This is a genomic window from Cupriavidus sp. 10L45 (assembly GCF_056395225.1).
In genome coordinates this window covers 334661-450003 of record NZ_JBFTJC010000005.1, presented here as the reverse complement: position 1 = coordinate 450003, position 115343 = coordinate 334661, and the positions used below count along the sequence as shown (strand labels likewise).

Below are 115343 nucleotides of genomic sequence, written 5' to 3'. Positions count from 1 at the left end.
AGGTGGACGCCGCCGACAAGACCAAGTGGACCTTCAAGCTGCGTCCCGGCGTGAAGTTCCACGACGGCTCCGCCTTCAACGCGGACGCCGTGGTCTGGAACGTCAACAAGGTGCTCGACAAGACCGCCAAGCAGTTCGATGCGAGCCAGGTGGGCGTGACCGCCTCGCGCATGCCCACGCTGCGCAGCGCGAAGAAGATCGACGACCTGACCGTGGAACTGGTCACGTCCGAGCCGGACTCGTTCCTGCCGTACAACATCTCGAACCTGTTCATGGCCTCGCCCACGCAGTGGGAGAAGAAGTTCGCCGCCGTGCCAGCCTCGGTGACCGATGCGGCCGAGCGCAGCAAGCAGGCGTGGGTCGCCTTCGCCGCCGACGCCTCCGGCACCGGCCCGTTCAAGATGACCCGCTTCGTCCCGCGCGAGCGCCTGGAACTGGCCAAGAACGCCAGCTACTGGGACAGCAAGCGCGTGCCCAAGATCGACAAGGTGGTGATGGTGCCGATGCCCGAGGCCAACGCGCGCACCGCCGCGCTGCTGTCGGGCCAGGTCGACTGGATCGAAGCTCCCGCGCCTGACGCCGTCGCCCAGATCAAGAGCCGCGGCTTCGAGGTCTACGCCAACGCCCAGCCGCACATGTGGCCGTGGCAGCTCTCCTTCGCGCCGAATTCGCCGTGGCTGGACAAGCGCGTGCGCCAGGCCGCCAACCTCTGCGTGAACCGCTCGGGCCTGAAGACGCTGCTGGGCGGCTACATGGCCGAGGCCAAGGGCATCGTGGAAGCCGGCAACCCGTGGTGGGGCAATCCCAAGTTCGACATCAAGTACGACGCCAACGCCGCCCGCAAGCTGATGGCCGAAGCCGGCTACTCGGCCGCCAAGCCGCTCAAGGTGAAGGTGCAGGTGTCGGCGTCCGGCTCGGGCCAGATGCAGCCGCTGCCGATGAACGAGTACGTGCAGCAGAACCTCAAGGAGTGCTTCTTCGACGTGGACTTCGACGTCGTGGAGTGGAACACCCTGTTCACCAACTGGCGCATCGGCGCCAAGGATGCCAGCGCGCACGGCGCCAACGCCATCAACGTCAGCTTCGCGGCGATGGACCCGTTCTTCGCGATGGTCCGCTTCGTCAGCACCAAGACGCAGCCGCCGGTCTCGAACAACTGGGGCTTCTTCGGCAATGCGGAGTTCGACAAGCTGATCGAGACCGCCCGCACCTCGTTCGACGAAAAGTCCCGTGACGCCGCGCTGGCCAAGCTGCACGCGCGCATCGTGGAAGAGTCGCCATTCGTGCTGATCGCCCACGACGTGGGCCCGCGCGCCATCTCGAAGAAGGTCAAGGGCGTGGTGCAGCCGCAGAGCTGGTTTATCGATATCGCGACGATGTCGATGGACTGAGTTGGTTTGCGCCCCGTTGTGTTCTCCCCTCTCCCCTTGGGAGAGGGGCGGGGGAGAGGGCAGCGGTTCAAGTTGAGACATCGCATCGAGACACTCCGGCCCTCTCCCCCGGCCCCTCTCCCGCAAGCGGGCGAGGGGAGAAAACCCTCCGCCCCCACACTAGCCGGCCACAGACCATGACTTACCTGCTTCGCCGCATTCTCTATGCGCTGCCTATCCTGCTTGGGGTTGCCCTGCTCTGCTTCTCGCTGGTCCACATCGCCCCCGGGGACCCCCTCGTCTCGGTGCTGCCGCCCGATGCCTCCGAAGACCTCCGGCGCCAACTCACCGCGCTGTACGGCTTCGACAAACCGTTCCTCGAACAATTTCTGCACTGGCTGGCCCGCGCGCTCCATGGCGACCTGGGCACCTCCATCGCCACCAACCGGCCGGTGATGAGCGAGGTTTCCACCGCCGTGATCAACTCGATCCGGCTGGCCAGCGTGGCCACGCTGATCGGCTTCACCTTCGGCTGCCTGTTCGGCTTCGTGGCCGGCTACCTGCGCGATTCCATCGCCGACCGCACCGCCTCCTTCCTGTCCGTGCTCGGCGTCAGCATTCCCCACTACTGGCTCGGCATGGTGCTGGTCATCGCCTTCTCGGTGCTGCTCGGCTGGCTGCCCGCCACCGGCGCCGGCCCGGGCGGCTCGGGGGACTGGGCGTGGGACTGGGAGCACTTCCAGTACATGCTGCTGCCGGCCATCACGATGTCGGTGATCCCGATGGGCATCGTCGCCCGCACGATCCGGGCGCTGGTGGCGGAGATCCTGTCCAACGAGTTCATCGTCGGCCTGCGCGCCCGGGGCCTGTCGGACGTGGCCGTGTTCCGCCACGTGGTCAAGAACGTGGCGCCGACCGCGCTGTCCGTGATGGGCCTCCAGCTCGGCTACCTGCTCGGCGGGTCGATCCTGATCGAGACCGTGTTCTCGTGGCCCGGCACCGGCTTCCTGCTGAACTCGGCCATCTTCCAGCGCGACTTCCCGCTGCTGCAGGGCACGATCCTCGTGCTGGCCGTCTTCTTTGTCCTGCTCAACCTGCTGGTGGACGCGCTGCAGACGCTGTTCGACCCCCGCATCCAGCGCAATTAAGGAGGCCCCCATGCAGATCGCACTGAACAAGGCCGTGGCGCCGCTGCCCGTGGCGCGCTCGCCCGGCTACTGGGCCACCGTGGGCCGCCGCCTGCTGCGCAACAAGCTGGCGATGGCCGCCGCGCTGATCCTGATCGCCCTGGTGGTGTTGGCGATCTTCGCCCCGGCGCTGATGCCGGCGGACCCGTACGCGTCCTCCATCCTCAAGCGGCTCAAGCCGATCGGCACCGCTGGCTATCCGCTCGGCACCGACGAACTGGGCCGCGACCTGCTCTCGCGCCTGATGCTGGGCGGCCGGCTCTCGCTGTTCATGGGCATCACGCCGGTGCTGCTGGCGTTTGTGATCGGCAGCGCACTCGGCATCTTCGCCGGCTACGCGGGCGGCTGGACCAACACCATCATCATGCGGCTCACCGACATCCTCTACGCCTTTCCGTCGGTGCTGCTGGCCATCGCGCTGTCCGGCACGCTGGGCGCCGGGGTGGGCAACGCGCTGCTGTCGCTGACCATCGTCTTCGTACCGCAGATCGTGCGGGTGGCGGAGAGCGTGACCACGCAGGTACGCAACCGCGAGTTCGTCGATGCGGCGCGCGCCTCCGGGGCCAGCTCGCTGACCATCGTGCGCGCCCATGTGCTGAATAACGTACTTGGGCCGATCTTCGTCTATGCGACGAGTCTGATTTCGGTGTCGATGATCCTGGCCTCCGGGCTCTCCTTCCTGGGCCTCGGCGTGAAGCCGCCCGAGCCCGAGTGGGGCCTGATGCTCAACACCCTGCGCACCGCCATCTACACCCAGCCCTGGGTCGCCGCCCTGCCCGGCGCGATGATTTTCCTGACCTCGATCTCGTTCAACCTGCTGGCCGACGGCATCCGCTCGGCCATGGAAATCAAGGAATGAACATGAGCGACCTCCTCACAGCGCCCGCACCCGCCCACGCCCGCGACATCGGCGGCCCGGCCCAGCCACTCGTGATCGCGCGCGATCTCGTCAAGCATTTCCCGCTCAAGTCGGCCATCCCGTTCCACAAGGCCGGCGAGGTCCGCGCCGTGGACGGCGTCAGCTTCGACGTGCTCAAGGGCGAAACCCTCGGCGTGGTCGGCGAGTCCGGCTGCGGCAAGTCCACCACCGCGCGGCTGCTGATGCAGCTCACCGCGCAAGACAGCGGCGAGCTGATCTTCGACGCCCAGGGCGTGGGCTCGCCCCAGTTGTCGATGAAGGCGTTCCGCAGCCAGGTGCAGATGGTGTTCCAGGACAGCTACTCGTCGCTGAACCCGCGCCTGACCATCGAGGAATCGATCGCCTTCACGCCGCGCGTGCATGGCGTGCCGGCGCGGGAGGCCACCGAGCGGGCGCGCTACCTGCTGGAGCGCGTGGGGCTGGACCCGGCGCGCTTTGCCGGGCGCTATCCACATGAGCTGTCCGGCGGGCAGCGCCAGCGGGTGAACATCGCCCGCGCGCTGTCGCTGCGGCCCCGGCTGGTGATCCTGGACGAAGCGGTGTCCGCGCTCGACAAATCCGTGGAAGCCCAGGTGCTGAACCTGCTGCTCGACCTCAAAGCCGAGTTCGACCTGACCTACGTCTTCATCAGCCATGACCTCAACGTCATCCGCTACCTGTGCGACCGGGTGATGGTGATGTACCTGGGCAAGGTGGTGGAGATTGGCGATACGGAGTCGATCTACGCCAATCCCTCGCACCCGTACACGCGCGCGCTGCTGGCGTCGATGCCGTCGATGGACCCGGACCACCGCACGCTGGCCGCGCCGCTGGCGGGCGACCCGCCCAACCCGATCAATCCGCCGTCCGGATGCAGCTTCCATCCGCGCTGCGCCCGCGCCGAGCCGGTCTGCGAGCGCCGCACCCCCGTGCTGGCCGACGAACTGGCCGGCCATCCCGTGTCTTGCCTGATGGCGATGCCCGACGGTGGCCACTCGCTGCCGCTGCGGCGCATGACGCCGGGCCTGCACGCGGCCACGCCCTGACCCACCTGACCTGCGGGAGACCCCTATGACAGCCCCCCATTCCCCTGCCGTCTCGGTCAAGGACCTCCACGTCACCTTCGCCGGCGGCGGCAAGACCATCCGCGCGGTGAACGGCGTGTCGCTCGACGTGGCCCCCGGCGAAGCCGTGGCGCTGATCGGCGAATCCGGTTCCGGCAAGAGCGTGACGCTGCGCGCGCTGATGCGCCTCCATCCGCCCCGCCGCACGCGCATCGGCGGCCAGATCCATGTCGATGGCCAGGACGTGCTCGCGCTGGACAAGCGCGCGCTGGCCCGGCTGCGCGGCGGCACCGTCGCCATGGTGTTCCAGGAGCCGCTGCTGGCGCTGGACCCGGTGTACACGGTGGGCCAGCAGATCGTCGAGTGCATTCGGACGCACAAGAAGGTGTCCGCCGCCGAAGCCCGCGCGCTGGCGCTGAAGGCGCTGGAAGCGGTGCGCATTCCCAGCCCCGAGCGGCGGCTGGCCGCCTATCCGCACGAGATGTCCGGCGGCATGCGGCAGCGGGCGATGATTGCGCTCGCGCTGTCGGCCCAACCGAAAATCCTGCTGGCCGATGAGCCCACCACGGCGCTGGACGCCACCGTGCAGATCCAGGTGCTGATCCTGCTGCGGGAGCTGCAACGCGAGCTGGGCCTTTCCATCGTCTTCGTCACGCACGACATGGGTGCGGCGGTGGAGATTGCCGACCGCGTGGCCGTGATGTACGGCGGCCGCATCGTCGAGGAAGGCCCGATCCGCACGCTGCTGCGCGAGGCGCGCCACCCGTACACGATGGCGCTGCTGCAAAGCCGCCAGCACGGCATGGATCGCGGCCAGCGGCTGCAGGCCATCGGCGGCGCCCCGCCTGACCTGGCCGCGCTGCCGCCGGGCTGCACCTTCGCCCCGCGCTGCGCGCACGCCCGCCCCGCCTGCCTGGCCGAGGTGCCGCGCAGCGTGGCGCTGGGCAACGGCCACCGCGTCAGTTGCGTGCTGGTGGCCGATAGCTCCGAACCTTCGAATACCGCCGCTGCCTCGCCGGCCGCCGCCTAAACTCCATCCATCCTCCGAAAAAGAAGGAAGCCGAACGCCATGACCCTGGCCACCCATCCCGCCCGCGCCTTCATGCCCTACCCCGACGCGCCCGTGCCCAACGCGGCCATCGGCCCGCTGCGGGGGCTGACCTTCGCCGTCAAGGACCTGTTCGACGTGGCCGGCTACCCCACCGGCGGCGGCAATCCGCACGTGCTGGCCCGCTCCGGCATCAAGACGGTGACCGCGCCCACGGTGCAGAAGCTGCTCGATGCCGGCGCGATGTTCGTCGGCAAGTCGCACACGGACGAGCTGGCCTTCTCGATGAACGGCCAGAACGCGCACTACGGCGGCCCGGTCAACGGCGGCGCGCCCGATCGCGTGACGGGCGGTTCGTCGTCCGGGTCGGCCTCGGCGGTGTCCAACAAGCTGTGCGACTTCGCGCTCGGCACGGACACCGGCGGCTCGGTGCGCGCCCCGGCCAGCCACTGCGGCCTGTTCGGCATCCGCCCCTCGCATGGCCGTATCTCGCTCCAGCACTGCATGCCGCTGTGCGAGACGCTCGATACCTGCGGCTTCTTCGCCCGAGACATAGGCACCTTCGCCCGCGTGGCGGACGTGCTGTTCGGCAAGGATGCCGATCCGCTGCCGGCCCGGCCTCGCCTGCTGCTGGCATCGGACTTGTTCGAATTGCCGACACCCGAAGCTCGCGCCGCGCTGGCGCCCACGGTGGCGCGCATCGAGGCCGTGCTGGGCCATGCCACCCCGGTGGACGTGGCCGACCGGCCGCTGGCCGACCTGTACTGGGCCTTCCGCTACGTGCAGGGCTGGGAAGCCTGGCAGGCCGATGGCGCGCTGATCGAGAACTACGGCCTGCAGATGGGCCCGGACGTGGCCGCGCGCTTCGCGTTCAGCAAGGGGGTCACGCAAGCCCAGTTCGAGCAGTCGAGCGCGGTGCGCCGCGAGTTCACCGCGCACCTGGGTCGCCTGCTCGGCCATGACGGCGTGCTGGTGCTGCCGACCATGCCGGACATCGCCCCGCTGCGCACCGCCGCCGGCGAGACGCTGGAGGACTACCGCACCGCCGCCGCCCACTCGCTGTGCCTGACGCCGCTGTCGGGCTTCCCGCAACTGAGCCTGCCGCTCTCCGGCCGCGCCGGCGCGCCGCTCGGCATTTCCCTGCTCGGCCCGAAGGGCAGCGACCGCAGCCTGATCGCCGTGGCGGAGACGCTGATGACGGCGCTGGCCTGACCCGGCCCCCATCGACCCCTCTATATAGATATAGCCATGCCCCGACTCCGCATCACCGCCGCCGGCCAGACCTTCCTGGCCGACACCCACCCGGACGCCCCCGAGACCGTGGCCGCCTTCCTGAAGCTGCTGCCCTACCGGCAGAAGCTGATCCACGTGCGCTGGAGCGGCGAAGGCTGCTGGATTCCGCTCGGCGAATTCAAGCTGGGCGTTGGCTTCGAAAACCACACCAGCCACCCGTCCGTGGGCGACATCCTGTTCTACCCGGGCGGCTACAGCGAAACCGAGATCATCCTGGCCTACGGCAGCTGCTGCTTCGCCAGCAAGATGGGCCAGCTGGCCGGCAACCACTTTCTGACCATCGTCGAAGGCCGGGAGAACCTCCGGGCGCTCGGCACCAAGGTGCTCTGGGAGGGCGCGCAGGACGTGGTCTTCGAACTGGCCGACTAGGGCCGCAACCCTCCCGACGGGGGAGATGCTTCCCGACGGACGACCGCATATCGTCGCGTGACGCGCGCCGTGGCCCTGCCGCACCGGGGCCAGCGAGATGACGCGATGACATCGTCTTGTCGGGAAGAACCATGCAGACATCGCTATTCATGCGCGCGCCGGCCATCGGCTCGCGCCGCAGCGGCGCGTTCCATGTGCGCCGATTCGGGTCCGCGCTGCTCGTGCGCGCCTTGCTCTGGCTCTGCTTCGGCGGGCTGGGGACGCTGCTCCTGCTGTTCTCGCACGGCAAGACCAGCCTGATCGTCGTCGGCGCCGGCTTCTTCGGCGTGCTGATCCTGTTCGAATGGTCCTGGGGCCGGCACGCGCCGCTGCGCAAGCCGCTGTTGACGGTGGACGCCGGCGGCATCGGCTCGACGTCCTTCCCGCGCCGCCGCCCCCACCTGCGCTGGGCCGAGATCGCCGCTGTGGCGGTGCGCAACCTGCGCGGCGGTCCTGTGATCGAGGTCTTTCCCAAGCCCGTGCCGGGCGCCCGGAAACGGACCCCGGCGGCGTTCACGATCCGGCTGGCCCTGATGCGCGAGGCAGACCAGCAGCTCGCCCAGGCGCTGGTCACCCATCACATGCGTACGGCGGGCGTCGCAGTCGATAACGCGCTGGCGGCCGACCAGGCCTTCCGGGCCGAGATGCAGGCACTGCCGCACACCTGGGGCCTGTACGCGATGATCGCCCTCGACGTGGGGATCTGGCTTTTCACGCTCACGCACGGCGCCACGCTCGACGCCACAGCGCCCGCCAAGCTCGTCGACTGGGGCGGCAACGCCGCCGTGCTGGTGCAGGAGGGCCAGTGGTGGCGGTTGCTGACGGCCACCTTCCTGCACAGCAGCCTCCGGCACATCGGCGCCAACATGCTGGTGCTGTTCCTGCTCGGCAAGCATGTGGAGCGGTTCTACGGCACGCGCGGCTTCCTGCTGATCTATCTCGGCGCGGGGCTGGCCGGTAGCGCGCTGAGCCTGCATTTCGGGGCGCAGACGGCGGTGTCGGTCGGAGCGTCGGGCGCCGTGTTCGGCGTGGGCGGCGCGCTGCTGGCGGGGGTGCTGCGGCATCGCCGGCTGCTGCCCGAGGGCATCCATCGGCAACTGACGACGGACGCCGCGGTGATGATCGGCTATTCGCTGGTGCAGGGCTTCCTGTCAACCCGCGTGGACAACGCCGGGCACGTGGGCGGCCTGATCGGCGGCGCGCTGATCGCGCTATGCCTGCCGGTGCGGCTGGACCGCGCCAGCTACGCCCGCAAGCTGCGGCGCGGCCTGGCCATGGCGGCAGCCGTTGCCGCCGTGCTGGTGGTGGGTACCGCCGCGCTGGCACCGCGCGTGCCCCAGGCCATGCGCGACAGCCTGGCCGCTTCCCGCCAGATCGAGCGCGCCCACAAGACCTTCACGACCGCCTTCCAGGCCATGCAGGCCGACAATGCGGCAACCAAGGCCGGCCGGATGACGCCCGAGGAAGCGGACGACCGCAGCCGGACCGTGCACGCCCCGGCGCTCGATCAGGCCGTGTCCGAACTGGTCCGCATCACGCTGCCGCCGGGCGACCCGCGCGCGCCGCTGGTGCAGGACATGACGCTGCTGGCCGACCTGCTGCGGGAAATGGCCCGCATGCCGTCGGTGAAGGATCCCCGCACCGGCAAACCCGTGGCCGCCGATCCCCGCCGCGCAGCGCAGATCGCGGTGGACATCGTGCGGCTGACCGCCCAAATGAAAAAGCGCCAGTCGTAACCGGCGCTTTTTCTTCTCCCCCAGGGATCACCCCGCCTACCCTGCCATCACCCCGCCATCACCCCGCCATCACCCCGCTGTCGCCCTCGGGCGGCTTCACGCGGAACCACGCTGCGTACAGCGCCGGCAGGAACAGCAGCGTCAGCACCGTGGCGATGATCAGCCCGCCCATGATGGCGGCCGCCATCGGCCCCCAGAACGTCGAGCGCGAGAGCGGGATCATCGCCAGCACGGCCGCCGCGGCGGTCAGGATGATCGGCCGGAACCGGCGCACCGCTGACTCGACAATGGCCTGCCACGGCGGCACCCCGGCGCTGATGTCCTGCTCGATCTGGTCCACCAGGATCACCGAGTTGCGGATGATCATGCCCAGCAGCGCCGTAATGCCAAGCTGGGCGACAAACCCCATCGGCGCGCGCAGCAGCAGCAGCGTGGCGGCGGCGCCGATCAGCCCGAGCGGGCCGGTCAGGAACACCATCACCGAACGCGAGAAGCTGTGGAGCTGCAGCATCAGCAGCGTGAAGATCAGGAAGATGCACAGCGGCAGTTGCGCGGCGATGGACGCCCCCGCCTTGCCGCTCTCCTCCTCGGCCCCTGCCACGGTGATCAGGTAGCCGGGCGGCAGGTTCGCGCGCAGCTTGTTGAGCTGCGGGTTGATCTGCGCGGTCACGGTCGGACCCTGGATGCCATCCACCACATCGGCCTGCACGGTGATGCCGAAGTCGCGGTTCTCGCGCCAGATCACGCCCGGCTCGGACTTCAGCGTCACGCGCGCCACCTGCGTCAGCGGCACCGCGCGGCCTGTGTTGGTCGGCACCAGCACGTTGGCCATGTCGGACATCGCGTCGCGCTCGTTCTTCGGCGTGCGCATGATGATGTCGATCAGCTTGTCGGCGTCGCGATACTGGCCCACCGGCACGCCGGTCAGCACGGCCTGCGTGGCACGGGCGATGGCGTTGGTGGTCACGCCCAGCGCGCGCGCCTTGTCCTGGTCGATCTCCAGGCGCAGCATCTTGACGTTCTCGTTCCAGTTGTCGTTCACGCCCACCGTGTTCGGATTGGCGGCCATGATCGCCCGGACCTGATCGGCAATTTTGCGCACGCCGGCGGCCTCGGGCCCGATCACGCGGAACTGCACCGGGTACGCCACCGGCGGTCCGTTCGGCAGCAGCTTCACGCGGCCGCGCAGCTGCGGGAACTGGGTGGCCAGCACCTCCATCACGCGCTTGCGCAGCGCGTCGCGCGCCTCCACGCTGACCGGCATCACAATCACCTGCGCCACGTTGCTCTGCGGGAAGATCTGGTCCAGCGGCAGGTAGAAGCGCGGCGCGCCGACGCCGACGAAGGTGGTCAGGCTATCCACGGCCTTGTCGCGGCGCATGGCGGTCTCGAAGCGCTTGGCCTCGCCCTCCATCTGCGCGAAGCTGGTGCCCTCGGGCATCCACAACTCCACCATCAGCTCGGGCCGGCTCGAATCCGGGAAAAACTGCTTCTCGACGAACTTGAACGCCCACAGGCCCAGCGCGAAGCTGACCAGCGTGACGGCGATCACGGTCTTGCGCCACGTCACGCACCAATTCACCAGATGCCGGAAGCGCGCGTAGAACGGCGTGTCGAACACCTCGTGATGGCCGCCGTCGCTGGCGCGGGTCTTGAGCAGCAGATAGCCGAGGTAGGGCGTGAAGTACACCGCCGCCAGCCACGACAGCACCAGCGCCAGCGCCGTCACGGCGAAGATCGCGAAGGTGTACTCGCCCACGGTGGACTTGGCCAGCCCCACCGGCAGGAAGCCGGCCGCCGTGATCAGCGTGCCGGTCAGCATCGGCATGGCCGTGGAGGTGTAGGCGAAAGTGGCCGCCTCCATCTTGGAGAAGCCTTCCTCCAGCTTGCGGACCATCATTTCGACGGCGATGATCGCGTCATCCACCAGCAGCCCGAGCGCCACGATCAGCGCCCCGAGCGAGATCTTGTGCAGGCCGATGCCGAAGATGTTCATGAACAGGAACGTCACGGCCAGCACTAGCGGGATGGTCAGCGCCACCACCAGCCCGGGGCGCACGTCGAGCCGCAGCGGCTTGGTGTGCAGCCCCAGCGCGATGAAGCTGACCGCCAGCACGATCACCACGGCCTCGATCAGCACGTGCACGAACTCGCCCACCGAGCGCTTGACCGCCTGCGGCTGGTCCTGCACCTGCTCCATCTCGATGCCCATCGGCAACTGGCCGCGCAGGCCGTCGGTCACGCGGCGCAGTTCCTGGCCCAGCGCGATGATGTCGCCGCCCTTCTCCATCGAGATGCCGAGCCCGATCACATCCTTGCCGTTGAAGCGCATGCGGCTGGCGGGCGGGTCGATATAGCCGCGATAGACGTGGGCGATGTCGCCCAGCCGGATATTGGCGATGCCGTTGGGCCCGCGCAGCACCAGACTCTCCAGGTCCTGCACATCGCCAAGCTGGCCGGTCACGCGGACCTGGAGGTTGTCGGTCGGGGTGACCATCACGCCACTCCCGGTGGGATTGTTCTGCTCCGAGATCTGGTTGGCGATGGCGTTGATGTCGAGCCCAAGCTGCGCGAAGCGCGTCTGGTTGAACTCGATATAGAGCTTCTCGTCCTGCAGGCCCAGCAGCGTGACCTTAGCCACGGCGGGCACGCGCAGCAGCGCCTGGCGGACGAGGTCGGCGTACTCGCGCAGCTCCTTGTAGTTGAAGCCGTCCGCCGAGAGCGCGTAGATCGAGCCGTAGACATCGCCGAATTCATCGTTGAAGAACGGGCCGCGCACGCCCTGCGGCAGGGTCTGGGCGATGTCCCCGATCTTCTTGCGCACCGTGTACCAGATCTGCGCGGTGTCCTTGGCGGGCGAGTTATCGGCCAGCTGGAAGATCACCGTGGTCTCGCCCGGCTTGGAGAAGCTGCGGATCTTGTCGGCGTACGGCACTTCCTGGAGCTGCCGTTCGATCTTGTCGGTCACCTGCACCGCGATCTGCTCGGCCGTGGCGCCGGGCCAGAAGGCCTGCACCACCATCACGCGGAAGGTGAACGGGGGGTCTTCGTCCTGACCAAGCTGGAAGAAGGCCAGCAGGCCGCCGATCAGCAGCACCACCAGCAGGTAGCGGGTCAGCGGCTGGTGCTCGAGCGCCCAGCGCGACAGGTTGAAGCGCGAGTGTTCCATCGATCAGCCCTTGCTGCCGGCGGCGGCGCCCGGATTGGAGGCCGGCTGGGCCGACTGGGCAGGCTGGGCGGACGTGGCGCTCTGCATCGGCTTGACCTTCTGGCCCGGCTGCAGCAGGTGCACGCCGGCCGTGACGATGGTCTGGCCCGGCGCCAGCCCCTGGCGCACCTCGATTTCATTGCCCTGCGGGTCGCCCAGCGTCACCGGCACCGGCTTGACCGTGCCCGTGCCGCCACTGGCCGCGCCCTGGTAGATCCACACCTGATTGGTGCCGCGGTCCTGCAGCAGCGCGGTCAGCGGGATGCGGATGGCGGCGGACTCGCCGGTGCGGGTAAAGGTGACCACGGCGGTCATGCCGAAGCGCAGGTCGGCGGGCGGATTGGGCACGCTGACGCGCGTCGGGTAGGTACGGGTGACCGGATCGGCGGCGCCCGAGATCTCGCGCACGCGGCCCGGCAGCGCGCGGTCCGGCTCGGCCCAGGTGCGCACGGTGACGTCGGAGATGCCGCGCAGCATGTCCACCTGATCCTCGGGGAGGCCGATGGCGACCTCCTTCTCGGCGATCTGCGCCACGCGGATCACCGACTGCCCCGCCGTGACCACCTGGCCGACCTCGGCATCGACGGCCGTCACCACGCCGTCCGCATCGGCGGCGAGCACGGCGTAGCCGGTCTGGTTGCTCTGGTTGCGGAGATTGGCCTGCGCCTGCTCCAGCCGCGAGGCGGCGGAATCGTAGGTGGCCTGGCGCCGGTGCAGCTCGGCGGCACTGATGAAATTCTTGGCGGCCAGCTCCTTGTAGCGCTTCAGGTCGGAGTCGGCCAGATCGCGGTCGGTCTTGGCGGCATCGAACTGGGCACGCGCGGAGGCTTCGGCCAGCGCCAAGTCGGTCGGGTCCAGGCGGGCCAGCGGCTGGCCCTTCCTGACGCTGGCGCCTACGTCCACCAGACGGGCCGAAATCTTGCCGGGCACCCGGAAGCCCAGGCGCGACTCCACGCGCGGCCGTACCTCGCCCGAAAACTCGAATGCGGTCTTCCCGGCACCCGAATGCAATTGCAACAGCCGCACGGGCCGCACGGCCTCCACCGGCTCCGCCTTCTTCCCGCAGCCGGACAGCCCGGCCAGGATCGCCAGCGTCGCCACGGTCAGCAGGGCGACCATCGGCGTCCGGCGGGTCCGGGCGGGCATCGGGGAAACATCAACGTCGGCGGCCGCAACATCCGGCCTGGCATAAGGCACTGGCATGGGTTAAGCGTCTTGAGTCGGTGGAACGTCGGAACAAGCTGGAGAGTGCGGGGGGACAGCCAATTGGGGAAAGCGTCTCGCGGCGGACCCTTCTGCGGGTGCCTGCCGGGGAATTAATAACTGGCCGGTCAGTAATATAACGAGCGGCTCCGAGTGCGTCAAACGCCGGGCGACGAATGGGCCGAAACTTGGCGCGAATGGCGGACACGGGGTGGACGGGGGGCGATGTTACAATTTGCCGCTTTCGCGGACCCGCTGCGCCGGTCCGTATCGCCCCACAGACCGCATTAAAAAGAGATTGGCGTGACGCCCGATCAGTATTGCCAGGACAAGGCCGCCCCGGGCGGCTCCCTCCCCTACTACAGCTTCCTGTTCCTCCCGACCGAACGCCGCCGCGCCATCACGGCGCTGTACGCCTTCCGCCGCGAGCTGGAGGCCATCATCGACGAGAGCCACGACGCCGGCGTAGCCCACCAGCGGCTGGACTGGTGGCGCGGCGAACTGCGCCGCCTCTATGACGGTCAACCGTCACATCCGGTCACGCAGGCCCTGCAGCCCCATATTGCGCCGTGCGGCCTGCCGCAATCCGAATTTTCTGAAATGCTGGACGGCATGGAAATGGATCTGACCCAGACCCGCTACCTCGACGAAGCCGGTTTGAAACGCTACTGCCAGTGCGCGGGCGGTGCCGTGGGCGTGCTGTCGGCCCGGGTGCTGGGGTTTTCCGATCCGCGCACGCTGGACTTCGCCCGCCAGCTGGGCCTGTCGATGCAGCGCGCGACCATCGTCCGTGATGTGGGCGAGGATGCCCGCCAGGGCCGCATCTACCTGCCGGTGGACACGCTCCAGCGCCACGAGGTACCAGCGGCCGACATCCTGCAATCGCGCTACTCCGAACGCTTCGTGGCCCTGATGCGCGAGCAGGCCGAGGTGGCCCGCACGCTGTACCGCGAGGCGCTGGCGCTACTGCCGCGCCAGGACCGCCGCGCCCAGCGCGCCGCGCTGGTGATGGCCGCCATCTCCCATGCCCAGCTCGACGAGATCGAGGCCAGCCAGTTCCAGGTGCTGACGCAGCGCATCGCCCTGACGCCGATGCGCATGCTGTGGATCGCCTGGAAGACCTGGCTGCGCAACCGCTGACCGCCATCGAACCGAATCGAACCGAACTGATCCCGACCCGACCCCGATCCGCACCATGACTACCGTACTCGCCTCGCTCGGCCAATCCATCCTCGACCGCGCCGCCGCGCTCGCCGCCCACTCCGACATGGAGGACGGGCTGACCTGCGCGTTCCTTACGCCGGCGCATCGCCGGGCACAGGCGCAACTGGTGCAGTGGATGGAGGAAGCCGGCATGGCGGTGCGCGTGGACGCCATCGGCAATGTGATTGGGCGGTATGCCGCCGATCCGGCCGTGGCTGCGCCGAAGGTGCTGATGACCGGCTCTCATTTCGACACCGTGCGCAACGGCGGGCGGTATGACGGGCGGCTGGGCATCCTGCTGCCGATTGCGGTGGTGGGCGCACTCCATGCGGCGGGCATCCGGCTGCCGTATCACTTCGAGATCGTCGGCTTCGCCGAGGAGGAAGGGCTGCGCTTCAAGACCAGCTTCCTGGCAAGCAGCGTGCTGGCGGGCCGCTTCGACCCGGCCCTGCTGGACCGCGCGGACCCGGACGGGGTGACCATGCGCGAGGCGCTGGCCCAGTCCGGCCTGCCCGGCGCCGGCAGCCTGGACGCCCTGCGCGCCGCGGCGGTCGATCCGGCCACGCTGGCAGGGTTCGTCGAAGTGCATATCGAACAGGGCCCGGTGCTGCTGAACCGCGACCTGGCGCTCGGCATCGTCACGCAGATCGCAGGCAGCAGCCGCTTCCAGGTGCGGGTGGAGGGGCTGGCCAGCCACGCCGGCACCACGCCGATGGACATGCGGCGCGACGCCGCCACCGGCGCCGCCGAGATGATCCTGCTGGTGGAGTCGCGCTGCGCGCAGGTGCCGACGCTGGTCGGCACGGTGGGCCAGCTTCAGGTGCCGAACGGCTCCAGCAATGTGATTCCGGCCGCGTGTGTGTTCTCGATGGACATCCGCGCCGGCGAGGACGGCATCCGCGAAGCCGCCATCACCGACATCGTGATGGGCATCGAGCGGATCGCGGCGCGCCGTGGCCTGACCGCCACCGTCGAACGAGTGACGCCGGTGAACAACGCGCCGTGCGCGCGCTGGCTGATGGATCAGTTCGGCGCGGTGCTGCGCAAGCGCGGTCTGGAGGCGTTCGAGCTGCCGTCCGGCGCCGGGCATGACGCGATGATGATGCAACGCATGACCGACGTGGCGATGCTGTTCGTGCGCTGCGGCAATGGCGGCATCAGCCACAACCCGCTGGAAACCATCACCGTGGAAGATGCGCAGCTGGCGGCCGAGGTATTCGTGGATTTCCTGCGACATTTCCGACCGCAGGACTGATAGGGAGGGCGGTCAGCCGCCTTCGTACATCTCGCGGCCGAGATCCTGGAGATTCTTGCGCAGCGTCTTGCGCTCGTCGGGCGAGAGTTTGGGATGCCCGCCCGGTGGGCCCTGGCGGCCGGCGCGGTCGGCCATGTCGCGCTCCGTGCGGTACTTTTCGGCGCGGGTGCGGGCCTCGCGCTGGTCCAGGCGCTCACCGCCGCCCGGCTTGCCCGGCACGGCGGGGGTAGGTGCGCCACCGCTGGCGTGGCCCGGCTGGGCAGGGCGGAGTAACTGGGCCATGCCCGCCGACTGCGCCTGCGCGAGCGCCGGCAGCAGTACGATGAGCATGGCCGCGCCGGCATGGCAAGCCGCCCGCACGCACGCCGTGCGTTGCAGGGTTTGTCCGTGCCGGTTTTGCTTCACTTTCATTGGATAATGGCGGTCTTGACCGTGGTCGCACATCCGCGGGGAGGACGACGCAGGCACTATGCCAACGCCTTCGTCAGAGAGATGGGACGCCCCTTGGTCACCGTGAATGCCCGTCGCGCCAAATCGGCGTCGGGCTACGGTTTGCGGAGTGTAATTGCACAAAAGATGCACGCCGCCATACCACAGGGTAAAGTATGTAACGTTTTGTTAAGCCATTTTGAGCGAAAGCGTAAGTCGCTAAGATACCGCCATGGAAAATACCAGCCACAAGATTCTCGTCGTGGACGACGACCCGCGATTGCGCGACCTGCTGCGCCGCTACCTTGGCGAGCAGGGGTTCACGGTACTGGTGGCGGAAAACGCCACCGCCATGAACAAGCTCTGGCTGCGCGAGCGGTTTGACCTGCTGGTGCTGGACCTGATGATGCCGGGCGAGGATGGCCTGTCCATCTGCCGCCGCCTGCGCGGTGCCAACGATCAGACCCCGATCATCATGCTGACCGCCAAGGGCGAGGACGTCGATCGCATCGTCGGCCTGGAAATGGGCGCCGATGACTACCTGCCCAAGCCTTTCAACCCGCGCGAGCTGATCGCGCGCATTCACGCCGTGCTGCGCCGCAAGGGCCCCGCCGAGGTACCGGGCGCCCCGTCCGAGACGCCCGAAACCTTCGCCTTCGGCGATTTCGTGCTGAACCTGGCCACCCGCACGCTGACCAAGAACGACGAGGAAATCACGCTCACCACGGGCGAATTCTCGGTGCTCAAGGTGTTCGCGCGGCATCCGCGCCAGCCGCTCTCGCGCGAGAAGCTCATGGAAATGGCCCGCGGCCGCGAATACGAAGTGTTCGACCGCAGCCTGGACGTGCAGATCTCGCGCCTACGCAAGCTCATCGAACCGGACCCGGGCAACCCCCGCTTCATCCAGACGGTCTGGGGCCTGGGCTACGTCTTCATTCCCGATGGCGTGAAGTAGTCCCGGTTCGTCCGCAGTCAGCATCGTGGCGACCGCTCTCGGCCGTACCGCAACGCGGTTCTTTGGTTCGCTGTTCTGGCGCACCTTCATGCTGATCGCCCTGTTGCTGGCGATCTCGCTGGGTATCTGGTTCCAGAGCTACCGGCTCTTCGAACGCGCACCGCGCGCCCAGCAGATCGCCATGCAGGTGGTCAGCGTGGTCAAGCTCACGCGCGCGGCCCTGCTCTATTCCGACCCGGCGCGGCGGCGCTTCCTGCTGCTCGACCTCGTGCAGAACGAAGGCATCAAGGTCTATCCGCGCGAGAAGGACGACGACTTCGCCGCGCCCACGGCCAACCCGTTCCTGACCCAGCTGGTGCAGCAGGAGATTCGCGGGCGGCTGGGCGAGGACACCGTGCTCGCCACCACCGTCAATGACATTCCGGGCGTGTGGGTCAGCTTCGAGATCGAGGGGGACGATTACTGGGTCGCCATCAGCCCGGAGCGCTTCGAGCGCGTGCCGGGCATCCAGTGGCTGTGGTGGAGTATCGCCGCGCTGCTGCTGTCGATCATCGGCGCGGCCTTTATCACGGCGCGCGTGAACTACCCGCTCAAGCGCCTGGCCAACGCGGCGCGCCAGATCGGCACCGGCGGCGACCCGCCGCCGCTGCGCGAGCATGGCGCCAGCGAGGTGGCCCAGGCCAACCGCAGCTTCAACCAGATGGTGCGGGACCTGCGCCAGCTCGACGACGACCGCGTGGTCATGCTGGCCGGCATCTCCCACGACCTGCGCACCCCGCTCACCCGGCTGCGGCTCGAGACCGAGATGTCGCCGGTGGACAACATCACGCGCGACGCCATGATCGCCGACATCGAGCAGATGGACGCCATCATCGGCCAGTTCCTCAACTACGCCCGGCCCGGCCAGGAAATGGTGGAGCCGGTGGATCTCTCCGCGCTGGTCCAGGACGCCGTGGGCGTCTATGCCGCGCACGACGATGTGCGCGTGCACGTGCGCGCCAACGGCCCGGTCATGGCGGTGGCCAACCGCATGGAGATCCAGCGCATCCTGGACAACCTGGTCGAGAACGCGCGCCGCTACGCCAAGGACGAGGAAAGCGGCATGGCCGAGGTGGAGATCTCCACCCGGCTCGATGACAAGGACGCCGTGCTGACCGTGGCCGACAACGGTCCGGGCGTGCCCGACGCCCAGCTCTCCCTGCTGACCCGGCCGTTCTACCGGCTCGACAGCGCGCGCAGCGAGGCAAAGGGCGCAGGGCTGGGCATGTCCATCGTCAACCGCATCCTCCAGCGCAACGGCGGGCGGCTGGTGCTCGCCAATCGGCCGCCACCCAAGTCCGGGCTGGTGGTGCGCGCCTGCTTCCGGCGCGCATGAGGCGCCACCCCGCGCGGGCACTGACAGGTTTTCGACAGCATTTGATAGCAGATTGAAAGGCGGTTGACAGGGCATTGACAGCCCCGCGGCGCACACTGGCGGCCATTGCGATCCCACAACATGTCGCCGGCCGCACCGGCGCTGACCGAGAGACAGCCATGTCCAGCACCGCCTCCGCGCCGGCTTCCCAGCACAGCGCCCGTACCGTGTTCCGCGTCGTCAGCGGCAACTTCCTCGAAATGTACGATTTCATGGTGTACGGCTTCTACGCCGCCGCCATCGCCCGTACGTTCTTCCCCAGCGGCAACGAATTCGCCTCGCTGATGCTCTCGCTGGCCACCTTCGGCGCCGGCTTCCTGATGCGTCCGCTCGGCGCCATCATTCTTGGCGCCTATATCGACCACCATGGCCGCCGCAAGGGCCTGATTCTCACGCTAATCCTGATGGCGATGGGCACGCTGCTGATTGCGCTGGTGCCCGGCTATGCCTCGATCGGGGTGGCCGCGCCGCTGCTGGTGCTGGCGGGCCGGCTGCTGCAAGGGTTCTCGGCCGGCGTGGAGCTGGGCGGGGTATCGGTCTACCTGTCCGAGATCGCCAAGCCGGGCCAGAAAGGCTTCTATGTGGCGTGGCAGTCGGCCAGCCAGCAGGTGGCGGTGATCTTTGCCGGGCTAATGGGTGTGATCCTGCACGCCACGCTGGCGCCGGAACAGATGGATAGCTGGGGCTGGCGCGTGCCGTTCCTGATCGGCTGCCTGATCGTGCCATTCCTGTTCATGATCCGCCGCTCGCTGGAGGAAACCGAAGCCTTCCGCACCCGCAAGCACCAGCCCACCATGCGCGAGATCTACCGCTCGATGCTCGACAACTGGGGCATCATCCTCGCGGGCTGCATGATGGTGGTGATGACCACGGTGTCGTTCTACATGATCACCGCCTACACGCCCACCTTCGGCAAGACCGTGCTCAAGCTCGGCGACGTGGACAACCTCATCGTGACGATGTGCGTCGGCCTTTCCAACTTCATCTGGCTGCCGCTGATGGGCGCCGTCTCCGACCGCGTGGGACGCAAGCCGCTGCTGGTGATCTTCACCATCGCCACCCTGCTGACCGCCTACCCGGCCGTGTCCTGGCTGGTGGCCGAGCCGTCCTTCGGCCGCCTGCTGATGGTGGAGCTGTGGCTCTCCTTCCTGTACGGCAGCTACAACGGCGCGATGGTCGTCACGCTGGCCGAGATCATGCCGCCGGCGGTGCGCACGGCGGGCTTCTCGCTCGCCTACAGCCTGGCCACGGCGCTGTTCGGCGGCTTCACGCCCGCCATCGCCACCTACCTGATCCACGAAACCGGCAACAAGGCCGCGCCGGGCCTGTGGCTGACGTTCGCCGCCGCCTGTGGCCTGGTGGCCACGCTGGTCATCTTCCGCACCCGCCGCCTGCAGGGCGCCCTGCGCACCGCCTGATACGCGTGGCCTGATGCGGCCCCGACCCGATCGCCGCCACAAGATGAAACTTTTGTGGCGGCTTTCGTCATGTGCGTCCGCACATGGCATACTCACCGTTCGTCTTTGGCGCGCGCCGTGCAGGGAAAGGCCGATGCCTATCGGTCTCTTTGAGACAATCAATTGGCCCTGCGCGTATCGGACAGGTCATAATCTGGCTTTGTTGCGATGCCGTATCGTGGCGTTCTGCAGCCCCGTGCTGCCCCACCCCGCCCGGCGTGTCGCGTGCGTTACTCTGTTCAACCGTATCAGGAGAAGTTGATGAAGACCGTTGGTGACAAGATCGAATCGTTCCAAATCGTTGGCGTGAAGCCGGGTTTCAACAACCACGAAGAGAATGGCCAGTCGGCTTTCGAAGACATCACCGAGAAGTCCTTCGAAGGCAAGTGGAAGATCATCTACTTCTACCCGAAGGACTTCACCTTCGTGTGCCCGACCGAAATCGTCGCCTTCGCCAAGCTGAACGACGACTTCGCTGATCGCGACGCGATCGTGCTGGGCGGCTCGACCGACAACGAGTTCGTGAAGCTGGCATGGCGCCGCGAACACAAGGACCTGAACAAGCTGAACCAGTGGCAATTCGCCGACGTGACCGGCTCGCTGGTGGACCAGCTGGGCGTGCGTGACAAGGCTGCCGGCGTGGCCCTGCGCGCTACGTTCATCGTCGATCCGGACAACGTGATCCAACACGTGTCGGTGAACAACCTGAACGTCGGCCGTAGCCCGGACGAAGTCCTGCGTATTCTGGACGGCCTGCAAACGGACGAGCTGTGCCCGTGCAACCGCGCTGTCGGCGGCGCCACGCTGTAATTTGTTTGACCTGCCAACCGCCCTCCCCGGGCGGACCGGCGCGCGCGGAAGTGGCCAAACCGGCGCTTCCGCGTCAAAGCCCGCAAATGCGGGTTTTTTGAGCCCTGGACGATAGGAGAAATAAATGGAATTCCTCAGCACGATTAAGAACCTCATTCCCGACTACGCGAAGGACATCCGCCTGAATGTGGATGGCACGATCGCGCGCTCGTCGCTGGAAGGCAATGACGCCGTGGGCGTGGCACTCGCCGCCGCCTTCGCCGCCAAGAGCAAGATCATCGTCGATGCCATCCGCAATGCGAACGTGCTGTCGCCGGAGGAAGTCACCGCTGCGCAGACGGCTGCCGCGCTGATGGGCATGAACAATGTCTGGTATCCGTACATCGAGATGGCCGAGGACCCGGACCTGTCGAGCCAGCCCGCCGGACTGCGCATGAACGCCTACGCTACCCATGGTGGCGTGGACAAGCGCCGCTTCGAGATGTACGCACTGGCCGCGTCGATCATCGGCAAGTGCCACTTCTGCGTGAAGTCGCACTATCAGTTGCTGAAGACCGAGCAAGGCATGAGCGCGCAGCAACTGCGCGACGTGGGCCGCATCGCCGCCGTGATCGGGGCTGCCGCCAACGTGATCGCCGCAGAATAAGGCTTGCCGGGCAGGCATTGCCCGCCTGGTCAGGAAAACCTGCCGCCACCGCAAGGGGCGGCAGGTTTTTTTTCGCCCCAGCGCGAAAGCCTGATGTCAAGACGATGTCAATACGCTGGGCGGCATGTTGTCTGACACGCAAACGGGCGATCGGGAACCATGCACTTGTGCCGCGACCGGCCTACAATCCACGCAAGGACACGGATACAGAGGCCATGAGTACCTTGCCTTCGCATACCTCCCCCCGTTTTCGCTTCCGCCTGGCGGCGGCGTACGACTGGGGCGACATCGCAGCGGTCACGCAGCAAGCCTATGGGCAGTATGAGCTTGCGATCATGGAAGATTGCCGCGCATCGTTCCAGCGCGGCATGCAGTCCGTGCTGGCCGCAAAGGACAATCCCGACATGGAATGGTGGGTCGCCGAGAGCGACCACGGCATCAGCGGTGCCGTGCTGTTCTGCCATCCGGGCGCCACGCTGCCCGCCCTGGACGACAGCACCGTGACGCTGACGCAGCCCGAGGCACGGCTGCTGTCGGTCAGCCCGCAGGCGCGTGGCCAGGGGCTGGGACATCGGCTGATGCAGATCTGCATCCAGCGGGCGCGCGATATCGGCGCCAGTGCGCTGGTGGTGCGGACCATGCCCGAGATGGCCTCCGCCAACAAACTGTGCCAGCAGATGGGCTTCCAGAAACGGACCGAAGCCGGCGCACGCAGCGGCGCCATGGCGCGCCTGAACGACTACACCTTCGCGATCCTGCCCGAGGAAGCGCCGCTACCGTCGCCACCCCCGGTCTGACTGTCTGATCGCGCAGTTGCTTCAATCCTGAACGTCGCCAGCCTTGCGGTAGATCAGCACCGCGGCCTGCGCGACGATGCCCTCTTCGCGCCCTTCGAACCCCAGCTTCTCATTGGTCTTCGCCTTCACGTTGCAACGCGTGACGGGCAGGCCGAGGTCTTCCGCGAGATTCGCCACCATGCCGCCGATATGCGGCGCCAGTTTTGGCTTTTGTGCGATGACCGTGGCATCCACGTTGCCGATCTCGTAGCCGGCCTCGCGCACCCGCCGGGCCGCCTCGCGCAACAGCACGCGACTGTCGGCACCGGCGAAATTCGGGTCCGTGTCGGGAAAATGCCGGCCGATGTCGCCCAATGCGGCGGCACCGAACAGCGCGTCGGTCACGGCGTGCAGCAGCGCGTCGGCATCGGAATGGCCGAGCAGGCCACGGTCATGCGGAATGTCCACGCCACCCAGGATCAGCTTGCGGCCCGGCACCAGGGCGTGCACGTCATAGCCCTGGCCAATGCGGATATCGAACGGATTCAATGCGACTCCTCTGAAAAATGCTTAACGGTCAGCCAGCGGGGCTGCCGGCGCGAGCAGGATGTCCGCCAGCGCGAAATCCTCGGGGTAGGTGACCTTGAAATTGCGCAGCGAGCCGTTGACCAGGCGCGGATGCAGGCCCAGGCGCTCGATGGCGCTCGCCTCGTCGGTGACCACGGCGCCGGCGGCCAGCGCCTCCTGCAACGCCTGGCGCAACACGCCTACGCGGAACATCTGCGGGGTCTGGGCCTGCCAGAGCCCTTCGCGCGGCACGGTGGCGCCAATCCGCACGCCAACCTGGGTGCCTTCGTCCGCCCGCTTGAGCGTATCGGGCACCGGCACCGCCAGAATGCCGCCGATGGCCGCATCGGCCTCGTCGTCGGCCTCCACGGCGCGGATCAGCGTGTCGATCATGGCCGGCGTCAGTCCTGGGCGGGCGGCATCGTGCACGAGCACCCAGTCGCTGTCCGTGGCGCCGAGCTGGGCCAGGTGATGCAGGCCGGCCAGCACCGAGGCGTGGCGCGTGTCGCCGCCCACGAAGGCGGTATCGAAGCGCAGCCCCGCGAACGCCTCCGCGCCGAAGCGCGATTCCAGCGGCATATCGTCCGGCGCCAGCACCAGCGCGGTGGCGCTGATGCGCTCACAGGCGGAAAAGGCGGCCAGCGCGTGCCAGATCATCGGGCGGCCGGCCACGGTCTGGTATTGCTTGGCGACGTGGCCGCCGGCGCGGCTGCCGGTACCGGCACAGGGAATCAGGGCGAAGCGGCGAGCAGACACAGGGTAGCGGGGCGAAGTAGGAATAAGACGGGCGGCGGACCGGCCGGTGCGCATTCTATAATACGGCCCTTGTCCACCGCCACGGAGATCCCTTCCGGGGCCGGACTATCATGGCCAACCCCCGCCCGCGCTGCCGGCGGGGCGCTGTCGTTTCGATCGCCCTTGCTGCCAATGCCTGACATCCACGCTGTCACATCCTTCGCCAACCTGTCGCTGGTCAAGCCCGGCATGCGTCACGCGGTGGCCGGCCTGACCGGCTCCGCCGACGCCCTGCTGGTAGCCGCCTACGCGCGCCAACACAAGGGCGCCCTGCCGATGCTGGCAGTGATGTGCGCCAACGCCACCGACGCCCAGCGCCTGGCCGAGGAAATCCCGTGGTTCGCGCCCGAACTGCGTGTGCGGCTGCTGCCGGACTGGGAAACGCTGCCCTACGACAGCTTCTCGCCCCACCAGGACCTGGTATCCGAGCGGCTGGCCACGCTGCACGACATCCAGACCGGCCAGTGCGACGTGATGCTGGTGCCCGCCTCCACCGCGCTGTACCGGCTGGCGCCGCCGGCCTTCCTGGCCGCGTACACCTTCTTCTTCAAGCAGGGCGAGAAACTCGACGAAAACGCGCTCAAGGCCCAGTTCACACTGGCCGGCTACGAGCACGTCAGCGCGGTCATGCGCCCCGGCGAGTACAGCGTACGGGGCGGGCTGATCGACCTCTTCCCGATGGGCTCGGCCCTGCCGTACCGGATCGACCTGTTCGGGGATGAGATCGAGACCATCCGTGCCTTCGACCCCGACACCCAGCGCAGCCTGTACCCGGTGAAGGAAGTGCGCCTGCTGCCCGGGCGCGAGTTCCCGCTCGACGAAACCGCCCGCACCGCCTTCCGGGGCCGCTGGCGCGAGGTGTTCGAGGGAGATCCGACCAAATCGCCGATCTACAAGGACATTGGCAACGGCGTGCCGTCCGCCGGCATCGAGTACTACCTGCCGCTGTTCTTCGAGGAAAGCGCCAGCCTGTTCGATTACCTGCCCGCCGGCACGCAACTGGCGTTCGCGGGCAATATCGACGAGGCCATCCGCCGTTTCTGGGCCGATACCACCCAGCGCTACACCTTCATGCGGCACGACCGCGAACGCCCGCTGCTGCCGCCGGCGGACCTGTTCCTGTCCGAGGAGCAGTTCTTCGTAGCCGCCAAGCCGCTGGCGCGCGTGGTGCTGCAGCGCGAGGCCACGGCCGAGCAGGCACCGTTCTCGGCTGCCCTGCCCGATGTCTCGGTCAACCGCCGCGCCGAAGACCCGCTGGTCAACCTCGAGGCCCTGCTGCTGAACAAGGCCACGCGCGTGCTGATGTGCGCCGACTCCGCTGGCCGGCGCGAGACGCTGATGCAACTCTTCGCCGAAAGCGGCCTGCGTCCGCAGCCAGTGGACGACTTCGCCGCCTATCTGGCCGGTGACGCGCACTTCTCGATCGCCGTGGCGCCGCTGCAGAGCGGCTTTGCGCTGCCGCAGGCGCAACTGGCCTTCGTGACTGAGGCCGAGCTCTACGCCGGCACCGCGCGCCGCACGGGCCGCCGCAAGCAGGAACAGGCCAGCGCCGTCGATTCGATGGTGCGCGACCTCGCCGAACTGAAGATCGGCGACCCCGTGGTGCATAGCGAGCATGGCATCGGCCGCTATCAGGGGCTGGTGACGATGGACCTGGGCCAGGGCGAGGAGGAATTCCTGCACCTGGACTACGACAAGGGCAGCAAGCTGTACGTGCCCGTGCACCAGTTGCATGTGATCTCGCGCTACTCGGGCGCCGATCCGGAATCCGCGCCGCTGCACCACCTCGGCTCCGGCCAGTGGGACAAGGCCAAGCGCCGCGCCGCGCAGCAGATCCGCGACACCGCCGCCGAGCTGCTGAACCTGTACGCACGCCGCGCCTTGCGCCAGGGCTTTGCCTTCCCACTCCAGCCCAAGGACTACGAGACCTTCGCCGAAAGCTTCGGTTTCGAGGAAACCCCCGATCAGGCCGCCGCCATTTCGGCTGTGATCGCCGACATGACCTCCGGCAAGCCAATGGACCGACTGGTCTGCGGCGACGTGGGCTTCGGCAAGACCGAGGTGGCCCTGCGCGCCGCCTTCGTGGCCGTGCTCGGCGGCAAGCAGGTGGCCATGCTCGCGCCGACCACGCTGCTGGCGGAGCAGCACTTCCAGACGTTGTCCGACCGTTTCGCGGAATGGCCGGTGCGCATCGTGGAGCTGTCGCGCTTCAAGACCAAGAAGGAGATCGACGCGGCCATCAAGCAGATTAACGAGGGCACCGTCGATATCGTCATCGGCACGCACAAGCTGCTCTCGGACGACGTGAAGTTCCAGCGCCTGGGCCTGGTCATCATCGACGAGGAACACCGCTTCGGCGTGCGCCAAAAAGAGGCGCTCAAGACACTTCGCGCCGAGGTGGACGTGCTGACGCTCACCGCCACCCCCATCCCACGCACGCTGGGCATGGCGCTGGAGGGCCTGCGCGACTTCTCGGTCATCGCCACGGCGCCGCAGAAGCGGCTGGCGATCAAGACCTTCGTGCGACGCGAGGAAGACGGCGTGATCCGCGAGGCCATCCTGCGCGAGCTGAAGCGCGGCGGGCAGGTCTACTTCCTCCATAACGAGGTCGAGACCATCGAGAACAAGCGCGCCCGGCTGATGGAACTGGTGCCCGAGGCGCGTATCGCCGTGGCCCATGGCCAGATGCACGAGCGCGAGCTGGAGCGCGTGATGCGCGATTTCGTGGCGCGGCGCGACAACATCCTGCTCTGCACGACGATCATCGAGACCGGCATCGACGTGCCGACCGCCAACACCATCCTGATCCACCGCGCCGACAAGTTCGGCCTGGCCCAGCTGCACCAGCTGCGGGGCCGCGTGGGTCGCTCGCACCATCAGGCCTACGCGTACATGCTGGTCCATGATGTCGATGGCCTGACCAAGCTGGCGCAGCGCCGGCTCGAGGCCATCCAGCAGATGGAGGAACTCGGCTCCGGCTTCTACCTCGCCATGCACGACCTGGAAATCCGTGGCGCCGGCGAGGTGCTGGGCGACAAGCAATCGGGCGAAATCCACGAAATCGGCTTCCAGCTTTATACGGACATGCTCAACGCCGCCGTGAAGGCGCTCAAGGCCGGCAAGGAGCCGGACCTGATGGCCCCGCTGCAAGTGACCACCGAGATCAACCTCGGCACGCCGGCGCTGCTGCCGAACGACTATTGCGCCGATGTGCACGAACGGCTGTCGCTCTACAAGCGGCTGGCCAACTGCGAGACGGCCGAGAGCGTGGACAACATCCAGGAAGAGCTGATCGACCGCTTCGGCCGCCTGCCGCCGCAGGCGCAGGCGCTGGTGGAGACGCACCGGCTGCGTATCGCCGCCGTGCCGCTGGGCGTGCGCAAGATCGATGCGGGCGAGGCCACCATCAGCATGCAGTTCGTGCCGAACCCGCCGATCGACGCCATCCGCATCATCGACCTCGTGCAAAAGAACCGCCATATCAAGCTGGCCGGGCAGGACAAGCTGCGCATCGAGGCCAAGATGCCCGATGTGGCCGTGCGCGCCCAGACCATCAAGCACACGCTGCGGCAACTGGCGTGACGGTGTAGCATCGCATCCTTGACGAATCAATCATCTTTCCGCCCCATGCCTGCCCACGCCAATGCCCAATCTTCCGCCACCGCAGCCAAGCCGCGCGGCAGTGCGCTCGACTGGACCGAGCGGCTGGTGTCGTACGACACCACGTCGCGCCATTCGAATCTCGGCCTGATCGAGGCCGTGCGCGACCACTTCCTGGCCAAGGGGCTGCGGCCGCACCTGAGCTACAACCCGCAGGGCGACAAAGCCAACCTGTTCGTGACCGTGCCGGCGGCCAATGGCGCCACCGATGGCGGCATCGTGCTGTCCGGCCACACTGACGTGGTGCCGGTGGACGGCCAGAACTGGACCACCGACCCGTTCAAGCCGGTGATCCGCGACGGCAAGCTCTATGGCCGGGGCACCTGCGACATGAAGGGCTTCATCGGCACCAGCCTGGCGCTGCTGCCGACCATCCTGGAGGCCAGGCTACGCGAGCCGGTGCACTACGCGCTGTCGTTCGACGAGGAAATCGGCTGCATGGGCGCGCCGTATCTTCTGGCCGAATTGCGAGACCGTGGCGTGCGGCCGGGCGGCTGCATCGTCGGCGAGCCGACCAGCATGCGCGTGATCGTCGCGCACAAGGGCATCAACGCCTACCGTTGCTGCGTGAAGGGTCAGGCCGCGCATTCGTCGCTGACGCCGAATGGCGTGAACGCCATCGAATACGCGGCGCGGCTGATCTGCTTCATCCGCGACATCGCCGATGAATTCAAGGCCAACGGCCCGTACGATCAAGCCTTCGACGTGCCGTTCACGACCGCCTCCACCGGCACGATCCAGGGCGGCATCGCGCTGAACACCATTCCGGCGCTGTGCGAGTTCGTGTTCGAGTTCCGCAACCTGCCGGGCGTGGATCCCGAGGCGATCTTCGCGCGGATTCAGGAATATGCGAATGGCGTGCTGCTGCCGAAGATGCGCGCCGAACATGCCGACGCGGGGCTGACGCTGGCGAAGATTGCCGCTGCGCCGTCGCTCGACGCTGCCGAGGCCGACGCCATCACGCAACTGGTGCGCGCACTGACCGCTGACCGGGACACCAACAAGGTGGCCTATGGCACCGAGGCCGGCCTGTTCCAGCGCGCCGGCATCCCGGCCGTGGTCTGCGGCCCCGGCGACATCCAGCAAGCCCACAAGCCGGACGAGTTTGTCGCCCTCGACCAACTGGAAGCCTGCGAAGCCTTCCTGCACAAGGTGGTGGACAGCCTGCGCGTGGCCGCCTGAGCTGCTTGAGCGTTTGAGCAGGAGGGCGGTGCGCTTACAATATCGCCTTCCTCGCTTTGCGCGCCCCGCCCCGACTTCCCCCTGCCGTCATGCCCCTGATTCTCCAGAGCCTGTCCCCGCTGTCGCCCGCCGATCTCGACGCCATCCGCCCCATCGCCGACGCTTCGGCCTTCACGCTGCGTGCGGCCAACGTCGCGGCCGCCGATGACTGCGCCCCGCTGACGCCCGCACTGCACAAGGCGCTGGACGAAGCCTGCGGCCCACGCGGCATCGACTGGGCCGTGGTGCCGGCCGGGCGCAAGCTCTCGGACTTCCGGCTGGTGGCCATGGACATGGACTCGACGTTGATCACGATCGAGTGCATCGACGAAATTGCGGACTTTTGCGGGCTGAAGGCCGAGGTTTCGGCGATCACGGAAGCCGCCATGCGCGGCGAGATCACCGATTTCAATGAAAGCCTGCGGCGCCGCGTGGCCCTGCTGAAGGGGCTGGATGCCAGCGTACTCGACCGCGTCTACGCGGAGCGCCTGCGCCTGTCCCCGGGTGCCGAGCGGATGCTGCAGACCGTGCAGGCGCTGGGCATGCGCACGCTGCTGGTGTCGGGCGGCTTCGTCCATTTCACCGACCAGCTCAAGCCGCGCCTGAAGCTGGACTTCACGCGCGCGAACACGCTGGAGATTGTCGATGGCAAGCTCACCGGCGAAGTCGTCGGCGAAATCGTCAATGCGGACGTCAAGGCACGTACGGTGCGCGAGGTCTGCGCGCAGATCGGCGCCGATGTGTCGCAGGCCATCGTCATGGGCGACGGCTCGAACGATCTGAAGATGATGGCCGTGGCCGGCCTTTCCGTCGCCTTCCGGGCCAAGCCGGTGGTGCGCGCGCAGGCCAGCGTGGCGTTCAACCACGTCGGCCTGGACGGCCTGCTGAACCTCTTCCCGCACTAAATCTCCGCCCCCCCAGCCCGCCCGGAGATTGGCTCCGGGCGGCGCCCGCATCGCATTTCCCCTAGTTCTCCACCCCCGTTCGGCCGCCGAAATGTACCGCAACGTATTGATTTCCTTGTGAAAACAAATACGAATCATTATTATTCGGAGTTCCAACCATTCCGATGTTGCCCGCATGCAAGCGTTCGCTGTATTGCTAGGACTGGCGGCGGCTGCGTGCTTGTACCTCGCTGCGCCGAACCAGGTTCTGTTTGTCTCCGCCGACGGTGAAGGCCGCGCGCCCCTGCCGCCCCGGCTGCTGGGTTGGCTCGGCCTGTTGCTGACGGTCGCCAGCGCCTGGACCATGAGCGTGCCCGAAGGCTGGCCCGTGGCCATCGCCGCCACGCTGGTCTCGCTGACCTGCAGCCTGTCCCTGTGGCCGTTCATCGGCACGTGGGTCCACCACCGTCGCGGGCTGGCCCGCCGGGAAGGGAGCGCAGCATGATGGGCACGAAATGGCTTGCCGGGACACTGCTGGGCCTGCCCCTGGCCCTCGCGCTGTGCACGCTGGGCATCCTCTGGCTGCCGGGCGGCTGGCATGGCGGCGTGGTCGCCGCAGTGCTGCTCAGCTTCGTCGCCTGGGTCACGCTGATCAGCCTGAGCCTGCTGTTCCGCACCAGCATGGCCGCGTGGCTCTGGCTGGGGGGCGCCAACCTGATCTGCTTCGGCCTCCTGTGGGCGCTGCGCCTGACGAACACCATGCCCGCCGCGTCCGCGCTGGCCGGGTCGTGAGGACCTCTCCATGAAACCCAATACCCTGCGCCTTTACCAGACGCTGCATACCTGGGTCGGCCTGATGGCCGGCTGGGCGCTCTTCATCGCCTTCTTCGCCGGCGCCATCACGATCTTCCACCACGAGCTGCACATCTGGCAGAACCCGGCCCGCCTGGAAGGCCGTCACGCCACCGAGGTCCACGTGGAGGGCCCGGCCGTCGACGCCTTCGTCCAGAAGCTGGTGGCCGTGCATCCGGATGCCGCCGCCAGCGTCTACGTGGCCCTGCCGAGCAAGGAAGAGCCCGATTTCAACGCCTACTGGCAGGACAAGGCCGGTGCGTGGCACACCATCAATGGCACGGCGCTGAACGGCGACGCCGCCGCGCAGCGCAACACCTCGCTCGACCACGTGACCGGCGAGCTGTCGGCGTTCCTGAACTCCCTGCACTACTCGCTCGGCCTGGGCCAGAACGGCACCTACTTCATGGGCGTGATCTCGGTGCTGTACGGGCTGGCGCTGGTGTCCGGCGTGCTACTGCACCTGCCGCGCCTCAAGAAGGACCTCTTCGCGGTGCGGCCGGGCCGCAACCTGAAGCGGTTCTGGATGGACGCGCACAACGTGATCGGCCTGTTCAGCCTGCCGTTCCACATGGTGTTCGCGGTCACGGGCGCGTTCCTGTGCCTGTCGCTGGTCATGGTGATGGTGTTCAACGCGCTCACCTTCAACGGCAAGCTGTTCGAGCAGGTGCCCACCGCGATTGCGGCCACGCCGGAAATGACGGCGGCCGGACGGCCTTCGCCGACCATGCCGGCGGCGCAACTGCTGGCCATCGCGCGCGAGCATGGCGGCGAACGCTTCACGCCGGAAGCCATCCGCTTCCAGCGCTATGGCGATGCCAATGCCGTGGCGGAAGTCCGTGGCGACAGCGAGCGCGCGCTCGGCAATGGCGGCTCGGTGGGCATCCACGCGGCGGCCAACGAGCCGAACGCGGGCAAGCTGATCGCCAACCAGACCCCCGGCGCGCGCGACACCAATCACACGCTGTATAGCGGCGTCTTCGCGCTGCACTACGGCACCTACGGCAACCTGCCCGTGCGGATCTTGTACCTGCTGGCCGGTCTGGCGGGCGCGTTCCTGTTCTATTCGGGCAACCTGCTGTGGATCGAGTCGCGCCGCAAGACGCGCCAGGCCGAGCAGCCGCGCGTGCATCGACTGCTGGCGCAGGCCACCGTGGGCGTGTGCATCGGCACCTGTATCGGCGTGGCGCTGTGCTTCCCGGCCGCGCTGCTGTGGCCTGAGCGCGCCGTGAGCTATGTGTTCTGGCCGGTGTTCCTGCTGGCGGTGGGCTGGTCGCTGGTGCGTCCGCCGGTGCGGGCGGCCGTCGAGCTGCTCTATGTGGCGGCGCTGGCCTCGCTGACTGTGCCGCTCGCCAATGCCCTGCTGACCGGCGACCACTTCGTCGTGGCCGCCCTGCACGGGCGCTGGGGTGTGGCGGGCTTCGATATCGGCGCCATCGCGCTGGCAGTGGGCTATGTGGTGCTGGCCCGCGCCACCCAGCGGCGCGCGCACAACGGCCCGGCGGAATCGGTCTGGGCGCTGCGCCCGGCTACGTCCGAGCAAGCCGCGCAGCCGGCCCTGCGCAAGGCCGACGCGTCCTGATGTGCCGGCGTCTCTCCCCCTCGGGGAGGGACGCCTTCTGCTTCCCTCTTCAGCGCAGGTGCTTTTCCATCGCCTGTTTCAGGTCCGCGATCAGATCGCGTGAATCTTCCAGGCCGATGTAGAGCCGCACCAGCTCCCCCGCATTTTCCCAGCCAGCCGGCGGCCACGTGCCCGCCGGGCGCATGCCCTCCACGTGGTACGGCACGGCCAGGCTGTGCGCCCCGCCCCACGACCAGCCAATCGCATACAGCTTCAGCGCCTCGACGAAGGCATCCACCTGCTCGCGCCCAAAACGGCTGTGCAGGATGATCGAGAACAGCCCGCTCGCGCCGGTGAAGTCACGCCGCCATTCGGCATGGCCGGGGCAATCGGGCAGCGCGGGATGCAGCACGCGGGTCACCTCGGGCCGCTTGGTCAGCCATTCGGCAATCTCGCGTGCGGCGCGGTCGTGCGCGGCCAGCCGCACCGGCATGCTCGCCATGCCGCGCAGGACCAGGAAGCAGTCATCGGCGGACACGCCCCAGCCCATCACCATGCGCGTGCGCTTGAGGCGGTTGTGGAGCGATTCGTCGGCCGTGATCACGGCGCCCATCAGCACGTCGCTGCCGCCCGACTGGTACTTGGTCAGCGCCTGCACCGAGACGTCGATGCCCTTCGCGAACGGCTGGAAGTAGACCCCCGCCGACCATGTGTTGTCGATGGCCGTCAGCACGCCGCGCGCCTTGGCCGCTGCGACGATGGCCTCGGTATCGGGCACCTCCATCGTCACCGAGCCCGGCGACTCGAGCCAGATCAGCTTGGTGTTCGGCTGGATCATCGAGGCGATACTGGCACCCGCCATCGGATGGTAGTAGCGCACGCTCACGCCGAATTCGCGGGCCAGCCACTCGCCATGGTCGCGATTGGGGCCGTAGACGTTGTCCGGCACGAGCACATCGTCGCCCGACTTCAGGAACGCGAAATAGACCAGCGAGATGGCGCCCATGCCAGACGGCAGCAGCAGGGTCTGCCGGCCTCCTTCGATCTGGGCGAGTTGCTGGCACAGCGCCTCGCTGGTGGGCGTGGCGTGCAGGCCGTAGCGCCAGTACGTCTTGGTGGGGTCGCCATAGGCGCGCAATTCGTCCAGATTGCGGAAGACCACGGTCGAGCCGCGATAGGTCGGCGTGGAAAACGAATCAAAGCCCGGCGCGATATCGAGTTCGGGCTGGACGGCGAGCGTCTGGAGATAGCGGGAGGCGTCGGATTGGGAATGGTCGGACACGGCGAGTTCCTCGTTTTGCGGGAGGTCGGATCAGACGTCCGAGCTTACCAGCAAATGCCGGGGTGGCCGAGGGGCCACCACGCCGATGTCAGCGCGAGTTGCCGATCGAGATCGAGGATTTCGGCACGAGCGGCGCGTAGGTGACGCCGCTGCTGGGCCGCATGTCGAACGGCGGAATGACGAGATAACCGCCGAGCGGGCGGATGAAGAACGGCAGCACGATGGCCGGGTTGAAGGCGTCGGTCCAGGTGCCGCTCACCGCGCCATTCTGGTCGATACGGCCTTCCCAGTTGCCCGAGACACGCGTGCCGTCATCGGACTCTTCCATCAGGAAGGCGCCTTCGTTCCATTCGCCGGACAGCAGGCGCACACCGCCCTTGCCGTCGCCGGACGCGTATTCGCCCTGCAGGCTGTCGCGGGTGTCGGTCTTGGCGCCCACGCGCAGCCGCACTTGTTTGTCGCCGACGTTGCCGACGTAGACCGGGAACTTCGCGTACTCGGAGCGCGGCGCCAGCGAGCCGACCGGGCCCGAAGACAACGACGTCCCGCGCCGGGCTTCCCCAGCGCGGATCGCGTCATTGATGCCGAGACTGCCCTGCCCACCCGTCGACAACGACTCGCCGCCAGCCGCCTGGGCGGCCAGCGGGACGAACACCGCAAACGCGGCCACAACGGTCAGGCGGAAAGGCATCGGACGCAGCAAGGCAAACCCCGGATCAGGACTCAGATACGCTCAAAGATAGCAGCAATGCCCTGGCCACCGCCAATGCACATCGTCACGAGCGCATAGCGGCCCTGCACGCGTTGCAGTTCGTGCACGGCCTTGACGGTGATCAGTGCGCCGGTGGCACCGATCGGATGGCCCAGCGAGATGCCCGAGCCGTTCGGGTTGACCTTGGCCGGATCGAGGCCGAGCGCCTTGGTCACCGCGCACGCCTGGGCGGCGAAGGCTTCGTTGGCCTCGATCACATCGAGATCCTTGACCGTCAGGCCGGCGCGTTCGAGCGCGATCCTGGTGGCCGGCACCGGGCCGATACCCATGGTCTTCGGGTCCACACCGGCATGGCCGTAGGACACCAGGCGCGCCAGCGGCTTCAGGCCGCGGCGCTCGGCTTCGGCGCGCTCCATCAGCACCACGGCGGCGGCCGCGTCGTTCAGGCCGGACGCATTGCCAGCCGTCACCGTGCCGTTTTCCTTGACGAAGACCGGCTTGAGCTTGGTCATGTCGTCGATGGTGGCGTCGTGGCGCACGTGCTCGTCGGTGTCGAACACGACATCGCCCTTGCGCGACTTCAGCGTGACGGGAACGATTTGGTCCTTGAAATGGCCGGCCTTGATGGCGGCGGACGCGCGGCGGTGCGACTCCAGCGCAGCCTCGTCCTGCTGGGCGCGCGAGATGTCGTACTCCTTGGCCACGTTCTCGGCCGTCACGCCCATGTGGATGGCGTGGAACGGGTCGTGCAGCGCGCCGAGCATCATGTCGACGAGCTTGGCATCGCCCATGCGCGCGCCCCAACGCGCCATCGGCGCCAGGTACGGCGCGCGGCTCATGCTCTCCGCGCCACCGCCGATGGCCACGTCGGCATCGCCGAGCAGAATGGTCTGGGCGGCGCTGATGATGGCCTGCAGGCCCGAGCCGCAGAGACGGTTCACGGTCAGCGCGGGGGCGTTGATCGACACCCCGCCGTTCACGGCCGCCACGCGGCCCAGGTACATGTCCTTGGGTTCGGTCTGGATCACATTGCCGAATACCACGTGACCGACGTCATCGCCGGACACATTGGCGCGGGCCAGCGCCTCGCGCACGACCAGCGCGCCCAAATCGGTCGGGGCCAGGTCCTTCAGGCTGCCGCCGAAGGTGCCAACTGCGGTGCGCACACCGCTGACAACCACCACTTCACGCGTCATGTCTTGTCTCCATGAGTTCATGTTGCGGCGCACAGTATAGTCCCGCCCACCCAAAAACGAACGACCGTACTTTTACCTAATGTCCCGGACCCGGCAGTGATCTTTAGACCACTTCACCCCACAGGTCGTGACCATCGGCACCGGTGATCTTCACGTGGACGAAGTCGCCGGTCTTGTAGCGTTGCGAGGGCTTCGCGGCCGGGTCGATATAGACCAGACCGTCGATCTCGGGCGCATCGGCCGACGACCGACCCACGCCGCCATCCTGGTTCACTTCGTCCACCAGCACGCGCAGCGTTTGGCCAACCTTGCGCTGCAGGCGGCGTGCGGAAACTTCCTCGGCCACTTCCATGAAGCGCGCGCGGCGCTCCTCACGCACGGCGTCCGGCAGCGCGCCGGGCAGGTTGTTGGCGGTGGCGCCGTCCACGGGCGAGTAGGCGAAGCAGCCCACGCGGTCCAGTTCGGCTTCGGCGATGAAGTCCAGCAGCGTCTGGAACTCTTCCTCGGTCTCGCCCGGGAAACCGGCGATGAACGTGCTGCGGATGGTCAGCTCGGGGCAGATCTCGCGCCAGGCGCGGATGCGATCGAGCGTCTTTTCGGCATTGGCCGGGCGCTTCATGCGCTTGAGCACGTCCGGGTGGGCATGCTGGAGCGGCACGTCCAGGTACGGCAGCACGTTGCCCTGCGACATCAGCGGAATAATCTCATCCACGTGCGGATAGGGGTACACGTAGTGCAGGCGCACCCAGGCACCGTACTGGCTGGCCAGCTCGCCCAGCGCGCCGACCAGTTCGGTCATGCGGGTCTTGAGCGGACGGCCGTTCCAGAAACCGGTGCGGTACTTCACGTCCACGCCATAGGCGCTGGTGTCCTGCGAGATCACCAGCAGTTCCTTGACGCCCGACTTGAACAGGTTTTCCGCCTCCAGCATCACTTCCGCCACCGGACGCGATACCAGATCGCCCCGCATCGACGGGATGATGCAGAACGAGCAGCGGTGATTGCAGCCCTCGGAGATCTTCAGGTAGGCGTAGTGCTTGGGCGTCAGCTTGATGCCGGCCGGCGGCACGAGGTCCGTGAACGGATCGTGCGGCTTGGGCAGGTGCGTGTGGACGGCCTGCATGACCTCGCCCAGCGCATGCGGGCCGGTCACGGCCAGCACCTTCGGGTGTACCGACGAGACGATGTCATGCCCGGCCGCATCCTTCTTGGCCCCCAGGCAGCCGGTGACGATGACCTTGCCGTTCTCGGTCAGGGCCTCGCCGATGGCGTCCAGGCTCTCCTGCACGGCTTCGTCGATGAAGCCGCAGGTGTTGACCACGACCAGATCGGCATCGTTATAGGTACCGCTGATCGCGTAGCCTTCGGCACGCAGCTGGGTCAGGATCTGCTCGGAATCCACGAGCGCTTTCGGACAGCCCAGGCTGACAAACCCCACGCGGGGTAAATTGGCTACGCCGGCCGCGTAAGCCGTTGATTTTTCGTCACTTTTCACTTGTACTTCCTGACTGCATCTTGTGGGGGCCGGCGCAAGGCCGAAGGTGGGGCGAATTCTAACCCAGGGCGGGCGATTGGGCGTCGTGATGCAGAAGCGGGAGCCACTCGCTGCCTCATTCCAGGCGCGCGCGGCGATGGGGGGGAATCCGGATGGCCGGCGGTGCCGGCTCAGGTGTCTCGCGGTGGCTTACTTCTTTTCCTGCTGGTTGAACGGGAACGTGCCGAACATGTTCTTGGCCTGGCTCTGCATCTGTTCCTGCATCTGCACGAACAGATTCTTGCTCTGCTCGATGTAGTTGCTCATCATCCCTTGCATCATCGGGCCCTGCATGTTCATGAACTGCGACCACATGTCCGGGCTGAACGCTTCGCCCGAGTAGAGGCCCTTCGAGTTCTCGGCCAGCTTGTTCTGGATGTCGATGAACGCCTGGATGTTCTTTTCCAGGTAGGTGCCCATCATGCCCTGCATGGCATGGCCGTAGAAGCGGATGATCTGCGACAGCATGGGGCTCGAGAACATCGGCACGCCGCCGGTTTCCTCTTCCAGAATGATCTGCAGCAGGATGCTGCGCGTCAGTTCATCGCCGGACTTGGCGTCCACGACCTTGAATTCCTCGGAATCCATGACCAGCTGCTTGACGTCCGCGAGCGTAATGTAGGTGCTGGTCTGCGTGTCGTAGAGCCGGCGATTCGGGTATTTCTTGATCAGTCGCTCTGCGCCTTTTTTGGTCGTGGCCATCGGTGCTCTATCCTTTGTCGTCGCTGATGCAGGGGGTGCGCATCTGCTGCTGCGCGCTGCTGCACCGCATGCGATGCACTGCGCAATTGGGGGCGCCCGCGCCGCGCTCTAGTTTGGTGCCGGGGGCGCCGCTGACCTGATTCTATGCTCAAGAAAGCACTAAGAAAAGCCACCCCGATTAAGGAAAACCCGCAGCATCGTATGCAAAACGGGCCGTCCTGGCAGCCAGGCGGCCCGTTTTCCGAGGTGCGCCGTGGCACGCTTCCGGCCTGCTGCAGCGCGCTCGGTGCGCCGCAGCAGGCCGGCCGCGCGCCGCGCAGCCAGCGGTCGGTCAGCCCATGTGCAGGCCGCCGTTGAGCGAGAAGTCGGCGCCCGTGGAGAAGCCCGATTCGTCCGAAGCCAGCCACGCGCAGATCGACGCGATTTCCTCCGGCAGACCCAGGCGCTTGACCGGAATCGTCGCCACGATCTTGTCCAGCACATCCTGGCGGATGGACTTGACCATGTCCGTGGCGATATAGCCCGGCGACACCGTGTTGACCGTCACGCCCTTGGTGGCCACTTCCTGCGCCAGCGCCATGGTGAAGCCGTGCAGGCCGGCCTTGGCCGTCGAGTAGTTGGTCTGACCGAACTGGCCCTTCTGCCCGTTCACCGACGAGATATTGACGATGCGGCCCCAGCCGCGGTCCGCCATGCCGTCGATGACCTGCTTGGTCACGTTGAACAGCGACGTCAGGTTGGTGTCGATCACCGCGTCCCAGTCGGCACGCGTCATCTTGCGGAACACCACGTCGCGGGTGATGCCGGCATTGTTGACCAGCACGTCCACCTCGCCGACATCGGCCTTGACCTTGTCGAAGGCGGTCCTGGTCGAATCCCAGTCGGCCACGTTGCCCTCGGACGCCACGAACTCGAAGCCGAGCGCGCGCTGCTGTTCGAGCCACTTCTCGCGGCGCGGCGAATTCGGGCCGCAGCCCGCCACCACCTTGTAGCCGTCACGGGCCAGGCGCTGGCAAATGGCGGTTCCGATGCCGCCCATGCCGCCGGTCACATATGCAATGCGCTGAGTCATATCCACTCCTGTTGGCTCGCTGATCGATGCAAGGGCACCGATCTCTGTTATAGACGCCGACGGCCAAAACCATGTCTCCTGCCGCCGGCTACCCCTCAGTGCAACTCAAATACTCGTTTTCGGCCAGATCGGTCTGACTTAGTTCCGTTCCACGGCCAGTGCCACGCCCATGCCGCCGCCGATGCACAGCGAGGCCAGGCCCTTCTTGGCGTCGCGGCGCTTCATTTCGTGCAGCAGCGTCACCAGGATGCGGCAGCCGGACGCGCCGATCGGATGGCCGATGGCGATGGCGCCGCCGTTGACGTTGATCTTCGACTGGTCCCAGCCCATCTGCTGGTGCACGGCCAGCGCCTGCGCGGCGAAGGCTTCGTTGATTTCCATCAGGTCCAGGTCCTTGACTTCCCAGCCGGCGCGCGACAGGCAGCGCTTGCTGGCCGGCACCGGGCCCATGCCCATCACGGCCGGGTCCACGCCGGCGTTGGCGTAGGCCTTGATGGTGGCCAGCGGGGTCAGGCCCAGCTCCTTGGCCTTGGCGGCCGACATCACCACCACGGCGGCGGCGCCGTCGTTGAGGCCAGAGGCGTTGGCGGCGGTCACCGTGCCGGCCTTGTCGAAGGCGGGCTTCAGGCCGGACAGGCTGTCCAGCGTGGCGCCCTGGCGCACGAATTCGTCGGTCTTGAACGCCACCGGGTCACCCTTGCGCTGCGGAATCAGCACCGGCACGATTTCCTCGTCGAACCGGCCGGCCTTCTGGGCGGCCTCGGCCTTGTTCTGGGAGCCCACGGCGAACTCGTCCTGCGCCTCGCGCGTGATGCCGTACTCCTTGGCGACGTTCTCGGCCGTGATGCCCATGTGGTACTGGTTGTACACGTCCCACAGGCCGTCGACGATCATCGAGTCGACCAGCTTGGTATCGCCCATGCGGAAGCCGTCGCGCGAGCCGGGCAGCACGTGCGGCGCGGCGCTCATGTTTTCCATGCCGCCGGCCACGACGATCTCCGCCTCGCCGGCGATGATGGCGTTGGCGGCCAGCATCACGGCCTTCAGGCCGGAGCCGCACACCTTGTTGATGGTCATGGCCGGCACCATGTCCGGCAGGCCGGCCTTGCGCGAGGCCTGGCGCGCCGGGTTCTGGCCGGCGGCAGCCGTCAGCACCTGACCCATGATGACTTCGCTCACCTGGTCCGGCTTCACGCCGGCGCGCTCGAGCGCGGCCTTGATGACGAGGGCGCCCAGCTCCGGTGCCGGGATCTTGGCCAGCGAGCCGCCAAACTTGCCAACTGCGGTGCGGGCTGCGGAAACGATGACGATGTCGGTCATTTGAAGTCCTTTCGAGATAGCGTGAAGCCAATCGGTACGAAACCCCGGGCCGGTCCCACGGAACCGGCCCCGGCGGAAAACGTTCAGGCGCGCTGCTTGACGTAGCGGCCCGGTGCGGGTTCGATGGCCCGGTAATGGGCGTTGCCATAGTCGGCCGGCGCGGCGCGCTTGGCGCCGGCCTGCTTGCCGAGCCAGGCCATCCAGTCCGGCCACCAGCTGCCGGGCTTTTCCTCGGCGCCGGCCAGCCATTCCTGGGCCGAGCCGGGCAGCGCCTCGTTGATCCAGTGGCTGCGCTTCTTCTTGGCCGGCGGGTTGATCACGCCGGCGATATGGCCGGACGCGCCAAGCACGAAGCGCAGCTTGTTCTTCAGCAGGCCGGTGGAAGCGAAGGCAGACGTCCACGGCACGATGTGGTCCTCGCGCGAGCCATAGATATAGGTCGGCACGTCGATATCGCCCAGGTCCAGCGGCGCGTTGCAGACGCTCAGCTTGCCGGGCACCTTCAGTTCGTCCTGCAGATACATATGGCGCAGGTACCAGCAGTACCACGGGCCGGGCAGGTTGGTCGCGTCGCCGTTCCAGAACAGCAGGTCGAACGGTACCGGCGTGTTGCCCTTGAGGTAGTTGTCGACCACGTAGTTCCAGACCAGATCGTTCGGCCGCAGGAACGAGAACGTGTTGGCCAGCTCCACGCCGCGCAGCAGCGCGCACGGGGCCCCGGCAGCGCCGCCGATGGTGGCCTCGCGCAGTTGCACGTGCGGTTCGTCGACGAATACGTCCAGGATGCCGGTGTCGGTGAAGTCGAGCAGCGCGGTCAGCAGCGTCAGGCTGGCCACCGGGCGCTCGCCGCGCGCGGCCAGCACGGCCAATGCCGTGGCGACGATGGTGCCGCCCACGCAGAAGCCGAGCACGTTGATCTTGTCCTGCCCGCTGATGTCCCGTGCCACCTCGATCGCGCGGATGGCCGCGTGCTCGATGTAGTCGTCCCAGGTGCGCTCGGCCATCGACGCATCGGGGTTGCGCCACGACACCAGGAAGACCGTGTGGCCCTGCTCCACCACGTAGCGGACCAGCGAGCTTTCGGGCTGCAGGTCGAGGATGTAGAACTTGTTGATGCACGGCGGCACCAGCAGCAGCGGCCGGGCGTGGACCTTGTCGGTCAGCGGCTTGTACTGGAGCAGCTGGAAATATTCGTTCTCATAGACCACCGCGCCCTCGGTCACGGCCACGTTGCGGCCCACCTCGAAGGCGGTGTCGTCGGTCTGGGAGATCTTGCCCCGGGTCAGATCCCCGAGCATGTTGCGCATGCCGGTGCGCAGCGATTCGCCGCCCGATTCGATCAGGCGCTGCTGGGCGTCCGGATTGGTGGCGAGGAAGTTGGCGGGCGACATCGCGTCCACCCACTGCGACACCGCGAAGCGGATGCGCTGGCGGGTCTTGGCGTCGGCCTCCACGGCGTCGGCCAGCTCGGTCATCGTGCGGGCGGTCAGCAGGTAAAACGCGGCGGCGTAGCGGTACGGCGCGTTGTTGCGCCAGGCCGCGCTGGCGAAGCGGCGATCGGACAGCCGCTGACTGGCGGCCTCGGCATCGCCGTTGCTGTTGCCACCGGCTGCGCCGTTCGGCACGGCAGCCGCGCCCATTTCACGCCAGAGTTCGGAGAAGTCTTTCAGGTAGCGTTCCTGGATCTGAGCCAGCAACGTCGGCGGGATCTTCAGGCCGGCGCCTGCCGGGCCCTGGAATGCACCCTGGAACGCCTTGGCAAATGCATCGCCGCCGGGAAAGCCCGGGAACGCGCCGGGCACGCCGTTCGGCATGCCTGACGGAAAACCGGGCGGCAGCTTGCCGTTGATTTCAGGAGCCCACTGACGGGACCATTCCAGCCATGCAGCTGGATCGAATGGCCCCGGCGCAAACTGAAACGGTTGGGACTTGTCTTCCGCGCTGGAAGCTGCCGCACCTTTGCCGGTCGCCATGATGTATTCGTCTCTCTGCCGTCGTGATGGGTAGACGGGCTCGGGGTAACTGTCTCCCGACCCGCCCCGATTCCGGGTTGCGCCTCTGGATGATCTGGTCACCCAGACCGGGACGCCGCATTGGCGGCGCCAGGTCATACGCTATGCTTGCCGGCGAAACCCTGGAGAACTTCCTCGGTTCCGATACATTTGAAGGCATTGTTGCCTTGCAATGTAGACGCTGTCAATGCGGAATTCCGCATTGCGAACGCGCGTGCGGGAAACGCATCCCCGACCTACCGGACGGTAAGCCTGACGCGGGTTCGCGGGCAGTCCGAGGACCATTTCCGGCTGCCACGTGACGCCACCGTACTTTTAACAGATAGAGATGAACGCCTGATGTATATCGTCGCAATCGGCTGGATCTACGTGGCCCTGATGATGTCGATTACCGAGACGAACCTCGTGGCCGGGGTCGCCACGTTCCTGTGCTACGGCGTGGCGCCAGTATCGATCATCATCTACATCATGGGAACGCCCGGCCGGCGGCGCCGGCGCCAGGCGCGCGAGGCGGCCGAACAGGCGGCCGGGCAAGCCGGGCCGAAGCCCGTCGAGGAAACGGAAGGGTCAGGCCGCTAGCCAGACCAGCGTGGCCATGCGACCCGTGGTGCGGTCGCGGCGGTAGGAGTAGAAGCGCGCGGCGTCGGCCACGGTGCAGGCATCGCCGCCGTAGACCCGCGTGCAGCCGGCGCGCGCCAGCCGCGTACGCGCCAGCGCGTACAGATCGGCCCAGTACTTGCCCAGCGCGCCGGGGCGGAACGCCGCCTCGACGGCCGGCCGCTCCGCTTCGCGGGCCTGGGCCAGGAACGCTTCCCGAACCTCGGCGCCCACTTCGAATGCCGATGGGCCGATGGCCGGGCCCAGCCACGCCAGCCATTCCGAACCGGGGCCGGCCTGCGCGGCCATGCGCGCCAGGGTGGCCTCGATCACGCCGTCGCAGAGCCCGCGCCAGCCGGCATGGGCGGCACCGACCACCGTACCCGCCGCATCGCACAGCAACACCGGCAGGCAGTCCGCCGTCATGATCGCGCAGACGTGGCCGGGAGTGGTGGCGATGCTGGCGTCGGCACGCGGCACACCGCCCTCCCCGTCTTCCACCCCGTCTTCCACCCCGTCGGCGGTCGCCACGGCGCAGCCGTGCACCTGCTCGAGCCAGCGCGGCATGGCAGGCAGATGCGCCGCCAGCCGGGCACGGTTCTCCGCCACGGCGGACGGGTCGTCCCCCACATGCGTACCGAGATTGAGCCCGCCCGGGCTGCCATCGGCCAGCCCGTAGGGGCCGACGCTCACGCCACCCTGCCGGGTCGTGGACAGCGCCCGCACGCGGGCCGGCGCCGGCCAGTCCGGCACGATCCAGCCGGGTTGCCGCTCAAGCGTCATCGTCATCCCTTACGTAGATGATCTCGACGTCATGGTCGTCATCGTCGTCGAAGTCGTCATCGTCGTCCTCGACCGGCCGCGCGGCGTAGCCTTCAAAGTCGAGCGCCTCGATCAGGTCCAGCATGTCCTCGGGCGGCTCAACCTCCCACGACACCTTGCGCCCGCTCTCCGGATGCACCAGTCCCAGCTTGCACGCATGCAGCGCCTGGCGCTCGAACGGCACCGGCAGCGTCACGCGGATGGCCGGGCGCTGGCCGCGCTTGGTGGCCTTGTGATAGACCGGGTCGCCCACGAGCGGATGGCCGATCGACTCGAAATGCACGCGAATCTGGTGCGTGCGGCCGGTTTCGAGCTGGCACATCACCATCGACACCTTGCCGCGGCCCAGCGGCACCGTGCCCAGCGTCTTGAAGTGCGTACGCGACGGCTTGCCGCTATTCGTATGGACGATGGCCATGCGCGTGCGCTCGCGCGGGTCGCGGGCGATGGGGGCGTCGATGGTGCCCTCGTCCGGCGTCTCGCCCCAGACCAGCGCGAGGTAGGTGCGCTTGACGGTCCGGGCGGCCAGCTGGCGCACGAGGTCGGTCTGCGCGGTAAGCGTACGGGCGACGACCATCAGGCCCGAGGTTTCCTTGTCCAGCCGATGCACGATGCCGGCGCGCGGCAGCCGCCCCGCGGCCGGGTCGCGGTGCAGCAGGCCGTTTAGCACCGTGCCGCTCCAGTTGCCGGCGGCCGGATGCACGACCAGCCCGGCCTGCTTGTTGATGACGAGTAGCGTGGCGTCCTCGAAGACCACGTCCAGCGGCACGTCCTCGGCCGTGAAGGCGAGCGACTCGGGCGCGACCTGCGGCTGGATCTCGATCTGCTGGCCCATCTGGACCGATGCCTTGGCGCGGCTCGGCTCGCCATCCACCCGCACGGCGCCTTCCTCGATCCATTGCTGGATGCGGCTACGGGAGAATTCGCTGAAATGCCGCGCGAGCAGCTTGTCCAACCGCTCGCCATGTGCAGCACTATCCACTTCAAGGTACAAAGGCGGCTGGTCCGGCGCGGTGGCCGGCGTGGCCATCACCGCGCCGCCGTCTTCGCTGACATCGCCGAGATCGTCGTTGAAATCATCGGTGTCCAGCGGGGAATCGACATCCGCCGGGGAATCGTTCGCCGGACCGTTTTCGGCCTTAGGGCTTGGGCTATAATGCTTGACGCTATTTTTCATCCGGAACAGGTTGCCCAATGCAATTGCAGAGCATGAAACGCGCGAACTGGCGCGCGAGAGTTGGAGCGATTTTGCTCGCAGGCGGCTGCCTCATGCTGTCTGCATGCGGCCTGCTTGGCGACCAACCCGACGAAACGGCCGGCTGGTCGGCGAACAAATTATATTCGGAAGCCAAGGATGCGCTGGATGGCGGCGACTATACACGTGCCGTCAAGCTCTATGAAAAGCTGGAAGGCCGCTACCCGTTCGGCCGCTACGCCCAGCAGGCGCAGATCGACACCGCGTTCGCCAACTACAAGGATGGCGAGACCGCCGCCGCGCTGGCCGCCGTCGACCGCTTCATCCAGCTCCACCCGAGCCATCCCAACATCGATTACGCCTACTACCTCAAGGGCCTGATCAACTTCAACGACAACCTTGGCTGGCTGGGCCGCTTCTCCGGCCAGGACCTGAGCGAGCGCGATCCCAAGGCCGCGCGTGCCGCCTACGACGCTTTCCAGATCCTGATCACGCGCTACCCAGACAGCAAGTACGCGCCGGACGCGACGCTGCGGATGCAGTACATCGTCAACGCGCTGGCCCAGCATGAAGTGCATGCCGCCCGCTATTACTATCGCCGTGGCGCCTACCTGGCGGCCGTGAACCGGGCCCAGCAGGCACTGAAGGACTACGACGGCGCGCCGGCCAACGAGGAAGCGCTGTACATCATGGTCCGCTCGTACGATTCGCTCGGCATGAAGGATCTGCGCGACGACGCGGCCCGCGTGATGGAGCGCAACTATCCGAACAGCGACTTCGTCAAGTACGGCTCGCGCCGGAAAGACAAGTCCTGGTGGGAAGTGTTCTGAGCCTCGCCCGCAGGTAAAAAAAGCCCGACGAATCGTCGGTCTTTTTTTTGGCGCTTATTCGTCCGCTGGCTCGTCTGCCGGCTCGTCCGCCGGCGCCGGCTCGGCCTTGCGCAGACCCTCCAGGAAGCGGATGACGGTGTCTGCCTCCCGCGTGCGCGTGAACGGCGGCAGGCTCTGCCAGATCTGGCGGCCGTAGGGCTTCTCCACGAGCCGGGTATCGCAGATCGCCAGCACGCCCCGGTCGGACTCGGAACGGATCAGCCGCCCGGCGCCCTGCTTCAGCGTGATAACCGCGTGCGGCAACTGGTGCACGGCAAACGGGCTCAGGCCCTTCTTCTGCAGGACCTCCATCCGGGCGGCCAGCACCGGGTCGTCGGGCGGGGCGAACGGCAGCTTGTCGATGATGACCAGCGACAGCGCCTCGCCGCGTACATCCACCCCCTCCCAGAAGCTCTGGCTGCCGACCAGCACCGCGTTGCCGAGTTGCCGGAAGCGATCCAGCAGTTCGGTCCGGCTCGCCTGCCCCTGCACCAGCAGCGGCAGGTTGAGCCCGCGCTCGGCAAACAGCTCGTACAGCATGTCCGATGCCTTCTGCACCGCGCGCAGCGTGGTACAGAGCAGGAAGGTGCGGCCGCCCGCGGCCTCGATCAGCGGCAGGGCCTCATGGACCACCGCTTCGGTGAACTGGGGCGACTGCGGCGCCGGCATGTTGCGCGGCACGTAGAGCAGGCCCTGCTTCGCGTAGTCGAACGGGCTCGGCAGCGTCAGCGACCGCTCCTTGTCCAGCCCGAGCTGGGCCGCGTAGTGGGTGAAGTTGCCCTTCACGGACAGCGTGGCCGAGGTAAAGACCCAGGCGCGCGGTTGGCCCTCGCGCTGGCGCGTGAAGATCGGCGCGATGGACAGCGGCGTGCGATGCAGTTGCACGGTATGCGAGAACACCTCGACCCAGCGCACGGTTTCCGGGCCCAGGGACACCGGCGCGGGCGGCGGCGTGCTTTCGCTCCCGCCATCGCCCTCATCTTCCGCCGGCGCAGCCGGGGCCGGAGCGGGCGCCACTCGGTCGTCGCGCCAGGCGGCCAGCCGCTGGGCCAGTTCCACCGCCCGGCGGTGGCATTGTTCGAGCGACTCCGCGCGTTCGGCCTGGCTCTCTAGTGCTTCGACGAAATCGGACAGCGCACTGTCCAGCGCGTCGAGGGTCTCGAAGAACGGCTCGCGCGTGCGCGGATCGGATTCGATCTGGCCCAGCGCCAGCCGCAAATTGTCTCTGCCGAAGGCCAGCCGCAGGTCACGCGCCGCTCGCTCCAGCGGGCCGCCCAGCGCCACCCAGTCCACGGCATCGCGTGCATGGGAGAGCCCTTCCGCCACGGTATCGCGCGCCAGTTCCAGCAACTGGCTGGTGGAGAGCGTCTCGCCGAAGAACAGCGTCGCGGTTTCCGGCAACTGGTGGGCTTCGTCGAAGATCACCGTGTTGGCGGCGGGTAGCAATTCGGCCATGCCGGTGTCGCGCAGCACCACATCGGCAAAGAACAGGTGATGGTTCACCACCACCACGTCGGCCTGCTGCGCCTCCTTGCGGGCGCGCATCACGAAGCATTCCTTGTACTGCGGGCACTCGCTGCCCAGGCAATTGTCGCGCGTGGAGGTCACGAGTTGCCAGACCGGCGCGTTTTCGGGCACGGCAGCCAGTTCGGCCTTGTCGCCCGAGGTCGTGGTCTTGGCGAAGCGGGCGATATCCCGCAGCCACGCCGCGTCCTGCTTCGACGCCAGCCGGCCGTTTGCCTGCGCGCGCTCGAGGTGGTAGTGGCACAGGTAGTTGGCGCGCCCCTTGAGCAGCGAGACCGAGATCGGCACGTTCAACGCCTTGCGCACCGTGGGAATGTCGCGCAGGTACAGCTGGTCCTGGAGGTTCTTGGTGCCCGTGGACAGGATCACCTTGCCGCCCCACAGCATGGCCGGGACGAGGTAGGCGAAAGTCTTGCCTGTGCCCGTGCCCGCCTCGACGATCACCGAGTCGTTCTGGGCGATGGCACCCGCCACGGCCTCGGCCATCTTCTGCTGCGACGCGCGCGGCCGGTAGCCGGGAATGCCGGTGGCCAGCGTGCCGGTATCGGCGAAGATCGTCGCCAGTTGCGCCGCCTGCGTAGCCGCCTGGTTGGCCGATGCGGCGGCCACCGCCTCGTTCAGCGAGGTGTGGTCGTCCTGCGGCAGCGCTTCAGGGGATGGCGTTTCGGCGGATTCGGGAAGCGCGTCGTCGGTCGGTTCAGACAAAATGAGTTTTCTGCAAAGGCGTGGCGCGCGGGGGGCGCCTGCGGGAATTCAGGCCGGTACGTCCGGCTCGAGCTGAAGCTGCAACAGCGTGATGGCGTCCTTGAGCTTGAGCCGGCGCTTCTTGAGCCGGCGCAGCTGCAGTTCGTCGTGGGCGGCGTCCTCGGACAGGTGATCGATCAGGAAATCGAGATCGCGATGCTCGATTTGCAGTTCGATGATCTGCCGCGCCAGTGTGTTGAGATTCTCATCCATGTAGCGGCTCCCCGTGGATCGTCCGGCCTGCGCCGACAGCCTGGGCTGTCACGCCGGTCAGAACCCGAACGGGCTCGGGGTGGAACCCTGGCCCTGCTTTTTCTTTTCCTCGGCATTGGCGCGGCGCTCGTCCAGGTCCTTCTGGCGCTGGGCGGCGTCCGCCTGCTTCTGCTGGTAGGCCCGCGTGTTTTCCTGTCGCTGGCGGGCCTGGTCGGCGCCCTTCTGCTTCGCCTCGTTCATCTTGGCGTCGAAGTCGGACTGCTTCTGGTTGTATTTTTCGGCGTTGGCGGCGCGCTGGGGCGCGTCGGCGCCCTGTTGGGCGTCGCGCAGCGCCTGTTCCTGCTGCTTGCGGTCGTAGGAGGCACGGCTGGCGGCCTCGTTGGCGGCGCGGCCCGGCTGGCCGGCCTCGTACTCAGCCTGGCGCAGCGCCTGTTCGCGGTCGCGCTCGGCGGCCTTCCAGGCACGTTCGGCGTCGCCCACTTCCAGCTCCTTGGCGCGCAGCACGTGGAGTTCATCGCGCTGCACGTCCTTGGCCTTGTCGATGCAGCTGTTCACGAGGAACTTGCCGTAGCAGGCGCGCTCGGCCTCCGCAAAGCGGTAATTGGTCCACGCGCGGGAGTCGCCAATCGCCTTGCGCTCGGCCTCGAAGTCGCGCGGGGGCGGATTCTTGGTCTGCGCCAGAGCCGGTGCGGCCAGCAACAGGGCGGCGCACATTGCGGCAAGGACGGGGGTGGAGACGAGATGGGCCACGGCGGCCGAACGGGGCTTGACGATCATGGCCGAATTCTAGCATCCGGGGGCCTTGTCAGCCCCACCGGCAAACGTTGCAACATGTGTCCGATCCGGGGCCGGGGTGGGCCCAGGGTGGGGTCCGGGGGAGGCTGGCACGGGGCTGGCGCGGGGTTGGGTGGCCCGCCCGGGCGCGGTGTCGCGGAACAGGCACGTGAAAAGCCGTCTTCCCGTCACCGGCAGCGCCGTGCGCTTGTGGCAAAATGCCCCGCTTTCGACCGACTAGTTTCCCGATGTCCAACTTGCCTGCTTCCGTCTCGCAAAAGATTGTGTCGCTCATCGCGGCAGAACTGTCCGTGCAACCGCGCCAGGTGGCGGCAGCCGTCGCGCTGCTGGACGAAGGCGCCACCGTGCCGTTCATCGCCCGCTACCGCAAGGAAGTGACTGACAACCTGGACGATACGCAGCTGCGTAACCTCGAGGAGCGCCTGCTGTACCTGCGCGACATGGAGGACCGCCGCGCGACGATCCTGGCGTCGATCGAGGAACAGGGCAAGATGACCGACGCGTTGCGCGCCGCCATCGAGGCCGCCGACACCAAGCAGACGCTGGAAGACCTGTACCTGCCGTACAAGCCCAAGCGCCGCACGCGCGCCCAGATCGCCCGCGAATGCGGCCTGGAGCCGCTGGCCCAGGCGCTGCTGGCCGATCCCACGCTGGACCCGCAGGCCGAGGCCGCCAAGTTCGTCAACGGCAACCCCACCGCCGACGGCGGCGTGCCCGACGTCAAGGCCGCGCTGGACGGCGCGCGCGACATCCTCTCCGAACAGTTCGGCGAAACCGCTGAATTGCTAGGCAAGCTGCGCGAGCACCTGTGGAACCACGGCGTGGTCGCCTCCACGGTGATGGAAGGCAAGGAAGGCGCCGAGGAGGAGAAATTCCGCGATTACTACGCCTATAGCGAGACCATCCGCACCGTGCCGTCGCACCGGGCGCTGGCGCTGTTCCGCGGCCGCAACGCGGGCGTGCTGATGGTGAAGCTGGGCCTGGGCGAGGAACAGGACGCGATGGTGCCGCACCCGTGCGAAGGCATGATCGCGCGCCATGTGGGCATCGAGAACCGGAACCGTCCGGCCGACAAGTGGCTGGGCGACGTGTGCCGCTGGTGCTGGCGCGTGAAGGTGCAGCCGCATATCGAGACCGAACTGCTGACGCAACTGCGCGAAACCGCCGAGAACGAGGCCATCAAGATCTTCGGCCGCAATCTGCATGAGCTGCTGCTGGCCGCGCCGGCCGGCCCGAAGTCGGTGATGGGCATCGACCCGGGCATCCGCACCGGCTGCAAGATCGCCGTGGTCGACCATACCGGCAAGCTGCTGGACACCGCCACGATCTACCCGCACGAGCCCCGCCGCGACTGGGAAGGCTCGCTGGCCACGCTGGCCCGCCTGGCGAAGCAGCACAACGTGGCGCTGGCCTCCATCGGCAACGGTACGGCCAGCCGCGAGACCGACAAGCTGGTGCAGGACCTGATGAAGCGCGCCCCGGAACTGAAGCTGACCAAGATCGTGGTCAGCGAGGCCGGCGCCTCGGTCTACTCGGCTTCCGAGCTGGCCGCCAAGGAATTCCCGGAGCTTGACGTGTCGCTGCGCGGCGCGGTGTCGATCGCCCGCCGCCTGCAGGACCCGCTGGCCGAACTCGTGAAGATCGATCCGAAGTCGATTGGCGTGGGCCAGTACCAGCACGATGTGAACCAGCGCGAGCTGGCACGCGCGCTGGACGCCGTGGTGGAAGACTGCGTGAACGCCGTGGGCGTGGACGTGAACACCGCCTCGGCCCCGCTGCTGGCCCGCGTGTCGGGCCTGAACACGGTGCTGGCGCGCAATATCGTCGAATTCCGCGATGCCAACGGCGCGTTCCCGAACCGCGATGCGCTCAAGAAGGTGCCGCGCCTGGGCGACAAGACGTTCGAGCAGGCCGCCGGCTTCCTGCGCATCAACACGGGCGACAACCCGCTGGACCGCTCGTCGGTCCACCCGGAAGCGTATCCGGTGGTGCAGCGCATTCTGGATCACATCAAGAAGGGCCTGCCCGACGTGATGGGCAACCGCGACGCGCTGCGCGGCGTGACCGCCCAGCAGTTCACCGACGAGACCTTCGGCCTGCCGACGGTGCGTGACATCCTGACCGAACTCGAGAAGCCGGGCCGCGACCCGCGTCCCGAGTTCAAGACCGCGACGTTCCAGGACGGCGTGGAGGACATCAAGCACCTCCAGCCGGGCATGGTGCTCGAAGGCGTGGTGACCAACGTGGCCGCCTTCGGCGCCTTCGTGGACATCGGCGTGCACCAGGACGGGCTGGTCCACATCTCGGCGCTTTCCACCAAATTCGTGAAAGACGCGCACGAGGTGGTCAAGGCCGGCCAGATCGTCAAGGTCAAGGTGATGGAGGTGGACGTCAAGCGCAACCGCATCGGCCTGACCATGCGTATGGACGACGAGCCGGGCCAGGCCGCGCCCCGCGCCGGTGGCGAACGGAGCGATCACCGCGGCGGCCAGCGCCACGGTGGCCATGGCGGTGGCGGTGGTGGCGGCAAGGGGTTCGGCGGCGGCAAGCGCGAACCCGAAGTGGCCGGCGCCATGGCGGCAGCCTTCGCCAAGCTCAAGCGCTGATCCACCCGGGCGGCCACCCCACACACCGGGCCGGCCGCCCCGCCCCCCCCCCTCACAGCGGATTGATGATCCCGCTGGGCTGCTGGACCCGCGTGGGTCCGATGATGCTGTTGAACAGCAGGTCGCCATCCGGCAGGAACTGCATCACCGCGTAGAAGCCGTTGCCCCAGATCCCGGTTCCGAGGATGGTCTGGTGCACGGTGGCGCCGGTATTCCAGTCCAGCCCCGTCACCACCCATCCCCAGCCGTTCTGGTAGTAGCCGTTCGTGAACACGAGGTTCGAGCCCGCGCTGATGGCGGGCACCATCGAGTTCGACGAAATGTCGCTGCGCGCCCAGCTCGAGGCCCACGCATGGGTCAGCGGGTTCCACGCGAAGCGCTCGACGCCAATCGGCGACGGCAGCAGCGGCCCCCGGATCAGTCCATCCACAATCGCACTCGTCCCGCTTCCGGTACTGCCGTCCGCCGCAGACACGTTATTGACGACGAAGGCGCCGTAACCGTTCACCGCGACCGACTGGTCGGTCTGGATGGCGTACCCGGCCGGCAAGCCGCAATTCACCTGGATCTGCCCCGCCAGGCGGTTGGTGAAGCCGGCGGGAATCTGGTCGCGCCAGAACGCCAGCAGGCTCATGCGTGTGAGGCCGTCGGTGATGACCACGAGTTTGTCGGGATCGGTGCCGAAGCCCATCAGGGTCGGCGTGCTGCCCGAGCCTGAGCCGAAGATGGTCGGGAAGGTGTCGCCGCTGGGATAGGCGCTGCTCCACGCGCCGTCCGCCGCGTTCTGGGACAGCGCGCTGCCGGTCCAGACGAGTTTTCTCAAGATCTTGTCGGAAACGACATAAATCCCATTGTTCTCGTCGACGGCGGCGGAATTGCTGACGCTCTCGTCCGCGCCGAGCGTGACCGTATGCACCGGCCCCGTGAACGACCGGTCGACAATCGACACGGACCGCGTGCCCAGCACCACCAGCTTGCCGTCATAGGTCATCACCACGCCGGCCAGGTTCTCGCCGGGCTGGAGGAAGGTGGTGGCGTTCAGCGACCGCACCACGCTGATCCCCAGCAGGGGCACGGCCGGCACGTTCAGCGCGAGGGCCAGGATCTGGTTGCCGCTATTGATATAGAGGACGTTGTTGTTGTCCACCACGCCGTAGGCGCTGGGGATGCCGCCGGTGGGCAGCAACTGCGCCACGATGGCCTGGGCCTGGGCGATGGTGCCGATCGGATTGGTCAGCAGGCCGAGCAAGGTGGTCTGCAACGTGGCCGTCGCGCCCGGCAGGAGCGCCCGCGCCACGGGCGTGAAGGCGTCGTTGGCCACCGAGATATAGGTCACGCCCGTCGGCGACACGCCCCACATGTAGTTGGGCGATGTCGACGCGAAGGTCATGATGTTGACCGGCCCGTTCGTCGCCTGGGAAAGCTGCAACGGCGGCGGTGGCGCCACGGTGCGCGAGCCGCCGGTCACCGCATAGGGGAAGGTGTCGCTCTGGGACGAATCGAAATGGGTGATGGCGTAGGTGGGGGCGGCCAGGAAGGGGTTGGGCACTGGCGTGCCCGCGCTGGCGAACTGGCCGACGCCCGTCATCAGGCCGATGGCGACCGCCATCCGGCGCCAGCTGCGTACCGTGCAGAATCTGAACATGAGAGGCTCCCGGGGGCAAAAAGAAACCCGGCCAGCGGGCCCTACTCCGCTGGCCGGGTTCTCATGTATAGGCGAAGCGCCGCCCCGGAGCGGTCAGATTTCGACCTTGGTCCCCAACTCCACCACCCGGTTCGCCGGGATCGAGAAGAAGTCAGACGGCTTGGCGCCGTTCTGATGCATCCACGCGAAGAGACTTTCCCGCCACATCGACATACCCGGCAGTTTGGACGGAATGACCGACTCGCGGGCGATGAAGAACGACGTCTCCATCAGCTCGAAGGACATGCCCAGCTTGCGCTGCGCGAGGTCCAGCACGCGCTGCACGTCCGGGGTCTCCTTGAAGCCGTATTCGGACTTGAGGATGAACACGCCGCCGCCGAGATCCTTGCAGGTCAGGCGATGGTCGTCATCCACGAACGGGATGTCCCGCGTGACAAAGCTCAGGAACACCACGCGCTCGTGCAGCACCCGGTTGTGCTTGAGGTTGTGCAGCAGGGACACCGGCACCGACTCGGTATTGCCGGTCAGGAACACGGCCGTGCCCTCCACGCGGTGCGGCGGGTGCGCCAGCAGGCCGGCGATGAACGGCTCCAGCGGAATGCCGTCCTCCAGGCTGCGCGCGCGCAGCAGCTTGCGGCCGCTGTACCACGTCATCAGCAGGAAAAACGCCACGCTGCCCATCAGCAGCGGGAACCAGCCGCCCTCGGCCACCTTGAGCAGGTTGGCCGCGAAGAAGGTCAGGTCCACCAGCAGGAAGCCACCGGCCAGCAGGGCCACCAGCACCGGGTTCCACTTCCAGACGCTGCGCATCATGAAGGCGGCCAGGAACGAGGTGATCAGCATCGTCGTGGTCACGGCAATGCCGTAGGCCGCGGCCAGGTTTTCCGATTTCTTGAACGAGATCACCACGGCAATCACCAGCACCAGCAGGATCCAGTTGATCACCGGCAGGTAGATCTGGCCGATCTCGGCCGCCGAGGTGTAGCGGATGCGCATGCGCGGCACGAAGCCGAGCTGGATCGCCTGGCTGGTCAGCGAGAACGCGCCGGAGATCACCGCCTGCGAGGCAATCACGGTGGCGCAGGTCGAGAGCAGCACCATCGGAATCAGCAGCGGCTCCGGCACCATCAGGTAGAACGGGTTGACGGCGGCGGCCGGGTTCTGGAGCAGCATCGCGCCCTGGCCGAAGTAGTTCAGCATCAGGCACGGCATGACCAGGATGAACCAGCCGATGCGGATCGGCCGCGCGCCGAAGTGGCCCATATCTACGTAGAGCGCCTCCGCCCCGGTCAGCACCAGGAACACCGCGCCCAGCACGATGAACGCCTGCAGCGAGTGGTCGATCAGGAAATTGACGCCATAGAGCGGGTTCACCGCCGCCAGGATGCCGGGCGCCTGGATCAGGTTGTAGATACCCAGCGCGCCGAGCGTGATGAACCAGATCGTCATGATCGGGCCGAAGAACTTGCCCACGGTGGCGGTGCCGTGCCGCTGGATCAGGAACAGGATGGTCAGGATCACCAGCGTGATCGGGATCACGAAGTGCGATAGCTGCGGCGCGGCGATCTCCAGGCCCTCCACCGCCGAGAGCACCGAGATGGCCGGCGTGATGACCGCATCCCCGTAGAACATGCACGCGCCGAAGATGCCCATCATCATCAGCATGCGGGCCTTGCGCGAGCGCGGCGTGGCGGTGCGTAGCACCAGCGCCATCAGCGCCAGCACGCCGCCTTCGCCATCGTTGTCCGCACGCATCACGAAGACCACGTACTTCAGCGACACCACGATGATCATCGCCCAGAACAGCAGCGAGATGATGCCTAGCGCGGCGTCCGGCGTGAACGGAATGCCGTGCTCCTTGCTGAAGCACTCCTTGAGGGCGTAGAGCGGGCTGGTGCCGATGTCGCCGAAGACGACGCCGATAGCGGCGATGACGAGGGCCCGGGTACTCGGACTCTCGACGAAATAGTGACTGGTTGCGGATTGAGTCATTGTTTTGGGTCTGGTGGACCGGCTTGCGCCTCCCCGGCCATGGATGGCACCCCAGACAATGTGACGTTCTGGGCACGGGTTCTCTCACGCAAGCGGCTCCGGCCGCTCGGGGGCTTAGTGGCCTCTATTGCATTGCACAAACGGGCGCATTCTAGATGAAGTGAACTAATACGACCACTGTGGAAGATGCCCATCGCGGGCTCGGTGACCGATCAAGGATGGGAAAGAAGCGGCGGCGGGTCAAGGCGGATTCGGGCGGATTGGCCCCCGAAGGGTGCGCCGCACCGCGCACCACCGTTGCGGCACGACCACAAAAGAGATCGATGCGTTACTTGATGCAGGACGGTTCAAACGCCGAGGTAGCGGTCGAGCGCAGCCGGCGCGGCGGCCAGATCGGCGGCGGGGCCGGCCAGTACCACCTGCCCCTTCTCCAGCACCACCACGCGGTCCGCATGGGCCAGCACGGCGCGGTAGTTGCGGTCCACCACCACCGAGGCGATGCCGGTGGCCCGCACCGTCTCGATCACGTGCCAGATCTCCCGCACGATTTTCGGCGCCAGACCCTCGGTGGCTTCGTCGAGCACCAGACAGTCCGGGTTGGTCATCAGCGCCCTGCCGATGGACAGCATCTGCTGCTCCCCGCCCGACAACTGCTGCCCGCCATGGGACAGCCGCTCCTTGAGCCGGGGGAACAGGTCCAGCACGCGCGCCTCGTCCCAGTCCTTGCGGCCATGGCAACCCGCCCGCGCCGCCATCAACAAATTTTCCCGGACCGACAGATTCGGAAAAATGCCACGCCCTTCGGGGACGTAGGCGATGCCGAGCCGCGCCACCTCGTGCGGCTGGGCGCGGGACACATCCCGGCCCGCCACGCGGATATCGCCCTCCCGCTGGCGCACATGGCCCAGCAGGGTCCGCAGCAGCGTGCTCTTGCCCATGCCGTTGCGGCCCAGCAGGCCCACGGTCTCGCCTGCGCCGACGTGGAAGTCCACCCCGCGCAGCACATGGCTGGAGCCGTACCAGGCGTTCACGCCGATGGCGTCGATGATGTCCGGCGATGCCGCGCTCATGCGTGGGCCCCTTCTTCTTCCCCGAGGTAGGCCAGCTGCACCGCCTCGTTGGCCCGGATCGCGGCCGGATCGCCGGTGGCGATGACCGCGCCGTTGACCATCACCGTGATGCGGTCGGCTACGGCGAAGACCGCCTCCATATCGTGCTCGACCAGCAGGATCGCGTGGCCGTCGCGCAGGCCGCGCAGCAGGTCCAGCATCCGCGCGGATTCCTCGGCGCCCATGCCGGCCAGCGGCTCGTCCAGCAGCAGCGCCACGGGCTGCGTGGCCAGGCACATCGCCACTTCGAGCTGGCGCTTCTGGCCGTGGGCGAGTTCGCTGGCGAGACGCCCGGCGTGCGCGGCCAGGCCGGCGCGCTCCATGGCTTCGTCGGCCAGCGCGCGGCTGGTGCGGCAGGCCTGCGCCGGCTCCCACAGCCGCCAGGCCCGCTGCGCGCGTGATTGCGCCGCCAGCCGGCAGTTCTCGCGCACGGTCAGCGGCAGGAAGATGTTGTTGCGCTGGTAGCTGCGGCCGATGCCCTGCCGCGCCAGCCGGGGCTGGCTCCAGCCGGTCACGTCCTCGCCCTGCAGCCGCAGGCGGCCGGTGGACGGCGGCAGTTCGCCGGACAGCATGTTGATCAGGGTGGATTTGCCGGCGCCGTTGGTGCCGATGACCGCGTGGATCTCGTGCAGGCGCAGGGTCAGGGTCACGCTGTCCACGGCGGTCAGCCCGCCGAAGCGGCGCGTCAGCCCTTCGGCCTGCAACACGGGGATGGCTTCCGTCATACGGCCTCCCGGCTGCGCGCGTGGCTGTCAGCAGCGGCCTCGCCTGCCGCCCCACCATTGCCGCGCCGGCGCGGCGAACGCTGGCGCAGCACGGCCGGCACGCTGACCAGCCCGCGCGGCAGCAACGCCACGGCCACGATGATGAAGCCGCCCATCAGCAGTTGCCAGTGCTTGGTCAGCGTGCTGAACCATTCGGCCAGCAGCACGAACGAGAACGCGCCCAGCACCGCGCCGGCCAGGCTGCCCACGCCGCCCAGGATCACCATCAGCATGGCATTGCCCGACTGGTGCCACGAGGCGATTTCCGGGTTCACGAAGCCGAACTGGATGGCGTAGAGATAGCCCGCCAGCCCCGCGAACACGCCACCGGCCACGAACGCGCCGAGCTGGTAGCGATAGGTGGCATAGCCGGCCGCCCGCATGCGCTGCTCGTTATGACGGATGCCGACCAGCGCGTGGCCGAAGCGCGAGCGCAGCAGCACCGCCAGCGCCACCACCGTCAGCACCAGCGCCACCAGCACCAGCCAGTAGAAGTTCACCGGGTCGTTGACGGTCAGCGGCCGGTCCCGCAGCAGGCTGAATTCGGGCCGGAAGTAGATATAGGTGCCATCGCTGCCGCCGGCGATCTTCGTATCGTGGAACACGAAATAGACCATCTGGGCGAAGGCCAGCGTAACCATGATGAAGTACACGCCGCGCGTACGCAGCACCAGCGCCCCCACCACCAGCGCCAGCGCCCCCGCAGCGCCCAGCGCGCCCAGCAGCAGCAGCCAGCCGTTGCCGGCCCCGCCCTCGGGCGCGAGCATGGCCGTGGCATAGGCCGCCACGGCGAAGTAGGCGGCATGGCCCAGGCTCACCAGCCCGGTGTAGCCAATCAGCAACTGGAGCGAGAGCGCGAAGATCGCCATGATCATCACCTTGCTCAGCAGCTCGATATAGAACTTGTGGCTGTCGGCGGTCAGCAGCAGCGGCGCCACGGCCAGCACGGCGAGCGCCACGAGCCAGCCCAGCGCCGCCAGCCAAAGCGGCCGGCGCACGTCTTGCAGCGGGGGAGCGGAGAGAGTCGGTTTCATCGATGGAGCACGCAGGTCAGCCGGCCCGGAACAGCCCCTGGGGCTTCCACAGCAGGATCAAGGCCATCAAGACGTAGATCAGCACGCCGGCGGCGTCCTGCCAGAACACCTTGCCGAAGGTATCGACGAAGCCGAGCAGCAGCGAGGCCACCAGCGCCCCCTTGACCGACCCGATCCCGCCAATCACCACCACCACGAAGCAGACAATCAGCACCTGCCCGCCCATGCCCGGGTAGACCGACGACACCGGCGCGGCAATCATCCCCGCCAGCACCGCCAGCGCCACGCCCAGCGCAAACACCAGCCGGTACAGCACGTTCACGTTGATGCCGAGCGACTGCACCATCTCGCGGTTGGTGGCCCCGGCGCGGATCATCATGCCCAGCCGGGTGCGGCGGATGACCCAGTACATCGCCCCCGCCACCAGCAGGCAGACGGCCGAGATGAACAGCCGGTAGACCGGATAGGTCATGTCGTTGCCGATCGGCAGCGCGCCGTCGAGCAGGCCGGGAATCGTCACGCCGTGGACGTCATCGCCTACCAGGATGCTGCGCAGCTCCTCGAACACGAGGATCAGGCCGTAGGTCATCAGCACCTGCTGCAGGTGGTCACGCTGGTAGAGGTAGCTGAAGAACGCCCATTCGAGCACGTAGCCGAACGCCACGGCCAGCACGATGCCGAGCGGCAGCGCGATGAACAGGTTGCCGGTGAGACTGGCCAGCGTGAACGCCAGGTAGGCGCCCAGCATGTAGAAGCTGCCATGGGCGAGGTTGATCACGCCCATGATGCCGAAGATCAGCGTCAGCCCGCTGGCGACCAGGAACAGCAGCAGCCCGTACTGCACGCTGTTCAGGCACTGGATGAGGAAGGAAACGATGTCCATGCTGGGGCCAGTCTCGATTCACGCCGGCGGTGCGCCGGCGCCTTACAGGCGGCAGCCGCGCGCCGGGTCGGCCAGGGCCTTCACCGCCACGCCGCTGACCTTGTTCTCGCGGCCGTCCACCTTGCGCAGGTAGAAGTCCTGCACCGGGTTGTGGGCCTTGGAGAGCGTGAACACGCCGCGCGGGCTGTCGACCTTGGCGGCTTCCATGGCCTTGATGACGTCCGGCTTGCGCGACATATCGCCCTTCACGGCATTGGCGCCGGCGGCCAGCAGCTGCGCGGCGTCGTAGCCCTGCACCGCGTACACATCCGGCTGGAGCTTGTAGGTCTTGGCGTAGTCGGTGCGGAAGGTCTTGTCGCGGGCGTTGGTCAGGCCATCGGCATAGTGCAGCGTGGTTTCCAGCCCCTGTGCCGCCGTGCCCTGGGCCTCCAGCGTGCCATCGGTCAGGAAGCCGGAGCCGTACAGGGGAATCTTGTCCTTGAGCCCGGCCGCCTGCCAGTCCTTGACGAACTTGACCGCGCCCCCGCCGGCGAAGAACACGAACACGGCGTCCGGCTTGAGCGAGGCCACCTCGGTGATCAGCGCCTGGAACTCCACGTTCGGGAACGGCAGGCTCAACTCCTTCACGACCTTGCCGCCCTTGGCCTCGAAGGCTTCCTTGAAGCCCTTCACGGACTGCTCGCCCGCCGCGTACTTCCACGTCAGCGTCACCACCTTCTTCATGCCGCGCTCGGCCAGCACCTGCCCCATGGCATAGCCGGGCTGCCAGTTCGAGAACGAGGAACGGAAAATATTGGCCCCGCACAGCGGCCCGGTGGCCTCGTCGGCGCCGGCGTTCGGAATGATCAGCAGCGTGTTGTTTTCCTTGGCCACCTTGACGATGCCCATCTGCACGCCCGAATGCACCGTGCCCACCACCACGTCGACCTGATCCCGCTTGATCAGCTTGGTGGCGTTCTCGGGGGCCTTGGCCGGGTCCGATTCGTCATCCACCTTGAAATATTCGATGTCGCGCCCGCCCAGCTTGCCGCCCTGCTGCTGCACGTACATGCGGAACCCGTTCTCGATGGCCGAGCCCAGCGCCGCATAGGTGCCGGTGTACGGGAGCATGAAGCCCACCTTGATCTTGCCGCCCGGGGCCGGCTGTGCCGGCTGGGCTGACTGCGCCAGCGCGCTGCCCCCGGCGACCAGCAGCGTGGCGGAAATCGAGGTGACGAGCGATGTAAACAGCGGCCTGCGCAATGCGGTGCGTTGCATGGGTGCTTCCTCCCCGGGGTCGAATTATTTTAAGGTTGAAGTATGTGCCGTTATAAACGCCGCCGAGGCCGCCGTCAACGCCCCCGCCTGGTCGCGATGGGGCGAGTGTCCACAGCGCGCGAGTTTAAGCAGCACGGTCTGCGGGGCATATCGATGGATACCCTCGATCTGCGCCATGGTCCCGTACTCGTCGTCCTCGCCCTGCACGGCCAGCACCGGGCAGCGGATATGGTCGAGCATCGGGCGCAGGTCCCAGTGGCGGAAATCGGCGTTGAGCCAGATATCGTTCCAGCCCCAGAAGGCGGAATCCACGTGGGCGTGGTGGCGCGCCAGCCGGGCGCGCAGGTCGGTGTGGAGGTAGGTCTCGCGCGTGGCGGCGATGCTGTGTACCGAAATGTCTTCCACCATGATGTGGGGGGCGAGCACGGTCAGGCCATCCACATCGTCCGGGAAGCTGGCCGCGTGGATCAGGGCGATGGAGCCGCCGTCGCTGTGGCCCAGCAGCCAGGGCTTGCCGTGGCGGCGTCCGGGGCCGATCTCCAGGGCATCGAACAGGGCCGGCAGCGCCTCGCGCGCCTGGCGGTGCATGAAATCCACGCCCCACTGCTCCTCCGGCGGGCGCGGTGTGGAACGGCCGTAGCCGTAGCGCGAGAAAACCAGCCCGCGAAAATCGCCCGCCTCGCACAGCTTGCGCGGAAAATCGCGCCACATGCTGACTGATCCGAGGCCCTCATGCAGGAAGACCACGAGCGGCCGATGCTTCCGGCGCGCGGCTATCCACTGGTATTCGATGTCGAGTGTGCGGCCGTCGAACGGCACCTTGACCAGCGCGGTGTCCACGGTAGTCTCCATGGCGGCCCCTCAGGCGTGCCGCGCGGCGTCTTCGCGCTGGCGCAGCCGGAATCGCTGGATCTTGCCCGTGGCGGTCTTGGGCAACTCGTCCACGCACTCGATCTGGCGCGGATATTTGTAGGGCGCCAGCCGCGACTTGACGAAGGCCTGCAGCTCGGCCGCCATGCCGTCGTGCCACTGGTGGCCGGGGCGCATCACCACGAACGCCTTCGGCTTGACCAGCTCGGCGGCATCGGCCACGCCGATCACGGCGGCTTCCAGCACGGCCGGATGCTGGGCCAGCGCCGCCTCCACCTCGAACGGCGAGACGTAGATGCCGCCGACCTTGAGCATGTCGTCGCTGCGGCCGGCGTAGGTGTAGTAGCCCGCTTCATCGCGCAGGTACTTGTCGCCGCTGCGGGTCCAGGCGCCGACGAAGGTGTCGCGGCTCTTTTCGCGATTGCACCAGTACATCAGCGCCGCCGAGGGCCCTTTTATATAGAGGTCGCCGATTTCGCCCGCCGCGCAGGGCTCGCCGCGCTCGTCGAGCAGCTTCAGTTCGTAGCCGGGCACCGGCAGGCCGGTGGTGCCGTAGCGGACCCTGCCGGGCTGGTTCGACAGGAAGATGTGGAGCATCTCGGTGGAGCCGATGCCGTCGAGGATGTCGCAGCCGAAGTGGGCCAGGAAGCGGTCGCCGATGTCACGCGGCAGCGCCTCCCCGGCGGAGGTGCAGACGCGCAGCGCCACGGCATCACGCGGCGGCAGGTCCGGCGCGGCGAGCAGGCCGGCGAACAGCGTCGGCACACCGCAGAAAACGGTAGGACGGTGCGTGGCCAGGCGTTGGAACACCGCCTGCGGCGTGGGCCGCTCGGCCATCAGCACGGTCGTGGCGCCCACCGACAGCGGAAACGTCAACGCATTGCCCAGCCCGTAGGCGAAGAACAGCTTGGCGGCCGAGAAGACCACGTCGTCCTCGCGCAGGCCGAGCACCTGCCGCGCGTAGAGGTCGGCGGTGTGGAACAGGTTGCCGTGCGTGTGCACCGTGCCCTTCGGGCGGCCCGTGGAGCCGGAGGAATAGAGCCAGAACGCCATGTCGTCCGGGCCGGTGGCGAGGGCTTCCGTCAGCGGCGGCGCGCTATCCAGCATGGCGGCCACGGTCGGCAAGCCGGTGCTCTCGACATAAGGTGCAGCAATGATCACATCGACGTGGATGCCCGCCTTGTCGATGGCCGCCTGCATCGTGCCGAGCAGCGGCGCGGACACCACCACCGCCCGCGCGCCGCTGTGGTCGAGCATGTAGGCGTAGTCGTCCACGGTCAGCAGCGTGTTCACCGCCACCGGCACCACGCCTGCCAGCAGGCAACCGAGAAACACGGTCGGGAAATCGATGGTATCGAGCGCGCAGAGCAGCACGCGCTCCTCGCGCCGGAAGCCCGCCTGGCGCAGCGCGCCGGCAAAGCGGCGGCAGCGCGCGTCGAGTTCGGCAAAGGTGGTCGGGCCGGTATCGTCGATATAGGCCACCTTGGCGCCACGGCCAGCGGCGAGGTGGCGCGACAACAGGTCATCGGCCGCGTTGTAACGGGCGGGCAGCGCGGCGACGACCGTCTCGGCGCTGGGGGTCGGGGGCGTCATGTCTCCACTCCTCTGGCCGCCCCGGCGATGGCTCGACGGGTGCGGCGGGATCGGCTACAGCGATGGTCTTGTTCTGGCTGTCTCGTGACCGGCAGTCTTTGCCGCCGATGTCGATGCATTTTATTTCACATCGACTATTATGCAAGCGAGGGTATGCACTATATAACAGTATGCAGCACCCGCCGACCGGCACTTTGTCGCACGTATAATGCCGCCCTGGCTGGCCTCATCCCGAACTTTTTCCCATGCGTCGCGACCCCGAACCGTCACTGAATGCCGAAGCGAATGCCGACAACCGGGCCGCGGAGCGCGATCCCTATCTGACGCACCTCGGGGAGCGCATCCGCTCGCTGCGCGCGGCACGCGGCATGTCCCGCAAGGACCTCGCGCGTGGCGCGGGGGTGTCCGAACGCTACCTCGCCAATCTGGAAACCGGCACCGGCAACGCCTCGGTACTGCTGCTGCGCCACGTGGCCGGCGCGCTGGACGTGCCGCTGCCCGTGGTCCTGGCTGAGGTGGATGGCCACGCCGATCCGGCGGGCGGCGCGGAGCAGCCCGGCAGCCAGCGCGCCGCCGAGTTCTCGCAGCTCGTGCAATGGCTGGCGCAACTGCCTGCCGGCGACCTCGCCCGCGTGCGCGAAGCGGCCCGCCACGCCTTGTCCCCGGCGGAATCGCGCGATGCGCGGCATCGCCGCATCGCGTTGATCGGCCTGCGCGGCGCCGGCAAATCCACGCTGGGCCGGGCGCTGGCGGCGGCCGAGGGCATCCCCTTCGTCGAACTGAACACAGCGATCGAGCAGGAAGCCGGCGCGAGCCTCTCCGAAATCCACTCGCTCTACGGCCAGGCCGCCTACCGTCGCTACGAAATGCGCGCGCTGGAGCGTGTGCTGCGCGAGCACGACACGATGGTGCTGGCTACGCCGGGCAGCCTGGTCTCCGAGCCGGCCACCTTCAACCTGCTGCTGGCGCGCTGCTACACGGTCTGGGTGCGCACCTCGCCCGAGGAACATATGGCGCGCGTGGTGGCGCAGGGCGATATGCGGCCGATGGAAGGCAACCGCGAGGCCATGACCGACCTGCGCCGCATCCTCCAGGCGCGCACGCCGCTCTACTCGCGCGCCGATGTGTCGATCGACACCAGCGGCCAGGACGCCAACAGCTCACTTCAGGCCCTGCGCGCGCAGATGCCCGCTATCGGCTGAACGTCGACAAGCCAGCCGGTCTGCATCGGGCCTTGCATCGCCTCCGTCGATGCACTATATTTCATCCCAAAGATGAAGGCACTATAGTGCATCAAGGAGACACGCCCCATGTCGGTCCCGGCCCCCGTTACGTTTGCGCGCCATCCGTCCCAGTATCGCCACTGGCTGCTGACCTTCGACGGTCCCGTCGCCACACTGTCCATGAACGTGGACGAGGAAGGTGGCCTGCGGCCCGGCTACGCGCTGAAGCTGAATTCCTACGATCTTGGCGTCGATATCGAACTGCACGACGCCCTGCAGCGCATCCGCTTCGAGCATCCCGAAGTGCGCACCGTGGTGCTGACCAGCGCCCGCGACCGCATTTTCTGCTCGGGCGCCAATATCTTCATGCTCGGCAAGTCCAGCCACGCCTGGAAGGTGAACTTCTGCAAGTTCACCAACGAGACGCGTAACGGCATCGAGGACGCCAGCCGCCATTCCGGCATCAAGTTCATCGCCGCCTGCAACGGCACCACGGCCGGCGGCGGGTACGAACTGGCGCTGGCCTGCGACGAAATCCTGCTGGTGGATGACCGCTCCTCCGCGGTCAGCCTGCCCGAAGTACCGCTGCTGGGCGTGCTGCCCGGCACCGGCGGCCTGACGCGCGTGACCGACAAGCGCCGCGTGCGCCGCGACCACGCCGACATCTTTTGCCTGACCACCGAGGGCGTGCGCGGCCAGCGCGCCAAGGACTGGAAGCTGGTGGACGATGTCGTCAAACCCGCGCGCTTCGCCGAACACGTGCGCGAGCGGGCGCAGGCGCTGGCCGCCCAGAGCGACCGCCCCGCCGACGCCAAGGGCGTGACGCTGACGCCCCTCGACCGACAAGACAACGCCGATGGCTACCGCTACGACACCGTGCGCGTGGAAATCGACACCACGGCGCGCCGCGCCACGCTGACGGTCTCGGCACCCGCCGCCGACCAGCCGCGCGACCTCGACGCCATCCTGGCCGCCGGCGCCCAGTGGTGGCCGCTCAAGATGGCGCGCGAACTCGATGACGCCATCCTCACGCTGCGCACCAATCATCTCGACATCGGCATGTGGATCCTCAAGACCGAGGGCGATGCGGCCGAGGTGCTGGCCGCCGATACGCTGATGGAGGCCCACGCCAGCCACTGGTTCGTGCGCGAGACCATCGGCATGCTGCGCCGGACGCTGGCGCGGCTGGACGTCTCGTCGCGCAGCCTGTTCGCGCTGATCGAGCCGACCTCCTGCTTCGCCGGCACGCTGCTCGAACTGGCGCTGGCCGCCGACCGCAGCTACATGCTCCAACTGCCGGATGATCCCGACACCGCCCCGCGCCTGGTCGCCCATGACGCCAATTTCGGGCGATATCCGATGCCGAACGGCCTCTCGCGGCTCGCCGCGCGCTTCTATGAAGACACCGCCGCCATCGAGGCCGTGAGCGCTCAAGTCGGCCAGCCGCTGGACGGCGCGCAGGCCGAGGCGCTGGGGCTGGTGACGGCCGCGCCGGACGACATCGACTGGGAAGACGAGATCCGCATCGCGCTGGAGGAACGCGCGAGCCTCTCCCCCGACGCCCTCACCGGCCTGGAAGCCAACCTGCGCTTCGGCCCGCGCGAGACCATGGAAACACGCATCTTCGGCCGGCTCACCGCCTGGCAGAACTGGATCTTCAATCGACCCAACGCCGTGGGCGAGCAAGGCGCGCTCAAGGTATTCGGCACCGGCAACAAGGCACGCTTCGACTGGGACCGGGTCTGACCGCCCCCTTCGACCGAACGACAACCAGACCCAAGGAGACCCCGGCCATGAGCATCGACTACAGCCAGAAGATTCCGAACAACGTGAACCTCTCCGATGACCGCGCCCTGCAGCGCGCGCTGGAGCACTGGCAGCCCGCCTTCCTCGACTGGTGGCGCGACATGGGCCCCGATGGCTCGCACAATTACGATGTCTACCTGCGCACGGCGGTCTCGGTGGACCCGTCCGGCTGGGCTCACTTCGACCATGTGAAGATGCCCGACTACCGCTGGGGCATCTTCCTGCAACCGGCGGACGCCGAGCGCAAGATCCACTTCGGCGAGCACAAGGGGCAGGCCGCGTGGCAGGAAGTGCCGGGCGAACACCGCGCCAATCTGCGCCGCATCATCGTCACGCAGGGCGATACCGAGCCGGCGTCCGTGGAGCAGCAGCGCCACCTGGGCCTGACCGCGCCGTCGCTCTATGACCTGCGCAACCTGTTCCAGGTCAATGTGGAGGAAGGCCGCCACCTCTGGGCGATGGTCTACCTGCTGCACCGCCACTTCGGCCGCGACGGCCGCGAGGAAGCCGAGGCGCTGCTGGGCCGCCGCTCGGGCGACGAGGACAATCCGCGCATCCTGGGCGCCTTCAACGAGCGCACGCCGGACTGGCTCGCCTTCTTCATGTTCACCTATTTCACGGACCGCGACGGCAAATTCCAGCTCTGCGCGCTGGCCGAGTCCGGCTTCGACCCGCTGGCGCGCACCACGCGCTTCATGCTGACCGAGGAAGCCCATCACATGTTCGTGGGCGAAAGCGGCGTCTCGCGCGTGATCCAGCGTACCTGCGAGGTCATGCGCGAGCGCGACATCCAGGACCCGGCCGACGTGCGCGCCGCCGGCGTGATCGACCTGGAGACCATCCAGCGCTACCTGAACTTCCACTACAGCGTGACGATCGACCTGTTCGGCGCCGACCAGTCCTCCAACGCGGCCACCTTCTACAGCGCCGGGCTGAAGGGCCGCTTCGAGGAAGGCAAGCGCGGCGACGACCACGTGCTCAAGGGCGACGTGTACCGGATCCTCGACGTGCGCGACGGCAAGCTGGCCGAGCGCGAGGTGCCGATGCTCAACGCCCTGAACGAGGTGCTGCGCGACGACTACATCAAGGATTCGGTCGGCGGCGTGGCGCGCTGGAACAAGGTGATCGAGAAGGCCGGCATTCCGTTCCGGCTGACCGTGCCGCACAAGGCGTTCAACCGTAAGATCGGCACCTTCGCCAATGTGCATGTCTCGCCGACCGGCGAGGTGCTGAGCGAAGCCGCCTGGCAGGCCAACGCGGACACCTGGCTGGCCACCGACGCGGACCGCGCCTTCGTGGCCTCGCTGATGGGCCGCGTGGTGGAGCCGGGCCGCTACGCCAACTGGATCGCCCCGCCGGCGGTGGGCGTGAACCGCCAGCCGGTGGATTTCGAATACGTCCGTTTCAACTAGATCGCTGAATCACTGGATAAGAGGCCGACATGGGCGCCCCCGACATCATCAAGCAGCACCTGATCGATCCGGAAATCTGCATTCGCTGCAACACCTGCGAAGACACCTGCCCGATCGACGCCATCACCCACGACGACCGCAACTACGTGGTCAAGGCCGAGGTTTGCAACGGCTGCAACGCGTGCCTGTCGCCCTGCCCCACGGGCGCCATCGACAACTGGCGCACGATGCTGCGCGGCGAGGCCTATCCGATCGACGCCCAACTGCTCTGGGACGAGCTGCCAGCCCAGGTGCCGCTGCCCGAGGCCGAGATCGACGCGGCGACGTCCGCCACCGCCACGGCCGCCGAGGCCCTGGCCCAGGCCGCCGCCGGCACTGGCAAGGCGCCCGCCACCGACGTGCAGGCCGTGGAAACCAGCCGGCATACCTCGCCCAAGGCGCCGTGGTCGGCCGCGCATCCCTATATCAACCTGCACGGTGTGCGCGCGCCGGTGTCGGCCACGGTGGCCGGCAACTATCGGCTGACGGCCGAAGAGGCGTCGAGCGACATCCATCACATCGTGCTCGACTTCGGCAACCAGTTCTTCCCGGTGCTGGAGGGGCAGGCCATCGGCATCGTGCCGCCCGGCACCGATGCGTCGGGCAAGCCGCACTACATCCGCATGTACTCGGTGGCCAGCCCGCGCGACGGCGAGCGCCCCGGCTACAACAACCTCGCGCTGACCGTGAAGCGCGTGGACCAGGACCACGACGGGCAGCCGGTACGCGGCGTGGCGTCGAACTTCCTGTGCGACCTGGCCAAGGGCGACACGGTGCAGGTCGTCGGCCCCTTCGGTAGTACTTTCCTGATGCCCAACCATCGCGAGGCCAGCGTGATGATGATCTGCACGGGCACCGGCTCCGCACCGATGCGGGCGATGACCGAGCGGATGCGTCGCAATATGGCGAGTTTCGATGGGCGCCGCCTGCTGTTCTTCGGCGCGCGCAACCAGCGTGAACTGCCCTATTTCGGCCCGCTGCTGAAGCTGCCCAAGGACTTCCTCGACATTCACTTCGCCTTCTCGCGCGATGCCGAGATGCCGCGCCGCTATGTGCAGGATGCGATCCGCGAAGCCAGCCCGCAGGTGGCCGCGCTGCTTGCCGACCCCCATGGCCATGTGTACATCTGCGGCCTGAAGGGGATGGAGGAAGGCGTGCTGGCCGCCTTCGGCGAGGTCTGCGCGGCGGCGGGCCAGTCCTGGACGGACCTGGAGGCCACGCTGCGCGCGGAGGGACGGCTCCACATTGAGACGTATTAGGCACTTCACAGCCTATGTCACGGCCTTTCCTTCTGAAATACACCGCCTATAATGTTTCCCAAGAAAGGAGCAAAGGCGATGCAATCTCATCAGATTCCGGACACCGAGCCCGCCGGCGGCGTGAACCCCGGCGCCACGCTCACCAAGGCCGTGATGCGCGCGGCCGGCTTTCTTGGCATCAGCCAGGCCATCGTGGCCAGCGTGCTCGGCATCAGCACGGCGTCGGTCTCGCGCATGGCGTCCGGCGGCTATGTGCTCGATGCGCACCGCAAGGAGTGGGAGTTCGGCGTGCTGTTCGTGCGCCTGTTCCGCTCGCTCGATGCCATCCTCGGCCACGACGAGCAGGCGCGGCTGTGGCTCACCCATGACAACCTCTCGCTTGGCGGCAAGCCGCTCGAGCTGATTCGCACGACTGAAGGGCTCGTACGTGTCGTTCACTACCTGGACGCCACCCGCGGTCGCATCTGAGCGCAAGCCGTTCGCGCTCAAACTGTGGCGGGCGGTGGAGGCCCAGCATGTGGTCTCGACCATGCCCCTGGTGGACAGCCTCGAGGAACAGGCCGTGCTCGAAGCCGTGCTCGACGCCGGCAAACCCGCAGTACCCCCCGACGCGCGCCACCTCCACTATCTGATCTTCACGCCCTTCCGATATCCCCCCTCGCCCTGGGGCTCGCGCTTTCGCGGCGGACAGGACCCGGGCGTGTTCTATGGCGCCGACGCCATTCGCACAGCCTGTGCCGAACTGGGCTACTGGCGCTGGCGCTTTCTGCTCGACAGCCCCGCGCTGCCCCGCATCGACGCCCGCGCGCAGACGCTGTTCCAGGTCAGCGTGAAGACCGACGGCGTGGCGCTGGACGCCGCCCCGTTCCACGATGACCCGCGCTGGACCGATCCCGACGACCACGCGCCCTGCCAGGACTTCGGCCGTCTGGCGCGAGAAGCCGGGCTGGGCCTGATCCGCTACACCTCCGTGCGCGACCCCGAGCGCGGCCCGTGCGCAGCGGTGCTGACGCCACGCGCGTTCGACCAGCCGAACCCGCTCGCCACCACCACGTGGATGCTGACCGTGCGCCCCGACCGCGTGATCTGGCAACGCGACGACCTGCAGCAGCGCGACAGCTTCGAGTTCGAAGCGACGCTGTGGCAGCGCACAACCGAAACCCCGAAATCGACCTGAACCACGGCCCCCTTCGCGTGCTCTAACTGGAAGATGGGTGCCGGTTGCACGGCACTCATCAGAAGCGAGAGGCAAAGGTGTTGCATTGCGCAAACGGTTGTCATATACTCTCAGCTTCGACGGACGCGGGGTGGAGCAGTCTGGCAGCTCGTCGGGCTCATAACCCGAAGGTCGCAGGTTCAAATCCTGCCCCCGCAACCAACCGCCGGAACGAATACGCAGCAGAACACGCTGCAACAAGAAAACCCGCCCAATCAGGCGGGTTTTTTGTTTTCCGGCCGCCGCTCTTACTTGGCGGTCGCTTGGTACTTCACACGCGTCGGGCCGCCGATGCTGTTGAACAGCAGGTCGCCATTCGGCAAGGACTGGATCAGTGCATAGGCGCCGTTACCCAGATTGTCCTGACCGAAGATCGAGCGATGGACTGTCTTGCCGGTTTCCCAGTCCATGCCAGTCACTTCCCAGCCGTCCGCCTTGGTATAGCCGTTCACGAACACGATCCGCGACGGACCGCTCACGGTCGGCACCATGCTCGTGGACACCACATCGTTGCGCGTCCACACCGAGCGCCACGCCTTGGTCTTCGTATCCCACTCGAAGCGCTCCGCGCCCGCCGCCGGCGTCAGCGCCGGGCCGCCCGCAAGCACATCGACCAGTCGATCCGCCACACCCTTCGGCCGGATGTTGTTCACGACGAACGCGCCATAGCCCAGCGCCACCACCGATTGCTCGGACTGGACGTAGGGCGTGCTGGCGGGCAGCCCGCAGGTGACCTGAATCTGATCGGCGATGCGGTTCGACTTCGTGCCGGGCCGCTGCGTGAAGCCGGCCGGGATCTCGTCGCGCCAGAAGGCCACCAGCTTCATGCGGTCAGAGCCGTCGGTGATGACCACCAGCTTGTCCGCATCGTCGCCGAAGCCCATCAGGGTCGGCGTGGAGCCCGTGCCATTGCCGAACTTCACGCTGGGCATCGGCGTCTGGCCCGAGTCATAGGCCGATTCCCAGGCGCCGTGCGCGGCATCGCGGGAGAGCGTCTTCCCGGTCCACACAAGCTTGCGCATCACCTTGTCGGAGGCGATATAGATGCCGTTCTTCTCGTCGACCGCCATCGCGTTGGAGACGATCTCGCCTTCCGGGAACTGGAACGCATCGCCGACGGGCTTGAAGTCGCGGTCGAGCACGCGGATGGACTGCGCGGCGCCCACCACCAGATGGCCGTCATATGTCATGTTCAGCATCACGCCGCCGGCATTCTCCACCGCCGTCAGGCGATCCTTGAGATCGATCGTCCGCAATAGCTTGATGCCCGCTTCCGGGCGCTTCGGATCGACCAGTCCATAGGCGCGGACCGCGGAGCGATTGGTCGCATACAGCACGCCATCCTTGCCGGACACCACGTAGATGTTGGCGCTGATCCGTTTGCGGTCGAGCGCCAGGTCGGTCTTGACCGCCTTCTCCACGCGCGCGACATCGTCCAGCGGTTCGGCGAGGATCTTGTCGAGCAGGCCGGCGGGCAGCGGCTTCGCGTCTGGATCGGGCAGCCTGGCCACCTCACGCCAGCCGCCATCGCTGACATCCACATAGGAAACCCCGCCCGACGAAGCCGCCCACATATAGCGCGGCGACGGCGTGGCCAGGGTCATGATGCTGATCGGCCCGGCCTGCACGCGTGGGGCCTTGCGCAGATCGACATGGAAGGTGCCGCGCGGGAGCGCGTAAGGCATCACATCGGTCTGAGCGGGGTCGAAATGGGTCACCGCGTACGCCTCTGCAGCGAGGAAGGGATTGGGCCGGGGCTTGCTGCGGGTGGCGGCATTCTCCTTCGCCGCCGTCACGGCCATGGCGGGGATGCTCGTCCCCACGAACATGGCCAGGGCCAGGGCGGTTGCGCTCAACCGCACCACGTGTCTTGTTCTCATCTTTCTGCTCCGCGTTGGAAAGGAGCGGCCGATGGTAGGCATCGCGGTCCGTTCAGGCGAGGTCGCAGGGGGCGTAATCGCCACAGACTTGATGTCGATCATGTTCATGGCGCCGAGGATGCACCTTGCATCACATCGCCAGGTCAATCCATGGCGGCGGACGCCCGAGGTCCGTAGGGTGCTTCTCACACGCAACGGAAGGAGAACCCAACATGACCATGCGTAGCGCGAAATCGATGGCGATCTGGGCGGCGGCTTGCACGGCGGCCTGTGCCACGCTGGCGGGCGGCGCGGCCCTCGCCGAAACCTCGGCCACCGCAGCCAAGCCGGCGGCCCAGAAGCCGGCACACGGCGCCAAGGGCCACCGCAACGACCGGCCCGCGCCGGTCAACCTGCCGGACCCCAGGAAGGGCAAGGCGGACATCGTGCCGCCAGACCGCCCCGAGGACTGGGTGCCGACCGCCAGCCCGGGCGCGACGGGGGGCGCGAAGGCAACTCAGCGCAAGTAGCCACCTCCCTCCGAGGCAGCGCGATGTGCGCCCCAGGAGCGCACATCGCGCCCGCAGCGGCCGGGCGGCGCGGTGATACACTTGGCGCCATTCCTCCCGGACGCCCCTCATGAAATTCTGCTCGAACTGTGGTCATGCGGTTGTCCTGCGCGTACCCGAAGGCGACAATCGCCCGCGCAGCGTATGCGACGGCTGCGGCACCATCCACTATGTCAATCCCCGCAACGTCGTGGGCACGATCCCCGTCTGGGAAGACAAGATCCTGATCTGCAAGCGCGCCATCGAGCCCCGCTACGGGTTCTGGACGCTGCCGGCCGGCTTCATGGAGATTGCCGAGACCACGGCCCAGGCCGCCTCGCGCGAGACCCTCGAGGAAGCCGGCGCCCGCGTGGAAGTGGGCGAACTGTTCTCGATTCTCAACGTGCCGCACGTGCACCAGGTGCACCTGTTCTACCTGGCGACGCTGCAGGACCTGGACATCGCCCCGGGCGAGGAAAGCCTCGAGGTCAAGCTGGTCGATGAAGCCGATGTGCCCTGGGACGACCTGGCCTTCCCCACCGTCATCCACACGCTGCGCTGCTTCTTCGCCGACCGCGCGGCGGGCCGGATCGCCGATGGCAGCTTCCGGCTGCACAGCCTGGACATCGACAAGCCGATGCGGCCGCTGACCAGCCGTGCCACGCCGCTGCCGGCGACCGAGGTGTCACCGGCCACGTCGCCCGCCACACCGCCCGTTACCCCCTGAACGCGGGCAACGCCCTGCCCGCCCCATGATCACCTGGCTGGACCCACAGGACCCGTTTCCGCCTGTCGAGCGGGCGCTCGGCCCGGCCAGCGATGCGCCCGGCCTGCTCGCCGCCAGTCGCGAACTCTCGCCGCAGCGGCTGCTGCTGGCCTACCGGCAAGGCATCTTCCCCTGGTATTCCGAAGGACAGCCGGTGCTCTGGTGGAGCACCGACCCGCGCATGGTGCTGGCTCCGCAGGCGCTCAAGGTCTCGGCCACCCTGCGCAAGACGCTGCGCCGCACCCTGCGTGACCCGGACTGGGAAATCCGCGTTGACGACGATTTCATCGCCGTGATGCGCACCTGCGCCATGACCGCGCGCGACGGCCAGTTCGGCACGTGGATCACCGACGACATCGTCAACGCCTACGGCGCCCTGCACCGCGCCGGCCGCGCCCACTCCGTGGAAAGCTGGTACCAGGGCGAGCGTGTGGGCGGCCTCTACGGCGTGGCGCTGGGCCGCATGTTCTATGGCGAGTCGATGTTCGCGCAGCGCACGGACGCCTCCAAGATCGCCCTGGCCGCACTCTGTGCCTTCCTCGACCAGCACGGCGTGACGATGATCGACTGCCAGCAGGAAACTGACCACCTGGCCTCCCTCGGCGCCAGCCCGATCCCGCGCGCGGACTTCGTCGCCCACGTCCGGGCCGCCACCGCCCAGCCCGACATCGCGCCGTGGCAGTTTGACAAGTCGGTACTGGCGCGCTGGGCGCCAGCTATTTGACGCAGCGCAAATCCGCCTGAAGGCAGGTGGGCAGACACTCGCTACTTCGCGTGTCTTGCCGTTCACCTGCCGGATGAAAGACCCCAATTACGATCTCGTTCTCAAGACCACCTGTGCCACGCTGCTGACCGACAAGGCCAACACGGTAATGGGGCTCGCCATCCGGCTCGGCAACACGCCGCGCCGCTATCTGGAGCTTGGCTTCCCGGACCTTCCGCTGGCCGTGAAGGTCGCCAATGTCGAGAAAATGCTGTTCCGGCACAACGTGCCGCGGCGATTTCTGGAAGGGATATATGGCACCCTGCTGGCACCCAAGGCGATCTTCAGGTCACACACCCGTCCGCATGATGTGAACGCGGTAGTGCTGTCCTTCGACACCATTCATCTGGGCCCGCTCGTTGCCATCCTGCATGCGGACAAGCAAATCGGCCGCGCCCGTTGCAACGAGCTCGCGAGCATCTATGCGAAGGAAGACAGGGATTTCGAGCGCGTGTGGCGCGCGAAGGGGCTACTGCTTTGGGAGGGGGCCAGCGAACGTGGCGACATGCCCACCATGACGGTGGCGCACAAAAGAAAAACCGCCTGAGAGACACGACTGTCCGGCTCTGATTGCCATAAGTGGGACGCCTCTCAAGCGGTGTGGCCAGTATATGACCTTCGCCCCATCATTGCAACGCCAGCGGATCTGCACCGCGTTGCACACGCCGCCCGGCTTGCTCTGATAGACTGCCAGACAGGATGCTGCCACGCGGTGTCCGCCGCCTCCGTCTTTTTGTCATGAGCGAGCCATGAGCAAGCTGAAGGAACTTCCGCTCTCCGCGTTGCAGTTTTACGCAACGGCGCCCTATGCTTGCAGCTATCTCGATGGCCGCATGGCGCGCTCGCAGGTGGCCACGCCCGCGCACCTGATCAATGCCGATGTCTACTCCCGGCTGGTGCGCGCCGGCTTCCGCCGCAGCGGCATCTTCACCTATCGCCCCTATTGCGACGAATGCCGCGCCTGCACGCCGTGCCGCGTGCTGGTGGACCAGTTCCGTCCGGACCGCAGCCAGCGCCGCGCCTGGCGCCAGCACGAGAACCTGCAGGCGCTGGTGGCGCCGCTGACCTACGTCGAGGAGCATTACGCGCTGTATTTGCTCTATCAGTCGATGCGCCACGCAGGCGGCGGCATGGATCAGGACAGCCGGGACCAGTACGAGCAGTTCCTGCTGCAAAGCCGCGTGAACTCGCGGCTGGTGGAGTTCCGCGAACCGCCGGGCTCGCCCGAGGCGGGCCGCCTGCGCATGGTCAGCATGATCGATGTGCTCGATGACGGCCTGTCGTCGGTCTACACCTTCTATGACCCGATGGCCGTCGGCGCGAGCTACGGCACCTACAACATCCTCTGGCAGATCAACCAGACCCGCGAGCTGGGCCTGCCGCACCTCTACCTGGGTTACTGGATCGCCGACAGCCGCAAGATGGCCTACAAGGCGCGCTTCCGGCCGCTCCAGGTGCTCACGGGCAATCAGTGGCATCCGTTCGACGACGAGGCCACCGCGCCCGTCACCACGTCAGCCGCCCCACCCCAACCGGGGCCCGCCCAGGAGTAGCGCCTGCCGCACGCTACAATGCCGCCCTGGTACCGACTTCGCGCCGGCCCCGGCCGCGCCCCCTCCCCGTGCTCAACGCGCTCTATCCCCTGTTTCGCCCCGCCCTGTTCTCCATGGATGCGGAGGATGCCCACCATTTCACGCTGAACAACCTCATGCGCGCGCAGCGCATGGGCCTGGCCGGCTGCCTTGGCAACACCATCGCCGCCGATCCGCGCACCGTCATGGGCGTGCGCTTCCCGAACCCCGTGGGGCTGGCGGCCGGTCTCGACAAGGATGGCGCGTACATCGACGGCCTTGCCGCGTTCGGCTTCGGTTTTATCGAGGTGGGCACGGTCACGCCGCGCGCGCAGCCCGGCAACCCGCGTCCGCGCATGTTCCGGCTGCCGCAGGCCGATGCGCTGATCAACCGCATGGGCTTCAACAATGGCGGCGTGGATGCCTTCGTGGCCAACGTCCAGGCGTCGCGCTGGAAGGCCGAGGGTGGCGTGCTGGGTCTCAATATCGGCAAGAACGCCGATACGCCGATCGAGCGCGCGGCTGACGACTACCTCTACTGCCTCGAGCGCGTCTATCCGCACGCGAGCTATGTGACGGTGAACATCTCGTCGCCGAATACCAAGAACCTGCGCCAGTTGCAGGGCGCCAGCGAGCTGGACAGCCTGCTCTCCACGCTGAAGACCGCCCAGCAGCGCCTGGCCGAGCAGCACAAGCGCTACGTGCCGTTGGCCCTGAAGATTGCCCCGGACCTCGACGACGACCAGATCGGCAATATCGGCGATGCGCTCGTGCGGCACGGCATCGACGGGGTGATTGCCACCAACACCACGATTTCGCGCGAGGCGGTCCAGGGCCTGCCCCATGCCGAGGAAGCGGGCGGCCTCTCGGGACGTCCGGTCTTCGAATCCTCCACCCGCGTGGTGCGCGCCCTGCGCGCCGTGGTGGGCGATGCCCTGCCGATCGTCGGCGTGGGTGGCATCTTCAGCGGCGCCGACGCGCGCGCGAAGATCGATGCCGGCGCGCAGTTGGTCCAGGTCTACAGCGGCCTGATCTATCGCGGCCCCTCCCTGGTGCGTGACTGTGCCGCCGCGTTGCGCCACCCCGTTGCCGGCTGAGGATGCTGCACCGCAACACATTCTCGATAATCGGCTTTCTGGCGCAATAATTTGCGGCACGCCTTGCCCCCCGAGGCGTTTAACAGCAGGATATGGCCGACCGGTGCACTAAAAGGGAGCCGCGAGAGCCCCGAAAATGGTATCCTCGCAGGCTTCCAAAGTACCGAACCCTCGGGGGAGAACAATTACATGCAGCGTCTTCAGTCGCGCCTCAAGGCATCCACCCAAACGATTCTCGGCGGCGTGGTCGCCCTGTCCGTGCTGTACGGCGGCGCCGTGCAGGCCCAGACCGTGAAAGTGCTGTCGATTGTCGATCACCCGGCACTCGACGCCATCCGCGACGGCGTGCGCGCCGAACTGAAGGCTGCCGGCTACGACGCCGACAAGAACCTGAAGTGGGAATACCAGAGCGCGCAGGGCAACACCGGCACGGCCGCGCAGATCGCCCGGAAGTTCGTCGGCGACCAGCCGAACGCGATCGTCGCCATCGCCACGCCGTCCGCACAGGCCGTGGTGGCCGCCACCAAGACGGTGCCGGTGGTGTATTCGGGCGTGACGGATCCCGTGGCCGCCCAGCTGGTCAAGGGCTGGGGCGCTACTGGCACCAACGTGACCGGGGTCTCGGACAAGCTGCCGCTGGACAAGCAGGTGGCCCTGATCCAGCGCGTGGTGCCCAAGGTCAAGACCGTCGGCATGGTCTACAACCCCGGTGAAGCCAACTCGGTGGTGGTGGTCAAGGAACTGAAGGAACTGCTGGCCAAGCAGGGCCTGACGCTCAAGGAAGCCGCCGCGCCGCGTACCGTGGACATCGGCCCGGCTGCCAAGAGCCTGATCGGCAAGGTCGATGTGATCTATACGAACACCGACAACAACGTGGTTTCGGCCTACGAGGCGCTGGTGAAGGTGGCCAACGAGTCGAAGATTCCGCTGGTGGCCGCTGACACGGACAGCGTGAAGCGTGGCGCCGTGGCCGCGCTGGGCATCAACTACAGCGACCTGGGCCACCAGACCGGCAAGGTCGTCGTGCGCATCCTGAAGGGCGAGAAGCCCGGCGCGATTGCCTCGCAGACCTCGGACAACCTCGAACTGTTCGTGAACACCAGCGCCGCCGCCAAGCAAGGCGTGACGCTGGCGCCGGAACTGGTCAAGGAAGCCAAGACCGTCATCAAGTAAGACCCGCAACGGGCCGCGCCGCCCCCGAGGGGTTGCGCGGCCTGACGCTCTCCGGCCCCGGCCCGGCCTATCCGGCCGGCCGGGGCCTCCGGACCGCAGCGCACGCGCCGCCTACCCGCCGCGCGACAGCCCGGCCGGTCCCCCGCAACAGGATTTCCCCATGTCCCTCTTTTCCCTTATGGGCGCCCTGGAGATCGGCCTGATCTTCAGCCTCGTGGCCCTCGGGGTGCTGATCTCGTTCCGCATCCTCAACTTCCCCGATCTCACCGTCGATGGCAGCTTTCCGCTCGGCGGCGCCGTGGCGGCCACGCTGATCTCCGCCGGCCAGGACCCCTTCCTGGCCACGCTCGCCGCCATCGCGGCCGGCGCGGTGGCCGGCTGGATCACCGGCTGGCTCAACGTACGGCTCAAGATCATGGACCTGCTGGCCAGTATCCTGATGATGATCGCGCTGTACTCGGTCAACCTGCGCATCATGGGTCGCCCGAATGTGCCGCTGATTACCGAGCCGACCCTGTTCACGGTGCTCCAGCCCGAGTGGCTGCCCGACTACCTGCTGCGCCCGCTGGTGCTGCTGGTGGTGGTGATCGTGGCGAAGGTCGGCCTGGACTGGTTCTTCTCATCGCAACTGGGCCTGGCGATGCGCGCCACCGGTGCCAATCCGCGCATGGCGCGGTCGCAGGGCGTGCCTACGGGCCGTGCCACGCTGGCCGGCATGGCGCTCTCCAACGGGCTGGTGGCGCTGGCCGGCGCGCTGTTCGCGCAAACCCAGGGCGGGTCCGACATCTCGATGGGCATCGGCACCATCGTGATCGGCCTGGCCGCCGTGATCATCGGCGAGACCATCCTGCCGGCGCGGCGTCTGGTCTATGTGACGCTGGCCGTGGTGCTGGGCGCCATCCTGTACCGATTCTTCATCGCGCTGGCGCTGAACACGGAGTTCATTGGCCTCAAGGCGCAGGATCTGAATCTGGTGACGGCGGCGCTGGTGACGCTGGCGCTGGTGCTGCCGGCGACGCGCAAGAAGCTGTTTGGCCGCAAGAACGGAGGTGCCTGAGATGTTGCGCGCACAAGACCTGAAGCTGACCTTCAACCCCGGCACGCCGATCGAGAACCGCGCGCTGCGCGGCCTGAACCTGGAGATCCCGAGCGGCCAGTTCGTGGCCGTGATCGGCTCCAACGGCGCCGGCAAGTCCACCTTCCTGAACGCCGTCAGCGGCGACCAGATGGTGGATAGCGGCCGCATCACCATCGACGACATCGACGTGACCCGGCAGCCCGCCTGGGACCGCGCCCATCTGGTGGCCCGCGTGTTCCAGGACCCGATGGCCGGCACCTGCGAGGCGCTGACCATCGAGGAAAACATGGCGCTGGCCATGGCGCGCGGCTCGCGGCGCAGCTTCCGCCCGGCGCTGAACAAGGCGTCGCGCGAGCTGTTCCGCGACAAGCTGCGGCTGCTGAACCTCGGGCTGGAGAATCGTCTGACGGACCGGATCGGCCTGCTGTCCGGCGGCCAGCGGCAGGCGGTGAGCCTGCTGATGGCGTCGCTCCAGCCGTCGCGCATCCTGCTGCTCGACGAGCACACGGCCGCGCTGGACCCGAAAACCGCCGCCTTCGTGCTGGAACTGACCGCGCGCATCGTCTCGGAAAGCAAGCTGACGACGATGATGGTGACGCACTCGATGCGCCAGGCGCTGGACTACGGTGATCGCACGGTGATGCTGCACCAGGGGCAGGTGGTGCTCGATGTGTCGGGCGACCAACGCAAGGGCCTCGACGTGCCCGACCTGCTGCGGATGTTCGAGCAGACCCGGCACGAGCAGCTGGATGACGACGCGCTGCTGCTGAGCTAAGTCGAACGGGATGGAATAACGGCCGGGGGCGCTCCCCGGCCGTTGTCGTTTACGACGCTTACGACGCTTACGACGCCTCGGCCTTGTCCAGCCAGCGTTTGAGCTGGTCCGTGACGGCCGTGCTCGAGAACGAGCAGCTATCCTGCGCGAACACCGCCGACATCTCCAGGCGGCGCAGCAACTCCTCCATCGCCTGACCGAATACCGGCGGCAGCGTCAGCGACGTGGCCGCCGCTCGCCATGCGCCGACGAGGTCCGCCACCGGCATGGTGCCGGCCACATGGCTGGCCAAAGCCTCGCGCATCGCGTTCAGCGCGCGCTGGTTGTCCTGGTGCGTACTCATGCGCGCGCCCTCCTCTCCTTGTACAACTCGCGGAAGGTCCGGCCGCTCGGCGCGGGCATGTCACGCGAGTCGGTCCAGCCCTTGCCCGCCATCGGCAGGCTGGCAATCAGCCGATTCCGGCCCCCCATCCGCGCCAGCAGACGCGCGCCCATGCGCGTGGCGAAGGCGTAGAGCGCCGGGCGGCGCGCCACATAGCCCCAGACCTGCAGCGACAGGCGCTCCTGCCACGGGCGCAGGCCGCGTTCCATCTGCTTCTCGCGCAGCTTGCGCAGCAGGTCGGACAGCGGGATCGAGGCGGGACACACTCTGTTGCACTCGCCGCAAAGTGTGGCGGCCTGCGGCAGATCGATGGCATTGGCGAGGCCGACATAACTTGGCGTCAGCACGCTGCCCATCGGTCCCGGGTAGACCCAGCCATAGGCATGGCCGCCGATCTTCTGGTACACCGGGCAGTGGTTCATGCAGGCGCCGCAGCGGATGCAGCGCAGCATCTCCTGGAATTCGCCGCCGATCAGGCCACTCCGGCCGCCATCGACGATCACGAAGTACATATGCTCGGGGCCGTCGCGCTCGCCCTCGGCGCGCGGGCCCGTCAGCAGCGAAAAGTAGTTGGAGATCGCCTGCCCGGTGGCCGAGCGCGGCAGCAGCCGCATCACCGTGGCCAGGTCCTCCAGCGTCGGCAGCACCTTCTCGATGCCGGTAACGGCCACGTGCACGCGCGGCATGACCGTGCACATGCCCTCGTTGCCCTCGTTGGTCACCACGGCCACCGAGCCGGTCTCGGCGATGATGAAGTTGCCGCCCGTCACGCCCATGTCCGCGGACAGGAACTCGGGGCGCAGCACCTCGCGCGCCTCGCGGGTCATCTGCGGGATGTCGGTCAGGCGCGGCTTGTGGTGCACCTTGGCGAACAGGTCGGCAATCTCGTCCTTGTCCTTGTGGATCACGGGCGCGATGATGTGCGACGGCGGCTCGGCATCGTTGATCTGGAGGATGTACTCGCCCAGATCGGTCTCGATGCTCTGCACGCCCATCTCGCCCAGCACCTGGTTCAGGCGCATCTCCTCGGTCACCATCGACTTGCTCTTGATGACCTTCTTCACGCCATGCTTCTGCGCGATTTCGGCCACCAGACGGGCTGCGTCGGCAGTGGTCTCGGCGAACAGCACCGTGGCGCCGCGCTTGGTCGCGTTTTCTTCAAACTTGGCGAGCCAGACGTCGAGGTTTTCCAGCGCGCGGTTGCGGCGCTCCTTGAGCGCGGCGCGCGTGGCGTCGAAGTCGATGTCGCGGATCGCATCGGCCCGCGCGGTCACGAACTTCGTCGACAGTTTCTTGAGGTTCTGCTGGAGGCGCTGGTCGGCGAGCTTCTGCCCGGCCCGCGCCTTGAATTCCATGCTGTGGACTTGCATCGTATTTTGCCGAGGTTCGATCGATCAGGCGTCGCCCGCCAGGACCTGCGCGATGTGCAGCACGCGGGTGCGCGTATCGCCGGACCGGCGCAGCCGGCCTTCGATATTGAGCATGCAGCCAAGGTCGCCCAGCACCACGGCATCAGCGCCGCTGGCCTGGATGTTGGCGCATTTCTCGTCGACGATGGCCGTCGAGATATTGCCGTATTTCACCGAGAACGTGCCGCCGAAGCCGCAGCAGGCCTCGCAATCCTTCATCTCGGTCAACTGCACGCCGGGCAGCTTGCCGAGCAGCGCGCGCGGCTGCTGCTTGACGCCGAGTTCGCGCAGACCGGAGCAGGAGTCGTGATAGGTGACGTGGCCGGAAAATGCCGAGTCGACGGTCTCGATCTTGGCCACGTTGACCAGGAAATCGGTCAGTTCGTAGACGCGTTCGCGCAGGCGCTCGTAACGGCCGTGGAGTTCGGGGTCGTCGCGCAGCAGGTCCTGGTAGTGCGCGCGGACCATGCCGCCGCAGGAACCGGAGGGGATCACCACGTAGTCGAACATCTCGAACTCACGCAGGAATTTTTCGGCCAGATCGCGCGAGACGGCGCGCTCGCCCGAGTTGTACGCGGGCTGCCCGCAGCAGGTCTGCGCCTCGGGCACCATGACCTCATAACCCGCCGATTCCAGCAGCTTCAGCACCGAAAACCCGATCTCCGGGCGCATGAGGTCCACCAGACAGGTGGCGAACAGTCCGATTCGCATCGCTTCCTTTTATCCAGACCCGAAACCTCGCAATTATGCGCCCCCACCGCGCCGCTGCGGGCAGCACGCGCCGCAAACTTGTTCATCTCCGCGCGCAATGCCGCTCATGCGAAAGCGGCGCCACCACTGGAAGGGAATCTCGGTAATTGCATTTCACCTATTGAAATTTTCACAATGCGAGATAGAATCAGGCAAACGCTTAATTTGCCGCACGGCAACATTTCCTCCTATGGCAGAAGCAGACAAGGCACCCGGCAAGACCTCGATCCAGGTCATCGAACGCATGATGACGTTGCTGGATGCGCTCGCCCAACACGCGGATCCCGTCAGTCTCAAGGAGTTGTCGCTGGCCACCGGCCTGCATCCGTCCACGGCGCACCGCATTCTCAATGACATGGTGGCGTGCCGTTTCGTGGATCGCTCGGACCCCGGCAGCTATCGGCTCGGCATGCGCTTGCTGGAACTCGGGAATCTCGTAAAGGCGCGGCTCTCTGTGCGTGATGCCGCACTCGCACCGATGCGCGCGCTGCACCGCGTCACCGGGCAGACCGTGAACCTGTCGGTGCGTCAGGGCGATGAGATCGTTTATATCGAGCGCGCCTACAGCGAGCGCTCGGGCATGCAGGTGGTGCGCGCCATCGGCGGCCGCGCCCCGCTGCACCTGACCTCGGTCGGCAAGCTGTTCCTGGCTGCCGACGAGGCCGGGCGCGTGCGCAGCTATGCCACGCGCACCGGGCTGGCCGGGCATACGGGCACGTCGATCACGGACATCGCCAAGCTGGAGCGCGAACTGAGCTGGGTGCGCACCAACGGCTATGCGCGCGACAACGAGGAACTGGAGCTGGGCGTGCGCTGCATCGCGGCCGGCATCTATGACGACTCGCGCCGGCTGGTGGCCGGGCTGTCGCTGTCCGCGCCGGCAGACCGCCTGCAGGACAGCTGGCTGCAGAACCTCAGGGACACCGCGCTGCAGATCTCGCGCGGCATGGGCTACGTGGCGGACGCCGTGTCGGCCTGATCGCGCCACGAGCGCGCCTCACGCGCGTATCGCCCAAAAAGAAACGCGCCGACGGGCTGCCCCGCGGCGCGTTTTCAATTGGCGGCGGCTACCTGAATCAGGTGCCGCGTGCCTGCTGCGAGGCCAGGATCGCGTGCGCCGCGTGCGGCGCGCTAGGACCCTGCGTAAGGTTTGGGGAGTTGGGGAACGGCCGTTGCGGACCCTGCACCGACGGCTGGTGCTCAAGCCACGTGCGCACGCGCGTGGCATCGGCAAAGCGCGACAGCTTGCCCACGGAGTCCAGGAACACCATCACCACGTTGCGATCGTTCACACGGGCCTGCATCACCAGGCACTGGCCGGCTTCCGAGATGAAACCGGTCTTCTGCAGGCCGATCTCCCAGTTGCCGCCGCGCACGAGGCGGTTGGTGCTCACGTAATGGAGCGGACGGCCCAGCACGTTCACTTCATGCTCGGTCTGGGTCGAGAATTCGCGGATGGTCGGGTTGCGGTAAGCGGCGTTGACCAGGCGGGCCAGGTCCATCGCGCTCGACACATTGCTGCTCGACAGGCCGCTCGAATCGACGAAGTGGCTGTCGTTCATGCCGAGTTCGCGCGCCTTGCGGTTCATCGCGCCCACAAACGCCGGCAGGCCGCCCGGGTAGCTGCGGCCCAGCACCGAAGCGGCACGGTTTTCCGACGACATCAGCGCCAGCAGCATCATTTCATGGCGGGTCAGCTGCGTGCCAAAGCGCAGGCGCGAGCTGCTGTGCTTCTCGGTGTCGCGATCTTCCTCGCTCACCGTCAGCACTTCGTCCATCGGCAGGTGCGAGTCCATGACCACCAGCGCCGTCATCAGCTTGGTGATCGAGGCGATCGGCAGCACCGCCGTCGGATTTTTCTGGAACAGGACTTCGTTCGTGTTCTGGTCCAGCACCAGCGCCACGGAGGAACGCAGCGCGAGCGCGTCTTCCGTATCGCGCAGGCCCATGGACTCTGCGAGCGTCGGTTTCGACGGCACGAAGGCCGCGCGAACCGGCTGCGCTCGACTGGCCACGACGGTCTTCTTGCCGTGGCGCAGCACGATCACCTTCCGCGATGACGAGGGTTTCTCGCTCGCGGCTGCGACCTTTTTAGTGGATTTGGAAGCAGTTACCTGCTTTTTGGCCGAGGTTTTCGTCGCAGTCGACTTCGTCGCTGCGTACGTCACCGGCGCGGCCAGCATGGACACCGACACCAGCGCCGAAGTGGCGATGGCGGTCAGGGGCATGCTGAAGAGTCGGGAAATAAAGGATTGGGACCGGAACATGATCTGTTCAGCGCGGCATTTGGTGGAATGGCGCTAGTTTAGGAAATAAAGAAATTGTTAGCAAGATTAAAGACTTACGAAGGCTCTTTAAAGTTCGATTCGCAAACAATTCCACATTACGGGAAATGTGCCGTATTGGCCATTTCTCGCGCCAGCGATTGTCGTTTGCACTTGTTTGTCGACAACTGCGCACAACGCTTCGCACCTAGATAAGAAACAGTTTCCCTAACATCAATATCGGTGGCTTTTGTGAAAACCTCATCAGGGGAAACCTCAATCCGGCGCGAAGTCATGAGAGGAAACGCGCGAACCCGCTCACCGGTTCACGCTCCGTGACCAATTGATTGGCCGTCGCCTCCGGGTCGGCGTAGCCCAGCGACATGCCGCACACCACCATCTCGTTCTCGGTCAGCTGCAGTTGGCTGGCCAGGACGCCGTGGAATTGCGTGAACGCCGCCTGGGGGCAGGTGTCTAGCCCGCGGGCGCGCGCAGCCACCATGATGCTTTGCAGGAACATGCCGTAGTCGAGCCAGCTGCCCTGCTCCATGATTCGGTCGATCGTGAAGATCAGGCCGACCGGCGCATCGAAGAAACGGAAGTTGCGGGCGTGCTGCTCGTGCATGCGCGCCTTGTCTTCCCGGCTGATCTCCAGCAGGCCGTACAGGTCCCAGCCCACCTTGCGGCGGCGCGCCAGGTACGGGTTGACCCACTCGCGCGGATAGTACGGATACTCCTCGCGGTACTTGGTGTCGCGCTCCGGGTCGTCATAGGCGGCCAGCACATCGGCGCAGAGCCGCGCCTTGGCGTCGCCCGCGAGCACGTAGACCCGCCACGGCTGGGTGTTGGTGCCGGACGGCGCGCGGCTGGCCACGGCGAGGATGTCCTCGACGGTCTCGCGCGGTACTGGCGTATCCAGGAACGCCCGGATCGAGCGGCGCGTGGTGATGGCGCGATCGACGATCGCCGCGGAATCGGTCACGGACGTATCGCCGGTGGCGGAGGTGACTTCAAGGGTGTCGCGGGGGGCAGCGCCATGGTTGGACATGCTTCGAAGGTCTCCGGGTTATTGTGTTTTATTGATCACGCCGCGCTCGGCCGCAGCAGCGGCGTCAGCGCCTGGCGCAATGCGGGCGGTAGCGCTGCCGGGCGGCGTGTCGCGCGATCCACATAGACGTGGACGAAGTGGCCCTGCGCAGCGGCCACCTCATCGTCGTTGCAGAACAGGCCCACCTCGTAGCGCACGCTCGAGTTGCCCAACCGCGCCACGCGCAGGCCGGCCACGACGGTGTCCGGGAACGACAGCGACGAGAAATAGTTGCATTGCGTCTCGATTACCAGCCCGATGGTCTCTCCCGCCTCGATGTCCAGCACGCCCGCGCGGATCAGGTAGGTGTTCACGACGGTATCGAAATAACTGTAGTAAACAACGTTGTTCACGTGGCCATAGACATCGTTGTCCATCCAGCGCGTGGTGATCGGCTGGAAATGCGCGTAGGCGCTGCGGGTGTCCGGTTGTGGCTTCATCGGCATCGGCGTTGTTGTTGGGATTTGTTGCGATCTCAAAAAGCTGCCGCCGCAGCGGCGGTCGCCCCGGCGCCGTAGCGCTGGTGGTGGCGCGCGGCCAGCCGCACGGTCTGGGTGTGCACGGCCACGGTGTCCTCGATCTGGTTGCCGTAGCCGCCGGCCATTGCCACGGCCATCGGCAGGCGCCGCGCGAGCGCGGATTCGAACACGAGCGTGTCGCGCCGGGCCAGGCCGGCCAAGGTCAGGCGCAGCCGGCCCAGGCGGTCGCCCTCATGGGGATCGGCGCCGGCGAGGTAAATCAGCAATTCGGGATCGAAGCGCGCGTAGAGCGTGTCCAGCGCGCCAGCCAGCGCAGCCGCGTAGGTGTCGTCGTCACAGCCGTCCGGCAGGCCGACGTCGAGGTCGCTCGCCTCCTTCCGGAACGGGTAGTTTTTCTCGCCATGGAGCGACAGCGTGAACACGCTCGGGTCGTCGCGCAGGATCGACGCCGTGCCGTTGCCCTGATGCACGTCGAGGTCGATCACCGCCACGCGGCTTACGCGCCCTTCGCGCTGCATCTGGCGCGCGGCGATGGCGGCATCGTTGAACACACAGAAGCCGCCGCCCTTGTCGGCATAGGCATGATGGGTACCGCCGGCGAGGTTGACCGCGATGCCCTCCGTCAGCGCGCTGCGGCAGGCGGCCATCGTCGCGCCGGCCGAGCGCCGCGAGCGCTCCACCATCTCGTGCGACCACGGGAAGCCGATCTCGCGCTGACGGGCGGCATCGAGCCGGCCGGAGGAGACATCGGCGATGTAGTCGGCGGTATGGGCCAGTGCCAGCGCCGCGTCGTCGGCGCGGGGCGCCTCGTGCAGGGTCAGGCCCGGCACCTCACGCACCACGGCGTCTCGCAGCATGCTGTACTTGCGCATCGGGAAGCGATGGCCGGGCGGCAGCGGCAGGACGAAGTGATCGGCGTAAAAAGCTTGCATCGGGGCGGATCGGGCGAGGATCGGGCGGGAAATTCCCGGGAAGTGACGGTGCGTGACCATTTACCGACCGGGCAGTCTGCGATGGTAGCACCGCGTTCCGCATTGCGTGAAAACGTATCAAACAGCAGACCTTCCCCGCGTTGCATCATGGTGACCGCATCGGGATAAACCCTTGCCTGGCGCCCTATACGTGGTCATTACGACGCATATGTCTGCTCAATGTCTGCTATTTCTTGTGCAGTGCAGCAAAACTGCTTGACAGGCTTTTTTCTGCCCTTAGAATAGGAATTGTTGCGGCGCATCAAAGCTTTTTACGAGGTCCGATTCGACCGCACACCAATATATCGCTCGGGCTGGCCAGGACATCGCGTTCATGGCTTTGACATTCGGGCGGCTTAATTTCTATTTTGCTTGACCTTGAAGTTCACCACTGGAGACCAGCAATGATCCTGACCCCGGAACAAGTTGCAGCCGCACAAAAAGCCAATCTGGAAACCCTGTTCGGTCTGACCACCAAAGCATTCGAAGGCGTTGAAAAGCTTGTCGAACTGAACCTGCAAGTGGTCAAGGCCACCTTTGCCGAAAACGTCGACAACGCCAAGAAGGCCCTGTCCGCTAAGGATGCCCAGGAACTGCTGGCCATCCAGGCTTCGCTGGTGCAGCCGGTTGCCGAAAAGACCCTGGCGTACTCGCGTCACCTGTATGAAATCGCCTCGGAAACGCAGAGCGAGTTCACCAAGGTGGCCGAAGCCCAACTGGCCGAAGGCACGAAGAACGTGCAAGCGCTCGTCGAGAACTTCGCCAAGAACGCCCCGGCCGGTTCGGAATCGACCGTCGCCATCGTGAAGTCGGCCATCTCGGCCGCCAACAACGCGTACGAGTCGGTCCAGAAGGCCACGAAGCAAGCCGTGGAAATGGCCGAAACCAACTTCCAGGCTGCCGCCACCGCCGCAACCAAGGCTGCTCAGCAAGCCTCGGCCACGGCCCGCACGGCTGCCAAGAAGCCGGCTGCCACCGCCTGAGCGGTAGCGCCCTCGCCCGCCCCGCGCATCGGCTCCGGCCGCTGCGACGGGTTGGCAAGAACCCGGCCCCTCTGACGAGGGGCCGGGTTTTTTTTCGTCTCTATGGTTTGAGGAACGTGGCGCGCCACGGCTCGCCACCCTCGATGGTGCCCCGCATCTCGCGGCCATCCACGTGGCCGACGTAGCGCTCGTCGTCGATGGTGAAGACGATCTCCGTGCCGCGCAAGCGGCCGTCCCAGATCGGCGTCGACCGCTCGCCTTCGCGCATCACGCCTTCCAGCTTCTGGAACGTCTGCGACAGCACCAGCAGCTTGTTCCCCATCGCCCATATCCCCGCCACCCTCGCCGGCACCAGCCACAGGTAGACGCCGCACGGCCCCGGGCAGGCCTCGACGCTCGGCACGTACTCGTCCGGCCGCCAGTCCGCCATATCGAACGAGTTCGAGACGATGCGCGTGCCGGCCCGCATCCCCAGCAACGTGGGACGGAGACGCAGGTTCACGCTTGGCAGCAGGAACAGCGTGACGACCGTGGCATCGGAAAAATCCGACTTGAAGATGTCCCCCCGCTCGAAGGTGGCGCGACTGGCCACGCCTTCGGCCTGGGCGGTGCGTCGGGACAGCTCGACCAGTTCGTTGTTGAATTCGATGCCACGCGCGGTGGCGCCTCGCTTGGCGGCGGTAATGACCAGGCGGCCATCGCCGGAACCCAGATCGACGAGCCGATCCTGGGGCGTCAGCTTCGCCATGTCGAGCATCTGGTTCACCAGCGGCTGGGGCGTCGGAATCCAGATCACGTCCTTGCCCGACTGGCCCATGGTCGGCCTGGCGCCCGGTTCTTCGAACTGCGCCCAGGCCGCGCCGGGCAGGAATACCAGGCACAGCGCGGCGGCAAGCAGGTGTGTCTTCCGCATCGTGTTCACCCAACGATGCTAGGAGATCGGCCCCGGGAGCGCCATGCCGGATAGACAACCCCTCCGCTGCCAGCCCTACCCGCTTGCGGCAGGCAGTCGGCGGCCCTTCCTGGCGGTTAATTGCTAAATTTCGATCCAAAAGAAAACCCGCCATCGCGGCGGGTTTTCTCGTTGCGGCTGAAGCTTAGCGCTTGCGCGGCGGCGGCACGTCGGTGCAGACGCCTTCGTAGATCTCGGCAGCCATGCCGATCGACTCGCCCAGCGTCGGGTGCGGGTGAATCGTCTTGCCGATATCCACGGCGTCGGCGCCCATCTCGATGGCCAGGCACACTTCGCTGATCAGGTCGCCCGCATGGGTGCCCACGATACCGCCGCCGATGATCCGGTGCGTTTCCTCGTCGAAGATCAGCTTGGTGAAGCCCTCGTCGCGGCCATTGGCGATGGCGCGGCCCGAGGCGGCCCACGGGAACGTGCCCTTACCGTACTTGATGCCCTGCGCCTTGCACTGCTCCTCGGTCAGGCCGGCCCAGGCCACTTCCGGATCGGTGTAGGCCACCGACGGGATCTGCTTGACGTCGAAGTACGCCTTCTCGCCATGCGCGGCTTCGGCAGCCACGTGTGCCTCGTGCACCGCCTTGTGGGCGAGCATCGGCTGGCCGACGATGTCGCCGATGGCGAAGATATGCGGCACGTTCGTGCGGAGCTGGTTATCGACCTCGATAAAGCCGCGGTCCGTCACCGTCACGCCAGCCTTCTCGGCGCCGATCTTCTTGCCGTTCGGCACACGGCCGACGGACACCAGCACCAGGTCGTAGCGCTGCGGTTCGGCCGGCGCGGCCTCGCCCTCGAACTTCACGTAGATGCCATCCGGCTTGGCTTCCACGCCCACCGTCTTGGTCTTCAGCATCACGTTGTCGAAGCGATGCTTGTTCATCTTGTCCCAGACCTTGACGAGGTCGCGATCCGCGCCCTGCATCAGGCCGTCGAGCATTTCCACCACGTCGATGCGCGCGCCGAGCGTGCTGTACACCGTGGCCATTTCCAGCCCGATGATGCCGCCGCCAATCACCAGCATCTTGTTGGGGATGTCCGGCAGTTCCAGCGCGCCAGTCGAATCGACAATGCGCGGGTCCTCCGGCACGAACGGCAGCTTCACAGCCTGGCTGCCGGCGGCAATGATCGCCTTCTCGAAGCGGATCACCGTCTTCTTGCCGGTCGGGGCCTTGGCGTCACCTTCGGTTTCCTGCACTTCGAGGTGATGCGGATCCAGGAACGTGCCGATGCCGCGCACCACCTGCACCTTGCGGGCCTTGGCCATGCCGGCCAGGCCGCCGGTCAGCTTGCCGACCACGGTTTCCTTGTAGTGGCGCAGGCCGTCCAGGTCGATCTTGGCTTCGCCGAACAGGATGCCGTGCGCGGCCAGCGCCTTGGCTTCGTCGATCACGGCCACGTTGTGCAGCAGCGCCTTCGACGGGATGCAGCCCACGTTCAGGCAGACGCCGCCGAGCGAGCCGTAGCGCTCCACCAGCACGGTGTTCATGCCGAGGTCCGCCGAGCGGAACGCGGCCGAGTAGCCGCCGGGGCCGGCGCCGAGCACGAGCATGTCGCACTGGATGTCGGCGCTGCCCGCATGCGTGGCGGCGGCCGGCGCCGGGGCCGGAGCGGCCTTCGGTGCAGCGGCGGCAGCAGCCGGTGCGGGAGCGGCGGCAGGTGCCGGGGCAGCGGCAGCAGCGGCGCCGGCTTCCACGGTGCAGATCACCGTGCCCTTGGCCACCTTGTCGCCCACCTTGACCTTCAAGTCCACGATCTTGCCGGCCGACGACGACGGCACGTCCATGCTGGCCTTGTCGGACTCCAGCACGATCAGCGACTGCTCTTCCTCGACCGTATCGCCGGCCTTGACCAGTACTTCGATCACTTCCACCGCGTCGAAATCGCCGATATCCGGCACCTTGACTTCGATCACACTCATACTTTTCCTCCTGGGATGCGCGCCCTGCCCGCCTGGGGCTCAGGCCGCGCCGTCGTTGTTGGTTGCCGCCCCGCCATCCGCGTCGTTCTCACCGTTTGAACCATCCGGTACTGGCGCGGGTGCCGGCTGCGCCTGCAGCCGCACGGTATGCACGTCGATGGGACCTGCCGAACTCTTGTCGAACTCCACGCCTGCGTCCACGCCGATCCGCGCGATCTCCCCGGCGCCGATGCCGGGCCGGTCGTAGACCGCGTGCATGGCCCCGAGCGCATAGTTGCGCCCCGAGCCAATGCCCCAGAAGCGGTCGAACGCGAACACCTCGCGGTAGGAATAGACGCCGAAGATGCCGCCCGGATTGGCGATCAGGCAGACGATCTGCGACGACTCGTACGGATCGTCCTCGTCTTCCTTGGTGTTGATAAAGTACTCGGTCTTGAGCTTTTCATGCACCTTGAGGAAGGTCCGGAACACATCGTCGCGGGTCAGCAGGCGGCATTCGTCGCCCATGCCGGTCAGCAGCGCCCGCATCACCGGAAAGTGGGCGGTGGTGCCGGCCAGCGCGACGAAGCTCTCGCCCACCGGGAACACCTTCTGGTTGCGCTCGTAGGCACGCGACAGCCGCGTGTCGCCGAACGTAACCAGCGCGTCTGCCGCGATGGCTACCTCGGCGCCCTTCCTTACGACTACGCATGTCGTCATGGTTCGCCCCTTGCAGTTCGTACAGGCCCGCGCGCCGGCAACCGAGGCCGCCGGCGCGCGCGTGGGCCGTGCTTACAGCAGAATCCGGCGGAAGTCCGCCAGCAGCTGGGCGAAGTACGTGTTGAAGCGGGCCGCCTCGGCGCCGTCGATGACGCGGTGGTCCCACGACAGCGACAGCGGCAGCGTCAGGCGCGGCGCGAACTGCTTGCCGTCCCAGACCGGCTTCATGTACGACTTGCACACGCCCATGATGGCCACTTCCGGCGCGTTGATGATCGGCGTGAAGTAGGTGCCGCCCAGGCCGCCCAGCGACGAGATCGAGAAGCAGCCGCCCTGCATCTGGTCCGGCTTCAGCTTGCCGTCGCGCGCCAGCTTGGCGAGTTCGCCCATTTCCTGGCTGATCTCGAGCACGCCCTTGCGGTCCGCGTTCTTGATGACCGGCACGACCAGGCCGTTCGGGGTGTCCGCCGCAAACCCGATGTTGAAGTACTTCTTCAGCACCAGGTTGTCGCCGTCCAGCGAGGCATTGAAGTTCGGGAACTTCTTCAGCGCCGCGACGGTGGCCTTGATCATGAAGGCCAGCATGGTTACCTTGACGCCCGACTTCTCGTTTTCCTTGTTCAGCTGCACGCGGAAGGCTTCGAGGTCGGTGATGTCCGCTTCGTCGCAGTTCGTGACGTGCGGGATCATGACCCAGTTGCGATGCAGGTTGGCGCCCGAGATCTTCTTGATGCGCGAAAGCGGCTTGTTCTCCACTTCGCCAAAGCGCGTGAAGTCCACCTTCGGCCACGGCAGCAGGTCCAGGCCGACGCCCGAGCCACCAGCGGCAGCCGCTGCGGCCGGCGCGGCGGTCGAGCCGCTCATCACGCCCTTGACGAAGCCCTGCACGTCTTCCTGCGTGATACGGCCCTTCGGACCGGTACCGGGCACGCGCGACACTTCCACGCCCAGTTCACGCGCGAACTTGCGCACGGACGGGCTGGCGTGGGCGGCCTTGCCGGTCACGCCCTGGGCGGCCGGGGCGGGTGCCGAGCTGGCCGGGGCGGGAGCCGGCGCCGAAGCCGCGGCGGGCGTCGGGGCCGGGGCAGCAGCAGCCGGGGCCGGAGCCGGGGCGGCGGCCGGAGCCGCCGCAGCGCCGGCAGCGCCAGCGGCTTCCAGCACCACGATCAGCGTGCCTTCGGCCACGTTGTCGCCCACCTTGATCTTGATTTCCTTGACGGTGCCGGCCTGCGGGCTCGGCACGTCCATGGTCGCCTTGTCCGATTCCAGCGTGACCAGCGCGTCTTCCGCGTTGATCGTGTCGCCCACCTTCACGTGGATGTCGATCACCGGCACGGCGTCGTAGTCGCCGATGTCCGGCACCTTGACTTCCACGATACCGCCACCGCCGGCAGCCGGCGCAGGCGCCGGGGCCGCTGCGGGCGCGGGTGCGGGGGCCGGAGCCGCCGCGGGAGCCGGTGCCGGGGCGGCGGCCGGAGCCGGGGCAGGCGCGGCGGCGCCGGCACCTGCCGGCTCCAGCATCACCAGCACCGAGCCTTCGGCCACGTTGTCGCCCACCTTGATGCGGACTTCCTTGACGGTGCCGGCCTGCGGGCTGGGCACGTCCATGGTCGCCTTGTCCGACTCCAGCGTCACCAGCGCGTCTTCCGCGTTGATGGTATCGCCCGGCTTCACGTGCACTTCGATGACGGGTACGGCGTCATAGTCGCCGATATCCGGCACCTTGATTTCAATCGCTTGACTCATTCAGTGTCTCTCCTGGGCAGCCGGCACTCGCGTCTACACACGACAAACGCTCGGCGAGGTTACTCTCGCCTCACGCTTCTGTCACGTTGCCACGCCGCAAGGCGCCGCCGGGCCAGCCGGGGGCGCCCGCGGCGCGGCGGGTGCCGCACTGCGGGGGGGTTCAGGCGTGTAAGTCCGGGAATCAGACCGACATCGGGTTCGGCTTGCTCGGGTCGAGGTTGTACTTCTTGATCGCCTCGGCGACCTTTTCACGACCGATCGCGCCTTCGTCGGCCAGCGCCTTCAGCGCGGCCAGCGTGACCCAGTGGCGATCCACCTCGAAGAAGTGGCGCAGCTTCTCGCGGGTATCCGAGCGGCCGAAGCCGTCGGTGCCCAGCACCACATAGCGGCGCGGCACGAACGGACGGATCTGCTCGGCGAACGCGCGGATGTAGTCCGTGGAGGCGATGACCGGGCCGCGCACGCCCTTGAGCTTCTGGGCGACGAACGACTCGCGCGGCGTCTCGGTGGGGTGCAGCAGGTTGTGGCGCTCGGCGGCATTGCCTTCGCGGGCCAGCTCGGTGAAGCTCGGGCAGCTCCACAGGTCCGACTCGACGCCCCAGTCCTTCTTGAGCAGCTCGGCGGCGGCGATCACCTCGCGGAAGATCGTGCCCGAACCCAGCAACTGCACGCGCGGCGCGTTGCTGTTCTCCACGCCCTTGCGGAACTGGTACATGCCCTGGACGATGTCGCGTTCCACGCCAGCCGGCATTTCCGGGTGCTCGTAGTTCTCGTTCATCACCGTCAGGTAGTAATAGACGTCTTCCTGTTCGGCGTACATGCGGCGCATGCCGTCCTGCATGATCACGGCCAGTTCGTACTGGAACGTCGGGTCATACGAGATGCAGTTCGGGATCACGGCGTGGAACACGTGCGAATGGCCGTCCTCGTGTTGCAGGCCCTCGCCGTTCAGCGTGGTCCGGCCCGAGGTACCGCCCAGCAGGAAGCCGCGCGAGCGCATGTCGGCAGCGGCCCAGCACAGGTCGCCGATACGCTGGATGCCGAACATCGAGTAGTAGATGTAGAACGGGATCATCTGCACGCCGTGCGTCGAGTACGACGTGGCGGCAGCAATCCAGTCGCACATGGCGCCGGCTTCGTTGATGCCTTCCTGCAGCACCTGGCCAGTCTGCGATTCCTTGTAGAACATCAGCTGGTCGTGATCCTGCGGCACGTACTTCTGGCCTTCCTGGTTCCAGATGCCGACCTGGCGGAACAGCCCTTCCATGCCGAACGTGCGCGACTCATCGGGCACGATGGGCACCACGTGCTTGCCAATCTTCTTGTCCTTGAGCAGCGTGTTCAGGATCCGCACGAAGGCCATGGTCGTCGAGACCTCGCGGCCTTCGCCGGTGGCCTTGAGCAGCGCGTCGAACGCGGCCAGCTCGGGCACCGGCAGCGCTTCCGCCTTCAGGCGGCGGCTGGGCAGGTAGCCGCCCAGTTCCATGCGGCGGGCGCGCATGTATTCGAGTTCCTTCGAGCCATCCTCGAAGGTCAGGTACGGCACGTCCTCGATCTTGTCGTCCGTCACCGGGATGTTGAACTGGTCGCGGAACTTGCGGATCGCGTCCACCGGCATCTTCTTCTGCTGGTGGGCCACGTTCATGGCCTGGCCGGCATCGCCCATGCCATAGCCCTTGATGGTCTTGGCCAGGATCAGCGTCGGCTGGCCCTTGTGCTCGCTGGCGGCCTTGTAGGCGGCGTAGATCTTGTGCGGGTCATGGCCGCCACGGTTCAGGCGCCAGATGTCGTCGTCGGACCAGTCGGCCACCATGGCCTTCAGCTCCGGCGTGTTGAAGAAGAACTCGCGCACGTAGGCGCCGTCCTTGGCCTTGAAGGTCTGGTACTCGCCGTCCACGCATTCCATCATGCGTTTCATCAGCAGGCCCTTGGTGTCGCGTGCCAGGAGCTGGTCCCAGCGGCTGCCCCAGACCACCTTGATCACGTTCCAGCCCGAACCGCGGAATTCCGATTCCAGTTCCTGGATGATCTTGCCGTTGCCGCGCACCGGACCGTCCAGGCGCTGCAGGTTGCAGTTGATCACGAAGACGAGGTTGTCCAGCTTCTCGCGGCCGGCCATGCCGATCGCGCCGAGCGATTCCGGCTCGTCGGTCTCGCCGTCACCCAGGAAGGCCCAGACCTTGCGGTCGCCGGCCTTGGCCAGGCCGCGGCTATCCAGGTACTTCATGAAGCGCGCCTGGTAGATCGCCATGATCGGGCCCAGGCCCATCGAGACGGTCGGGAACTGCCAGAAGTCCGGCATCAGCCACGGGTGCGGGTAGGACGAGATGCCCTTGCCGTCCACTTCCTGGCGGAAGTTGTCGAGTTGCTCGGGGGTCAGGCGGCCCAGCAGGAAGGCGCGCGAGTACACGCCCGGCGCCGAGTGGCCCTGCACGAAGACGAGGTCGCCGCCGCTCTGCTCGGACGGGGCGCGCCAGAAGTGGTTGTAGCCGACGTCATAAAGCGTGGCGGCCGACGCGAACGACGAGATATGGCCGCCCACGTTGGTGTGCTTGTTGGCGCGCAGCACCATGGCCATCGCGTTCCAGCGCGTGTACGAGCGGATGCGGTGCTCGATATCCTGGTCGCCTGGAATGCGGGCCTGCTGCTCCACCGGAATGGTGTTGATGTACTGCGTCTCGGCGTGGAACGGCTGGGTCACGCCGTTCACGCGTGCATATTCGATCTGCTTTTCGATCAGGAAAGCGGCGCGTTCCGCACCTTCGGCCGCCAGCACGCCCTGCAGGGCATCCAGCCATTCATGCGTTTCCTGGGGATCGGCGTCGTTGGCGCTGCTCGCGCCGAGAATCTGCTCTGGTACGGCTGACATGAGACTGTCTCCTGGTGAATTCCTGGCGAGCGCACGAGATCCGCCCGCATTGTCTGGTCGAAGCGATTCTATGGAAGCACAGCAGAGGCTGACAAGCGAAATTTTCAGATTACGGATTCGTTTCTTATAATGTGAAATATTGCGGCGGTGCACCAGAGCGCGCGCGCCGCAGGCCGATGTCGCCCGCGCATTGATCGGACGCCGCTTCCTCGCCAGCCCTGCCCGGGGCACGATCCGCGCAAACTTGAGCAGGTGCCGCATAGGCGCTTTCCCCAAGCGACGCACCGCAATAATCCCTATACACTGGCCGGTCAGCCGTCAATCCCTTATGCAGTTCCTCCAACGACTCCTCTCCGGCCTGCGCACGGCCATGCTTCCCCCAAATCCCTCCGGGGCCGTGACCCCGGCCACGGTGGAAGCGTCTGCCGCCGCGCACCATGCCGCCCAGCACGCGGCCCACGCCGGACGCGACGGCGATCCCCATGACGACGTGGCGCACGACGCCGCCGACGCCCACGAAGCCGACGGCCCCTTCGCCGCCGCGCCGCGCCGGCTCTGGTGGCTGCGCTGGCGCAACCTCGTGGCGACGAGCTGGTTCATGTTCATCCCGCTCGTGGCGATTGTGCTCTTCACCGTGGCGATGGGCGTCATCCTGTGGTCGCTGCACGAGACGGAGCGCCAGCAGCAGCGCGACGCCCTGTACCGCGACGCCGCCTGGGCGCAGCAGCGCGTGCGGCTCTCCCTGCTGAGCAACCAGGACCAGCTGGCCTCGCTGGCGCGCGACATCGCCGCCGCGCAGCTCGACCAGGGAGCCTATCGCACGGCCGCGCAGGAAATCTTGCGAGAGAACCCGGAAATCGTCTTTGTGAACTGGCTCGATGCCACGCGGCGCGGCCGCTGGTCGCTGCCGTCCACGTCGGAGTTTGCCGGCCGGTTGCGGGAGACCGTCGACCATCCGCTGGAGCCGGAAGTCCTCGACACCTTCGACGCCGCCCGCGAGACGCAGCGCGTGGTCTACTCCCGCCCGCTGATGAACGACCGCGGCGACAGCTTCATGCTGATGGAAGTGCCGATCGTGCGGGACAACGAGTTCCTCGGCACCCTCGGCGCGCTCTATTCGATCAACGGCATCCTGACCCACCTGCTGCCGCCCGAGCTGACGGAGCGCTACCGCTTCTCGCTCATCGACAAGAACAACCAGACGCGCGCGAGCACGTCGCTGCGGCCCGTGCCGGGCAATGCGCTGTCGTACGAAGTGCTGCTTGATCCACCTGGACACTCGCTCTCGCTGCGCGCGGATGCCTACCCGCCGCCATCGAACCTGCCTAACAACATGCTGCTGTGGCTGGTGGTGGGGCTGTCCTGCTTCCTGCTCTGGAGCCTGTGGAGCATGTGGCGGCACACCAGCCGCCGCTCCGAGGCGCAGCGCGCCCTGCTGGCCGAGACCTCGTTCCGCCGGGCGATGGAAAACTCGATGCTGATCGGCCTGCGCGCGCTCGACCTGAACGGCCGCATCACCTATGTGAATCCCGCCTTCTGCCGCATGACGGGCTGGTCCGAGGGCGCCCTGGTCGGCCGCGTGCCGCCGTTCCCCTACTGGCCGCCCAACGACCAGCAGGAGATGCAGAAGCAGATCGACCTGACGCTGCAGGGCAAGTCGCCCGCCACCGGCTACGAGATGCGCGTGATGCGCCGCGACGGCAGCAGCTTCTTCGCGCGGATGTACGTCTCGCCACTAGTAGACGGCCGGGGCCGCCATACGGGCTGGATGAGTTCGATGACGGACATCACCGAGCCCAAGCGCGCCCGCGAGGAACTGGCCGCCGCACACGACCGCTTCACGACCGTGCTGGAAAGCCTGGACGCCGCCGTGTCCGTGCTGGCCACCGACAAGGCCGAGCTGCTGTTCGCCAACCGCTATTACCGGCAGCTGTTCGGCTGGGAGGCCGAGGGGCACCTGAAACTGGCCGGCGACGACTTCGACCGCGAGCAGATGTCGAGCGACAACACTGACTTTGTCGACGCGTACGCCGGCCTGCCGGCCTCGGAGCTGATGCCGTACGCGTCCGACGCGCGCGAGGTCTTCGTGCCAGACATGCAGAAATGGTTCGAAGTGCGCCGCCGCTATATCCAGTGGGTGGACGGCCACCTGGCGCAGATGCAGATCGCCACCGACATCACGGTGCGCAAGGCCGCCGAGGAAATGGCGCGCCAGCACGAGGAACGGCTCCAGTTCACCAGCCGGCTGACCACGATGGGCGAGATGGCGTCGTCGCTGGCGCACGAGCTGAACCAGCCGCTGGCGGCCATCAATAACTACTGCATGGGTGCCGTGGCGCGGCTCCATTCGGGGCGCAGCACGCCCGAAGACCTGATTCCGGTGCTCGAAAAGACGTCGGCGCAGGCCGTGCGGGCGGGCACCATCATCAGCCGCATCCGGGGGTTCGTGAAGCGCAGCCAGCCGCAGCGGCGCGAGGCATCCCTCCACGATATCGTGGCGGACGCCGTGGGCCTGGCCGACCTGGAAGCCACGCGCCGCCGCGTGACCATCCTCACCCGCCTGCCTGCCCCCCCGCTGCTGCTGTACGTGGACCCCGTGCTGATCGAGCAGGTGCTGGTGAACCTGCTCAAGAACGCCGTGGAGGCCATGGCCGGGCTGCCTGCCATGCGCGCCGCCGGCGTGGTGCGCCTGCATGCGCGCATCGAGCCGGTGGAGTTCGGCCAGTGCGTCTGCATCGACGTGATCGACCAGGGCCCGGGCGTGGACGAAACCACCAAGGAGCGCCTGTTCGAGCCGTTCTTCAGCACCAAGTCCGACGGCATGGGCATGGGCCTGAACATCTGCCGCTCGATCATTGAATCCCACCAGGGCCGGCTCTGGGTGGAAAACAATGTGGACGGGATCGGCTGTACGTTTAAAATCACGCTGCCGCTGCAGCCTGCGCTCCCCGAGCAATAAGCCCGGGCACCCCGGCGAGACAGACGCGATGAGACCTTCCGCCGCGGGGCTTGGGTGGGTCGCCGCAGATCTGCCACTCGACCGGATAGTGTTGCGCACGCCGCCAGACGGTTACACTTAGTTGCAAACGACTTGGTCGTTAACGAATTTGCCCCAGGAGACTTCATGACCGCAACGCCCAGTCCCACTCCGCATCGTGGCGAGACCGTGTTCATCGTCGATGACGATGAAGCCATGCGCGACTCGCTGACCTGGCTGCTGGAGGGCAATGGCTACCAGGTGCGCAGCTTCAACAGCGCCGAGCAGTTCCTGTCCGCCTACGATGCCGGCCAGGTGTCCTGCCTGATCCTGGACGTGCGCATGCCCGGCATGAGCGGCCCGGAACTGCAGGAACGCATGCTGGCCGAGCACATCGACATTCCCATCGTGTTCATCACCGGCCACGGCGACGTGCCGATGGCCGTGTCCACGATGAAGCGCGGCGCGATCGACTTCATCGAGAAGCCGTTCGACGAATCCGAGCTGCGCGCGCTGGTGGAGCGCATGCTCCAGAAGGCCCGAACGGACCATTCGGCCGCCCGCGAGCAGCGCGCCGCCAAGGACCTGCTGGGCAAGCTGACCACGCGCGAGCAGCAGGTGCTGGAGCGCATCGTGGCCGGCCGCCTGAACAAGCAGATCGCCGACGACCTGGGCATTTCCATCAAGACGGTGGAGGCGCACCGCGCCAACATCATGGAAAAGCTCAACGTGAACACCGTGGCGGATCTGCTGCGACTGGCACTGTCGCGCAACAGCTGATCGGCTGGATGGACGGGGAAAAAACGGCGCAAAGGCGCCGTTTTTTTATGGATCGTCGATCAGGAGGTTGGCGGAAAAAGTAATGCAAACAGCACAATCATGCCGAACTGGGTGTGCCACAAACTGTCCCGTCCGAGCAGCTTGCACCGCGCCAACTGCCCGCCGATGGGCGCCGAACCCTTATAATCCGGCTTTGTCCGCGACGCCGCCGCCCCGCGCGCGCCGCCTGCCCCGACTTCCCAGCCTCTCCCGCAGAATCCCATGCCCGCCCAACTGATCGACGGCAACGCCCTTGCCAAACAAATCCGTACCGAAGCCGCCCAGCGCGCCGCCCGCCTGACCGAGAAGGGTCACCAGCCCGGCCTCGCCGTGGTGCTTGTGGGCGAGGATTCCGCCAGCCAGGTCTATGTGCGCAACAAGGTCAAGGCTTGCGAGGACAACGGTTTCCATTCGTCGCTGGACCGCTATCCGGTCGATCTGTCCGAAGCCGACCTGCTGGCGCGCATCGACGAACTGAACGACGACCCGAAGATCCACGGCATCCTGGTGCAACTGCCGCTGCCGAAGCACATCGACAGCCACAAGGTGCTCGAAGCCATCGCCCCGGAAAAGGACGTGGATGGCTTCCACGTGGCCAACGCCGGCGCGCTGATGACCGGCGCCCCGTTGTTCCGCCCGTGCACGCCCTATGGGTGCATGAAGATGCTGGAATCGATCCAGTACCCGCTGCGCGGCGCGCGTGCCGTGGTGGTGGGCGCCTCGAACATCGTCGGCAAGCCGATGGCCATGCTGCTGCTCCAGGCCGGCGCAACCGTAACGATCTGCAACAGCAAGACGCGCGACCTGGCCGCCCATACGCGCGAGGCCGATGTGATCGTGGCCGCCGTGGGCCGCCGCAACATCATCACCGCCGATATGGTCAAGCCGGGCGCCGTGGTCATCGACGTCGGCATGAACCGTGACGATGCCGGCAAGCTGTGCGGCGACGTGGACTTCGCCGGCGTGCGCGAGGTGGCCGGCCACATCACCCCGGTGCCGGGCGGTGTGGGGCCGATGACGATCACGATGCTGCTGATCAACACCCTCGAAGCCGCCGAGCGCGAAGCCGGCCTGTAATCCGCCGGCCGCCGGGCCTGATCGGCCCCCAATCGGCCCGATAGGAAAGTCGAACTGGAAATTTCCGCGCAGACGCCTCATCTTTGCACGTGTGAACGTATAAAGACCGAGGCTCGCCAACCGAGAACCGCCATGACCGTGAACAACGACCGCGCTACCAATCCCCTGCTCGACTTTACCGACCTGCCCCGCTTTGCCGAGATTCGTCCCGAGCACATCAGCCCGGCGCTGGACGTGCTACTGGCCGACGCCCAGGCTGGCGTGGCCCGCGCCGAAGACCCGGCCACCCCGGCCACCTGGACCAGCGCCGTGGAAGCCCTCGAGGCCGCCACCGAGCCGCTCGGCCGCGCCTGGGGCGTGGTGGGCCACCTGAGCGCCGTGGCGGACACGCCCGAACTGCGCAAGGTCCACACCGACAACCTGCCCCGCATGACCGAGTTCTGGTCGTCGCTGGGCCAGAACCTCGCGCTGTTCGAGAAGTACAAGGCCGTGGCCACCGGCCCCGAGTTCGCGGGCCTGACGCCGGCGCGCAAGCAACTGCTCGAAAACGAGCTGCGCGGCTTCCGCCTCGGCGGCGCCGAGCTGCCCGAAGACCGCAAGCCGCGCTTCGCCGAGATCCAGGAGCAGCAGGCCCAGCTTTCCAAGGCCTTCTCGGACCACGTGCTCGACGCCACCAATGCCTACGCCCTCTATATAGAAGACGAGGCGCGCCTGGCCGGCATTCCCGCCGATGCGAAGGAAGCCGCCGCCATCGCCGCGCAGAAGGACGAGAAGGCCGGCTGGAAGTTCACCCTGCACTTCCCGTCGTACTACCCGGTGCTGCAATATGCCGATGACCGCGCGCTGCGCCAGACCATGTACGAAGCGAGCGTGACGCGCGCCTCGGAACTCGGTGCGCAGTACGGCAGCGGGCAGGCCGACTGGGACAACACCGCCAACATGCGCGAGCAGCTGACGCTGCGCCGCGAGGAAGCGCAGATGCTTGGCTACAACAACTACGGCGAGGTCTCGCTCGTGCCGAAGATGGCCGAGTCGCCGGCCGACGTGCTCAAGTTCCTCGACGAACTGGCCGTCAAGGCGCGCCCCTACGCCGAGCGCGACTGGGCAGAGCTGCGCCAGTTCTCCGCCGCCGAGCTGGGTCTGGACGAACTGAAGCCGTGGGACGTGGCCTACGCGTCCGAGAAGCTGCGCCAGCAGCGCTATTCGTTCTCGGACGACGAAGTGAAGCAGTATTTCCAGGAGCCGAAGGTGCTCGAAGGGCTGTTCGGCGTGGTCGAGAAGCTGTTCTCGGTCAGCATCCGCCCGGACGAAGCCCAGACCTGGCACAAGGACGTGCGCTTCTACCGCGTAGTGTCGCCGCAGGGCGCCCTGCTCGCCCAGTTCTACATCGACCTCTACGCACGCGAAGGCAAGCGCGGTGGCGCCTGGATGGACGATGCGCGCGGCCGCAAGGAACGCGACAACGGCACCGTGCAGACCCCGGTGGCGTACCTGACCTGCAACTTCACGGCGCCCGTGGGCGGCAAGCCGGCGCTGTTCACGCACGACGAGGTCATCACGCTGTTCCACGAGTTCGGCCACGGCCTGCACCACATGCTGACGCAGGTGGGCGACCTCGGCGTGTCCGGCATCAACGGCGTGGAGTGGGATGCCGTGGAACTGCCGTCGCAGTTCATGGAGAACTTCTGCTGGGAATACGAGGTGCTGGCGAAGATGACCGCCCACGTCGAGACCGGCGCCCCGCTGCCGCGCGCGCTGTTCGACAAGATGCTGGCCGCCAAGAACTTCCAGAACGGCATGATGACGCTGCGCCAGATCGTCTACTCATCGTACGACATGCACCTGCACACCGACTATGACCCGCAGGGCCAGACCTCGGTGCTGGAACTGTCGCGCGAGATCAACGACAGCAAGCACGTGGTGCCGCAGTCGCCGCTGTCGCGCTGGCCGAACACGTTCAGCCACATCTTCGCGGGCGGCTACGCGGCGGGCTACTACAGCTACAAGTGGGCCGAAGTGCTGTCCGCCGATGTCTACGCCGCGTTCGAGGAAGCCGGACAGCTGTCCGGCAGCGTGCTCGATTCGGCCACTGGCGAGCGGTATCGGCGCGAGATCCTGTCGGTGGGCGGCAGCCGCCCGGCGATGGAATCGTTCGTGGCCTTCCGTGGCCGCGCCCCGCAGATCGACGCGCTGCTGCGTCACGGAGGCATGGCGGCGTAATCGTCACATTTACTTCCCGCTTCGCTGACCAGGCGCCCGGCTCATGGACTTTCCTTTCCCAATTCGTCAGGAATGTCCGCCGGGCGCTTGCGTCTGCAACCGGGAGGTCTTGCTTGACGATCCCCAGGCCGACCATCGCATCCTGCGGCTGACGCAGCAGGAGGAAAAGAAGCTCGTGGCACGGCTGGAGCAGCTCACCTCGCTCGAGGAACTGCGGCACATGGAAGCCCGCATGGCCGAATTGCTTGGCATCGAGGTGACCATCACGCCGAGCGCGAACGAAGTCCGCACGACGCGCGGCTTCCGCATCGAACTGGCCGACCGCCCGGGCCTGTGCCGCAAGACCCGCCAGAATATTCCCGCCGCGATTCGCCGCTGCATGGACGCCCATCCGGAAATCGCCTACGCCATCCTCGATCAGGGCGACCTGCTGGGTGGCGGTTTGGGCGAATGAGCCTCCCTCCCCGACTAATAAGAACACTCCACACCGAACAACGATGAGAATCGCCTCCTGGAACGTCAACTCCCTCAAGGTGCGCCTGCCCCAGGTGCTGCAATGGCTTGCCGCGCAGGACGCCGCCGGCACGCCCATCGACGCGCTCTGCCTCCAGGAACTCAAGCTGCCCGACGACAAGTACCCGCTGGCCGAACTCGAGGCGGCTGGCTTCCATAGCGTCTACACGGGCCAGAAGACGTACAACGGCGTGGCGATCGTCGCCCGTGACGGCACCATGCCGGCCGCCGCCGACGTGGTGCGCAACATCCCCGGCTACGAGGACGCCCAACAGCGCGTGGTAGCCGCCACCTATGGCGACGTGCGCCTGATCAGCGCCTACTTCCCCAACGGCCAGGCGCTCGATTCGGACAAGTTCGTCTACAAGCTCGACTGGCTCCAGGCCATCACCGGGTGGCTGCGCGAGGAAATGACGCGCTACCCCAAGCTGGCGCTGCTCGGCGATTTCAACATCGCCCCGGAAGACCGTGACGTGCACGACCCCGCCAAGTGGGAGGGCCAGAACCTGGTCTCGCCCCAGGAGCGCGACGCCTTCAAGGCGCTGATCGCGATGGGCCTGGTCGATTCGTTCCGCCTGTTCGAACAACCGGAGAAGATGTTCTCCTGGTGGGACTACCGGATGATGGGCTTCCGCCGCAACGCGGGCCTGCGCATCGACCACATCCTGCTGTCTCCCGCGCTGGCGGCGGCCTGCACGACTTGTGGCATCGACAAGGAGCCGCGCCGCTGGGAGCAGCCGTCGGACCATACGCCGGTCGTGGCCACGCTGAAACTCGACTGAACGGCGCGGCTGCGGCATCATCGTCGGATGACTGCGCCCCCGCTTTCCCCACCATCCCCGCCATCCCCTAAACCGGCGGCGGATGCCGGCAATCGCCTGCTCCGGCTGTTCCCATGGCGCCACCGCGTAACGCGGGCCGCGCTGCGCGCCGATCTCATCGCCGGGCTGCTCGGCGCCGTGCTGGTGCTGCCGCAGGGCGTGGCGTTTGCCACGCTGGCCGGCCTGCCACCGCAGTACGGCATCTATACCGCCGTGGTGCCGTGCATCGTCGCGGCGCTGTTCGGTTCGAGCTGGCATGTGATGTCGGGGCCGACCAATGCCAACTCGCTGGCGCTGTTCGCCATGCTGAGTCCGGTGGCGTTCGTCGGCAGCCCAGCCTATATCGCGCTGGCGCTGGCCGTGACGATCCTCGTCGGGGTGTTGCAGCTGGCGGTGGGCGCCCTGCGGCTGGGGTCGCTGGCCAACTTCATCTCGCCGTCGGTGCTGCTCGGCTTCACCTGCGGCGCGGCCACGCTGATCGGACTCTATGCCTTGAAGGACCTGTTCGGGCTGGCGGTGCCCACCGGCACCAGCGCGTTCGGCGTGGTCCGCTTCCTGTTCGAGAATGCCGCCACGATCAACTGGAGCGCCGTGATTGTCGGCGCGGTCACGCTGGCGGTCACGCTGGTGGTGCGGCGCATCTCGCGCCGGCTGCCGTTCATGCTGATCGGGCTGGTGGGCGGCTTCGGCGTGGCGCTGGCGCTCAACCACTGGGACGGCGCGCACCATGTGAACGTGGTCGGGCCGATTCCGTCGGCGTTGCCGCCCTTCCAGGTGCCGGACATCAACTGGCGTACCGTGCCGGACCTGCTCGGCATTGCCGCCGCACTGACCATCGTCGCGCTCGGGCAGTCGATCTCGATCGCCAAGGCTGTTGCGGCGCGCTCGGGCCAGCATGTGGATGCCAACCGCGAGTTCATCGGCCAGGGGCTCTCCAATATCGCGGGCGGATTGTTTTCCAGCTATATCTCGTGCGGCTCGCTGAACCGGTCGATGCCGAACTTCGAGGCCGGCGCGCAGACGCCGCTGGCCAGCGTGTTCTCGGCGGTGCTGCTGGTGGTGCTGGTCATGGTCAGCGCCCCGCTGCTGGCGCAGATCCCGCTGGCGGCCATCGCAGCAATGCTGCTGCTGGTGGCCTGGGGCCTGCTGGACCTGGCACGGCTGCGGCGCATCGCCGACCTCTCGCGCACGGAGTTCGCCATCGCGGTGGGCACCTTCGCCGCTACGCTGGTGATCCGGCTGGAGATGGCGGTGCTGCTCGGCACCATCCTGTCGCTGGTGGCCTACCTGTACCGCACCTCGCGTCCGGCCGTGCGTAGCCTCGTGCCCGACGCAGACGATCCCGGCCGCCGCTTCACCCCGCTCGACGAACTCCGTCGCCCGCAGCCCGAATGCCCGCAGCTGAAGCTGCTACGCATGGAAGGCGCGATCTACTTCGGCGCGGTGCAGTACGTGACGGACCGGCTGCACTGGCTGCGCACGGTCAACCCCGGCCAGACGCGCCTGCTGGCGATGACCAAGAGCATGAACTTCATCGACCTGGCCGGCGCCGAGATGTGGGAGACGGAACTGGCCGAGCGGCGCGCGGCCGGCGGCGACCTCTACTTCCACCGTCCGCGCACGCAGGTGCTGGAGACGTGGGAGCAGACCGGCTTCACCGACAAGCTCGGGCGCGACCACATCTTCCAGACCAAGCGGCAGGCGCTGCACACGATCGTTCGGCAACTCTCCCCGGAAATCTGCGCGCAATGCCACGTGCGCATCTTCGAGGAATGCGCACAGCAGCCCGGCGGCGCGGAAGCGCCCGCACCAGTGCCAGCAGATGCCGAAGCGGCTCACGCACCGGAGACCGGCACGCAGGAAACCGCCAAGACCTAGGCCCTGAACCGGTAGGGAAAACGTAGAAAACTAAGGGATGTAGCCAGAATGTGCGCCGGTCGGCCGGTAGGGAAACCGTGCCGAAACCGGCGGCGGAGGGTTGCTGCCGTCGCCTTACACGGACGCCGTTGCCGACGCCATCAGACTGGTGCCACGTGGGCGCGCTTCACCACGACCGGCTGGGGCACGCCCTGCTCGATCAGTACCACGGCGGCGCGCTCGATGGTCTCGCGACCGGCGCGGAACGCCTCTTCCAGCGACAGCACCTGGTCGGCACTGAAGCCTTCCCACAGTGCCTCGCGTGTCACCACGCAGGTCACTTGCTCACCATCGACAATCGCGTGGAACAGCAGGCCCTCATTATTGATGTCGTAGCGATCTTGCTCTTGGAATTTGATTTCCATCATCACAGCCCTCCATATGCAAGTGGAGAAGCATCCTAACATGGCTCGACGCCAATCGTCTGCGATCCCCTGCACTGTGCCATGTGAATGCGATTCGTCTCACTGACCAGCGCGACGGGATGCAAGTTCCGTCGGCATGGCGCCGAGCGCAACAGGGTCGCACGGCGACATGACAATGCCGTGAGCGCCACTGGCGCGGGGCCATGCATGGAATATTTGACAACGCTGAAAACGGTGATAAAATCTCGGTCTTCGTTGGGGCGTTAGCTCAGTTGGTAGAGCAGCGGACTCTTAATCCGTAGGTCGAGTGTTCGAGTCACTCACGCCCCACCAGCGAATTCAAAAAGCCCGGAATCAGCAATGATTCCGGGCTTTTCTTATTCTTGGTCCGCCTGCATCAATCCGCGCCGGCCGCCCGCTCGAACAGCGTGCGCGCCAGCCGGCGGTGATCGCCAAGCACCACGGGCAGGTCGGCCGTCAGCAGTTCGCCGTCGCGCACCACCACGCGGCCGTTGATGATGCTCGTGGCCACATTGCCCGGCGTGCAGAAGACCAGTGCCGCCACCGGATCATGCCCGGCGCCCGCGTAGCCCACGCCCGACATGTCGAAGGCGACGATGTCCGCCGACATGCCCGGGGCCAGCGCGCCGATATCGTCACGGTTCAGCACCCGCGCGCCGCCGAGGGTGGCAATCTCCAGCGCCTCGCGCGCGCTCATCGCCGCCGGGCCGAAGCCCACGCGCTGCAGCAGCATGGCCTGGCGCGCCTCGCCCAGCATATGGGCGCCATCGTTCGATGCACTGCCGTCCACGCCCAGGCTCACCGGCACGCCGGCATCCCGCATCCGGCGGATCGGCGCGATGCCGGACGCCAGCCGCATGTTCGAACACGGGCAATGGGCCACGCCCGTGCCGGTGCGCGCGAACAGCGCCACGCCCTCGTCGTCCAGCTTCACGCAGTGCGCGTGCCAGACATCGTGACCGACCCAGCCCAGCTCCTCGGCGTACTGCGCCGGCGTGAGGCCGAATTTCTCGCGCGAATAGGCGATGTCGTTGTCGTTCTCGGCCAGGTGGGTGTGCAGGGAGACGCCGTAGTGGCGCGCCATGACCGCCGACTCGCGCATCAGGTCACGCGAGACCGAGAACGGCGAGCACGGCGCCAGCACCATGCGCAGCATGGCGTGGCGGGAATCGTCGTGATACTGCTCCACCAGCCGCTGGCTGTCGCGCAGGATGGCGGTTTCCGACTCCACCACCACGTCCGGCGGCAAGCCACCCTGGCTGCGCCCGACGCTCATCGAGCCGCGCGCCGCGTGGAAGCGCATGCCCATCTGCTGCGCCGCCTCGATCGAATCATCCAGCCGCGACCCGTTCGGATACAGGTAGAGGTGATCGCTCGTCGTCGTGCAGCCGGACAGCATCAGCTCGGCCATCGCCGTCTGCGTGGATACGCGGATCATCTCCGGCGTGAGGTGCGACCACAGCATGTAGAGATTGGTCAGCCACGAGAACAGCTCGGCATCCTGCGCGGCCGGCACGGCGCGCGTCAGGCTCTGGTACATGTGATGGTGCGTATTCACCAGCCCCGGCATAACCACGTGGCCGCGCATATCGATGACTTCGGCGCGGCCTTCGTCGGCCATGCGCCGCCAGGCTTCCGGGAGATCCGCGGTGGGGCCGACCCACTCGATGGCGGGGCCGTTGGCGACCAGCGCGCCGTCCGCGATTTCGCGGCGTTGCGTGTCCATGGTCACGAGGACATCGGCGTGCTGGAGGATCAGGGTCATGGCGTAGGTGTATCGAAGTTGCGGACACCCCGGAGTCTACTGGCGCCACCCAGCGCGCCAAAGCGTCAAATTTCGACGTAGGTGTCCACAATTTGTGGACAGGTCGCCGCGCAAGAGCCCACCAAGTCAGCGGAACAACCCGTCCAGCGCTGCGCCGATGGCCTGCGCCATCAACTCGCCCGCCGCGCTCATCGGCCCGCGCGCCCGCGCCACCAGCCGCAGAGTCTGGCGCTGCAGGCCCCCATCGCGCAACGGTACGAAAACCAGCGCGCCGCGCGCGCGGTCTTCCATCACATCAAGCGGATTGAGTAGCGCCACGCCGCCGCCGGCCGCCGCCAGGCGCTGGATCAGCACCACCGAGGTCGATTCCACAGCGGGTGTGACGTCGATCGATTGGCGGGCGAAGGCGTCGTCCACCAAGGCGCGGATCGACAGTGTCGGCGCGGGCAGGATCAACGGATAGCCGGCCACCTCGGCGAGCAGCGCGGAGGGCTGCGCGGCCAGCGGATGACCGGGCGCGACCACCGCGCCAATCGACCAGTCACGGCTCGCGGCCACGCGGAAGGCGGCCACTTCGGGCAGGTCGTAGCCGAGCCCGAGGTCAGCATCGCCCTGCTCCACCGCGGCGACGATGCCGTCCACCGGCAGGTCCGCCACGCGCACGGCGATGCCCGGATGCTGCTGGCGGAAGTCGTGGACGAGCGAGGGCATCAGCGCGCCGGCCAGCCCGGAGGTGGTGGCCACGGTAACCATGCCGCGCCGCGCGCCCTTGATCTCGGCGATGCGCGCCTGGAGCGCGTCGTGCTCGCGTAGCGTCTGGCGCACATGGGCGAGCACCATCTCGCCCAGCGGCGTCAGGTGCAGGCGTTTGTGGATGCGCTCGAACAGCGGCGCGCCCAGTTCGGCCTCCAGATCGAGGATCTGGCGATTGATGGCCGTCGGCGCCACATGCAGATGCTCGGCCGCGCGGCGGATGGAGCCGCGCCGGACCACCTCGTCGAAATACCGCAGAACGCGCGCGTGCATGGAGATGCCCGGAAGCCGAAGTGCGCGCATTGTAATCCGCTGGCATTGCGGTGCAAAAAAATGCGCCGAGGGGCTTGCGTCGTATTCGGTACCTTGCTACAATCTTTTTCTTCGTTGGGGCGTTAGCTCAGTTGGTAGAGCAGCGGACTCTTAATCCGTAGGTCGAGTGTTCGAGTCACTCACGCCCCACCAGCGAATTCAGAAAAGCCCGGAATCCACAAGGTTCCGGGCTTTTTGCTTTGCATCGACGTTTTTGCTTCGCCTCAGCGGCATTGCGCCGCACTTTCCCGCCCGCCACCGGGTTCTCACCGATTTCCCTGCAGAACCCTTTCAGGGTTGAATGCCTGTCAACGCACATCACGGAACGAAGTTCCGTATTGCGGAACTAGACAATACCGGAGGCATCTCTTGAAAGCAGTTCTGAAAGCGGGCGCGGCCGTCGCCCTGGCCATGCTGGGCCTGGCACAAGCGGGCATCGCCCACGCGCAGGCGTATCCCAACAAGCCGATCCGCCTGATCGTACCGTTCGCGGCGGGCGGCACCACCGACATCGTCGGCCGCGCCGTGTCCGACGCACTGGGCCGCGAGCTGGGCCAGCCCGTGGTGGTGGAGAACCGTGGCGGTGGCGGCGGCGCAATCGGCGCCGACGCGCTGGCCAAGTCCGCGCCGGACGGCTACACGCTCGGCATCGCCACCGTGAGCACGATGGCGACCAACCCGGCCACCAACGCCAAGAATCCGTACGATCCGATCAAGGACTTCGCGCCGATCACCAACCTGGTGAACGTGCCGAACGTGCTGACCGTGAACCCCAAGGTGCCGGCGAAGAATCTCAAGGAATTCGTCGCACTGCTGAAGGCCAACCCGGGCAAGTACAGCTACGCCTCGGCCGGCAAGGGCAGCATTTCGCACCTCGATGGCGAGCTGTTCAAGTACATCACCAAGGCCGATATGGTCCACATTCCTTACCGTGGATCGGGCCCCGCCCTGAACGACACGCTGGCCGGCCAGGTCAACGCCCAGTTCGACAACCTGCCGTCGTCGATGCCCTTCATCCAGTCCAGCCGCCTGCGCGCGCTGGCGGTCGCCGCGCCCAAGCGCGTGGAAGGCCTGCCTGACGTGCCCACCTTCGCAGAGGAAGGCATGAAGGACATGAACAACATGGCCTGGTACGGGCTGGTGGCACCGGCCGGCACGCCGCCGGCCATCGTCGCCAAGATCCACGATGCGGCGATCAAGGCACTTCAGGACCCCGCCGTGAAGAAGCGCCTGCATGACAGCGGCGCCTATCCGGACGGCAACACCTCGCAGCAGTACGCCGCCCAGATCAAGCGCGAACTGGACCTCCGCAAGAAGATCGCGGTGGACCAGAACATCACGCTGGAGTAATACCTGCCTCCCCTGCCGCCACCGTGGTGTGGCGGCAGCATCGCCCGAGCGCAGGATCTACAAAATTGCTGGCTGCTGCACGCGCACCCCGGTACAGTAGTAACAAAGCCATTTTTCTCATCTGCTGTATCTGTACGGAATCTGACGACCTCCGACGAATTCCCGGATATGGCGCATTACCTGCGAGGATTGAAGATGCTGAAGAAGACCGTACCGACCCTGATCATTGCTGCGCTGGCCAGCCTGGGCACCATGCAACTGGCGCACGCACAGAAGAACTACACGGACGGTGGCGACATCCACAGCGGCAGCCATACCAAGAAGGCCAGCCCGCACGCCAACACGGCCAAGTCCGGCAAGTTCGACCCGTACACCGACGGCGCGAAGAAGTCCACGCAGACCGATCTCGCCCCGAAGAAGGCCGATCCGTACACGGACGGCGCCAAGGTCGGCAAGGCTGACCCGTACACCGATGGTGCGAAGTCCGGCAAGCCTGACGTCTACACCGACGGCGCCAAGAAGCAGTAAGCGACCCAGGTCGTCGTTTTGCGAAAGCAGCCCGCGCATGTCGCGGGCTGTTTTGTTTTTGGGGCCACACGCCCCCGCCACGAGGTGCGCACGGCACCTCGTGCAAAAGGCTGATTAGGACTTACCCGATCTGTCACACCCATGTCCATACATTACTGATAGTGTCTCGCCTACCGGATGACCCGCCCACTATCAGAGGCAGGCAGCGGTGCCGCCCGGGCCGGCCAATGCACCGGCCCATGCACAGACGATGCAAGCAGGCGGCAAACCCAGATTGGGAGACCTGAGCCAATGCAGCCGAAAGCACTCGAAATCAATGAGCCGATCGTGCTCGCGCTTGTCGACGCCGTGACCGCGTGGCAAGCCGCCCTCGAACAGACCTTGTCTGTCTCGGGGCTGACCTATCCGAAATGGCTGTTGCTGCGCGCCATCCACACCGGCACCTTCCGCCGCGGATTGCCGTTGTCGGCCGCCGTGTTCATGGACGTGGCCCAGACCGAACGGCTGCTCAACGAGTTGCGCGAGGAAGGCTGGCTGGCGTTCGAGGCCAATGGCGCCCCGCGCATTGCGGCCAGCGCCGCCGCGCGGCTGGACCGTGCCGGCCAGGGCGTGAAGGCCCTGCACTCGGTCTCGGTGGGCCAGTTCAATGCCGAGGAGCGCGTGGCGCTGACCGGCCTGCTGCATCGCATGACCGGCACGCTGCAGGACCATGCCGAGCGCCATCGCCGCAATGCCGCATGGGAGCGCTCCGAAAGCTCCGTGGTCGTACCGCCCGAGGTCGGCCGCGCCGCGCTGCGCGCCGTGGCCGCCTGACCCGCTTGCGCTTCATCTGATCCCCGGGCGCCTCGCCCGTCTCAACCTGCCCGCTGACGTGTTTTGTCACCCGGGCAGGTCAAAACTTTCCTACAGTATGAGCATGCACCGGCACACGCCGAGGAGATGCCATGCCTCCGGAAAACGAAGAAAAAGTCGCGCAGTTGCTGGATGACCTCGTCGCGCTCGCGCGCGAGCGGCTCCCCGCCGCCACGTTCGAGGTGCTGGAACCCCTGCTGCGCCACTACTACGACCTGGCCGATGCCGAGGACCTGCTCGCACGCAACGTGGCGGACCTCTACGGCGCGATCATGGCCCATTGGCAGACCGCCCAGAAGTTCGTGCCGGGCACCGCGCGCGTGCGGGTCTACAACCCGAAGCTCGAGGAACACGGCTGGCACTCCGACCATACGATCATCGAGATCGTCAACGACGACATGCCGTTCCTCGTCGATTCGATCACGATGGAGATCAACCGGCTCGGCCTGACGCTCCATTCGACCATCCACCCGGTCTTCAACATCTGCCGCGATGCCAAGGGCACGATCCTGCGGGTGGGCCTGGGCGGGCGGAACGACGCCGGCCCGGCCGGCAACACCACCTGCCGGCTCGAATCGTTCATGCATTTCGAGGTGGACCGCACCGGCGAAGGCGCCCGGCTGGAAACGCTGCGCGCCGGCATCGCCCGCATCCTCGGCGATGTGCGCGCCGCCGTGGAAGACTGGCCGCGCATGCAGCAGGTGGCCGAGGACACCGTCGCCAGCATGGGCCGCGCGCCGGACGCCGCGAGCCCGGAATCGGTGGAGGCCCGCGCCTTCCTCGAATGGCTGCTCGACGACCATTTCACCTTCCTCGGCCAGCGCGACTACGAGCTGGTGCCACGCGACGGCCAGTACTTCCTGCGCGGCGTGCCGGGCTCGGGCGCGGGCATCCTGCGCGAAGCGCTGCGCGATCCGGGCGAGGACGACCTGACCCCGCTGCCCGCCGCCGCCGCGAGCGTCATCGAAGGGGCCTCGCCAATCTTCCTGACCAAGGCCAACTCGCGCGCGACCGTCCATCGGCCCGGCTATCTCGACTATGTGGGCGTGAAGCTGCTCGACGCCAACGGCAAGCTGTTCGGCGAACGGCGCTTCGTGGGGCTGTACACGTCCACGGCCTATATGGTCAGCACCAGCGAGATTCCGCTGGCGCGGCGCAAGTGCGCCAACATCCTGGCGCGCGCCGGTTTCCTGACCAAGGGCCACCTGTACAAGTCGCTGGTCACCATCCTCGAGCAATATCCGCGCGATGACCTGTTCCAGGCCGACGAGGACGAGCTGTTCGAGATCGCCATCGGCATCCTGCGGCTGCAGGAGCACCAGCGCATCCGGCTGTTCGTGCGGCGCGACCGCTTCGACCGATTTATCTCGTGCCTGGTCTTCGTGCCGCGCGACAAGTACAACACCGACCTGCGCCAGCGCATCCAGAAGCTGCTGGTGGAGGCGTTCCATGGCACCAGCTGCGAGTTCACGCCGCTGCTGTCCGAATCCCCGCTGGCGCGCATCCAGCTCACCGTGCGTGGCGAGCCGGGCACCATGCCCGAGGTGGACACCCGCGAGCTGGAAGAGCGCATCGTGCAGGCCACGCGCCGCTGGCAGGACGACCTGGCCACCGCGCTCCACGTCAGCCGGGGCGAGGAACAAGGCATCGTGCTGCTGCGCCGCTACTGCGACGCCTTCCCCGCCGGCTACCGCGAGGACTACGCTGCCCGCACCGCCGTGCGCGACATCGAGCTGATGGAGCACGCGCGCCAGCACCCGAGCGGCCTCGCCATGAACCTGTACCGGCCCATCGAGGCCGCGCCGGGCGCGTTCCGCTTCAAGGTCTTCCGCGCCGGGGAGCCCATCGCGCTGTCCCTGAGCCTGCCGATGCTCGAACACCTGGGCGTGCGCGTGGACGAGGAGCGCCCCTACCTGATCGAGCCCGATGCCGGCGCGCCGGTGTGGATCCACGACTTCGGCCTGGAGATTGCCGCTGACCCCGAGGGCCGCCCTCTGGACGTGGAGATCGAGCGCGTGAAGCCGCTGTTCGAGGACGCCTTCGCGCGGGCCTGGAACGGCGAGATCGAAAACGACGATTTCAATCGGCTCGTCCTACGCGCCGGGCTGGCCGCGCGCGACGTGACCATCCTGCGCGCGTTTGCCAAGTACCTGCGGCAAGTGGGCTCGACCTTCAGCAATGCCTATATCGAGCGCGCGCTGACCAGCAATCCGAATATCGCCGCGCTGCTGGTGGCGCTGTTCGTGGCCCGCTTCGACCCTGCCGTGGCCACGCCGGGTGACGAGACGCGCACCCAGCGCCTGCTGGCCGAGATCGACGCCGCGCTAGACAAGGTGCCCAACCTCGACGAGGACCGCATCCTGCGCCTGTTCCTGAACGTGATCGCGGCCACGGTGCGGACCAACTACTTCCACCGCGACGCGGAGGGCCAGCCGCGCCCCTACGTCTCATTCAAGTTCAATCCGGCGCTGGTGCAGGGCCTGCCCGAGCCACGGCCGATGTTCGAGATCTGGGTCTACTCGCCGCGCGTGGAGGGGGTGCATCTGCGCGGCGGCCGGGTGGCCCGGGGCGGGCTGCGCTGGTCGGACCGGCGCGAGGACTTCCGCACCGAGGTGCTGGGCCTGATGAAGGCGCAGATGGTGAAGAACGTGGTGATCGTGCCGGTGGGCTCGAAAGGCGGCTTCGTGGTCAAGCGCCCGCCGCCCGCCACCGACCGCGACGCCTATCTGGCCGAAGGCGTGGCCTGCTACCAGACCTTCCTGCGCGGGCTGCTCGACCTGACCGACAACCTCGTCTCCGGCGACATCGTGCCGCCGCCCGAAGTGGTGCGCCACGACGAATCGGACCCCTACCTCGTGGTGGCCGCCGACAAGGGCACCGCGACGTTCTCCGACTACGCCAACGCCATCTCGGGCGAGTACCGCTTCTGGCTCGACGACGCCTTCGCGTCGGGCGGCTCGGTCGGCTACGACCACAAGAAGATGGCGATCACCGCGCGCGGCGCGTGGGAGAGCGTGAAGCGCCATTTCCGCGAGATGGGCGTTGATATCCAGACCACGCCGTTCACGGTAGTGGGCATCGGTGACATGTCCGGCGACGTGTTCGGCAACGGCATGCTGCTTTCTCCGCACATCAAGCTGCTGGCCGCGTTCGACCATCGGCACATCTTCCTCGACCCGGACCCCGACTGCGCCAGGAGCCTGGCCGAGCGCGCGCGGCTGTTCGCCCTGCCCCGTTCGAGCTGGGCCGACTACGACACCGCGCTGATCTCGGCCGGCGGCGGCATCTATCCGCGCACGGCCAAGACCATCGCGCTCACGCCCCAGGTGCAGGCGGCGCTGGGGATCACGACCAGCACGCTGTCGCCGGCGGACCTGATCCACGCGCTGCTGATGGCGCCCGTCGACCTGCTCTACAACGGCGGCATCGGCACCTACGTCAAGGCTGCGTCCGAGACCCATCAGCAAGCCGGCGACCGCACCAACGATGCGGTGCGCGTGAACGGCGCCGAACTGCGCTGCAAGGTGGTGGGCGAAGGCGGCAATCTCGGCTTCACCCAGCTTGGCCGCATCGAGTTCGCGCGCAAGGGGGGCCGGATCAATACCGATGCCATCGACAATTCGGCCGGCGTCGATTGCTCCGATCACGAGGTCAATATCAAGATTCTGCTAGGCATCGTGATGGCCGACGGCGAGATGACCA

The 115343-nt window shown here is 67.0% G+C and carries 96 protein-coding genes and 3 tRNA genes (2 of these 99 running past the window's edge); 56 read left to right on the top strand and 43 right to left on the bottom strand.

Annotated elements, in window-relative coordinates:
* The 8 genes from AC1DFU_RS12145 to AC1DFU_RS12110 form a co-directional block, all read left to right on the top strand.
* Positions 1-1391, top strand: partial view of an ABC transporter substrate-binding protein gene (locus AC1DFU_RS12145; protein ID WP_255370764.1) — the 3' portion only. 187 nt of this gene lie to the left of the window's left edge; 1391 of the gene's 1578 nt are visible here — the last part of the coding sequence; its start codon lies beyond the left edge, outside the window; the stop codon is at positions 1389-1391.
* 176 nt (positions 1392-1567) lie between these two features.
* Positions 1568-2518, top strand: a complete 951-nt coding sequence (locus AC1DFU_RS12140; RefSeq protein ID WP_092292988.1) for an ABC transporter permease — start codon at positions 1568-1570, stop codon at positions 2516-2518.
* A 10-nt stretch (positions 2519-2528) separates the two neighbouring features.
* Positions 2529-3416, top strand: coding sequence for an ABC transporter permease (locus AC1DFU_RS12135; RefSeq protein WP_441591130.1), 888 nt, complete (start codon positions 2529-2531; stop codon positions 3414-3416).
* Between the two features lie 2 nt (positions 3417-3418).
* Positions 3419-4501, top strand: a complete 1083-nt coding sequence (locus AC1DFU_RS12130) for an ABC transporter ATP-binding protein (protein ID WP_441591131.1) — start codon at positions 3419-3421, stop codon at positions 4499-4501.
* Positions 4502-4526: 25 nt separating this feature from the next.
* The gene (locus AC1DFU_RS12125; protein ID WP_441591132.1) at positions 4527-5549 is read left to right on the top strand and encodes an ABC transporter ATP-binding protein; all 1023 of its coding nucleotides are present in this window, start codon (positions 4527-4529) and stop codon (positions 5547-5549) included.
* 39 nt (positions 5550-5588) lie between these two features.
* Positions 5589-6779, top strand: coding sequence for an amidase (locus AC1DFU_RS12120; protein ID WP_441591133.1), 1191 nt, complete (start codon positions 5589-5591; stop codon positions 6777-6779).
* Positions 6780-6815: 36 nt separating this feature from the next.
* A complete protein-coding gene (locus AC1DFU_RS12115) occupies positions 6816-7229 on the top strand; it encodes a DUF3830 family protein (RefSeq protein ID WP_092292980.1) in 414 nt (137 codons plus the stop codon).
* Between the two features lie 131 nt (positions 7230-7360).
* Positions 7361-9004, top strand: a complete 1644-nt coding sequence (locus AC1DFU_RS12110; protein ID WP_441591134.1) for a rhomboid family intramembrane serine protease — start codon at positions 7361-7363, stop codon at positions 9002-9004.
* A gap of 58 nt (positions 9005-9062) precedes the next feature.
* Here the strand turns inward: AC1DFU_RS12110 and AC1DFU_RS12105 are convergent, their stop codons facing one another.
* Positions 9063-12173: an efflux RND transporter permease subunit gene (locus tag AC1DFU_RS12105; RefSeq protein WP_092292976.1), complete on the bottom strand. Its 3111-nt coding sequence runs from the start codon at positions 12171-12173 to the stop codon at positions 9063-9065.
* A gap of 3 nt (positions 12174-12176) precedes the next feature.
* Positions 12177-13415 (bottom strand): efflux RND transporter periplasmic adaptor subunit, encoded by a 1239-nt coding sequence (locus tag AC1DFU_RS12100; protein ID WP_441591135.1) that lies wholly within the window; start codon positions 13413-13415, stop codon positions 12177-12179.
* Between the two features lie 303 nt (positions 13416-13718).
* Here AC1DFU_RS12100 and hpnD point away from each other — a divergent pair, with 303 nt between their 5' ends.
* Positions 13719-14555: a presqualene diphosphate synthase HpnD gene (hpnD, locus tag AC1DFU_RS12095; protein WP_441591136.1), complete on the top strand. Its 837-nt coding sequence runs from the start codon at positions 13719-13721 to the stop codon at positions 14553-14555.
* A 55-nt stretch (positions 14556-14610) separates the two neighbouring features.
* Positions 14611-15873, top strand: coding sequence for a Zn-dependent hydrolase (locus AC1DFU_RS12090; RefSeq protein WP_092292971.1), 1263 nt, complete (start codon positions 14611-14613; stop codon positions 15871-15873).
* Between the two features lie 12 nt (positions 15874-15885).
* Here AC1DFU_RS12090 and AC1DFU_RS12085 read toward each other — a convergent pair whose 3' ends face one another.
* Positions 15886-16203: a hypothetical protein gene (locus AC1DFU_RS12085; protein ID WP_441591137.1), complete on the bottom strand. Its 318-nt coding sequence runs from the start codon at positions 16201-16203 to the stop codon at positions 15886-15888.
* 331 nt (positions 16204-16534) lie between these two features.
* On the opposite strand from AC1DFU_RS12085, the gene ompR reads away from it, so the two are divergent.
* The 6 genes from ompR (at position 16535) to AC1DFU_RS12055 (ending at position 22381) form a co-directional block, all read left to right on the top strand.
* Positions 16535-17257, top strand: a complete 723-nt coding sequence (gene ompR, locus AC1DFU_RS12080) for an osmolarity response regulator transcription factor OmpR (RefSeq protein WP_006576352.1) — start codon at positions 16535-16537, stop codon at positions 17255-17257.
* Positions 17258-17282: 25 nt separating this feature from the next.
* Positions 17283-18632, top strand: coding sequence for an ATP-binding protein (locus tag AC1DFU_RS12075; protein ID WP_092292967.1), 1350 nt, complete (start codon positions 17283-17285; stop codon positions 18630-18632).
* Between the two features lie 158 nt (positions 18633-18790).
* Positions 18791-20089 (top strand): MFS transporter, encoded by a 1299-nt coding sequence (tcuC, locus tag AC1DFU_RS12070; protein ID WP_092292965.1) that lies wholly within the window; start codon positions 18791-18793, stop codon positions 20087-20089.
* A gap of 300 nt (positions 20090-20389) precedes the next feature.
* Positions 20390-20938, top strand: a complete 549-nt coding sequence (locus tag AC1DFU_RS12065) for a peroxiredoxin (RefSeq protein ID WP_092292963.1) — start codon at positions 20390-20392, stop codon at positions 20936-20938.
* A 124-nt stretch (positions 20939-21062) separates the two neighbouring features.
* A complete protein-coding gene (locus AC1DFU_RS12060; protein ID WP_092292961.1) occupies positions 21063-21584 on the top strand; it encodes a carboxymuconolactone decarboxylase family protein in 522 nt (173 codons plus the stop codon).
* A gap of 215 nt (positions 21585-21799) precedes the next feature.
* The gene (locus AC1DFU_RS12055) at positions 21800-22381 is read left to right on the top strand and encodes a GNAT family N-acetyltransferase (RefSeq protein ID WP_092292959.1); all 582 of its coding nucleotides are present in this window, start codon (positions 21800-21802) and stop codon (positions 22379-22381) included.
* Positions 22382-22402: 21 nt separating this feature from the next.
* Here the strand turns inward: AC1DFU_RS12055 and ispF are convergent, their stop codons facing one another.
* Together ispF and ispD are read right to left on the bottom strand one after the other, a co-directional pair.
* Positions 22403-22909, bottom strand: a complete 507-nt coding sequence (gene ispF / locus AC1DFU_RS12050) for a 2-C-methyl-D-erythritol 2,4-cyclodiphosphate synthase (RefSeq protein WP_092292957.1) — start codon at positions 22907-22909, stop codon at positions 22403-22405.
* Positions 22910-22930: 21 nt separating this feature from the next.
* The gene (gene ispD / locus AC1DFU_RS12045) at positions 22931-23683 is read right to left on the bottom strand and encodes a 2-C-methyl-D-erythritol 4-phosphate cytidylyltransferase (RefSeq protein WP_143093869.1); all 753 of its coding nucleotides are present in this window, start codon (positions 23681-23683) and stop codon (positions 22931-22933) included.
* Between the two features lie 171 nt (positions 23684-23854).
* On the opposite strand from ispD, the gene mfd reads away from it, so the two are divergent.
* The 6 genes from mfd (at position 23855) to AC1DFU_RS12015 (ending at position 31921) form a co-directional block, all read left to right on the top strand.
* The gene (gene mfd / locus AC1DFU_RS12040) at positions 23855-27304 is read left to right on the top strand and encodes a transcription-repair coupling factor (RefSeq protein ID WP_441591138.1); all 3450 of its coding nucleotides are present in this window, start codon (positions 23855-23857) and stop codon (positions 27302-27304) included.
* 45 nt (positions 27305-27349) lie between these two features.
* Positions 27350-28564 (top strand): acetylornithine deacetylase, encoded by a 1215-nt coding sequence (gene argE / locus AC1DFU_RS12035; RefSeq protein ID WP_441591139.1) that lies wholly within the window; start codon positions 27350-27352, stop codon positions 28562-28564.
* 89 nt (positions 28565-28653) lie between these two features.
* A complete protein-coding gene (serB, locus tag AC1DFU_RS12030) occupies positions 28654-29508 on the top strand; it encodes a phosphoserine phosphatase SerB (protein ID WP_441591140.1) in 855 nt (284 codons plus the stop codon).
* 175 nt (positions 29509-29683) lie between these two features.
* Positions 29684-29992 (top strand): hypothetical protein, encoded by a 309-nt coding sequence (locus AC1DFU_RS12025; RefSeq protein ID WP_441591141.1) that lies wholly within the window; start codon positions 29684-29686, stop codon positions 29990-29992.
* The gene (locus AC1DFU_RS12020; RefSeq protein ID WP_441591142.1) at positions 29989-30279 is read left to right on the top strand and encodes a hypothetical protein; all 291 of its coding nucleotides are present in this window, start codon (positions 29989-29991) and stop codon (positions 30277-30279) included. Before AC1DFU_RS12025 ends, AC1DFU_RS12020 begins: the two co-directional genes overlap by 4 nt.
* Before the next feature lie 10 nt (positions 30280-30289).
* On the top strand, positions 30290-31921 hold the full coding sequence (locus AC1DFU_RS12015) for a PepSY-associated TM helix domain-containing protein (RefSeq protein WP_441591143.1): 1632 nt from the start codon (positions 30290-30292) through the stop codon (positions 31919-31921).
* Positions 31922-31970: 49 nt separating this feature from the next.
* Here the strand turns inward: AC1DFU_RS12015 and AC1DFU_RS12010 are convergent, their stop codons facing one another.
* The 8 genes from AC1DFU_RS12010 to phaC all read right to left on the bottom strand — a co-directional run bounded on the left by AC1DFU_RS12010 (position 31971) and on the right by phaC (position 41691).
* On the bottom strand, positions 31971-33182 hold the full coding sequence (locus AC1DFU_RS12010) for a cystathionine beta-lyase (RefSeq protein ID WP_092292946.1): 1212 nt from the start codon (positions 33180-33182) through the stop codon (positions 31971-31973).
* Positions 33183-33270: 88 nt separating this feature from the next.
* Complete coding sequence (locus AC1DFU_RS12005) at positions 33271-33873, bottom strand: hypothetical protein (RefSeq protein WP_092292944.1); 603 nt, start codon at positions 33871-33873, stop codon at positions 33271-33273.
* Between the two features lie 32 nt (positions 33874-33905).
* A complete protein-coding gene (bktB, locus tag AC1DFU_RS12000; protein ID WP_441591144.1) occupies positions 33906-35090 on the bottom strand; it encodes a beta-ketothiolase BktB in 1185 nt (394 codons plus the stop codon).
* A gap of 103 nt (positions 35091-35193) precedes the next feature.
* Positions 35194-36585: a 30S ribosomal protein S12 methylthiotransferase RimO gene (rimO, locus tag AC1DFU_RS11995; RefSeq protein ID WP_441591145.1), complete on the bottom strand. Its 1392-nt coding sequence runs from the start codon at positions 36583-36585 to the stop codon at positions 35194-35196.
* 189 nt (positions 36586-36774) lie between these two features.
* A complete protein-coding gene (gene phaR / locus AC1DFU_RS11990; protein ID WP_092292938.1) occupies positions 36775-37326 on the bottom strand; it encodes a polyhydroxyalkanoate synthesis repressor PhaR in 552 nt (183 codons plus the stop codon).
* Between the two features lie 331 nt (positions 37327-37657).
* Positions 37658-38398: a 3-ketoacyl-ACP reductase gene (locus AC1DFU_RS11985; RefSeq protein WP_092292936.1), complete on the bottom strand. Its 741-nt coding sequence runs from the start codon at positions 38396-38398 to the stop codon at positions 37658-37660.
* Positions 38399-38536: 138 nt separating this feature from the next.
* Entirely contained in the window at positions 38537-39718 is a 1182-nt protein-coding gene (locus AC1DFU_RS11980; protein WP_092292934.1) for an acetyl-CoA C-acetyltransferase, read from the bottom strand.
* Positions 39719-39801: 83 nt separating this feature from the next.
* Complete coding sequence (gene phaC, locus AC1DFU_RS11975; RefSeq protein WP_092292932.1) at positions 39802-41691, bottom strand: class I poly(R)-hydroxyalkanoic acid synthase; 1890 nt, start codon at positions 41689-41691, stop codon at positions 39802-39804.
* 378 nt (positions 41692-42069) lie between these two features.
* Between phaC and AC1DFU_RS11970 the strand changes: the two genes are divergently transcribed.
* On the top strand, positions 42070-42309 hold the full coding sequence (locus tag AC1DFU_RS11970) for a hypothetical protein (protein WP_441591147.1): 240 nt from the start codon (positions 42070-42072) through the stop codon (positions 42307-42309).
* Here AC1DFU_RS11970 and pgeF read toward each other — a convergent pair.
* A complete protein-coding gene (gene pgeF / locus AC1DFU_RS11965; protein ID WP_441591176.1) occupies positions 42298-43110 on the bottom strand; it encodes a peptidoglycan editing factor PgeF in 813 nt (270 codons plus the stop codon). The genes AC1DFU_RS11970 and pgeF overlap by 12 nt on opposite strands.
* A complete protein-coding gene (locus AC1DFU_RS11960; RefSeq protein ID WP_092293319.1) occupies positions 43100-44326 on the bottom strand; it encodes an RluA family pseudouridine synthase in 1227 nt (408 codons plus the stop codon). Before AC1DFU_RS11960 ends, pgeF begins: the two co-directional genes overlap by 11 nt.
* Positions 44327-44343: 17 nt before the next feature.
* Here AC1DFU_RS11960 and AC1DFU_RS11955 point away from each other — a divergent pair, with 17 nt between their 5' ends.
* Positions 44344-45174, top strand: coding sequence for an outer membrane protein assembly factor BamD (locus tag AC1DFU_RS11955; RefSeq protein ID WP_092292926.1), 831 nt, complete (start codon positions 44344-44346; stop codon positions 45172-45174).
* Positions 45175-45228: 54 nt separating this feature from the next.
* Here the strand turns inward: AC1DFU_RS11955 and AC1DFU_RS11950 are convergent, their stop codons facing one another.
* From AC1DFU_RS11950 to AC1DFU_RS11940, 3 genes are read right to left on the bottom strand one after another with little or no spacing between them, the layout of a single operon-like run.
* Positions 45229-47442 carry a DNA repair helicase YoaA gene (locus AC1DFU_RS11950; RefSeq protein WP_092292925.1) on the bottom strand — a complete coding sequence of 738 codons (2214 nt, stop codon included), beginning with the start codon at positions 47440-47442 and terminating at the stop codon, positions 45229-45231.
* 48 nt (positions 47443-47490) lie between these two features.
* Complete coding sequence (locus AC1DFU_RS11945) at positions 47491-47694, bottom strand: DUF465 domain-containing protein (RefSeq protein ID WP_092292923.1); 204 nt, start codon at positions 47692-47694, stop codon at positions 47491-47493.
* A gap of 57 nt (positions 47695-47751) precedes the next feature.
* Positions 47752-48471: a hypothetical protein gene (locus tag AC1DFU_RS11940; RefSeq protein WP_092292921.1), complete on the bottom strand. Its 720-nt coding sequence runs from the start codon at positions 48469-48471 to the stop codon at positions 47752-47754.
* A 245-nt stretch (positions 48472-48716) separates the two neighbouring features.
* Between AC1DFU_RS11940 and AC1DFU_RS11935 the strand changes: the two genes are divergently transcribed.
* On the top strand, positions 48717-51095 hold the full coding sequence (locus AC1DFU_RS11935) for a Tex family protein (protein WP_092292919.1): 2379 nt from the start codon (positions 48717-48719) through the stop codon (positions 51093-51095).
* A 52-nt stretch (positions 51096-51147) separates the two neighbouring features.
* Here the strand turns inward: AC1DFU_RS11935 and AC1DFU_RS11930 are convergent, their stop codons facing one another.
* The 9 genes from AC1DFU_RS11930 to AC1DFU_RS11890 form a co-directional block, all read right to left on the bottom strand.
* Complete coding sequence (locus AC1DFU_RS11930) at positions 51148-52740, bottom strand: hypothetical protein (protein WP_441591148.1); 1593 nt, start codon at positions 52738-52740, stop codon at positions 51148-51150.
* A 93-nt stretch (positions 52741-52833) separates the two neighbouring features.
* A complete protein-coding gene (locus tag AC1DFU_RS11925; protein WP_092292915.1) occupies positions 52834-54732 on the bottom strand; it encodes a potassium transporter Kup in 1899 nt (632 codons plus the stop codon).
* A 347-nt stretch (positions 54733-55079) separates the two neighbouring features.
* Positions 55080-55802: a branched-chain amino acid ABC transporter ATP-binding protein gene (locus AC1DFU_RS11920; protein ID WP_441591149.1), complete on the bottom strand. Its 723-nt coding sequence runs from the start codon at positions 55800-55802 to the stop codon at positions 55080-55082.
* Positions 55799-56566 carry an ABC transporter ATP-binding protein gene (locus AC1DFU_RS11915; RefSeq protein WP_441591150.1) on the bottom strand — a complete coding sequence of 256 codons (768 nt, stop codon included), beginning with the start codon at positions 56564-56566 and terminating at the stop codon, positions 55799-55801. The genes AC1DFU_RS11920 and AC1DFU_RS11915 overlap by 4 nt, the downstream gene beginning before the upstream one ends.
* Positions 56563-57639, bottom strand: a complete 1077-nt coding sequence (locus AC1DFU_RS11910; RefSeq protein WP_092292909.1) for a branched-chain amino acid ABC transporter permease — start codon at positions 57637-57639, stop codon at positions 56563-56565. The genes AC1DFU_RS11915 and AC1DFU_RS11910 overlap by 4 nt, the downstream gene beginning before the upstream one ends.
* 16 nt (positions 57640-57655) lie before the next feature.
* Positions 57656-58522 (bottom strand): branched-chain amino acid ABC transporter permease, encoded by an 867-nt coding sequence (locus AC1DFU_RS11905; protein WP_092292907.1) that lies wholly within the window; start codon positions 58520-58522, stop codon positions 57656-57658.
* Between the two features lie 42 nt (positions 58523-58564).
* Positions 58565-59779, bottom strand: a complete 1215-nt coding sequence (locus tag AC1DFU_RS11900; RefSeq protein ID WP_092292904.1) for an ABC transporter substrate-binding protein — start codon at positions 59777-59779, stop codon at positions 58565-58567.
* A 24-nt stretch (positions 59780-59803) separates the two neighbouring features.
* A complete protein-coding gene (locus tag AC1DFU_RS11895; protein WP_092292902.1) occupies positions 59804-60631 on the bottom strand; it encodes an alpha/beta fold hydrolase in 828 nt (275 codons plus the stop codon).
* 9 nt (positions 60632-60640) lie between these two features.
* Positions 60641-62242 (bottom strand): benzoate-CoA ligase family protein, encoded by a 1602-nt coding sequence (locus AC1DFU_RS11890; RefSeq protein ID WP_092292900.1) that lies wholly within the window; start codon positions 62240-62242, stop codon positions 60641-60643.
* Between the two features lie 245 nt (positions 62243-62487).
* Between AC1DFU_RS11890 and AC1DFU_RS11885 the strand changes: the two genes are divergently transcribed.
* From AC1DFU_RS11885 to AC1DFU_RS11855, 7 genes are all read left to right on the top strand, one after another.
* Positions 62488-63444 (top strand): helix-turn-helix transcriptional regulator, encoded by a 957-nt coding sequence (locus tag AC1DFU_RS11885; protein WP_441591151.1) that lies wholly within the window; start codon positions 62488-62490, stop codon positions 63442-63444.
* A 108-nt stretch (positions 63445-63552) separates the two neighbouring features.
* A complete protein-coding gene (boxC, locus tag AC1DFU_RS11880; protein ID WP_441591152.1) occupies positions 63553-65211 on the top strand; it encodes a 2,3-epoxybenzoyl-CoA dihydrolase in 1659 nt (552 codons plus the stop codon).
* 47 nt (positions 65212-65258) lie between these two features.
* A complete protein-coding gene (gene boxB, locus AC1DFU_RS11875; RefSeq protein ID WP_092292894.1) occupies positions 65259-66683 on the top strand; it encodes a benzoyl-CoA 2,3-epoxidase subunit BoxB in 1425 nt (474 codons plus the stop codon).
* A 29-nt stretch (positions 66684-66712) separates the two neighbouring features.
* Positions 66713-67981 carry a benzoyl-CoA 2,3-epoxidase subunit BoxA gene (boxA, locus tag AC1DFU_RS11870; protein WP_441591153.1) on the top strand — a complete coding sequence of 423 codons (1269 nt, stop codon included), beginning with the start codon at positions 66713-66715 and terminating at the stop codon, positions 67979-67981.
* A 78-nt stretch (positions 67982-68059) separates the two neighbouring features.
* Positions 68060-68449 (top strand): MbcA/ParS/Xre antitoxin family protein, encoded by a 390-nt coding sequence (locus AC1DFU_RS11865; protein ID WP_092292890.1) that lies wholly within the window; start codon positions 68060-68062, stop codon positions 68447-68449.
* Positions 68409-69158: an RES family NAD+ phosphorylase gene (locus tag AC1DFU_RS11860; protein WP_177219879.1), complete on the top strand. Its 750-nt coding sequence runs from the start codon at positions 68409-68411 to the stop codon at positions 69156-69158. Before AC1DFU_RS11865 ends, AC1DFU_RS11860 begins: the two co-directional genes overlap by 41 nt.
* A 124-nt stretch (positions 69159-69282) precedes the next feature.
* Positions 69283-69359, top strand: a tRNA-Met gene (locus AC1DFU_RS11855).
* 86 nt (positions 69360-69445) lie between these two features.
* Here AC1DFU_RS11855 and AC1DFU_RS11850 read toward each other — a convergent pair.
* The gene (locus AC1DFU_RS11850) at positions 69446-71077 is read right to left on the bottom strand and encodes a hypothetical protein (RefSeq protein WP_441591154.1); all 1632 of its coding nucleotides are present in this window, start codon (positions 71075-71077) and stop codon (positions 69446-69448) included.
* Positions 71078-71289: 212 nt separating this feature from the next.
* Here AC1DFU_RS11850 and AC1DFU_RS11845 point away from each other — a divergent pair, with 212 nt between their 5' ends.
* The 9 genes from AC1DFU_RS11845 to AC1DFU_RS11805 all read left to right on the top strand — a co-directional run bounded on the left by AC1DFU_RS11845 (position 71290) and on the right by AC1DFU_RS11805 (position 78827).
* Positions 71290-71586 (top strand): hypothetical protein, encoded by a 297-nt coding sequence (locus AC1DFU_RS11845; RefSeq protein ID WP_441591155.1) that lies wholly within the window; start codon positions 71290-71292, stop codon positions 71584-71586.
* Between the two features lie 109 nt (positions 71587-71695).
* A complete protein-coding gene (locus AC1DFU_RS11840) occupies positions 71696-72331 on the top strand; it encodes an NUDIX hydrolase (RefSeq protein ID WP_092292882.1) in 636 nt (211 codons plus the stop codon).
* Positions 72332-72356: 25 nt separating this feature from the next.
* Positions 72357-73094: a leucyl/phenylalanyl-tRNA--protein transferase gene (gene aat / locus AC1DFU_RS11835; RefSeq protein ID WP_092292880.1), complete on the top strand. Its 738-nt coding sequence runs from the start codon at positions 72357-72359 to the stop codon at positions 73092-73094.
* A 73-nt stretch (positions 73095-73167) separates the two neighbouring features.
* Positions 73168-73680, top strand: coding sequence for a MuF-C-terminal domain-containing protein (locus AC1DFU_RS11830; RefSeq protein WP_092292878.1), 513 nt, complete (start codon positions 73168-73170; stop codon positions 73678-73680).
* A gap of 202 nt (positions 73681-73882) precedes the next feature.
* Positions 73883-74686 (top strand): arginyltransferase, encoded by an 804-nt coding sequence (locus tag AC1DFU_RS11825; RefSeq protein ID WP_092292876.1) that lies wholly within the window; start codon positions 73883-73885, stop codon positions 74684-74686.
* 68 nt (positions 74687-74754) lie between these two features.
* Entirely contained in the window at positions 74755-75801 is a 1047-nt protein-coding gene (locus tag AC1DFU_RS11820) for a quinone-dependent dihydroorotate dehydrogenase (RefSeq protein ID WP_441591156.1), read from the top strand.
* A 189-nt stretch (positions 75802-75990) separates the two neighbouring features.
* Positions 75991-76974, top strand: a complete 984-nt coding sequence (locus AC1DFU_RS11815) for an ABC transporter substrate-binding protein (protein WP_092292871.1) — start codon at positions 75991-75993, stop codon at positions 76972-76974.
* Positions 76975-77134: 160 nt separating this feature from the next.
* Positions 77135-78031, top strand: coding sequence for an ABC transporter permease (locus tag AC1DFU_RS11810; protein ID WP_092292869.1), 897 nt, complete (start codon positions 77135-77137; stop codon positions 78029-78031).
* 1 nt (position 78032) lies between these two features.
* Entirely contained in the window at positions 78033-78827 is a 795-nt protein-coding gene (locus tag AC1DFU_RS11805; RefSeq protein WP_441591157.1) for an ABC transporter ATP-binding protein, read from the top strand.
* 67 nt (positions 78828-78894) lie between these two features.
* On the opposite strand, the gene AC1DFU_RS11800 is transcribed toward AC1DFU_RS11805, so the two are convergent.
* From AC1DFU_RS11800 to AC1DFU_RS11790, 3 genes are read right to left on the bottom strand one after another with little or no spacing between them, the layout of a single operon-like run.
* Entirely contained in the window at positions 78895-79170 is a 276-nt protein-coding gene (locus AC1DFU_RS11800) for a hypothetical protein (RefSeq protein WP_092292865.1), read from the bottom strand.
* Complete coding sequence (locus tag AC1DFU_RS11795; RefSeq protein ID WP_092292863.1) at positions 79167-80579, bottom strand: LutB/LldF family L-lactate oxidation iron-sulfur protein; 1413 nt, start codon at positions 80577-80579, stop codon at positions 79167-79169. The genes AC1DFU_RS11800 and AC1DFU_RS11795 overlap by 4 nt, the downstream gene beginning before the upstream one ends.
* Before the next feature lie 24 nt (positions 80580-80603).
* Positions 80604-81329 carry a (Fe-S)-binding protein gene (locus AC1DFU_RS11790; RefSeq protein ID WP_092292861.1) on the bottom strand — a complete coding sequence of 242 codons (726 nt, stop codon included), beginning with the start codon at positions 81327-81329 and terminating at the stop codon, positions 80604-80606.
* A gap of 229 nt (positions 81330-81558) precedes the next feature.
* Here AC1DFU_RS11790 and AC1DFU_RS11785 point away from each other — a divergent pair, with 229 nt between their 5' ends.
* Positions 81559-82347, top strand: a complete 789-nt coding sequence (locus AC1DFU_RS11785; protein WP_092292859.1) for an IclR family transcriptional regulator — start codon at positions 81559-81561, stop codon at positions 82345-82347.
* A 97-nt stretch (positions 82348-82444) separates the two neighbouring features.
* Here AC1DFU_RS11785 and pbpG read toward each other — a convergent pair whose 3' ends face one another.
* The 4 genes from pbpG to AC1DFU_RS11765 form a co-directional block, all read right to left on the bottom strand.
* The gene (pbpG, locus tag AC1DFU_RS11780; RefSeq protein WP_092292857.1) at positions 82445-83635 is read right to left on the bottom strand and encodes a D-alanyl-D-alanine endopeptidase; all 1191 of its coding nucleotides are present in this window, start codon (positions 83633-83635) and stop codon (positions 82445-82447) included.
* A 289-nt stretch (positions 83636-83924) separates the two neighbouring features.
* A complete protein-coding gene (locus tag AC1DFU_RS11775) occupies positions 83925-84680 on the bottom strand; it encodes a nitroreductase (protein WP_255370746.1) in 756 nt (251 codons plus the stop codon).
* A gap of 35 nt (positions 84681-84715) precedes the next feature.
* On the bottom strand, positions 84716-85159 hold the full coding sequence (locus AC1DFU_RS11770) for an acyl-CoA thioesterase (protein ID WP_441591158.1): 444 nt from the start codon (positions 85157-85159) through the stop codon (positions 84716-84718).
* 35 nt (positions 85160-85194) lie between these two features.
* Positions 85195-86130, bottom strand: coding sequence for a histone deacetylase family protein (locus AC1DFU_RS11765; RefSeq protein ID WP_441591159.1), 936 nt, complete (start codon positions 86128-86130; stop codon positions 85195-85197).
* Positions 86131-86573: 443 nt separating this feature from the next.
* Between AC1DFU_RS11765 and phaP1 the strand changes: the two genes are divergently transcribed.
* Positions 86574-87152, top strand: coding sequence for a TIGR01841 family phasin PhaP1 (gene phaP1 / locus AC1DFU_RS11760; protein ID WP_092292853.1), 579 nt, complete (start codon positions 86574-86576; stop codon positions 87150-87152).
* A 100-nt stretch (positions 87153-87252) separates the two neighbouring features.
* Here phaP1 and AC1DFU_RS11755 read toward each other — a convergent pair whose 3' ends face one another.
* From AC1DFU_RS11755 to aceE, 5 genes are all read right to left on the bottom strand, one after another.
* Positions 87253-88065 (bottom strand): SAM-dependent methyltransferase, encoded by an 813-nt coding sequence (locus AC1DFU_RS11755; RefSeq protein ID WP_441591160.1) that lies wholly within the window; start codon positions 88063-88065, stop codon positions 87253-87255.
* A 184-nt stretch (positions 88066-88249) separates the two neighbouring features.
* The gene (gene lpdA / locus AC1DFU_RS11750; RefSeq protein ID WP_441591161.1) at positions 88250-90037 is read right to left on the bottom strand and encodes a dihydrolipoyl dehydrogenase; all 1788 of its coding nucleotides are present in this window, start codon (positions 90035-90037) and stop codon (positions 88250-88252) included.
* A 39-nt stretch (positions 90038-90076) separates the two neighbouring features.
* Positions 90077-90736: an Ntn hydrolase family protein gene (locus tag AC1DFU_RS11745; RefSeq protein WP_441591162.1), complete on the bottom strand. Its 660-nt coding sequence runs from the start codon at positions 90734-90736 to the stop codon at positions 90077-90079.
* Between the two features lie 72 nt (positions 90737-90808).
* The gene (gene aceF / locus AC1DFU_RS11740; RefSeq protein ID WP_092292847.1) at positions 90809-92482 is read right to left on the bottom strand and encodes a dihydrolipoyllysine-residue acetyltransferase; all 1674 of its coding nucleotides are present in this window, start codon (positions 92480-92482) and stop codon (positions 90809-90811) included.
* Between the two features lie 181 nt (positions 92483-92663).
* Positions 92664-95351 (bottom strand): pyruvate dehydrogenase (acetyl-transferring), homodimeric type, encoded by a 2688-nt coding sequence (gene aceE, locus AC1DFU_RS11735; RefSeq protein WP_092292845.1) that lies wholly within the window; start codon positions 95349-95351, stop codon positions 92664-92666.
* 328 nt (positions 95352-95679) lie between these two features.
* On the opposite strand from aceE, the gene AC1DFU_RS11730 reads away from it, so the two are divergent.
* The 7 genes from AC1DFU_RS11730 (at position 95680) to AC1DFU_RS11700 (ending at position 105656) form a co-directional block, all read left to right on the top strand.
* Positions 95680-98310, top strand: coding sequence for a PAS domain S-box protein (locus tag AC1DFU_RS11730; RefSeq protein ID WP_441592166.1), 2631 nt, complete (start codon positions 95680-95682; stop codon positions 98308-98310).
* Positions 98311-98475: 165 nt separating this feature from the next.
* Entirely contained in the window at positions 98476-99108 is a 633-nt protein-coding gene (locus AC1DFU_RS11725; protein WP_092292841.1) for a response regulator transcription factor, read from the top strand.
* A gap of 261 nt (positions 99109-99369) precedes the next feature.
* The gene (folD, locus tag AC1DFU_RS11720) at positions 99370-100224 is read left to right on the top strand and encodes a bifunctional methylenetetrahydrofolate dehydrogenase/methenyltetrahydrofolate cyclohydrolase FolD (RefSeq protein WP_092292837.1); all 855 of its coding nucleotides are present in this window, start codon (positions 99370-99372) and stop codon (positions 100222-100224) included.
* A 132-nt stretch (positions 100225-100356) separates the two neighbouring features.
* A complete protein-coding gene (locus tag AC1DFU_RS11715; protein ID WP_441592165.1) occupies positions 100357-102444 on the top strand; it encodes a M3 family metallopeptidase in 2088 nt (695 codons plus the stop codon).
* 43 nt (positions 102445-102487) lie between these two features.
* On the top strand, positions 102488-102898 hold the full coding sequence (locus tag AC1DFU_RS11710; RefSeq protein WP_092292833.1) for a hypothetical protein: 411 nt from the start codon (positions 102488-102490) through the stop codon (positions 102896-102898).
* Positions 102899-102941: 43 nt separating this feature from the next.
* Positions 102942-103739, top strand: coding sequence for an exodeoxyribonuclease III (gene xth, locus AC1DFU_RS11705; RefSeq protein ID WP_092292831.1), 798 nt, complete (start codon positions 102942-102944; stop codon positions 103737-103739).
* 27 nt (positions 103740-103766) lie between these two features.
* Positions 103767-105656: a SulP family inorganic anion transporter gene (locus tag AC1DFU_RS11700; RefSeq protein WP_441592162.1), complete on the top strand. Its 1890-nt coding sequence runs from the start codon at positions 103767-103769 to the stop codon at positions 105654-105656.
* 140 nt (positions 105657-105796) lie between these two features.
* On the opposite strand, the gene AC1DFU_RS11695 is transcribed toward AC1DFU_RS11700, so the two are convergent.
* On the bottom strand, positions 105797-106060 hold the full coding sequence (locus AC1DFU_RS11695; protein WP_092293309.1) for a DUF1488 family protein: 264 nt from the start codon (positions 106058-106060) through the stop codon (positions 105797-105799).
* Between the two features lie 257 nt (positions 106061-106317).
* Here AC1DFU_RS11695 and AC1DFU_RS11690 point away from each other — a divergent pair.
* Positions 106318-106393 (top strand) — tRNA-Lys (locus tag AC1DFU_RS11690).
* A 64-nt stretch (positions 106394-106457) separates the two neighbouring features.
* On the opposite strand, the gene AC1DFU_RS11685 is transcribed toward AC1DFU_RS11690, so the two are convergent.
* Positions 106458-107846 (bottom strand): 8-oxoguanine deaminase, encoded by a 1389-nt coding sequence (locus AC1DFU_RS11685; RefSeq protein ID WP_441592160.1) that lies wholly within the window; start codon positions 107844-107846, stop codon positions 106458-106460.
* Positions 107847-107972: 126 nt separating this feature from the next.
* Positions 107973-108872 (bottom strand): LysR family transcriptional regulator, encoded by a 900-nt coding sequence (locus tag AC1DFU_RS11680; RefSeq protein ID WP_092292825.1) that lies wholly within the window; start codon positions 108870-108872, stop codon positions 107973-107975.
* Positions 108873-108988: 116 nt separating this feature from the next.
* On the opposite strand from AC1DFU_RS11680, the gene AC1DFU_RS11675 reads away from it, so the two are divergent.
* From AC1DFU_RS11675 to AC1DFU_RS11655, 5 genes are all read left to right on the top strand, one after another.
* A tRNA-Lys gene (locus AC1DFU_RS11675) sits at positions 108989-109064 on the top strand.
* Between the two features lie 216 nt (positions 109065-109280).
* Positions 109281-110261: a Bug family tripartite tricarboxylate transporter substrate binding protein gene (locus AC1DFU_RS11670; RefSeq protein ID WP_092292823.1), complete on the top strand. Its 981-nt coding sequence runs from the start codon at positions 109281-109283 to the stop codon at positions 110259-110261.
* A gap of 195 nt (positions 110262-110456) precedes the next feature.
* Positions 110457-110789, top strand: a complete 333-nt coding sequence (locus AC1DFU_RS11665; protein WP_092292821.1) for a hypothetical protein — start codon at positions 110457-110459, stop codon at positions 110787-110789.
* A gap of 291 nt (positions 110790-111080) precedes the next feature.
* On the top strand, positions 111081-111602 hold the full coding sequence (locus tag AC1DFU_RS11660; RefSeq protein ID WP_092292819.1) for a MarR family transcriptional regulator: 522 nt from the start codon (positions 111081-111083) through the stop codon (positions 111600-111602).
* Between the two features lie 131 nt (positions 111603-111733).
* Positions 111734-115343, top strand: partial view of an NAD-glutamate dehydrogenase gene (locus AC1DFU_RS11655; RefSeq protein WP_441592157.1) — the 5' portion only. The gene runs 1268 nt beyond the window's last position; 3610 of the gene's 4878 nt are visible here — the first part of the coding sequence; it begins with the start codon at positions 111734-111736; its stop codon lies off the right edge, out of view.

Excerpts from the sequence above, each read along its gene's own strand:
- AC1DFU_RS12140 (WP_092292988.1), top strand. The coding sequence starts at position 1,568 with ATGACTTACCTGCTTCGCCGCATTCTCTATGCGCTGCCTATCCTGCTT.
- AC1DFU_RS12025 (WP_441591141.1), top strand. The coding sequence starts at position 29,684 with ATGCAAGCGTTCGCTGTATTGCTAGGACTGGCGGCGGCTGCGTGCTTG.
- phaC (WP_092292932.1), bottom strand. The coding sequence starts at position 41,691 with ATGGCGACCGGCAAAGGTGCGGCAGCTTCCAGCGCGGAAGACAAGTCC.
- AC1DFU_RS11890 (WP_092292900.1), bottom strand. The coding sequence starts at position 62,242 with ATGACGCCCCCGACCCCCAGCGCCGAGACGGTCGTCGCCGCGCTGCCC.
- pbpG (WP_092292857.1), bottom strand. The coding sequence starts at position 83,635 with ATGTTCCGGTCCCAATCCTTTATTTCCCGACTCTTCAGCATGCCCCTG.
- AC1DFU_RS11680 (WP_092292825.1), bottom strand. The coding sequence starts at position 108,872 with ATGCACGCGCGCGTTCTGCGGTATTTCGACGAGGTGGTCCGGCGCGGC.
- argE (WP_441591139.1), top strand. The coding sequence starts at position 27,350 with ATGCCTGCCCACGCCAATGCCCAATCTTCCGCCACCGCAGCCAAGCCG.
- AC1DFU_RS11665 (WP_092292821.1), top strand. The coding sequence starts at position 110,457 with ATGCTGAAGAAGACCGTACCGACCCTGATCATTGCTGCGCTGGCCAGC.
- AC1DFU_RS12135 (WP_441591130.1), top strand. The coding sequence starts at position 2,529 with ATGCAGATCGCACTGAACAAGGCCGTGGCGCCGCTGCCCGTGGCGCGC.
- boxB (WP_092292894.1), top strand. The coding sequence starts at position 65,259 with ATGAGCATCGACTACAGCCAGAAGATTCCGAACAACGTGAACCTCTCC.
- AC1DFU_RS11660 (WP_092292819.1), top strand. The coding sequence starts at position 111,081 with ATGCAGCCGAAAGCACTCGAAATCAATGAGCCGATCGTGCTCGCGCTT.
- AC1DFU_RS11710 (WP_092292833.1), top strand. The coding sequence starts at position 102,488 with ATGGACTTTCCTTTCCCAATTCGTCAGGAATGTCCGCCGGGCGCTTGC.
- AC1DFU_RS11840 (WP_092292882.1), top strand. The coding sequence starts at position 71,696 with ATGAAATTCTGCTCGAACTGTGGTCATGCGGTTGTCCTGCGCGTACCC.
- AC1DFU_RS11755 (WP_441591160.1), bottom strand. The coding sequence starts at position 88,065 with ATGCGGAAGACACACCTGCTTGCCGCCGCGCTGTGCCTGGTATTCCTG.
- aat (WP_092292880.1), top strand. The coding sequence starts at position 72,357 with ATGATCACCTGGCTGGACCCACAGGACCCGTTTCCGCCTGTCGAGCGG.
- bktB (WP_441591144.1), bottom strand. The coding sequence starts at position 35,090 with ATGACGCGTGAAGTGGTGGTTGTCAGCGGTGTGCGCACCGCAGTTGGC.
- lpdA (WP_441591161.1), bottom strand. The coding sequence starts at position 90,037 with ATGAGTGTGATCGAAGTCAAGGTGCCGGATATCGGCGATTTCGACGCG.
- AC1DFU_RS11920 (WP_441591149.1), bottom strand. The coding sequence starts at position 55,802 with ATGAGCGCGGCATCGCCGGACATCATCGACGCCATCGGCGTGAACGCC.
- AC1DFU_RS12055 (WP_092292959.1), top strand. The coding sequence starts at position 21,800 with ATGAGTACCTTGCCTTCGCATACCTCCCCCCGTTTTCGCTTCCGCCTG.
- AC1DFU_RS12100 (WP_441591135.1), bottom strand. The coding sequence starts at position 13,415 with ATGCCAGTGCCTTATGCCAGGCCGGATGTTGCGGCCGCCGACGTTGAT.
- AC1DFU_RS11850 (WP_441591154.1), bottom strand. The coding sequence starts at position 71,077 with ATGAGAACAAGACACGTGGTGCGGTTGAGCGCAACCGCCCTGGCCCTG.
- boxC (WP_441591152.1), top strand. The coding sequence starts at position 63,553 with ATGTCGGTCCCGGCCCCCGTTACGTTTGCGCGCCATCCGTCCCAGTAT.
- AC1DFU_RS11805 (WP_441591157.1), top strand. The coding sequence starts at position 78,033 with ATGTTGCGCGCACAAGACCTGAAGCTGACCTTCAACCCCGGCACGCCG.
- AC1DFU_RS12130 (WP_441591131.1), top strand. The coding sequence starts at position 3,419 with ATGAGCGACCTCCTCACAGCGCCCGCACCCGCCCACGCCCGCGACATC.
- AC1DFU_RS11970 (WP_441591147.1), top strand. The coding sequence starts at position 42,070 with ATGTATATCGTCGCAATCGGCTGGATCTACGTGGCCCTGATGATGTCG.
- mfd (WP_441591138.1), top strand. The coding sequence starts at position 23,855 with ATGCCTGACATCCACGCTGTCACATCCTTCGCCAACCTGTCGCTGGTC.
- AC1DFU_RS12120 (WP_441591133.1), top strand. The coding sequence starts at position 5,589 with ATGACCCTGGCCACCCATCCCGCCCGCGCCTTCATGCCCTACCCCGAC.
- ompR (WP_006576352.1), top strand. The coding sequence starts at position 16,535 with ATGGAAAATACCAGCCACAAGATTCTCGTCGTGGACGACGACCCGCGA.
- AC1DFU_RS12085 (WP_441591137.1), bottom strand. The coding sequence starts at position 16,203 with ATGCTCATCGTACTGCTGCCGGCGCTCGCGCAGGCGCAGTCGGCGGGC.
- AC1DFU_RS11725 (WP_092292841.1), top strand. The coding sequence starts at position 98,476 with ATGACCGCAACGCCCAGTCCCACTCCGCATCGTGGCGAGACCGTGTTC.
- AC1DFU_RS11685 (WP_441592160.1), bottom strand. The coding sequence starts at position 107,846 with ATGACCCTGATCCTCCAGCACGCCGATGTCCTCGTGACCATGGACACG.
- AC1DFU_RS12060 (WP_092292961.1), top strand. The coding sequence starts at position 21,063 with ATGGAATTCCTCAGCACGATTAAGAACCTCATTCCCGACTACGCGAAG.
- boxA (WP_441591153.1), top strand. The coding sequence starts at position 66,713 with ATGGGCGCCCCCGACATCATCAAGCAGCACCTGATCGATCCGGAAATC.
- AC1DFU_RS11745 (WP_441591162.1), bottom strand. The coding sequence starts at position 90,736 with ATGACGACATGCGTAGTCGTAAGGAAGGGCGCCGAGGTAGCCATCGCG.
- AC1DFU_RS11730 (WP_441592166.1), top strand. The coding sequence starts at position 95,680 with ATGCAGTTCCTCCAACGACTCCTCTCCGGCCTGCGCACGGCCATGCTT.
- AC1DFU_RS11925 (WP_092292915.1), bottom strand. The coding sequence starts at position 54,732 with ATGACTCAATCCGCAACCAGTCACTATTTCGTCGAGAGTCCGAGTACC.
- AC1DFU_RS12115 (WP_092292980.1), top strand. The coding sequence starts at position 6,816 with ATGCCCCGACTCCGCATCACCGCCGCCGGCCAGACCTTCCTGGCCGAC.
- pgeF (WP_441591176.1), bottom strand. The coding sequence starts at position 43,110 with ATGACGCTTGAGCGGCAACCCGGCTGGATCGTGCCGGACTGGCCGGCG.
- phaR (WP_092292938.1), bottom strand. The coding sequence starts at position 37,326 with ATGGCCACGACCAAAAAAGGCGCAGAGCGACTGATCAAGAAATACCCG.
- AC1DFU_RS11985 (WP_092292936.1), bottom strand. The coding sequence starts at position 38,398 with ATGACTCAGCGCATTGCATATGTGACCGGCGGCATGGGCGGCATCGGA.
- AC1DFU_RS11810 (WP_092292869.1), top strand. The coding sequence starts at position 77,135 with ATGTCCCTCTTTTCCCTTATGGGCGCCCTGGAGATCGGCCTGATCTTC.
- AC1DFU_RS11715 (WP_441592165.1), top strand. The coding sequence starts at position 100,357 with ATGACCGTGAACAACGACCGCGCTACCAATCCCCTGCTCGACTTTACC.
- tcuC (WP_092292965.1), top strand. The coding sequence starts at position 18,791 with ATGTCCAGCACCGCCTCCGCGCCGGCTTCCCAGCACAGCGCCCGTACC.
- AC1DFU_RS11915 (WP_441591150.1), bottom strand. The coding sequence starts at position 56,566 with ATGACGGAAGCCATCCCCGTGTTGCAGGCCGAAGGGCTGACGCGCCGC.
- aceF (WP_092292847.1), bottom strand. The coding sequence starts at position 92,482 with ATGAGTCAAGCGATTGAAATCAAGGTGCCGGATATCGGCGACTATGAC.
- AC1DFU_RS11775 (WP_255370746.1), bottom strand. The coding sequence starts at position 84,680 with ATGTCCAACCATGGCGCTGCCCCCCGCGACACCCTTGAAGTCACCTCC.
- phaP1 (WP_092292853.1), top strand. The coding sequence starts at position 86,574 with ATGATCCTGACCCCGGAACAAGTTGCAGCCGCACAAAAAGCCAATCTG.
- AC1DFU_RS11845 (WP_441591155.1), top strand. The coding sequence starts at position 71,290 with ATGACCATGCGTAGCGCGAAATCGATGGCGATCTGGGCGGCGGCTTGC.
- AC1DFU_RS12020 (WP_441591142.1), top strand. The coding sequence starts at position 29,989 with ATGATGGGCACGAAATGGCTTGCCGGGACACTGCTGGGCCTGCCCCTG.
- AC1DFU_RS11905 (WP_092292907.1), bottom strand. The coding sequence starts at position 58,522 with ATGGACATCGTTTCCTTCCTCATCCAGTGCCTGAACAGCGTGCAGTAC.
- AC1DFU_RS11830 (WP_092292878.1), top strand. The coding sequence starts at position 73,168 with ATGAAAGACCCCAATTACGATCTCGTTCTCAAGACCACCTGTGCCACG.
- AC1DFU_RS11825 (WP_092292876.1), top strand. The coding sequence starts at position 73,883 with ATGAGCAAGCTGAAGGAACTTCCGCTCTCCGCGTTGCAGTTTTACGCA.
- AC1DFU_RS11785 (WP_092292859.1), top strand. The coding sequence starts at position 81,559 with ATGGCAGAAGCAGACAAGGCACCCGGCAAGACCTCGATCCAGGTCATC.
- AC1DFU_RS11865 (WP_092292890.1), top strand. The coding sequence starts at position 68,060 with ATGCAATCTCATCAGATTCCGGACACCGAGCCCGCCGGCGGCGTGAAC.
- AC1DFU_RS11800 (WP_092292865.1), bottom strand. The coding sequence starts at position 79,170 with ATGAGTACGCACCAGGACAACCAGCGCGCGCTGAACGCGATGCGCGAG.
- AC1DFU_RS11895 (WP_092292902.1), bottom strand. The coding sequence starts at position 60,631 with ATGGAGACTACCGTGGACACCGCGCTGGTCAAGGTGCCGTTCGACGGC.
- AC1DFU_RS12005 (WP_092292944.1), bottom strand. The coding sequence starts at position 33,873 with ATGCCTTTCCGCCTGACCGTTGTGGCCGCGTTTGCGGTGTTCGTCCCG.
- aceE (WP_092292845.1), bottom strand. The coding sequence starts at position 95,351 with ATGTCAGCCGTACCAGAGCAGATTCTCGGCGCGAGCAGCGCCAACGAC.
- AC1DFU_RS11930 (WP_441591148.1), bottom strand. The coding sequence starts at position 52,740 with ATGTTCAGATTCTGCACGGTACGCAGCTGGCGCCGGATGGCGGTCGCC.
- AC1DFU_RS11815 (WP_092292871.1), top strand. The coding sequence starts at position 75,991 with ATGCAGCGTCTTCAGTCGCGCCTCAAGGCATCCACCCAAACGATTCTC.
- AC1DFU_RS12090 (WP_092292971.1), top strand. The coding sequence starts at position 14,611 with ATGACTACCGTACTCGCCTCGCTCGGCCAATCCATCCTCGACCGCGCC.
- AC1DFU_RS11765 (WP_441591159.1), bottom strand. The coding sequence starts at position 86,130 with ATGCAAGCTTTTTACGCCGATCACTTCGTCCTGCCGCTGCCGCCCGGC.
- xth (WP_092292831.1), top strand. The coding sequence starts at position 102,942 with ATGAGAATCGCCTCCTGGAACGTCAACTCCCTCAAGGTGCGCCTGCCC.
- AC1DFU_RS11945 (WP_092292923.1), bottom strand. The coding sequence starts at position 47,694 with ATGGATGAGAATCTCAACACACTGGCGCGGCAGATCATCGAACTGCAA.
- AC1DFU_RS11695 (WP_092293309.1), bottom strand. The coding sequence starts at position 106,060 with ATGGAAATCAAATTCCAAGAGCAAGATCGCTACGACATCAATAATGAG.
- AC1DFU_RS11960 (WP_092293319.1), bottom strand. The coding sequence starts at position 44,326 with ATGAAAAATAGCGTCAAGCATTATAGCCCAAGCCCTAAGGCCGAAAAC.
- serB (WP_441591140.1), top strand. The coding sequence starts at position 28,654 with ATGCCCCTGATTCTCCAGAGCCTGTCCCCGCTGTCGCCCGCCGATCTC.
- AC1DFU_RS11955 (WP_092292926.1), top strand. The coding sequence starts at position 44,344 with ATGCAATTGCAGAGCATGAAACGCGCGAACTGGCGCGCGAGAGTTGGA.
- AC1DFU_RS11770 (WP_441591158.1), bottom strand. The coding sequence starts at position 85,159 with ATGAAGCCACAACCGGACACCCGCAGCGCCTACGCGCATTTCCAGCCG.
- AC1DFU_RS11940 (WP_092292921.1), bottom strand. The coding sequence starts at position 48,471 with ATGATCGTCAAGCCCCGTTCGGCCGCCGTGGCCCATCTCGTCTCCACC.
- AC1DFU_RS11700 (WP_441592162.1), top strand. The coding sequence starts at position 103,767 with ATGACTGCGCCCCCGCTTTCCCCACCATCCCCGCCATCCCCTAAACCG.
- AC1DFU_RS11795 (WP_092292863.1), bottom strand. The coding sequence starts at position 80,579 with ATGCAAGTCCACAGCATGGAATTCAAGGCGCGGGCCGGGCAGAAGCTC.
- AC1DFU_RS12105 (WP_092292976.1), bottom strand. The coding sequence starts at position 12,173 with ATGGAACACTCGCGCTTCAACCTGTCGCGCTGGGCGCTCGAGCACCAG.
- AC1DFU_RS12015 (WP_441591143.1), top strand. The coding sequence starts at position 30,290 with ATGAAACCCAATACCCTGCGCCTTTACCAGACGCTGCATACCTGGGTC.
- AC1DFU_RS11910 (WP_092292909.1), bottom strand. The coding sequence starts at position 57,639 with ATGAAACCGACTCTCTCCGCTCCCCCGCTGCAAGACGTGCGCCGGCCG.
- AC1DFU_RS11900 (WP_092292904.1), bottom strand. The coding sequence starts at position 59,779 with ATGCAACGCACCGCATTGCGCAGGCCGCTGTTTACATCGCTCGTCACC.
- AC1DFU_RS11885 (WP_441591151.1), top strand. The coding sequence starts at position 62,488 with ATGCGTCGCGACCCCGAACCGTCACTGAATGCCGAAGCGAATGCCGAC.
- AC1DFU_RS11790 (WP_092292861.1), bottom strand. The coding sequence starts at position 81,329 with ATGCGAATCGGACTGTTCGCCACCTGTCTGGTGGACCTCATGCGCCCG.
- folD (WP_092292837.1), top strand. The coding sequence starts at position 99,370 with ATGCCCGCCCAACTGATCGACGGCAACGCCCTTGCCAAACAAATCCGT.
- AC1DFU_RS12110 (WP_441591134.1), top strand. The coding sequence starts at position 7,361 with ATGCAGACATCGCTATTCATGCGCGCGCCGGCCATCGGCTCGCGCCGC.
- AC1DFU_RS11980 (WP_092292934.1), bottom strand. The coding sequence starts at position 39,718 with ATGACCGACATCGTCATCGTTTCCGCAGCCCGCACCGCAGTTGGCAAG.
- AC1DFU_RS12125 (WP_441591132.1), top strand. The coding sequence starts at position 4,527 with ATGACAGCCCCCCATTCCCCTGCCGTCTCGGTCAAGGACCTCCACGTC.
- AC1DFU_RS11935 (WP_092292919.1), top strand. The coding sequence starts at position 48,717 with ATGTCCAACTTGCCTGCTTCCGTCTCGCAAAAGATTGTGTCGCTCATC.
- AC1DFU_RS12065 (WP_092292963.1), top strand. The coding sequence starts at position 20,390 with ATGAAGACCGTTGGTGACAAGATCGAATCGTTCCAAATCGTTGGCGTG.